Annotated in this window: 109 protein-coding genes, 1 pseudogene and 1 riboswitch (2 of these 111 only partly in view); of the genes and pseudogenes, 73 read left to right on the forward strand and 37 right to left on the reverse strand. The window is 71.9% G+C overall.

What is annotated here, in order from left to right:
• On the reverse strand, positions 1–136 hold the start of the coding sequence (locus IE290_RS37585) for an aminotransferase class I/II-fold pyridoxal phosphate-dependent enzyme (RefSeq protein ID WP_229874000.1). Its footprint begins 413 nt before the window's first position; only the first 136 of its 549 coding nucleotides appear in the window; it begins with the start codon at positions 134–136; the stop codon falls past the left edge of the window.
• 277 nt (positions 137–413) lie between these two features.
• On the opposite strand from IE290_RS37585, the gene IE290_RS00800 reads away from it, so the two are divergent.
• From IE290_RS00800 to IE290_RS37590, 19 genes are all read left to right on the forward strand, one after another.
• Complete coding sequence (locus tag IE290_RS00800; protein ID WP_191242544.1) at positions 414–1,523, forward strand: NDMA-dependent alcohol dehydrogenase; 1,110 nt, start codon at positions 414–416, stop codon at positions 1,521–1,523.
• A gap of 64 nt (positions 1,524–1,587) precedes the next feature.
• Complete coding sequence (locus tag IE290_RS00805) at positions 1,588–3,183, forward strand: sigma-54-dependent Fis family transcriptional regulator (RefSeq protein WP_229874003.1); 1,596 nt, start codon at positions 1,588–1,590, stop codon at positions 3,181–3,183.
• 37 nt (positions 3,184–3,220) lie between these two features.
• Positions 3,221–4,654 carry an aldehyde dehydrogenase gene (locus IE290_RS00810; RefSeq protein ID WP_191242545.1) on the forward strand — a complete coding sequence of 478 codons (1,434 nt, stop codon included), beginning with the start codon at positions 3,221–3,223 and terminating at the stop codon, positions 4,652–4,654.
• A 69-nt stretch (positions 4,655–4,723) separates the two neighbouring features.
• Positions 4,724–5,572 carry an alpha/beta fold hydrolase gene (locus IE290_RS00815; RefSeq protein WP_229874004.1) on the forward strand — a complete coding sequence of 283 codons (849 nt, stop codon included), beginning with the start codon at positions 4,724–4,726 and terminating at the stop codon, positions 5,570–5,572.
• Positions 5,573–5,635: 63 nt separating this feature from the next.
• Entirely contained in the window at positions 5,636–6,061 is a 426-nt protein-coding gene (locus tag IE290_RS00820) for a dihydrodipicolinate synthase family protein (protein WP_191242547.1), read from the forward strand.
• A gap of 73 nt (positions 6,062–6,134) precedes the next feature.
• Positions 6,135–6,908, forward strand: coding sequence for an IclR family transcriptional regulator (locus IE290_RS00825; protein WP_191242548.1), 774 nt, complete (start codon positions 6,135–6,137; stop codon positions 6,906–6,908).
• Entirely contained in the window at positions 6,901–7,758 is an 858-nt protein-coding gene (locus tag IE290_RS00830; RefSeq protein WP_191242549.1) for an isocitrate lyase/PEP mutase family protein, read from the forward strand. The genes IE290_RS00825 and IE290_RS00830 overlap by 8 nt, the downstream gene beginning before the upstream one ends.
• Positions 7,751–9,013 (forward strand): 3-isopropylmalate dehydratase large subunit, encoded by a 1,263-nt coding sequence (locus IE290_RS00835; protein WP_191242550.1) that lies wholly within the window; start codon positions 7,751–7,753, stop codon positions 9,011–9,013. The genes IE290_RS00830 and IE290_RS00835 overlap by 8 nt, the downstream gene beginning before the upstream one ends.
• The gene (locus IE290_RS00840) at positions 9,010–9,543 is read left to right on the forward strand and encodes a LeuD/DmdB family oxidoreductase small subunit (protein WP_191242551.1); all 534 of its coding nucleotides are present in this window, start codon (positions 9,010–9,012) and stop codon (positions 9,541–9,543) included. Before IE290_RS00835 ends, IE290_RS00840 begins: the two co-directional genes overlap by 4 nt.
• Positions 9,540–10,541, forward strand: a complete 1,002-nt coding sequence (locus tag IE290_RS00845) for an ABC transporter substrate-binding protein (protein ID WP_191242552.1) — start codon at positions 9,540–9,542, stop codon at positions 10,539–10,541. The genes IE290_RS00840 and IE290_RS00845 overlap by 4 nt, the downstream gene beginning before the upstream one ends.
• Positions 10,538–11,356: an ABC transporter ATP-binding protein gene (locus tag IE290_RS00850; RefSeq protein ID WP_191242553.1), complete on the forward strand. Its 819-nt coding sequence runs from the start codon at positions 10,538–10,540 to the stop codon at positions 11,354–11,356. Before IE290_RS00845 ends, IE290_RS00850 begins: the two co-directional genes overlap by 4 nt.
• Positions 11,353–12,162 (forward strand): ABC transporter permease, encoded by an 810-nt coding sequence (locus tag IE290_RS00855; RefSeq protein ID WP_191242554.1) that lies wholly within the window; start codon positions 11,353–11,355, stop codon positions 12,160–12,162. Before IE290_RS00850 ends, IE290_RS00855 begins: the two co-directional genes overlap by 4 nt.
• An 80-nt stretch (positions 12,163–12,242) precedes the next feature.
• Complete coding sequence (locus IE290_RS00860; protein ID WP_229874006.1) at positions 12,243–12,920, forward strand: ABC transporter permease; 678 nt, start codon at positions 12,243–12,245, stop codon at positions 12,918–12,920.
• Positions 12,917–14,332 (forward strand): MmgE/PrpD family protein, encoded by a 1,416-nt coding sequence (locus tag IE290_RS00865; protein WP_191242556.1) that lies wholly within the window; start codon positions 12,917–12,919, stop codon positions 14,330–14,332. Before IE290_RS00860 ends, IE290_RS00865 begins: the two co-directional genes overlap by 4 nt.
• Before the next feature lie 11 nt (positions 14,333–14,343).
• Entirely contained in the window at positions 14,344–15,852 is a 1,509-nt protein-coding gene (locus tag IE290_RS00870; RefSeq protein ID WP_191242557.1) for a long-chain-fatty-acid--CoA ligase, read from the forward strand.
• A gap of 5 nt (positions 15,853–15,857) precedes the next feature.
• Positions 15,858–17,213 carry an MmgE/PrpD family protein gene (locus IE290_RS00875; protein ID WP_191242558.1) on the forward strand — a complete coding sequence of 452 codons (1,356 nt, stop codon included), beginning with the start codon at positions 15,858–15,860 and terminating at the stop codon, positions 17,211–17,213.
• Positions 17,210–18,352: a 2-methylaconitate cis-trans isomerase PrpF family protein gene (locus IE290_RS00880; RefSeq protein WP_191242559.1), complete on the forward strand. Its 1,143-nt coding sequence runs from the start codon at positions 17,210–17,212 to the stop codon at positions 18,350–18,352. The genes IE290_RS00875 and IE290_RS00880 overlap by 4 nt, the downstream gene beginning before the upstream one ends.
• Before the next feature lie 50 nt (positions 18,353–18,402).
• Entirely contained in the window at positions 18,403–19,446 is a 1,044-nt protein-coding gene (locus tag IE290_RS00885) for an SLC13 family permease (protein ID WP_229874008.1), read from the forward strand.
• Positions 19,370–19,660, forward strand: a complete 291-nt coding sequence (locus IE290_RS37590) for a hypothetical protein (RefSeq protein WP_229874010.1) — start codon at positions 19,370–19,372, stop codon at positions 19,658–19,660. The genes IE290_RS00885 and IE290_RS37590 overlap by 77 nt, the downstream gene beginning before the upstream one ends.
• A gap of 54 nt (positions 19,661–19,714) precedes the next feature.
• Here IE290_RS37590 and IE290_RS38460 read toward each other — a convergent pair whose 3' ends face one another.
• The 4 genes from IE290_RS38460 to IE290_RS00905 form a co-directional block, all read right to left on the reverse strand.
• Positions 19,715–20,128 (reverse strand): GNAT family N-acetyltransferase, encoded by a 414-nt coding sequence (locus IE290_RS38460; protein ID WP_191243892.1) that lies wholly within the window; start codon positions 20,126–20,128, stop codon positions 19,715–19,717.
• Between the two features lie 307 nt (positions 20,129–20,435).
• Positions 20,436–22,067, reverse strand: coding sequence for a CocE/NonD family hydrolase (locus IE290_RS00895; RefSeq protein ID WP_191242560.1), 1,632 nt, complete (start codon positions 22,065–22,067; stop codon positions 20,436–20,438).
• A 9-nt stretch (positions 22,068–22,076) separates the two neighbouring features.
• Positions 22,077–23,561 carry an APC family permease gene (locus IE290_RS00900; protein ID WP_191242561.1) on the reverse strand — a complete coding sequence of 495 codons (1,485 nt, stop codon included), beginning with the start codon at positions 23,559–23,561 and terminating at the stop codon, positions 22,077–22,079.
• A gap of 175 nt (positions 23,562–23,736) precedes the next feature.
• Positions 23,737–24,396, reverse strand: a complete 660-nt coding sequence (locus IE290_RS00905; RefSeq protein WP_229874012.1) for a TetR/AcrR family transcriptional regulator — start codon at positions 24,394–24,396, stop codon at positions 23,737–23,739.
• Positions 24,397–24,574: 178 nt separating this feature from the next.
• On the opposite strand from IE290_RS00905, the gene IE290_RS00910 reads away from it, so the two are divergent.
• The 7 genes from IE290_RS00910 (at position 24,575) to IE290_RS00940 (ending at position 31,343) form a co-directional block, all read left to right on the forward strand.
• Positions 24,575–25,843, forward strand: a complete 1,269-nt coding sequence (locus IE290_RS00910; protein WP_191242562.1) for an NAD(P)-binding protein — start codon at positions 24,575–24,577, stop codon at positions 25,841–25,843.
• Between the two features lie 24 nt (positions 25,844–25,867).
• Positions 25,868–26,323 carry a flavodoxin domain-containing protein gene (locus tag IE290_RS00915; RefSeq protein ID WP_191242563.1) on the forward strand — a complete coding sequence of 152 codons (456 nt, stop codon included), beginning with the start codon at positions 25,868–25,870 and terminating at the stop codon, positions 26,321–26,323.
• Positions 26,324–26,438: 115 nt separating this feature from the next.
• Positions 26,439–27,827 carry an APC family permease gene (locus IE290_RS00920; RefSeq protein ID WP_191242564.1) on the forward strand — a complete coding sequence of 463 codons (1,389 nt, stop codon included), beginning with the start codon at positions 26,439–26,441 and terminating at the stop codon, positions 27,825–27,827.
• Positions 27,828–27,856: 29 nt separating this feature from the next.
• The gene (locus IE290_RS00925) at positions 27,857–29,074 is read left to right on the forward strand and encodes a cytochrome P450 (RefSeq protein ID WP_191242565.1); all 1,218 of its coding nucleotides are present in this window, start codon (positions 27,857–27,859) and stop codon (positions 29,072–29,074) included.
• A gap of 32 nt (positions 29,075–29,106) precedes the next feature.
• On the forward strand, positions 29,107–29,463 hold the full coding sequence (locus IE290_RS00930) for a cupin domain-containing protein (RefSeq protein ID WP_116111186.1): 357 nt from the start codon (positions 29,107–29,109) through the stop codon (positions 29,461–29,463).
• 17 nt (positions 29,464–29,480) lie between these two features.
• A complete protein-coding gene (locus IE290_RS00935) occupies positions 29,481–30,533 on the forward strand; it encodes a phosphotriesterase family protein (protein WP_191242566.1) in 1,053 nt (350 codons plus the stop codon).
• A gap of 141 nt (positions 30,534–30,674) precedes the next feature.
• Positions 30,675–31,343: a TetR/AcrR family transcriptional regulator gene (locus tag IE290_RS00940; protein ID WP_229874013.1), complete on the forward strand. Its 669-nt coding sequence runs from the start codon at positions 30,675–30,677 to the stop codon at positions 31,341–31,343.
• Here IE290_RS00940 and IE290_RS00945 read toward each other — a convergent pair.
• From IE290_RS00945 to IE290_RS00955, 3 genes are read right to left on the reverse strand one after another with little or no spacing between them, the layout of a single operon-like run.
• Positions 31,327–32,688 carry an aldehyde dehydrogenase family protein gene (locus tag IE290_RS00945; RefSeq protein ID WP_191242567.1) on the reverse strand — a complete coding sequence of 454 codons (1,362 nt, stop codon included), beginning with the start codon at positions 32,686–32,688 and terminating at the stop codon, positions 31,327–31,329. The genes IE290_RS00940 and IE290_RS00945 overlap by 17 nt on opposite strands.
• On the reverse strand, positions 32,685–33,425 hold the full coding sequence (locus IE290_RS00950) for a gamma-glutamyl-gamma-aminobutyrate hydrolase family protein (protein ID WP_191242568.1): 741 nt from the start codon (positions 33,423–33,425) through the stop codon (positions 32,685–32,687). The genes IE290_RS00945 and IE290_RS00950 overlap by 4 nt, the downstream gene beginning before the upstream one ends.
• 6 nt (positions 33,426–33,431) lie before the next feature.
• Positions 33,432–34,805 (reverse strand): aminotransferase family protein, encoded by a 1,374-nt coding sequence (locus IE290_RS00955; RefSeq protein ID WP_191242569.1) that lies wholly within the window; start codon positions 34,803–34,805, stop codon positions 33,432–33,434.
• 154 nt (positions 34,806–34,959) lie between these two features.
• On the opposite strand from IE290_RS00955, the gene IE290_RS00960 reads away from it, so the two are divergent.
• Both IE290_RS00960 and IE290_RS00965 read left to right on the forward strand, forming a co-directional pair.
• A complete protein-coding gene (locus IE290_RS00960; protein ID WP_229874015.1) occupies positions 34,960–36,261 on the forward strand; it encodes a glutamine synthetase family protein in 1,302 nt (433 codons plus the stop codon).
• A gap of 73 nt (positions 36,262–36,334) precedes the next feature.
• On the forward strand, positions 36,335–37,114 hold the full coding sequence (locus IE290_RS00965; RefSeq protein ID WP_191242570.1) for a FadR/GntR family transcriptional regulator: 780 nt from the start codon (positions 36,335–36,337) through the stop codon (positions 37,112–37,114).
• Positions 37,115–37,136: 22 nt separating this feature from the next.
• Here the strand turns inward: IE290_RS00965 and IE290_RS00970 are convergent, their stop codons facing one another.
• Complete coding sequence (locus IE290_RS00970) at positions 37,137–37,604, reverse strand: hypothetical protein (protein ID WP_191242571.1); 468 nt, start codon at positions 37,602–37,604, stop codon at positions 37,137–37,139.
• Between IE290_RS00970 and IE290_RS00975 the strand changes: the two genes are divergently transcribed.
• Positions 37,555–38,115, forward strand: coding sequence for an amino acid permease (locus IE290_RS00975; RefSeq protein WP_191243896.1), 561 nt, complete (start codon positions 37,555–37,557; stop codon positions 38,113–38,115). The genes IE290_RS00970 and IE290_RS00975 overlap by 50 nt on opposite strands.
• On the opposite strand, the gene IE290_RS00980 is transcribed toward IE290_RS00975, so the two are convergent.
• Positions 38,099–38,560 carry a DUF8821 family protein gene (locus tag IE290_RS00980; RefSeq protein ID WP_191242572.1) on the reverse strand — a complete coding sequence of 154 codons (462 nt, stop codon included), beginning with the start codon at positions 38,558–38,560 and terminating at the stop codon, positions 38,099–38,101. The two genes, IE290_RS00975 and IE290_RS00980, sit on opposite strands and share 17 nt — an antisense overlap.
• Positions 38,561–38,965: 405 nt before the next feature.
• Between IE290_RS00980 and IE290_RS00985 the strand changes: the two genes are divergently transcribed.
• Positions 38,966–39,241, forward strand: a complete 276-nt coding sequence (locus tag IE290_RS00985; protein WP_191242573.1) for a hypothetical protein — start codon at positions 38,966–38,968, stop codon at positions 39,239–39,241.
• A gap of 193 nt (positions 39,242–39,434) precedes the next feature.
• Here IE290_RS00985 and IE290_RS00990 read toward each other — a convergent pair whose 3' ends face one another.
• Entirely contained in the window at positions 39,435–40,637 is a 1,203-nt protein-coding gene (locus tag IE290_RS00990) for an NAD(P)/FAD-dependent oxidoreductase (RefSeq protein ID WP_191242574.1), read from the reverse strand.
• 89 nt (positions 40,638–40,726) lie between these two features.
• Between IE290_RS00990 and IE290_RS00995 the strand changes: the two genes are divergently transcribed.
• Genes IE290_RS00995 through IE290_RS01005 form a run of 3 tightly spaced genes read left to right on the forward strand, consistent with a single transcriptional unit; the run spans position 40,727 to position 42,666 of the window.
• Complete coding sequence (locus IE290_RS00995; protein ID WP_191242575.1) at positions 40,727–41,398, forward strand: helix-turn-helix transcriptional regulator; 672 nt, start codon at positions 40,727–40,729, stop codon at positions 41,396–41,398.
• A complete protein-coding gene (locus IE290_RS01000) occupies positions 41,395–41,562 on the forward strand; it encodes a hypothetical protein (protein WP_191242576.1) in 168 nt (55 codons plus the stop codon). The genes IE290_RS00995 and IE290_RS01000 overlap by 4 nt, the downstream gene beginning before the upstream one ends.
• Positions 41,563–41,610: 48 nt before the next feature.
• Complete coding sequence (locus tag IE290_RS01005) at positions 41,611–42,666, forward strand: alpha/beta hydrolase (RefSeq protein ID WP_191242577.1); 1,056 nt, start codon at positions 41,611–41,613, stop codon at positions 42,664–42,666.
• On the opposite strand, the gene IE290_RS01010 is transcribed toward IE290_RS01005, so the two are convergent.
• The 5 genes from IE290_RS01010 to IE290_RS01030 are packed head-to-tail and all read right to left on the reverse strand — an operon-like array spanning position 42,667 to position 47,821.
• Entirely contained in the window at positions 42,667–43,773 is a 1,107-nt protein-coding gene (locus IE290_RS01010; RefSeq protein ID WP_191242578.1) for an alpha/beta hydrolase, read from the reverse strand. It abuts the gene before it with no gap.
• Complete coding sequence (locus tag IE290_RS01015) at positions 43,770–44,429, reverse strand: response regulator transcription factor (protein ID WP_191243897.1); 660 nt, start codon at positions 44,427–44,429, stop codon at positions 43,770–43,772. The genes IE290_RS01010 and IE290_RS01015 overlap by 4 nt, the downstream gene beginning before the upstream one ends.
• Complete coding sequence (locus IE290_RS01020; protein WP_191242579.1) at positions 44,429–45,829, reverse strand: sensor histidine kinase; 1,401 nt, start codon at positions 45,827–45,829, stop codon at positions 44,429–44,431. The genes IE290_RS01015 and IE290_RS01020 overlap by 1 nt, the downstream gene beginning before the upstream one ends.
• 23 nt (positions 45,830–45,852) lie before the next feature.
• Complete coding sequence (locus IE290_RS01025) at positions 45,853–46,563, reverse strand: type 1 glutamine amidotransferase (protein WP_191242580.1); 711 nt, start codon at positions 46,561–46,563, stop codon at positions 45,853–45,855.
• Positions 46,556–47,821 (reverse strand): Mur ligase family protein, encoded by a 1,266-nt coding sequence (locus IE290_RS01030; RefSeq protein ID WP_191242581.1) that lies wholly within the window; start codon positions 47,819–47,821, stop codon positions 46,556–46,558. Before IE290_RS01030 ends, IE290_RS01025 begins: the two co-directional genes overlap by 8 nt.
• A 205-nt stretch (positions 47,822–48,026) precedes the next feature.
• Between IE290_RS01030 and IE290_RS01035 the strand changes: the two genes are divergently transcribed.
• Both IE290_RS01035 and lysX read left to right on the forward strand, forming a co-directional pair.
• The gene (locus IE290_RS01035; RefSeq protein WP_191242582.1) at positions 48,027–49,250 is read left to right on the forward strand and encodes an alpha/beta hydrolase; all 1,224 of its coding nucleotides are present in this window, start codon (positions 48,027–48,029) and stop codon (positions 49,248–49,250) included.
• A complete protein-coding gene (gene lysX, locus IE290_RS01040; protein WP_191242583.1) occupies positions 49,228–52,554 on the forward strand; it encodes a bifunctional lysylphosphatidylglycerol synthetase/lysine--tRNA ligase LysX in 3,327 nt (1,108 codons plus the stop codon). The genes IE290_RS01035 and lysX overlap by 23 nt, the downstream gene beginning before the upstream one ends.
• Before the next feature lie 9 nt (positions 52,555–52,563).
• On the opposite strand, the gene IE290_RS01045 is transcribed toward lysX, so the two are convergent.
• Positions 52,564–53,223, reverse strand: a complete 660-nt coding sequence (locus IE290_RS01045; protein ID WP_191242584.1) for a TetR/AcrR family transcriptional regulator — start codon at positions 53,221–53,223, stop codon at positions 52,564–52,566.
• Between the two features lie 118 nt (positions 53,224–53,341).
• On the opposite strand from IE290_RS01045, the gene IE290_RS01050 reads away from it, so the two are divergent.
• Positions 53,342–54,304, forward strand: coding sequence for an SDR family oxidoreductase (locus IE290_RS01050; protein ID WP_191242585.1), 963 nt, complete (start codon positions 53,342–53,344; stop codon positions 54,302–54,304).
• A gap of 11 nt (positions 54,305–54,315) precedes the next feature.
• Here the strand turns inward: IE290_RS01050 and IE290_RS01055 are convergent, their stop codons facing one another.
• From IE290_RS01055 to IE290_RS01070, 4 genes are all read right to left on the reverse strand, one after another.
• Positions 54,316–54,867, reverse strand: a complete 552-nt coding sequence (locus IE290_RS01055) for a TIGR03086 family metal-binding protein (protein WP_191242586.1) — start codon at positions 54,865–54,867, stop codon at positions 54,316–54,318.
• Position 54,868: 1 nt separating this feature from the next.
• Entirely contained in the window at positions 54,869–55,357 is a 489-nt protein-coding gene (locus tag IE290_RS01060; protein ID WP_191242587.1) for an SRPBCC family protein, read from the reverse strand.
• Positions 55,354–55,710, reverse strand: coding sequence for an ArsR/SmtB family transcription factor (locus IE290_RS01065; RefSeq protein WP_191242588.1), 357 nt, complete (start codon positions 55,708–55,710; stop codon positions 55,354–55,356). The genes IE290_RS01060 and IE290_RS01065 overlap by 4 nt, the downstream gene beginning before the upstream one ends.
• A gap of 78 nt (positions 55,711–55,788) precedes the next feature.
• The gene (locus IE290_RS01070) at positions 55,789–58,869 is read right to left on the reverse strand and encodes a DEAD/DEAH box helicase (protein WP_191242589.1); all 3,081 of its coding nucleotides are present in this window, start codon (positions 58,867–58,869) and stop codon (positions 55,789–55,791) included.
• 644 nt (positions 58,870–59,513) lie between these two features.
• Between IE290_RS01070 and IE290_RS01075 the strand changes: the two genes are divergently transcribed.
• Positions 59,514–60,110 carry a transglycosylase SLT domain-containing protein gene (locus IE290_RS01075; RefSeq protein WP_229874018.1) on the forward strand — a complete coding sequence of 199 codons (597 nt, stop codon included), beginning with the start codon at positions 59,514–59,516 and terminating at the stop codon, positions 60,108–60,110.
• A gap of 47 nt (positions 60,111–60,157) precedes the next feature.
• Here the strand turns inward: IE290_RS01075 and atzF are convergent, their stop codons facing one another.
• The 6 genes from atzF to IE290_RS01105 all read right to left on the reverse strand — a co-directional run bounded on the left by atzF (position 60,158) and on the right by IE290_RS01105 (position 67,341).
• Complete coding sequence (gene atzF / locus IE290_RS01080; protein WP_191242591.1) at positions 60,158–61,783, reverse strand: allophanate hydrolase; 1,626 nt, start codon at positions 61,781–61,783, stop codon at positions 60,158–60,160.
• Positions 61,780–63,756: a 5-oxoprolinase/urea amidolyase family protein gene (locus tag IE290_RS01085; protein ID WP_229874023.1), complete on the reverse strand. Its 1,977-nt coding sequence runs from the start codon at positions 63,754–63,756 to the stop codon at positions 61,780–61,782. The genes atzF and IE290_RS01085 overlap by 4 nt, the downstream gene beginning before the upstream one ends.
• A gap of 2 nt (positions 63,757–63,758) precedes the next feature.
• Positions 63,759–64,376, reverse strand: coding sequence for an urea amidolyase associated protein UAAP2 (locus IE290_RS01090; RefSeq protein ID WP_191242592.1), 618 nt, complete (start codon positions 64,374–64,376; stop codon positions 63,759–63,761).
• Positions 64,373–65,074 carry an urea amidolyase associated protein UAAP1 gene (locus IE290_RS01095; RefSeq protein WP_191242593.1) on the reverse strand — a complete coding sequence of 234 codons (702 nt, stop codon included), beginning with the start codon at positions 65,072–65,074 and terminating at the stop codon, positions 64,373–64,375. The genes IE290_RS01090 and IE290_RS01095 overlap by 4 nt, the downstream gene beginning before the upstream one ends.
• The gene (locus tag IE290_RS01100; protein ID WP_191242594.1) at positions 65,071–66,597 is read right to left on the reverse strand and encodes an amino acid permease; all 1,527 of its coding nucleotides are present in this window, start codon (positions 66,595–66,597) and stop codon (positions 65,071–65,073) included. The genes IE290_RS01095 and IE290_RS01100 overlap by 4 nt, the downstream gene beginning before the upstream one ends.
• 54 nt (positions 66,598–66,651) lie before the next feature.
• Positions 66,652–66,762, reverse strand: a riboswitch (guanidine-I (ykkC/yxkD leader).
• 201 nt (positions 66,763–66,963) lie between these two features.
• Positions 66,964–67,341 (reverse strand): VOC family protein, encoded by a 378-nt coding sequence (locus IE290_RS01105; protein WP_191242595.1) that lies wholly within the window; start codon positions 67,339–67,341, stop codon positions 66,964–66,966.
• 62 nt (positions 67,342–67,403) lie between these two features.
• Here IE290_RS01105 and IE290_RS01110 point away from each other — a divergent pair, with 62 nt between their 5' ends.
• Complete coding sequence (locus IE290_RS01110; protein WP_191242596.1) at positions 67,404–67,991, forward strand: cysteine hydrolase family protein; 588 nt, start codon at positions 67,404–67,406, stop codon at positions 67,989–67,991.
• Here IE290_RS01110 and IE290_RS01115 read toward each other — a convergent pair.
• The 3 genes from IE290_RS01115 to IE290_RS01125 form a co-directional block, all read right to left on the reverse strand.
• Complete coding sequence (locus IE290_RS01115; RefSeq protein WP_191242597.1) at positions 67,988–68,380, reverse strand: hypothetical protein; 393 nt, start codon at positions 68,378–68,380, stop codon at positions 67,988–67,990. The two genes, IE290_RS01110 and IE290_RS01115, sit on opposite strands and share 4 nt — an antisense overlap.
• A 23-nt stretch (positions 68,381–68,403) precedes the next feature.
• Entirely contained in the window at positions 68,404–69,240 is an 837-nt protein-coding gene (locus IE290_RS01120; RefSeq protein ID WP_373300364.1) for a DUF1206 domain-containing protein, read from the reverse strand.
• 63 nt (positions 69,241–69,303) lie between these two features.
• Positions 69,304–70,209, reverse strand: a complete 906-nt coding sequence (locus IE290_RS01125) for a LysR family transcriptional regulator (protein ID WP_191242598.1) — start codon at positions 70,207–70,209, stop codon at positions 69,304–69,306.
• A 243-nt stretch (positions 70,210–70,452) separates the two neighbouring features.
• Between IE290_RS01125 and IE290_RS01130 the strand changes: the two genes are divergently transcribed.
• The 13 genes and pseudogenes from IE290_RS01130 (at position 70,453) to IE290_RS01190 (ending at position 85,289) form a co-directional block, all read left to right on the forward strand.
• Entirely contained in the window at positions 70,453–72,165 is a 1,713-nt protein-coding gene (locus IE290_RS01130) for an ABC transporter substrate-binding protein (RefSeq protein ID WP_191242599.1), read from the forward strand.
• A gap of 1 nt (position 72,166) precedes the next feature.
• Positions 72,167–73,120, forward strand: a complete 954-nt coding sequence (locus IE290_RS01135) for an ABC transporter permease (RefSeq protein WP_191242600.1) — start codon at positions 72,167–72,169, stop codon at positions 73,118–73,120.
• Entirely contained in the window at positions 73,117–73,968 is an 852-nt protein-coding gene (locus IE290_RS01140; RefSeq protein ID WP_191242601.1) for an ABC transporter permease, read from the forward strand. Before IE290_RS01135 ends, IE290_RS01140 begins: the two co-directional genes overlap by 4 nt.
• On the forward strand, positions 73,965–75,602 hold the full coding sequence (locus tag IE290_RS01145; protein WP_191242602.1) for a dipeptide ABC transporter ATP-binding protein: 1,638 nt from the start codon (positions 73,965–73,967) through the stop codon (positions 75,600–75,602). The genes IE290_RS01140 and IE290_RS01145 overlap by 4 nt, the downstream gene beginning before the upstream one ends.
• A gap of 11 nt (positions 75,603–75,613) precedes the next feature.
• The gene (locus IE290_RS01150) at positions 75,614–76,816 is read left to right on the forward strand and encodes an LLM class flavin-dependent oxidoreductase (protein ID WP_191242603.1); all 1,203 of its coding nucleotides are present in this window, start codon (positions 75,614–75,616) and stop codon (positions 76,814–76,816) included.
• A complete protein-coding gene (locus IE290_RS01155; RefSeq protein ID WP_191242604.1) occupies positions 76,813–77,694 on the forward strand; it encodes an LLM class flavin-dependent oxidoreductase in 882 nt (293 codons plus the stop codon). Before IE290_RS01150 ends, IE290_RS01155 begins: the two co-directional genes overlap by 4 nt.
• A complete protein-coding gene (locus tag IE290_RS01160) occupies positions 77,691–78,884 on the forward strand; it encodes an acyl-CoA dehydrogenase family protein (protein WP_191242605.1) in 1,194 nt (397 codons plus the stop codon). The genes IE290_RS01155 and IE290_RS01160 overlap by 4 nt, the downstream gene beginning before the upstream one ends.
• Positions 78,885–78,893: 9 nt before the next feature.
• Positions 78,894–79,913, forward strand: coding sequence for an aldo/keto reductase (locus IE290_RS01165; RefSeq protein WP_191242606.1), 1,020 nt, complete (start codon positions 78,894–78,896; stop codon positions 79,911–79,913).
• Positions 79,910–80,923, forward strand: a complete 1,014-nt coding sequence (locus tag IE290_RS01170) for an aldo/keto reductase (protein ID WP_191242607.1) — start codon at positions 79,910–79,912, stop codon at positions 80,921–80,923. The genes IE290_RS01165 and IE290_RS01170 overlap by 4 nt, the downstream gene beginning before the upstream one ends.
• Positions 80,920–81,966 (forward strand): LLM class flavin-dependent oxidoreductase, encoded by a 1,047-nt coding sequence (locus IE290_RS01175; protein ID WP_191242608.1) that lies wholly within the window; start codon positions 80,920–80,922, stop codon positions 81,964–81,966. The genes IE290_RS01170 and IE290_RS01175 overlap by 4 nt, the downstream gene beginning before the upstream one ends.
• On the forward strand, positions 81,963–83,279 hold the full coding sequence (locus tag IE290_RS01180; protein ID WP_229874024.1) for an NtaA/DmoA family FMN-dependent monooxygenase: 1,317 nt from the start codon (positions 81,963–81,965) through the stop codon (positions 83,277–83,279). Before IE290_RS01175 ends, IE290_RS01180 begins: the two co-directional genes overlap by 4 nt.
• A complete protein-coding gene (locus IE290_RS01185) occupies positions 83,276–84,340 on the forward strand; it encodes an LLM class flavin-dependent oxidoreductase (protein ID WP_191242609.1) in 1,065 nt (354 codons plus the stop codon). Before IE290_RS01180 ends, IE290_RS01185 begins: the two co-directional genes overlap by 4 nt.
• Positions 84,341–84,388: 48 nt before the next feature.
• A pseudogene (locus tag IE290_RS01190) lies at positions 84,389–85,289 on the forward strand (IS5 family transposase).
• Here the strand turns inward: IE290_RS01190 and IE290_RS01195 are convergent.
• Entirely contained in the window at positions 85,286–85,918 is a 633-nt protein-coding gene (locus IE290_RS01195) for a hypothetical protein (protein WP_229874026.1), read from the reverse strand. The pseudogene IE290_RS01190 and the gene IE290_RS01195 overlap by 4 nt on opposite strands.
• 104 nt (positions 85,919–86,022) lie before the next feature.
• Entirely contained in the window at positions 86,023–86,523 is a 501-nt protein-coding gene (locus IE290_RS01200) for a nuclear transport factor 2 family protein (protein WP_191242610.1), read from the reverse strand.
• Positions 86,524–86,649: 126 nt separating this feature from the next.
• On the opposite strand from IE290_RS01200, the gene IE290_RS01205 reads away from it, so the two are divergent.
• From IE290_RS01205 to IE290_RS01240, 8 genes are read left to right on the forward strand one after another with little or no spacing between them, the layout of a single operon-like run.
• Positions 86,650–87,663 (forward strand): isopenicillin N synthase family dioxygenase, encoded by a 1,014-nt coding sequence (locus IE290_RS01205; RefSeq protein WP_191242611.1) that lies wholly within the window; start codon positions 86,650–86,652, stop codon positions 87,661–87,663.
• Positions 87,660–88,958, forward strand: a complete 1,299-nt coding sequence (locus IE290_RS01210; protein ID WP_191242612.1) for an O-acetylhomoserine aminocarboxypropyltransferase/cysteine synthase family protein — start codon at positions 87,660–87,662, stop codon at positions 88,956–88,958. Before IE290_RS01205 ends, IE290_RS01210 begins: the two co-directional genes overlap by 4 nt.
• Positions 88,958–89,779, forward strand: coding sequence for an alpha/beta fold hydrolase (locus IE290_RS01215; protein WP_191242613.1), 822 nt, complete (start codon positions 88,958–88,960; stop codon positions 89,777–89,779). Before IE290_RS01210 ends, IE290_RS01215 begins: the two co-directional genes overlap by 1 nt.
• On the forward strand, positions 89,776–91,311 hold the full coding sequence (locus IE290_RS01220; protein WP_191242614.1) for an ABC transporter substrate-binding protein: 1,536 nt from the start codon (positions 89,776–89,778) through the stop codon (positions 91,309–91,311). Before IE290_RS01215 ends, IE290_RS01220 begins: the two co-directional genes overlap by 4 nt.
• On the forward strand, positions 91,308–92,258 hold the full coding sequence (locus tag IE290_RS01225; protein ID WP_191242615.1) for an ABC transporter permease: 951 nt from the start codon (positions 91,308–91,310) through the stop codon (positions 92,256–92,258). Before IE290_RS01220 ends, IE290_RS01225 begins: the two co-directional genes overlap by 4 nt.
• Positions 92,255–93,130 (forward strand): ABC transporter permease, encoded by an 876-nt coding sequence (locus tag IE290_RS01230; protein WP_191242616.1) that lies wholly within the window; start codon positions 92,255–92,257, stop codon positions 93,128–93,130. The genes IE290_RS01225 and IE290_RS01230 overlap by 4 nt, the downstream gene beginning before the upstream one ends.
• Positions 93,127–93,918, forward strand: coding sequence for an ATP-binding cassette domain-containing protein (locus IE290_RS01235; RefSeq protein ID WP_191242617.1), 792 nt, complete (start codon positions 93,127–93,129; stop codon positions 93,916–93,918). The genes IE290_RS01230 and IE290_RS01235 overlap by 4 nt, the downstream gene beginning before the upstream one ends.
• 5 nt (positions 93,919–93,923) lie before the next feature.
• The gene (locus IE290_RS01240) at positions 93,924–94,691 is read left to right on the forward strand and encodes an ATP-binding cassette domain-containing protein (protein WP_373300410.1); all 768 of its coding nucleotides are present in this window, start codon (positions 93,924–93,926) and stop codon (positions 94,689–94,691) included.
• 20 nt (positions 94,692–94,711) lie between these two features.
• Here the strand turns inward: IE290_RS01240 and IE290_RS01245 are convergent, their stop codons facing one another.
• Complete coding sequence (locus tag IE290_RS01245; RefSeq protein ID WP_191242619.1) at positions 94,712–95,587, reverse strand: LysR family transcriptional regulator; 876 nt, start codon at positions 95,585–95,587, stop codon at positions 94,712–94,714.
• A gap of 78 nt (positions 95,588–95,665) precedes the next feature.
• Here IE290_RS01245 and IE290_RS01250 point away from each other — a divergent pair, with 78 nt between their 5' ends.
• From IE290_RS01250 to IE290_RS01260, 3 genes are read left to right on the forward strand one after another with little or no spacing between them, the layout of a single operon-like run.
• Positions 95,666–96,649 (forward strand): EamA family transporter, encoded by a 984-nt coding sequence (locus tag IE290_RS01250; protein WP_229874027.1) that lies wholly within the window; start codon positions 95,666–95,668, stop codon positions 96,647–96,649.
• A gap of 4 nt (positions 96,650–96,653) precedes the next feature.
• Positions 96,654–97,742, forward strand: coding sequence for an epoxide hydrolase family protein (locus IE290_RS01255; protein WP_191242620.1), 1,089 nt, complete (start codon positions 96,654–96,656; stop codon positions 97,740–97,742).
• Positions 97,743–97,752: 10 nt separating this feature from the next.
• Positions 97,753–98,187 carry a nuclear transport factor 2 family protein gene (locus IE290_RS01260; RefSeq protein WP_191242621.1) on the forward strand — a complete coding sequence of 145 codons (435 nt, stop codon included), beginning with the start codon at positions 97,753–97,755 and terminating at the stop codon, positions 98,185–98,187.
• 7 nt (positions 98,188–98,194) lie between these two features.
• Here IE290_RS01260 and IE290_RS01265 read toward each other — a convergent pair whose 3' ends face one another.
• Positions 98,195–98,830, reverse strand: coding sequence for a LysE family translocator (locus tag IE290_RS01265; protein WP_191242622.1), 636 nt, complete (start codon positions 98,828–98,830; stop codon positions 98,195–98,197).
• 51 nt (positions 98,831–98,881) lie between these two features.
• Complete coding sequence (locus IE290_RS01270; RefSeq protein ID WP_191242623.1) at positions 98,882–99,391, reverse strand: MarR family winged helix-turn-helix transcriptional regulator; 510 nt, start codon at positions 99,389–99,391, stop codon at positions 98,882–98,884.
• A gap of 152 nt (positions 99,392–99,543) precedes the next feature.
• Here IE290_RS01270 and IE290_RS01275 point away from each other — a divergent pair, with 152 nt between their 5' ends.
• From IE290_RS01275 to IE290_RS01320, 10 genes are read left to right on the forward strand one after another with little or no spacing between them, the layout of a single operon-like run.
• Complete coding sequence (locus IE290_RS01275; RefSeq protein ID WP_191242624.1) at positions 99,544–100,590, forward strand: 2,5-dihydroxypyridine 5,6-dioxygenase NicX family protein; 1,047 nt, start codon at positions 99,544–99,546, stop codon at positions 100,588–100,590.
• Positions 100,587–101,360, forward strand: a complete 774-nt coding sequence (locus IE290_RS01280; protein WP_191242625.1) for a maleate cis-trans isomerase family protein — start codon at positions 100,587–100,589, stop codon at positions 101,358–101,360. The genes IE290_RS01275 and IE290_RS01280 overlap by 4 nt, the downstream gene beginning before the upstream one ends.
• On the forward strand, positions 101,357–102,628 hold the full coding sequence (locus IE290_RS01285; RefSeq protein WP_191242626.1) for an FAD-dependent oxidoreductase: 1,272 nt from the start codon (positions 101,357–101,359) through the stop codon (positions 102,626–102,628). The genes IE290_RS01280 and IE290_RS01285 overlap by 4 nt, the downstream gene beginning before the upstream one ends.
• Before the next feature lie 38 nt (positions 102,629–102,666).
• A complete protein-coding gene (locus IE290_RS01290; protein WP_191242627.1) occupies positions 102,667–104,061 on the forward strand; it encodes an MFS transporter in 1,395 nt (464 codons plus the stop codon).
• Positions 104,058–104,927, forward strand: coding sequence for an FAD binding domain-containing protein (locus IE290_RS01295; RefSeq protein ID WP_191242628.1), 870 nt, complete (start codon positions 104,058–104,060; stop codon positions 104,925–104,927). The genes IE290_RS01290 and IE290_RS01295 overlap by 4 nt, the downstream gene beginning before the upstream one ends.
• A complete protein-coding gene (locus tag IE290_RS01300; protein ID WP_191242629.1) occupies positions 104,924–107,326 on the forward strand; it encodes a xanthine dehydrogenase family protein molybdopterin-binding subunit in 2,403 nt (800 codons plus the stop codon). The genes IE290_RS01295 and IE290_RS01300 overlap by 4 nt, the downstream gene beginning before the upstream one ends.
• A complete protein-coding gene (locus IE290_RS01305) occupies positions 107,323–107,820 on the forward strand; it encodes a (2Fe-2S)-binding protein (protein WP_191242630.1) in 498 nt (165 codons plus the stop codon). The genes IE290_RS01300 and IE290_RS01305 overlap by 4 nt, the downstream gene beginning before the upstream one ends.
• Positions 107,817–108,491, forward strand: coding sequence for an SRPBCC family protein (locus IE290_RS01310; protein ID WP_191242631.1), 675 nt, complete (start codon positions 107,817–107,819; stop codon positions 108,489–108,491). The genes IE290_RS01305 and IE290_RS01310 overlap by 4 nt, the downstream gene beginning before the upstream one ends.
• Entirely contained in the window at positions 108,478–109,161 is a 684-nt protein-coding gene (locus IE290_RS01315; RefSeq protein ID WP_191242632.1) for an isochorismatase family protein, read from the forward strand. Before IE290_RS01310 ends, IE290_RS01315 begins: the two co-directional genes overlap by 14 nt.
• 1 nt (position 109,162) lies before the next feature.
• The gene (locus tag IE290_RS01320; protein WP_191242633.1) at positions 109,163–110,032 is read left to right on the forward strand and encodes an alpha/beta fold hydrolase; all 870 of its coding nucleotides are present in this window, start codon (positions 109,163–109,165) and stop codon (positions 110,030–110,032) included.
• A 66-nt stretch (positions 110,033–110,098) separates the two neighbouring features.
• Here IE290_RS01320 and IE290_RS01325 read toward each other — a convergent pair whose 3' ends face one another.
• Positions 110,099–110,629 (reverse strand): cysteine dioxygenase family protein, encoded by a 531-nt coding sequence (locus tag IE290_RS01325; protein WP_191242634.1) that lies wholly within the window; start codon positions 110,627–110,629, stop codon positions 110,099–110,101.
• A gap of 75 nt (positions 110,630–110,704) precedes the next feature.
• On the opposite strand from IE290_RS01325, the gene IE290_RS01330 reads away from it, so the two are divergent.
• Positions 110,705–111,565 (forward strand): LysR family transcriptional regulator, encoded by an 861-nt coding sequence (locus IE290_RS01330; protein WP_191242635.1) that lies wholly within the window; start codon positions 110,705–110,707, stop codon positions 111,563–111,565.
• A 3-nt stretch (positions 111,566–111,568) separates the two neighbouring features.
• Here the strand turns inward: IE290_RS01330 and IE290_RS01335 are convergent, their stop codons facing one another.
• Positions 111,569–112,441: the 3' portion of a 5-oxoprolinase subunit C family protein gene (locus IE290_RS01335; protein ID WP_191242636.1), read on the reverse strand. 135 nt of this gene lie beyond the right edge of the window; the window shows 873 of its 1,008 coding nt (coding positions 136–1,008); its start codon lies off the right edge, out of view; it ends in the stop codon at positions 111,569–111,571.

The following is a 112,441-nucleotide window of genomic DNA, read 5'->3' on the forward strand; positions in this document are numbered from 1 at the left end:
CGTCCCGAAGTTGTTCGTATGCCGTGAGAACCGTGGTGCGGGAAAACCGTTTCTCGGATACGAGCGACCGGGTCGGTGGCGGCAGTTGTTCGTACAGCCATCGATATGCGGGAGTCGTGTTACGTTCAGGGTTCACGTGGTTTCCTTGCCCGGTTCCGGATTGCGTCTGCGCGACGCTGCCGGGCACTCGCTCGTGTCAGGGTCACCGCGAACCGGTACGCGGGTGCGCTGTTCGCTGGCGCGGAGGTCGATCGTGTGGCGCGGCCAGGTGAACACGGCGAGGTCCGCTTCCGTCCGGCGCCCGGACTGCGGGGGCCGGTTGAGGCCGGGGGTGTGTCCAGAAGTTGGACACACCCCCCGCGTCCCGCCGGGACAGGATTGGCGCACGTTGCCAAGTTGCGAGGAGTGTGTCAATGGAGACGACAGCGGCGATCCTGTGGGAGCGGGGCGGCCCGTGGAGTGTCGAGCGGATCGAACTCGACCCGCCGAAGGCCGGTGAGGTGCTGGTCGAGCTGGGCGGCAGTGGGCTCTGCCATTCCGACGAGCACGTGCTCACCGGCGACCTGCCCTGGCCGCTGCCGATGATCGGTGGCCACGAAGGCGCGGGCACCGTCGTCGAGACGGGGCCCGGCGTGGACTGGCTCAGTCCGGGGGATCGGATCATCTTCGGGTTCATCCCCGCGTGCGGCCGCTGCTCCGCGTGCTCGGCCGGCATGCAGAACCTGTGCGAGCTGGGCGCCTACCTCGGCGACGGCACCCAGATCTCCGACCACACGGCGCGACACCACGCGCGGGGCAAGGACCTCGGGCTGATGTGCCTGCTCGGCACGTTCGCGGAGCACACCGTGGTCAGCGAGGCCAACTGCATCAAGATCGACGATGACATCCCGCTTGACCGGGCCTGCCTGCTCGGTTGCGGTGTGGTCACCGGGTGGGGTTCGGCGGTCAACGCCGGCGGCGTTCGGGCTGGTGACACCGTTGTCGTGGTCGGCGTCGGCGGTATCGGGATCAACGCCGTGCAGGGTGCGGCGCTGGCCGGTGCGGAGTATCTGATCGCGGTCGACCCGGCGGAGTTCAAGCGTGGCAAGGCGGTCGAGTTCGGCGCGACCCATGCCGTCGCGAGCAGCGACGAGGCCCTGGAGCTGGTCAAGGAGCTGACCAGGGGTCGCGGTGCGAACGTCGTGGTGAACACGATGGGCGTCGGCACGGGTGAGCAGGTCGGCGCGAGCCTCGCGATGACGGCCAAGCGCGGCACCGTCGTGGTGACCAACCTGCACGAGGCCACGGAGACGAGTGTCGCCATGAGCGCGCTGGATCTGGTGCTGATGGAGAAGCGCGTGGTCGGATCTTTGTTCGGCACCGCGAACCCGCGGCTGGACATTCCGCGTCTGCTCGATCTGTACCGGCACGGCAAGCTCAAGCTCGACGAACTCGCCACCCGCACCTACAAACTCGACGACATCAACGTCGGCTACGACGACATGCGGTCCGGACGTAACCTTCGCGGTGTCATCTCGTTCTAGCTACACAAGTTTTCATTTCGACTTAATTTCTGTAGAGTGTCTGCCCGGACGAGGAGGTCCGCCTTTGGGAAAGTTGGAGATGCCCCCGCGGCCGGTCATCGCGCTCTCGTGGAAGCGTGCCACGCTCAGCGGCCTTGAACCCGGTTCGCCGGTCGACAACTTCAGCGTCGAAGAAGTCGACCGGCGCAGCCGGCTGGCCGTCGCCGCGGGCCCTGTCCTGGACGAGATGGCACGCCAGCTGGAGGGCACTGGTTTCTCCGTCGTTCTCGCCGATCGCTGCGCCCGGATCGTCGATCTACGCTTCGGAACCCCGGCCCTGCGCCCCCGTATGGAGAAGGTGGGCGCGGTGGCAGGGCGGGTGTTCTCTGAGTCGACCACAGGCACGAACTCGATCGCCACGACGCACGAGGTGCGCGCCGGAGTGGCCGTCCACGGTGAGGAGCACTTCATCGAGTCGCTGAAGAAGTTCAGCTGCTACGGTCACCCGATCATCGACTCGGTGACACGACGGCTCGCGGGCGTCCTCGACATCACCTGCCTGGCGGAGCACGAGAACCCGCTGCTGGCGCCGTTCCTGGTGCGCGCCGCCAAGGACATCGAGCAACGGCTGCTGGCGGGCGCGCGTGAGGCCGAGCAGCGGATGCTCGCGGGATACCAGGCCGCGGTGCTGCGCGACCGATCCCGGCCGGTCGTCGCACTGAGCGAGGATCTGGTGCTGGCCAACGCGGCCGCCACCGAGTTGCTGGACGCGGCCGATCACGCCGTGCTGCGCGGGCTCGCTGTCGACCCACCCGCGCACGCCCGACGTCTGCAGCTGAGCGGCGGCGCGGAGATGCTTGTGTCGGTGGAGCGGGTCGCCGATGGGGCCGTCTTCACCTTCCAACCTGTCGAACCGAGGGTCGGCGTGCCCGGGTGCCGCCGGACGAACGCGCCCGTGCTCGTGCACGGTGAACCGGGCTCGGGACTGACCAGGACGGCCCTTTCCCTCGTCGACGAGGCGAGCGTGTTCGACGCCAGCGAAGTGTCCGGAGTGGGTGCGGAGGCCTGGTTGGGCTCCGTGAGCCGTGCGCTGGCCTCGGCCCGTGCGGTGGTGATCGAGGCCGTGCACCTGCTGCCAGCCGCGATGGCCCGCCGCGTGGCACTCGCGATCCCGTCTGCGCGGGCGCGTATCGTCTTGACCAGCGCACCGGCCAGCGACCTCCATGCCGAGCACGCCAGTCTGGTCGCCCACTGCTCGGAGAGGATCGCCCTTGCGCCGTTGCGCCAGCGCCGCGACGACATCCCCATGCTGGTCCGGTCGATGATGACCGAACTCGGTGCGGCACGGGAGCTGCGTTTCACGCCCGCCGCGCTGGAAGCTCTTGCCACGCACTCGTGGCCAGGGAACCTACGCGAGCTGAATGCCGTGGTTCGGCAGGTGGTCCAGGTCCGTGAGGTCGGCGACGTCAGTGTGCACGACCTGCCCCAGGCGTACCGCGGGCGCGCGCGGACGCGCGTGCTCACCCCGATCGAACAAGCCGAACGCGAGGCCATCGTTGAGGCATTGCGCGTGACCGGTGGCAACAAGAAGGACGCTGCCCAACGGCTCGGGATCAGCCGCACGACCCTGTACAACTCGATCCGAGTCTTCGGGATCGTCACGCCCGTGTCCAGAACTTGAACATCGCCGATGACTGTCGCCAGTGGACCATTGAGACATGGATTACGACACCTTGTTTATCGGCGGCGAGTGGGTCAAGCCGAGCTCGTCCCGGCGTATTGAGGTCTGTTCCGCGACGACCGAGGCCCCCATCGGGTCCGTGCCCGAGGCTCAGGAAACCGATGTCGATGCGGCGGTGACCGCAGCGCGCCGAGCATTGCCGGTGTGGGCACAGTGGTCCCCGGCAGACCGGGCGTCAGCCATGGAACGGCTCGCGACGATCCTTGAGGGCCATGCGGAGGAGATTGTCCGGCGGGTCAGCTCCCAGAACGGGATGCCGGTGGCCGTGGCCAGCCAGCTCGAAGGCGCGTTCCCGGTGGTGTTGCTGCGCTACTACGCCGGCCTCGCCCGCGACAGCGCGTTCGAGGAGACGCGGCCGGGTGTGTTCGGTGGCAACACCCTGGTGCGCAAGGAGCCCATTGGCGTGGTCGGGGCGATCGTGCCGTGGAACTTCCCGCAGACGCTGGCCGCCTTCAAGTATGCGCCGGCGCTGGCCGCCGGCTGCACGATCGTCCTGAAGCCGTCGCCGGAGACCGTGCTGGACAGCTTCCTGTTCGCCGAGGCCGTGCGCGAGGCCGGGATTCCGGCCGGTGTGGTGAACGTCGTCCCGGGTGGGCGGGAGCTGGGGGCCTACCTGGTGCAGCACCCGGGCGTCGACAAGATCAGTTTCACCGGGTCGACCGCTGCCGGGCGGTCCATCGGCGAGACCTGTGGGCGGCTGCTGCGGCCGGTCACGCTCGAGCTGGGCGGGAAGTCCGCCGCGATCGTGCTCGACGACGCCGAGCTGGAACTCGAGAAGATCGCCGAGCAGCTGTTCGCCGCGACACTGCTGAACAACGGGCAGACCTGTTTCCTCGGCACCCGTGTGCTGGCTCCTCGAGGTCGCTACGACGAGATCGTCGATCTCTTCACGGGTTTTGCCCGGGCGCTGAAAGTGGGCGATGCGCTCGACCCGGCGACCCAGATCGGCCCGATGGCCAGCGCCAGGCAACGTGAGCGCGTCGAGGGCTACATCGCCAAGGGGCTGGGGAGCGGTGCGCGCATCACGACCGGTGGCGGCCGTCCAGCGGATCGGGACCGGGGCTGGTTCGTGGAGCCGACCGTGTTCGCTGACGTGGACAACAACCACACGATCGCGCAGGAGGAGATCTTCGGCCCGGTGCTGGCAGTGATCCCCTACTCGGACGAGGACGAGGCCGTGCGTATCGCCAACGATTCAGACTACGGCCTTGGCGGTACGGTGTGGACCAGCGATCCCGAGCGCGGTCGCCAGGTGGCCAAGCGAGTCCAGACCGGCACCATCGGCGTCAACACTTACCTGCCGGACCCCACCGCGCCGTTCGGTGGCGTGAAGGCCAGCGGCATCGGCCGCGAGCTCGGTCCTGAGGGACTGGCCGCCTACCAGCAACTCAAGTCGATCTACTTGGGGTAGGCCGGCCGCGTCGTGGGGGTACCAGCACAATCAACCCTGTTTCGGAGGAGGCGAACCATGCAGAGTGGCATGTTGGACGTCGAGGGCGCGAGCCTGTACTACGAGAAGCGCGGGAGCGGGCCGGCGCTGTTGTTGATCGCCGGGGCCGGCGGCGACGCCGGCTACTTCTCGGGGCTCGCGGATGAGCTGTCCGACGCCTTCACGGTGATCACCTACGACCGGCGCGGTAACTCCCGCAGCACGGGCCGGTTCGAGGCGCCGATGAAGATGACCGACCAGTCGAACGACGCCCGGGCGCTGATCGAGGGCCTCGCCGGTGGGAAGGCGCTGGTCTTCGGCAACAGCGGGGGTGCGATCGTCGGCCTCGATCTTGCCGCACGGCACCCGGATGTGGTGGCCGGGCTGATCGCGCACGAACCGCCGGCGCTTCGGGTACTCCCCGCCGACGACCCGTGGCGTGGGTTCTTCGATCGCATGGAAGCCCGCTACACCGAAGCCGGTCCCGCTGTCGCTGGTGCCGAGTTCGTCGCGACCATCCGCGGCGAGGGTAGTTATGCGTGGCCGGAGGATGTGCAGAAGCGTTTCCTCGGCAATGTCGACTACTTGTTCCGCTGGGAGTGGGCGGAGTGGGCCCGATTCGAGCCGGATGAGCGAGCACTTGCGGAGGCTCCCTTCCCGATCGTGCTCGGCGCGGGGGCGGCCGATCGGGGACTCCACTACGGTCGGCCGTCCGTCGAGATCGCGTCTCGCATTGGCGTGCCGTGGGTGGAGTTTCCGGGAATCCACTTGGAGTTCCTGCCGCGGCCGAAGCTGTTCGGCGCGGCTCTGCGTGCGGTGGCGAGCCAGATGCACACGTCGAGCGAGCCGGTTCCCGAGTTGTGGAACACCGAGACGGAACTCGCAGTCACGGCCATTTGAGCTGCGAACGCGGAGCAGCGGTCGCGTGGCGACGGGCTGCTCCGCGTTCGCCATTCCAGCTCGGTGAACTGGGTCAAGCAGTCCGGCTCCGCGGATCTCGTCGCGGCGGCGCTGCGCGCGGCAGTCGATGAGAGGTGGCGTCCGCCGAAGTTGAATGCGACCGATGCTGCTCCGGCGACCAGGACCGGGAAGCTCGGTCCCCGGCGGCACCGGGGAAGCGCTGGTGTTTCCGGCGCTCTCTCCCGCGAGAGCGGCGATCTCGCGACGGCCCGGGACCTGTACTACCGCCTGCACCCACCGGGCGACCTGCTGTTCGGCGAGATCAACGAGGCCCCGCCGCGAGAGGCGCTCCAGCAGCGGGGCCTCATCCAGTCCGGCTCCGTGCGCCAGCCGCTGGTCCCGCTCGCCGAAGACGGTCAGGTCGAGGTCGAGAAGCGGCTCGCCGCCGGTGCGGAGCTGCTGCCGCTCGTGGCCTCACGCTTGACGTGACCCAGTTCACCCACCTATCGTCCAAAACCGCTATACGGTTTTCGAAACCGCAGAACGGTGTGTTGGAGGATGGATGGCTGAGCCGGGGGTGCGCGTGCTGGGGCGCGCGTGCGACGTTCTTGATTGCTTCACCGAGGCCGAGCCTCGGCTGGGGGTGGCGGACCTTCGCGCCCGCACGGGACTGCCCGCGACGACCGTTGCGCGGATCGTGTCCACCCTGCTCCAGGAGGGGCTGCTCGTCCGGGAGGGCGACACCTACCGCGTCGGTCTGCGGGTGCTCGTCTGGAGCGCCCCGGCGCGCTCGGGGTCGAGCCTGCTCGGCGTCGCGCGGCCGTTCGTCGAGCAGTTGCGTGACGTGACGGGGGAGAGCGCCGGGCTCTACGTGCGCCAGGGCGCCACCCGCGTCCTGGTGGAGACCGCGTCGTCCCACCACTCCGTCATCTACCGCGGCTACGTCGGCCAAGTGCTCCCACTGCACGCCGGCGCGGCCGGCAAGTGCTTCATGGCCTTCGACGAAGACGCCCTCGGGGCCGCGGTCGACGCCGGTCTCGAGCGCTACACCGACTCGACCGTCGTCACGCGCGCAGAGCTGGACCGCCAGCTGGGTCAGGTGCGCGACCGCGGCTGGGCCTTCACCGAGAGCGAGCGCGAGGTGGGCCTGAACTCCGTCGCCGCCCCGGTGATGGGGTTCGGTGGACGGCCGGAGGCGGCCCTGGCGATCGGTGGCCCCTCGATCCGGCTCGACCGTGCGGAGGCCGACCGCGTCGGCCCGATCGTCGCCGCCACCGCGCGGGCCATCTCCGCGCGCATGGGGCACGTTCCGGCCGAGGAGCGCGCCGATGTCTGACGCCACCGTCCTGTCCGGACTCCTGCGCCGAGAACGGCTGCTCGTCGCACCCGGGGTCTACGACGGACTTTCCGCCGCGGTCGTCGCGCGTGCGGGCGCCGAGGCGGCCTACGTCTCCGGCGCGGCCGTCTCCGCCGCCGAAGGTCTGCCCGACATCGGGCTCACCACCGTCACCGAGATGGCCCGCGCGATCGCCGTCGCCCGGCGGCACCTCGACGTCCCGGTCATCGCCGACGCCGACACCGGCTTCGGCGACGAGACCAACACCTTCCGCACCGTGCGCACCTACGAGGACGCCGGTGCGGCGGCCGTGCAGCTCGAAGACCAGGTGTTCCCCAAGCGGTGCGGCCACCTCGACGACAAGTCCCTCATCCCCGTCGAGGAGTTCGCCGTCAAGATCGAGGCGGCGGTCGCGGCCCGCCGACGGGGAACCCTGATCGTGGCCCGCACCGACGCGATCGCCGTCGAGGGTTTCGACGCCGCGATCGACCGGGCCAAGGCCTACGCCGCGGCCGGCGCCGACGTGCTCTTCGTCGAGGCTCCGCAGACCCTCGACCAGGTCGCGGCCATCCCGTCCGCGGTCGGCGTCCCCGTCATCTTCAACGTGGTCCCCGGCGGCAAGTCGCCCGAAGTGTCGCGGGAGCAGCTGGAGCAGTTCGGCTACGCCGGCGCGATCCTGCCCGCCGCCACGGTCGGCGCCGCCTTCGCCGCCATGACCAAAGCCCTGTCCGAAATCGCCGGTGGCAGCCTGGTCTCCGGCCCCGTCACCGGACCGCGCGCCCTGTTCGAAGCCGTCGGCCTCGACGAATGGGCCGCCCGGCGCGCACGAAAAGAGCCCGCCCGTGCCTGACACCATCATCGAGCGGATCCTCGCCCGCGCCGCGGGACTCGACACCGTCCAACCCGGACAGATCGTCACCTGCGACGTCGACATGACCGTGGTGATCGACGTCCAGTTCGCCCACGACCGCCTCGCCGACGTCCGCGCCGTCCACGACCCGGACAAGGTCGCCGTCGTCCTCGACCACGCCGTCCCGGCGCCCACCCCGCGCGACGCCGGCCACGGCGCCAAGGCGCGCGCGTTCGTCGCCAAGCACGGCATCGACCGGTTCTACGACATCGGCCGCCACGGCATCGTCCACCAGGTCATCGCCGAACAGGGCCTGGTGCTGCCGGGCACCGTCGTGTGCTGCACCGACTCCCACACCTGCGCCGGCGGTGCGCTGAACTCGGCCGCGCGCGGACTCGGGCCGCTGGAGATCCTGCAGATGCTGTGCACCGGCCGGACCTGGTACCGCGTGCCGCCGACGATCCGCTACGAGCTCACCGGCGCGAAACCGGCCCACATCAACGGCAAGGACATCTTCCTGACGATCTCCGGCCGCTACGGCGACGCCACCGACCACGCGCTGGAGTTCGGCGGCCCCGGCCTGGCGTCGGTGCCGATGTCCGACCGGCGGACCATCGCCACGCAGGGCGCGGAGATCGGCGCCGACTTCACGCTGTTCCCGTGCGACGCGCTCACTGAGGAGTTCCTGGCCGACGTGGCTCCCGGCGCGGCCTACACCCGCAGCGATCCGGACCCGGACGCCGTCTACGCTGACGTGCGCACCCTCGACCTCGGCGCCGTCGAGCCGATGGTGGCCCTGCCAGGCACCGTCATCAACAACGCGGTGCCGTTGTCCGGCCTCGACCGCACGCGCATCGACCAGGCGTTCATCGGGTCCTGCGCCAACGGGCAGCTCGCGGACCTGGAGGTCGCGGCCCGCGTCGTCGAAGGCCGCAAGGTCGCGCCGGGCGTGCGGCTCATCGTCACCCCGGCCTCCCAGCAGGTCTACCTGGAGGCGGTCCGGCGCGGCTACGTCAGCACCCTCGTCGAAGCCGGCGCCGTGGTCACCAACTCCACCTGCGGCGCGTGCTTCGGCTACCACATGGGCGTGCTCGCGCCGGGCGAAGTGTGCGTCACCTCCAGCACCCGCAACTTCCGCGGCCGCATGGGCAGCACCGAGGCGCAGGTCTACATGGCCTCGCCCGCCACTGTCGCGGCGTCCGCGCTCACCGGCTACATCGCCGGGCCGGACCAGGTCGCGGAGGTGGCGGCGTGACCTCACCGCTGCGTGTCCGGGGCAGGGCTTGGGTCTTCGGCGACGAGATCAACACCGACGACATGTACCCGGGGTTCGCGATGAAGCTGCCCGTCGAAGAAGCGGCGCAGCACATGTTCGACGCCACCCGGCCCGGCTGGCCCAAGCTCGTCGAGGCGGGTGACATCGTGGTCGCGGGGCGCAACTTCGGTCTCGGATCGAGCCGCGCGTGCGCCGAGCTGTTCGTCCACTTGGGAATCTCGTGCCTGGTGGCCGAGCAGTACAACTCCCTGTTCCACCGCAACGCCCTCAACTACGGGCTCCCGGCGCTCACCGTGCCGGCCGCGCGCACGCTCATCGACGAGGGTGACGTCCTCGCGATCGACGCCGTGGCGGGTGTGCTGCGCAACGAGACGCGGGGGACCGAGCATCCCATCGAACCCCTGCCAGCCTTCGTCGTCGAGCTCATCGAAGGTGGCGGGCTGATCAACCGCCTGGAAGCCGGAGGCTTCCTGGATCGCAACGACGCGACCACAGGAGGAAAACCATGAAGCGCAGGACAGCTCTGATCGCCGGCGCGGCCGCGGCCGCACTGGTGCTGAGCGCGTGTGGAAGCGGTGGCGACGCGGCGGGGGTGACCTCGTTCGACATCGCGGTCAGCAACGCCTCCGAGCCCTACTCGATCCCCTGGCTGGTCGGCAAGGACCAGGGTTTCTTCACCAAGCGGGGGGTGACCATCGGCGAGATCGTGCCGGGCAAGGGCGGCGGCACCACCGTCCGCAATATGCTCAGCGGAGACCTGCCCATGGCCGACGTCGGCTTCACCTCGGTGCTGGAGTCCAGCGAGGCCGGCACCCCGCTGACCGTCGTGGCCGGCGCGACGCAGAGCGTCTACGGCCTCGACTTCTACACCGTGGCCAGCAACACGCGGGTGCAGACCATCAACGACGTTCGCAAGTGGGCCTACACCAACCCGCAGTCGGTCACCCAGGCCCTGTCCTACATCCTGCCCAAGGTCGCGGGCGCCCCCCAGGACATCGAGCGGATCTCCTCCGGCGGTGCCGGCGAGGGAGTCGCGCTCCTGGAGGCCGGCTCCGTCGACGTCGCCGTGGTCCCGCCGTCGGTGGTGGCGAAGACCGGCAAGTTCCGGCTGGTCGTCTCCAGCGCCGACTACCTGAAGAAGTTCCAGCAGAGCGTGATCACCACGACCCCGGAGTTCGCCGAGCGCAACCCCGACACCGTCAAGGCCGTGGTCGCCGGTTACGCCGAGGCCGTCGACTTCATCCGCGCCAATCCCGCCAAGGCCGCCCAGCTCTACGCCGACTACATCGACATCGACGTCGCCGCGGCGACCACCATCGTCGAAAAGGCCGTCAGCTACGACAACTGGGGCGCCGGCTTCGACGCCGAAGCGATCCAGCAGGCCGTCGACGCCCAGCGCCTCGCCATGAACCGCACCGACCTGAAGTTCTGCGACCTGTTCCAGAAGACCTACCTGCCCGCGAACGTGCCCGCCACGCTCCCGGCCGAATGCGAGGGCACCCGGTGAACACCCAGACGCAGGCGCAGCGCGGCACCGCGTCCACCACGACCACGCCGATCGTGCGGGTCGAGGGTGTGGAGCAGCACTTCGGTCCCGTCCACGCGCTCGGCCCCGTCGACCTCACCATCGGACGCGGCGAATTCGTGTCCATCGTCGGGCCCAGCGGGTGCGGCAAATCGACCCTGCTCGAGATCATCGGCGCCCTCCAGGACCCGGCCCGCGGCCGTGTCGAGGTGGACGGCGCGCCACTGACCGGCCCGCGCCGGCGCACGGCGATCGTGTTCCAGGAGTCGGCGACCCTGCCGTGGCGCACCGTCGTCGACAACGTCGCCTTCGCGCTGGAGGTGCGCGGCGTCGGACGCAAGGAACGACGGGAACGGGCCAGGGAACTCGTCGAGGTCGTCGGGCTCGGCGGCTTCGAGAACCACTACCCGGCGCAGCTGTCGGGCGGGATGCGGCAACGCGTCGCCATGGCCCGCGCGATGTCCATGGACCCGGACCTCATCCTCGCCGACGAGCCGTTCGGCGCGCTCGACGAGCAGACCCGCATGCTGATGGCCGAGGAACTCCTCCGCGTCGTCGAAACCATCGGGTGCGGCGTCCTGTTCATCACCCACAGCATCCAGGAAGCAGTGCTGCTGTCGGACCGCGTGCTGGTGATGGGCCGCCGCCCCGGCACGTTCATCGACGAAGTCCCCGTCGACCTGCCCCGGCCGCGCGCGCACGCCGCGCTGGCCGAACCGGCGGCGACGGCGGCCCAGGAGCGGATCTGGGCGCAGATCCGCACCGAGGCCGAGGTCGCGATGAGGAGCGAGCGATGAAGTCCCGGTCCTCCGTCGTCCCGTCCTACGTGCGGCCGACCCCGCGCCGGGTCGCCGGGCTGCCGTCCCCGGCGTGGACGCTCGTGCTCGTCATCGGGGCCATCGCCGCCATCGAGCTGTACGCGCGGTCCGGTGCGGTCTCCCGGCTCGACCTCATCCCGGTCAGCGAGATGGTCACCCGTGCGATCGAATTGCTCGGCGACCGCGAGTTCGTCGTCGGAGCGCTGCTGCGCAGCGTCCTGCTCATCTGCGTCAGCTTCGCCGCCTCGGCGGTCGCCGGGGTCGCCGTCGCCTACGCCATGGCCCGCTCCCGCTGGGTGCACCGGGCCGTCAAGCCCTACGTCAACGTGTTCTACGCGCTCCCGGTCTTCGCGCTCTATCCGGTGATGGTGGTGATGTTCGGGACCGGCGTGGTGCCCATCGTCCTGCTGGCCACGTTGTTCAGCGTCGTCATCGTCATCTCCAACGCCCTCGTCGGGTTCGAGTCGGCACCGCCGATCGTCACCAAGCTCGCCCGCTCGCTGGAGATGACCCGGGCGCAGCAGCTGCGCAAGATCCTGCTGCCCTCGGCGTTGCCGGACATCCTCGCCGGGCTGAAGCTGGGCCTGGCCTACGCGATCATCGCCGTGCTCGCGACCGAGTTCATCCTCGCCACCACCGGGCTCGGGCAGGTGGTCAACCGGGCCTACAACAACTTCGACACGCTCGACATGTACGCCGGGATCGTGTTCGTCAGCGTCTTCGCGCTGCTGGCCAACCTCGCGCTCGGTGCGGCGCTGAGCGCGTTCGACTGGCGGCGGCGATGAGCGCCCGCCGGAGCCCCGGATGGGTGCCGCCGCTGGTCCTCGCCGTCGCCGGAGTGGCGGTGTGGACGGTGACGGCGGCAATGGCTGACAGCGCCGTCTACCCCGGACCCGGTGAGGCCCTGCAGAGTCTGCGGTCGGACATCACCGACAGCCGGTTCCTCGGCAGCGTCGGCGACACGGCCCGCGTGCTGCTGCTGTCCTACGCCGCGGCCATCGCGGCCGGAGCGGTCACCGGCATGCTGCTCGGCCTGAGCGCGTTCTGGTCGCGGGCCGCCCTGCCGGTGGTGTACGCGCTCAACAGCGTCCCGAAGGTCGTCCTGTACCCGATCTTCCTGCTGTTCCTGGGCATCGGCGACCTCAGCAGGGGCTCCTTCGCCTTCGTGTCGGGCGTGCTGCCGATGTTCCTGATCATGGTGGAGGCCACCGCCGGGGTGCGCCGCCTGCACCTGAAGCTGTCGGCGAGCCTCGGCATGTCCCGGTGGTCCCTGCTGCGGCGGATCGTGGTGCCCAGCGTGCTGCCCTCGCTCGCCTCGGGTATGCGCCTGTGCTTCGGGCTCACCCTGATCGGCCTGCTGCTCGCCGAGATGTTCTCCGGTTCTTCTGGCCTGGGCTACGAGCTGCTGCGCAACCTGTCGCTGGCGCGGGTGGAGAACATCATCGGCCAGGTCCTCCTGATCGGGGTCCTCGCGCTCATACCGACACTGGCCCTGCAGCAGCTGGAAACCCGCATCCGCAACCGCTACGAGGTGAGCGCGTGAACCCGACCGACCCCGATGGCGTGACCGGCAGGCTGGCGACCTGGATCGCCGGCCTGCGGCACGACGACATCCCGGAAGCGGTGCGCGCGCGGGCGCGGCACCTCCTGCTCGACGGCTTGGTGTGCGCCCTGGTCGGCGCCCGCCTGCCGTGGTCGGAGCGGGCCGTCGAGGCCGTGCTCGCGCTCGAAGGCGCCGGGGACGTCCCGCTGCTGGGGTGGGGCCGCACCACGTCGGCGCCCGCGGCGTGCCTGCTGGGCGGCACCTTCATCCAGGGTTTCGAGCTGGACGACTACCACGTGCGGGCGCCGCTGCACAGCAACTCGCTCGTCGTCCCGAGCGCGGTCAGCACCATCGCGACCCTCGACCGGACGGTGTCCGGGCGGGACCTGCTCACGGCGCTGATCGCGGGGTACGAGGTCGGCCCGCGGGTAGGGCTGGCGCTGCACGGCGCCGAGATGCTGTCCCGTGGCTGGCATTCGGGAGCGGTGTTCGGCACGCACGCGAGCGCCGCGACATCGGCGTGGTTGCGGCGGCTCGATCCGGCACGGGTGGAGGACGCCCTCGGGTTGGCCGCGACCCAGTCGGCCGGGCTGATGGCCGCCCAGTACGAGGCCATGTCCAAGCGCATGCACCACGGTTTCGCCTCCCGCAACGGCCTCTACGCCGCCGCGCTCGCCGAGGCCGGCTACACCGGGATCAAGCGTGTCTACGAGCGCGAGTACGGCGGGTTCCTCACTACGTTCGGCGAAGGCCACGACCCCCGCCCGGACCTGATCACCGCTGGGCTGGGACAGGAGTGGGTCCTGCTGGACACCGGGGTGAAGGCCTACGCCGCGATGGCCGCCACCCACGCCTCGATCGACTGCGCGCTGGAGGCCCGCTCGCGCGGCATCACGGCCCAGGACGTCGAGTCGATCTCGGTGGAGGTGTCGCACGCCGCCTACCACCACGGCTGGTGGAAACCCGAACCCCCACTGGAGACGATCGGCGCCCAGATGAACATCGGCTACGCGGTGTCGGTGGCCCTGCTCGACGGCCAGGTCCTCGCCGAGCAGTTCACCCGCGACCGCATCGCCGCCGACGACGTGTGGTCGCTGCTGCGCCGCGTCGAGGTCCACCACTGCCCGGACTTCGACCGACCCGAAGACCGGTTCCGCACCCGGATGCGCGTCGCGCGGCGAGGCCGCGACACGGTCGAGATCGAAGTGGACGGTCCACTCGGCGGCCCGACGCGCCCGCTGCCGAACGCCGACGTGGTGGCGAAGGCACGCCGCCTGGCCGAGTCGATCGACCTGGCCGCCCGATGGGAGCGCATCGAGCAGATGGTGCTCGACCTCGACTCCCTGCCCGACGTGTCCGCGCTGGTCGGCGAACTCGCGGCCGAGGTCCCCGCGCTGCCCGTGACGCTGTGAGAGGACTTCCCATGACGAACCTGGCCGCTCTGCTCGACACCACCGCCGCGGCACACCCCGACCGCACGGCCATCGTGTGCGGCGACACCCGCCTGTCCTACGCCCAGCTCGACAGCGCCACGAACCAGGTCGCCAACCTCCTGGTACGCAACGGAGTGCGTCCCGGTGACACGGTCGCGTTGTCCTGCCCCAACCTGCCGTCCTTCACCATCGTCTACTTCGGCATCCTCAAAGCGGGCGCCACGGTCGTGCCGCTGAACGTGCTGCTCAAACCGCGTGAGATCGCCTACCACCTCGGCGATTCCGGCGCCGTCGCCCACTTCGCGTTCGAAGGCACCACGGACCTCCCGATCAGCGAGTGGGCGGCAGAAGCCGTCGAGCAGACCGACGGGTGCCGCTCGTTGTTCGTCATCCCCGCCACGGGCCCGCTGCCGTGGGCCGACGAGCCCGCCGAGTTCGCGACGGCCGATGTCGACGACGACGACACCGCGGTCATCCTCTACACCTCGGGCACCACCGGCCGTCCGAAGGGCGCGGAGCTGCGGCACCGCAACATGCGCGACAACGCCCTCGTCGGCCGGGAGGTGTTCGCCGCCGACCCGGCGAACCCGGACACCTACCTGTGCGTGCTGCCGCTGTTCCACTCGTTCGGGCAGACCGTGACCCAGAACGGCGCGATCGCCTTCGGCGGCACGATGATCATGCTGCCGCGGTTCGACCCGCGGGCCGCGCTCACCCTGATGCTCCAGGAAACCGTGACCTTCTTCGCCGGCGTCCCGACCATGTACTGGGGCATGCTCAGCGCGCTCGACGACGGGGTGGACGTGGCGACCCTGGCGGCGAACCTGCGCGTCGCGGTGGCCGGCGGGTCGGCGCTGCCGGGCGAGGTGCACCGGGACTTCCGGGCCCGCTTCGGCGTGACGATCCTCGAAGGCTATGGCCTGTCGGAGACCTCCCCGGTGGCGTCGTTCTCGGTGTACGGCGAGGAACCGCGGGCCGGATCGATCGGCGTGCCCATTCCGGGCGTGGAGATGAAGCTGATCGACGACGACTGGTCCGACGCATCCGGCGAGGTCGGCGAGATCGCGATCAGGGGCCACAACGTCATGAAGGGCTACCACGGCCGGCCCGAGGCGACCGCCGAGGTGCTCCGGGACGGCTGGTTCCGCACCGGCGACCTGGCCCGCAAGGACGCCGACGGTTTCTACTACATCGTCGACCGGGCCAAGGACATGATCATCCGTGGCGGGTTCAACGTGTACCCGCGTGAGATCGAGGAACTGCTGATGACCCACCCGGCGGTCTCGCTGGTCGCGGTGATCGGCGTGCCCGACGACGCCCACGGTGAAGAGATCAAGGCGGTCGTCGTCAGGGCCAAAAACTCCGACGACGTCACCGAGGACGACATCGTGGCCTGGGCCAAGGAGCGGCTGGCTGCCTACAAGTACCCGCGCCGCGTCGAGTTCCGCGACACCCTGCCCATGACCGCGACCGGCAAGATCCTCAAGCGGGAGATCTGATCACCGTGACCACCAGCCCCGCGACACTCGCCGCGACCGAGGCGCTCGCACGGTTCGCTGTCGAGTGCCAGGTGGACCCGGCACTCGCACCCCGCCTGCGTGGCCTGTTCCTCGACCACATCGGCGTCGCCGCGTTCGCGGCCGTGCACGCCGACAGCAGCCCCGCCGTGCGCGCCGCCGTCGACCGCCTCGATCCGCACGGCGGCGACGCGACCGTGATCGGGCTGGCCCGCCGGTACAGCCCGGCCTACGCGGCGTTCCTCAACGGCGTCCACGCCCACTCCCTGGACATGGACGACACGAACCGGGCGCAGACCGGGCATCCCGGGGTCGCGATCTTCCCCGCCGCCACCGCCGAGGCCGAACGGCTCGACGTGGACGGCCGCATCTTCCTGGACGCGGTCGCCGCCGGTTACGAGGTGTGCTGCCGGATCGGCGCGGCGCTGACCTCGCGCAGCTACGAGCGCGGCTTCCACATCACGGCCGTGTCGGGGCTCTTCGGCGCGGTCGCGGCGGTGGCCCGGCTGCGCGGGTTCGATGCCGCTACCACGGCCTCGGCCTTCGGTCTCGCCCTGAGCAAAGCCGCGGGCAGCATGCAGTACCTGGCCAACGGGGCGTGGAACAAGCGCCTGCACCCCGGCTTCCTCGCCCACGACGCGTTGACGTGTGCGACCCTGGCGGAGGCTGGAGTCCGCGGAGCCGCCGACGCGCTCGACGGGCGGTACGGGCTGCTGACCGGATACACCGATGAGTCCGACCCCGGCGCGCTGACCTACGGTCTCGGGACGAAGTGGCTGCTGCTCGACACCGCCGTGAAACCGTACCCGTCCTGCCGGCTCACCCACGGCGCCGTCGACGCCGCGCTCGCGCTGCGCGGCACCGTTCCCGGCGCGGAACTGCACGTCGGGATCCCGTCGGCGGCCATCCCGATCGTCGGCGAGGACAGCCCGGCGAAACGCAGGCCGGTCAGCGTCGTGGACGCCCAGTTCAGCGTGTACTTCCAGGTGGCGTGCGCCTGGCTGGACGGCCACCTGGACTGGGACAGCTACCAGCGCCTCGCCGACCCGGCCGTGCTCGCGGTGGTGGACCGGATCACGGTGTCGGCCGACGACAGCGTGCCTATGGGTGGCGGCACCCTGACCGTCCACTCGGGAGACTGGACGGCCTCCCGCGCGGTCCCGGTCCCGCTGGGCGAACCGGAGAACTGGATCGGCGACGCCGCGCTCCGCGAGAAGTTCGCGTCGCTGGCGGGCCGGGTCTTCGACGACGTCGACGGCATCGCCGGCGGTGTGCTCGGCCTGTCGGCGGAGTCGTCGATGCGCGCACTCGTGCGGACGCTGGCGGGCGGGGGAGCGGCATGACGGACCAGCTGACCGTCCGCTGCGTCCTGATGCGCGGCGGCACGAGCAAGGGACTCTACTTCCACGAGGCCGACCTGCCCGGTCCCGGCGCCGCCCGGGACGCGCTGCTCGTCCGGCTCATGGGATCCCCGGACCCGCTGCAGATCGACGGCCTGGGCGGTTCCCGGCCGATCACCTCGAAACTCGCGATCATCGCACCGTCCACCCGGGACGACGCCGACGTCGACTACACCTTCGGACAGGTCGAGATCGACCGCGCCGGCGTCGGCTACTCGGGCAACTGCGGGAACATCTCGGCCGGGGTCGGCCCGTTCGCGATCGACGAAGGCCTCGTCGAAGCGGTCGAGGGCACCACACCGGTGCGGATCCACAACACCAACACCGGTGCGGTGATGACCGCGTACGTGCCCGTCCGCGCGGGAAAGGCCGCTGTCCTCGGCGACTTCGCCGTGCCGGGCGCGCCGGGCACGGGTGCCGAGATCGTCATGGACTGGTCCGGCACCGTCGGGGCCAAGACCGGTGCCCTGCTGCCCACCGGGAACCCGGTCGACGAGATCGTGCTGGAGAACGGCGCGAAAGTCCGCGCGACGACGTGCGACGCCGGGAACCCGTGTGCCTGGGTGCCGGCCGCGGACGTCGGGCTCGACGGCGGTGAACTCGACTTCGACGACGCGCTGCTCGACGTGGTCCGCGAGATCCGCGGCAAGGTGGCGGTGCGGATCGGCCTGTGCGCGGACTGGCACCGCGTCGACGACGAGTCGCCCGGACTGCCCATGGTGGGGCTGGTCGCCCCGCCCGGCGGCTACCGGACGCTGAGCGGCACGACGGCCGAGGGCGCCGACATGGACCTGCGGGTCCGGCTGATCTTCATGAACCGCCTGCACGAAAGCATCGCGGGAACCGCGTCGGTGTGCCTCGCCGCGGCCTCCCGGGTCGGCGGCTCGGTCGTCGACGCCGTCGCCACCCGGCGGGAGCGGGACACCGTCCTCATCGGGCACCCGTCCGGCATCACCCCCGCGCGCGTGGCCGCCCGCGCGGTCCCGGAGCCCCCGCATGTGTCCTTCGACCTGCTCGGGTTCAGCCGGACCGCGCGGCGCCTCATGGACGGCGCGGCCTACTACCCGCGCCCCACGGCGTAAACACCGCACCGATCCCAGCCAACCACCGCCGCTTCGCTCGGGAGATCGTCATGCCCACCGCCCTGCTGTCCATCGGCGTACTCGCCGCCGTCCTCGCCCTCGCCACCGTCCGCCCGGTCAACATGGGCGTGCTCGGGCTCGTCGCCGCGTTTTTCGTGGGCAGCCTCGTCGGCGGTGAGTCACCGGAGGACGTGCTCGCCTCGTTCCCCGCCGAGCTGTTCGTCGTGCTCGTCGGCGTCACCTACCTGTTCGCCATCGCCAAGAACAACGGCACCGTGCAGTGGCTGGTCGAGGCGACCTTCCGGCTCGCCGGAGGCCGCACGTCCGCGATCCCGTGGGTCTTCTTCCTGCTCTCGACCGTGATCTGCGGGATCGGCGCGCTGCCGCCCGCGGTGGGCGCGATCCTCATGCCGATCGCGATGAGCTTCGCTGCCGCGCACGGCCTCCGGCCGTTGCTCGTGAGCATCCTCATCGGGCTCGGATCGACCGCGGGCTCGTTCGCGCCCACCGGCCTGCTCGGCGTCATCGTGCACCGGGTGCAGGAGGACAACGGGCTCGCGAGCGATCCGCTCCTGCTGTTCGCGTGCACCTTCGGGATCGGCACCGCCGTCGCCGTGGCCACCTACCTGCTCCTGGCCCGCCGTCCGAAGAGGACGGTGGTGAGCGCGGCGGACGGGCCGGGCGCAGCCACCGCACCGCCGAGGACCTCGCTGAGCCCGCAGCAGGGCCTGACTCTGCTCGGTTTCGTCGTGCTGACCGCCGGGGCGCTCGTCTTCGGCCTCGACATCGGGTTCCTGGCACTGACCGTGGCGGCGGTACTGGCCCTGGCGTTCCCCGCGGCGAACCGTGGCGCCGTGAAGGAGGTCAGCTGGGACATCATCCTTTCTGATGGCGGGCATCCTGACCTACGTCGGCGTCCTCCAGCACAACGGGACGATCGACTGGCTCGGCGCGTCGGTCGCCGGGGTCGAGTCACCGCTGCTCGCTGCGCTGCTGATCTGCCTCATCGGGGCGGTGGTGTCCGCGTTCGCGTCGACGACGGGCATCCTCGGCGCGGTCATCCCGCTCACGGTGCCGCTGATCGCGACGGGTGAGATCGGGGCGATCGGGTTCGTCGCCGCGCTGGCGATCTCCTCGTCACTGGTGGACGTGTCCCCGTTCTCGACCGGTGGTGCCATCGCGATGGCCAACGCCCCCGAGCCGGAGCGCCGCACGATCTACCGTGGGCTGCTCCGCTTCTCGGGGGCGATGGCACTCGCGGGACCCCTGCTCAGCTGGTCGCTCCTCGTCGCACCCGGGTGGTTGTGACTCCCGGGGGAACCGAGCGATGGTGTTGTCCCGGCGACGCCTCGTCAGAGCGAATCACCCGTGCTCGCGCGCGGGCCTCTCCCAAACGTGGTACGTGAAAGCAGGTTCGAACCCACAACGCTGGTAGACCCCGGCGGACCTGCTGTCGCTCGCCCTGTCGACCAGCAACACCGAGCTCTGGACACCGGCCGCCGCGAACCGTGCCAGTGCGCTGCGGACCAGGTTCTCCGCGATTCCGGTCCGCCGGTGAGCCGGACGGGTCGCGACCACCTCGATGAAGCCGGTGGGCTGCGCTCGGCCGTCCCCGAGCTCGACGATCCGGCTCAGCAGCACGACGGCGGACTCCGTGTCCCGGAGTACGAGGAGCTGCGGGCCGCCCCCGAGATCCGTCTCGAGGCGGTCCCGCCACCGTTGGGGCGTCCACGGAATGCAGCCGCCCCAGTGTTCGGCGAACGCCTCGTTGATGATCGTGGTCCAAGCCGTGTCGTCGGCGGCGTTGTCGGGTACGCGTGCAGAGTGAGTTCATCACGGTGCGGCGCCGGCTCATTGAGCGTGGAGCAGTCCATTCGTCAGAAGGGCCGCACCCTGGCAAAGCCCTGCGGATCCGCGCTCCCGCTGCCCCGGAGAGTACGAAAGGACGTCACCGGTCGCGCCCGGGGCCGCCGTTGTCCGCACCCACTCGAAGAGCGCCTCCGCGGTCTCGCGATGATCCGCGGCGGTGCGGGGGCGCACCCACGCACCGGCAGATCTGCCACCACACCGTGCCCGCGCGCGGTCAGAGCACGGTCAGCTCCAGCCGCGCGCCTGCGCGACCGCCGATTTCCACTGTTTGCGTCGTCGAGCGCATCGACGTGGCGAACCACCAGCGTTCCCGCGTGCCGGTCAGGGGGATGAAGTCGGGGTAGTCGCTGCTGCACAGCATCAGCAGCAGGGAATGCCCTGGCCGCACCACGTAGCCGGCCTCGCCGACCGACATCGACACCTCGGTCGGGTCGGTGGCGGTCAGTCGTTGCTGTCCGCGGCAGATGAACCGTGCGCTGCCGTCCGGTTCGAGATCCAGCAGGAAGGCGAACAGGTCCATCTCCGGGCCCGTGGTGGTGACGGTGCCGTGGAAGGTGACCGGGCCGGCCAGCTCCAGCGGCTCGGTCTGCGGGTCGCCGCGGAAGGTCAGCACGTCGTCGCGGTCGGCCGTCGCCCGGTAATCGGGCCATTCGGCGACCAGCAGGGACCACAGGTTCGTGGCGGTCGGCACCAGCTTGTCCGGGTCGTGCACCCACGACACCGCGGTCGCGGCGGCGTCCCGCCGCGACACCAGCTGCCCGCCCGCCAGGTGCAGCACCCGCCGGGTCGCCTCCGGCGGCGGCCACGCGCAGGTGTGCCGCACCTCGTCACTGTGTGCCAGCTGGTACTCCACCGGCGGGAGCGGCTCGACGTCCGCGTCCGCCTTGAGGTAGCGGTCGAAGAACCGCAGTTCGCCGTCGAACCACGCCCTGATCTGCTCCGGGGTGAGCAGGGGGATGTCGATGCTGCCCTGGTGCTCCACGGCGGCCGGCCGGTCGTCGAGGCGGGTGTCGTCGTGGTCGGTTGGCCCGAGCCGCAGGTGGACCAGCGGCCGCCATGCCGGGTTCGCGATCATCGCGTGGTAGTCGCGCACGGCCTCGCCCCGGCAGTACGGGTCGAACCACCCGAGCGAGAGCAGCACGGGAACGGGCTTCGCGTCGAGCGGATGCCCCTCGGGAAAGCGGCGCAGCGGCGGCCGGGCCGACAGGTGCATGTCCATCGCCGGCGGCCGGACGCCCATCTGCTCCACCGCCTCCTCGAACGCGTTCACCAGCGGACGGCGGGACCAGTCGTAATCCTCCTCGTGCGCGAGGAGGTCGTTGACGACGTAGAAGTCCATCACGTACTTGAAGTAGAACCCCCACTCGGGCTCGCCTGGCGTCAGCTGCGCGGCCCCGAGGTTGGTGTTCGTGGACCGCGGCGCGATCGCGCGCAGGGCCGGGTGGTTGGTGGACAACGCCGCCCACTGCGTAAAGCCCACATAGGACAGTCCGGTCATGCCGACGCGGCCGTTGGACCACGGCTGGTTCGCGATCCAGTCGATCGTGTCGTACCCGTCGTAGGCCTCGTTGACCCAGGGGACCGTCTCGCCCTCGGAGCGGAACTTGCCGCGGGTGTCCTGCGCGACCAGCGCGTACCCCCGCTCGAGCAGCGCCTCGGCGAAGACGTCGACGCGGATGATCTCGCCGTTCTTGTCGTACGGCAGGCGGGTCAACACCACCGGGAAGGGGCCGTCCCCCTCCGGCAGGTACACATCGGTCGCCAGCCGGACACCGTCGCGCATCCGGACCATGTATTGCTGGGCCTGGTCGCTCGGCGGGCCCGGTGGGACGTGGGTGAACTCCATCGATGCTCCTTACGCTTTCTGCCGCCCGATGCGGGCGTACACGCCCGGGCGCTTCGACCGGTAGACCAGAGCGAGCACCACGCCGACGGCGAGCACGCCCCAGACGATCGCTTGCTCGACGACGGCCTGGGCGGTCGACCCGCCCGTCAACGTCGTGAAGTTCGTGATCGCCAAGTACAGCACCGTCCCCATGCCTGCTGCGCTGAGCATTGGGGCGATCAACGTGTGCCACCGCGTCGAATCTCGGATGTCCCGCCGCCGCCGGAAGAACACGATGACGGCCAGGCTCGTCAGCGTCATCAGGACCATGATCGCGAACCCGCCCGTTCCGGCGAGCTGGGCGTACCACAGCTCGGGCGAGCCGATCCCGCTGAACGCCAGCAGGACCGCGAACAGGACCAGGCTCACGGTCACCGAGCTGACGTGGGGCGACCCGTGCCGCGGGTGGACCTTGGCCAGCCGGGCGGGCAGCACGCGGTCGACGCCGAGCGAGTAGCAGTACCGGGAAACGATGTTCTGCACCGACAACAGCGCCGCGAACGCCGACGTCACGACCAGCACCGTCACCACGTCCCTGGCCCACACGCCCACGAAGGTCTCCACGGCGGTGGAGAACATCCCGGTCGGATCCGCGGCCGCGGCCGCCGTCGCCTGCGACGGACCGTAGGCCGCGATGAGCAACCAGGTCGCGGCGATGTAGAAGACGCCGATCGCCCCGACGGCCAGGTAGGTGGCGCGGGGGACCGTGCGGTGCGGGTTCTTCGTTTCCTCCCGGAAGACGGCCGTTGCCTCGAACCCGCCGAAACTCAGGGCGGAGAACAACACCGCGACACCCACGGACCCGGACATCAGGGCGCCCCAGGTGAACGGCGTGAGCGGCACGCCCTCGGAGCCGCCGCCGTGGCCCAGGACAGCGCCGTCGAAGATGCCGACGATGACGATCTCGCACACCATGACGACGGAGAGCACCTTGGCGGAGAGGTCGATGCGGAAGTAGCCGAGCACGCCCGTGATCACCAGGACCGCGAAGGTGTAGACGAACCAGGGCAGCGTGGGCGCTCCGATCGTCTCCAGGAGGGTGTTGAGGGAGACGCCGATGAACATGTAGGTCGCGACCGCCATGAACAGGTAGCCGATGATCGCGAGGAAACTCGCGCCGAGCCCGGGCGCTCGGCCCAGTCCGGCGGTGATGTAGGCGTAGAACGCGCCTGGGTTGTCGACGTAGCGCGTCATGGTGGTGTAGCCGACGGAGAAGACGAGCAGGACGGCCATGGCGATCACGTAGGCCAGTGGGGCGCCGGTCCCGCCGAAGCTGATGATGAACGGCGTGCTCGCCGACACCACCATGACCGGTGCCGACCACGCCAGGACCGTGAACACCAGCTCGATGACGCCCATGCGTCCCTTGAGTTTCCGGTGTGCGCCGGGAGGGGTGGGGGTTTCGGCTGCCCGCCGCAGGACCGTCGAGTCGGCGGCGTCCACTTCGTTGCTCATCGAGAACCCTCTCGAGCGGGGAAGGAGGAAGAATTCGGTGACAGGTGCGACAGTCCGTGGTGCCGGGGACACCGCCCACGACGCTACTGAAGACGTGACTCGAGTCCGGTTTAGTAACGCGACTGCAGTCGTGTGACGGGAATGGTAGGCGACGAAGGTCGCGGGCGCTAGCCCTTCATCGGCCCGAGTGGCCGTCGAAGAACCGGGTGAGCATGAAGTGGGCCTGGTCGAGGATGCCTGCGTCGCCGTCCTCGTCGTCGGTGAAGGCGAACTGGACGAGCCGTTCCAGTGCGTGCAGGGCGACGCTGCAGTGCAGCTGGGTCAGCTCGCCGAACAGGGGAGCGTGCCGCTGGAACTGCTCCAGGAGGCGGCCGGCCCAGTCCTCGATGCACGCTTCGTCGAGGGCGCGGACGCGGTCGGTGAGGTTCTGCCGCACCCACAGCTCCCGGATCAGCGGGATGCGGTGCTCCTGCGTGTAGTAGTCGATCACCACGTCGACGATCTCGGTCCACCGCTTCCCGCGCCGATCGTCCAAGGCCTGCTGGAAGGTCGCGGTCGCGCCGCGCATCTGCCGGTAACACAGCTCGTCGAGCACGCTCTCGGGAGTTTCGAAGAAGGCGTAGAACGAGCCACGGCTGACGCCTGCCTTCTCCAGCAGCAGGGTTGGTGACCCCACGACCGCTTCGTAGCCGATGTTCTCGACCAGCTCGGCCGCCGTCTTCAGGACGTGCTCGACCATCGCCCGGGAGCGTTCCTGCACGGGCTGCTTGCGCAGGCCACCGTCGAGCCGCTCGTACCACGCGGCAGGGGTTGTCCGAGAAGTCGACCGTGACACCAACGCTCCTTAGCCTGGACACCCGCGGTGGCTTGAGAGTGTACGCGTCAATCCGGGAAATCGACCGGTGGACACGACGCGAGTCGTGTATTAGTCTACCTCGAACGCGACTGTGGTCGCGTCTCAAATCTCGATTCCAGTCAGTTCCAGCAGTCATAGCGCTACGCAAGGTGGTGGCATGGTCGGAACGCACACTTCGCAACACGTCCCCCCGGGAAGCGCGAGCCCCACCGTCGCCGTGGTGGGCAGTGGCCCGTCCGGCTGCTACGTCGCCCAGTTCCTGTCCAAGACGTGGCCGGACTCGGAGATCACCGTCTTCGAATCGCTGCCCGCGCCCTACGGGCTCATCCGCTACGGTGTGGCGGCCGACCACCAGGGCACCAAAGGGGTGGTGCGGCAGTTCGACCGGCTGTTCACCCGCGGTGGCATCCGGTTCGCGGGCAATGTGACGGTCGGCCGGGACATCGACTTCGCCCGGCTGGCCGACAGCTTCGACATCGTCGTGCTCGCGACCGGGCTTCCCGGCGACCGCGAACTCGACGTGCCACGCGACCCGCGGGCACGGGTCGTCGGAGCGGGTGCCTTGCTGCGCGCGCTCAACGGATTTCCCCACCACGGCCTGCCCCGCACGCCGCTGGGTTCGCGGGTGCTCGTCATCGGAATGGGCAACGTCGCCCTCGACGTCCTGCGGCTGCTGTCCAAAGACACCGCGGACTTCACCGGATCGGACATCGACGACGAAATGCTCACGCAGCTGCGCCCGGAGCGGCCGGCAACGCTGGACGTCATCGCCCGATCCGGGGCGTCCCAGGCGAAGTGCGACGCCGCGATGCTGCGCGAACTCATCGCGTTGGACGGTGTGGACATCGCCGTCTCCGGGCTGGACGAGAAGGACAGCGGCCCGGTCGCCGACCTGCTGCGGGCCGCGGCCGTCCCGGCACGGGACGAACCGGGACGCACCCGCGTGACTTTCCACTTCGGACTCGTCCCCGAATCGCTGACCACCTGCCACGGCCGGACCGTGCTGACCGCGCGCCGCCGTGACGACGGCGGGTCAGCCGAGTTCGCCGCCGACACCGTCGTCACCGCCATCGGGTTCACCCACGGCGCCGCGCACGACGACTGCTGTCCCGGCCCGGACTGGACGGGCGACCACGTCTACCGCGCGGGGTGGCTCAGCCGCGGCGCGCAGGGGACGATCGCCGAGAACCGCAAGCACGCCCAGAGCCTCGTCCGGTCCATCGTGGACGACTTCGCGGCCGGGCGGATCACGGCGGACAGGCCCGGGTTCGCCGGCGTCGCGGACCTGCTCGCCCACCGGGTGGTCGGGTTCGGTGACTGGCAGCGGATCGAGGCGGCCGAACACCGCTCGGCGCGGCCGGGCCGGTGCCGGCGCAAGATCACCGACCTCGACCAGATGCTGGCCCTCGCCACCGGCGCCCGCTGATCCCAACCACAGGAAGGACCTTGCGTGAACAAGCTGACCGTCCTCTTCGGCACCGAATCCGGCAACGCCGAGCTGGTCGCCGAAGACGTCGCCGCCGCGCTCGAGGAGAACGGAACCACGGCGGAGGTGGTCGACATGCAGGACTACCCCGTCGACGACCTCGGCGCGGAAGACCTGGTCATCCTCGTGGTGTCGACCTACGGTGAGGGCGACCTGCCCGCCACCGCCGCGCCCTTCCGCGAAGCGCTCGTGGAGAGCAAACCCGACCTTTCCGGTGTCCGGTTCGCCGCGTTCGGTCTCGGGGACAGCACCTACGAAACCTACAACCTGGGCGTCGCCACGCTGAGGTCCACTTTCACCGCACTGGGCGCGACCCAGATCGGGGAAACCGGCTACCACGACGCGGACAGCGGGCTGAACCCGTCCGACGTCGCGGTGGCCTGGGTGAACACCGTTCTCACGCTCGCCGCACCCGCTTGACCGGACATCACCTCATCTGGAGGCACCAGAAATGAGTGACAGCACGCCCGTCGCCAGCCCACCAGCGACCACGCATCCCGCCACCGGTGCCGTGCCCGACAGGCTCTCGGGCCGGATGGGGGTCAGCTCACTGATGCTGACCGTCCTGGCCTTCTCCGCGCCCATCGCCGTCGTCGCCGGATTCATCCCGTTCACCATCACCTTCGGCGGGGAAGGCGCCACGTTCGCCTTCGTCGCGACCACCATCCTGCTGCTGCTGTTCGCGGTGGGCTACGTGACCATGACCAAGCGCATCCCGAAGCCGGGTTCCTTCTACGCGTTCGTCAGCGCCGGCCTGGGCAAGGTCAGCGGACTGGGCGCCGCATTCCTCGCGGTCGTGTCCTACCTGCTGATGCTCGGCGGGTGCTTCGTGTTCCTCGGCCTCACCGCCACGGAGCTCATCGAGAGCATCGGCGGGCCCACGACGCCGTGGTGGCTGTGGGGCGCACTGGCCTGGGCCGTGGTCGGGGTCCTGTGTTACTTCCACATCGAGGTGTCGGCGAAGGTCCTCAGCGTCGCCATGGTCCTGGAAGTCACGATCGCCATGATCTTCAACGTGGCCGTCGTGCTGCACGGGGGTGGCCCGGACGGCTTCTCGGCCACCCCGTTCTCGCCGGCCGCGCTGTCGCACGGCGACGTCGGCGTGACGATGCTGTTCGCGGTCATGGTGTTCCTGGGATTCGAGGCCACCGCGGTATTCCGCGACGAGGTCCGCACCCCCGACCGGACCATCCCGCGCGCCACCTACGGTGCCGTGCTGTTCGTCGGCGTCCTCTACATCCTGTCGTGCTACCTGCTCACGACCGCGTACGGCTCGGGTGCGGTGGACGCGGCGACCAACGACCCCAAGTCGATGTTCCCCGCCGCCATCGGGCAGTTCGTGGCGCCGTTCTTCACGCAGCTGACGTTCCTGTTCATCATCACTTCCGAGCTCGCCGCGGCGATCTCGGTGCACAACGTGGTGGCCCGCTACCTGTTCAACCTCGGCCGCGACCGGGCCCTGCCCGCCTACGTCGCCAAGGTGCACCCCCGTCACCACTCGCCGGCCCGCGCTTCCACGGTCACCGCGGTGATCGTCGCCGTGATCCTGGTACCCCTCGGTCTGACCAACACCTCCGGTGTGGGGCTGGACGCCCAGCTGTTCGGGCTGGCCACCGTCGGCCTGCTGGCCCTGATGGCCGTGGTCAGCGTCTCCGTCATCGTGTGGTTCGCCCGCACCGGCAGGTCCGCCGGGGAGAACGCGGTCAAGTGCTACATCGCGCCGGGCATCGCTGCGCTGGCACTCGGCGCGACCGTGCTGCTCGCCGTCCTGCACTTCGACCTGGTGGTCGGCGGCGCGCCGGGACAGAACCTGGTGCTGCTCACCGTGCTCGCCGTCTCCGCGGTCGTCGGCGTGGGGCTCGCGCTCTACTTCAAGTCGGCGCGGCCCCGGACCTACGCCGGTCTCGGCCAGGCCGCGAGCTGATCCCACACCTACCGGAAAGGACAACGCCCATGTCTACCGATACGACAGCGGTCACGGTTTCGGGGGAGTGCCCGGAGGTCACCGGCTTCCTGCCGTGGACCGACCCGCAGTTCCGGATCGACCCCTACCCGTACTACGCCCGCGCGCTGGCCGAGGCGCCGATCATGCGCGACGACCACGACGGCAGCTTCGTGCTCACCCGGTACGAGGACCTGATGCACTTCGGCCGTCTGCCCTCGGTCCGCATCGCGCCGGAATGGGAGAAGGCCGGCGCCTGGCGCGTTCTGCTGGACATGGCCCTGGGGCACGACGAACCCGACCACACCCGGCTGCGGCGCCTGACGAGCAAGTGGTTCACGCCCAAGCGGGTGCGCGAGTGGGCCGAGACGACCGCCACCATCACCGACCGCCTCCTCGACGGTCTCGGCCCGGACGGGCTGGTCGACGGCTCCGACCTCGCGGTGGAGGTCACGCACCGCACGGTCTGCCACATCCTGGACATCCCTGCCGAGGACCACGACGAGGTGCGCCGGAAGATGCGGCAGGCGATGCCCATCCTCAGCGCTCGTCCCACGCAGCGGGACTTCGAGCTGGCCGAGGAGGCCCTGGGCGAGCTGCGTGGCCGGACCGCCGCGCTGATCGAGGCCAAGCGAAAGAACCCAGGGGAGGGCCTGCTGGATTCCCTGGTGGCGGCGCAGGACCGGGGCGAGATGACCGCCGCCGAGCTGCTGGCGACCACCCTGTTCTTCTACGTCGTCGGCCACATGGATGCCACCTACCTCATCTGTTCGGGGCTGCACCTGTTCACGCGGCGGCCGGACCTCTTCGACGCGTTCCGGGACAACCCGGACAAGCACGAGGCGTTCGTCGCCGAACTGGCCCGCTTCGACGCGCCCGAGCCGGTCGTGACCCGGGCGACGACCGAGGACCTGGTCATCCACGGCGTCCACGTGCCCGCCGGCCGCAGCCTGCGCCTGATGCTCGGCGCCGCCAACCACGACCCGGCGGTGTTCGACAACCCGGACGAGTTCGACTTCACCCGGCCGCCGGAGCAGACCCGGAACCTGACCTTCAGCTTCGGCAGCCACGGGTGCCAGGGACGGCTGCTCGCCGAGGCCGAGATCCGGGTGGTGTTCGAGCGGATCGCGGCCCGGTTCTCGCGCGTCGAGCTGACCGCCGAACCCGACATCCGCAACACCGACGCCTCGCGTCACTACTTCACGCTCCCGCTGCGCCTGCACAGCTGACCGTTTCACCCCAACGAAAGGAAACACCAGCGATGACACACACCTCCTCGGTGCCCACGGTGGTCCTCACCGACGCGCGCTCGGTCGAGCTGGAGGACTGGGGTCCCCTGCCCGAGGCCACCGGCGAGCCGATGCGGACCGCGGGCAAGAAGTTGTGGACCGGTGAGGGGGTACTCGAAGTCGGCCTCTGGGAGTGCGCGCCCGGGCCGTCCCGCTGGGTCTTCGAGACCAACGAATCCATCACCATGCTCGAGGGCCGCATGACCGTCACCGAGGACGGCGGCGAGTCCTACGAGATCAAGGCCGGCGACAGCGCCGTCTTCCCGCTCGGCTGGACGGGCACGTGGGACATCCACGAAACCGTGTTCAAGGTCTACACCGCATTCTGACCACAAAGGAGTGACCGATGCCGGGCACACTACGCACCGTCCGCGGGGACATCGACCCCGCCGAGATGGGCGCCACACTGCCGCATGAGCATGTCTTCGGTGCGGTGGACATGTACTGGGACCCGGGTGAGGATCCGCGCGCCTCGCGGGACCCCGACTCCAGCCCCACACTGGAAAACCTGTGGCACTGGCGCGAGAACCCGTGCACCAACCGCGGGAACCTGCACATGGGCGACGAGAAGGACGCGATCGACGAGCTGTCGGTCCTGCCCGATCTCGGGGTCGGCACGCTGGTGAACCTGTCCCCGATCGGCATGGGACGCAACGCCGCCGGCCTGCGGTACGTCTCCGAGATGACCGGCGTGCACATCGTGGCCGGCTCGACCTACTACGTGGCGGCGAGCTGGCCCGACGAGCGCAAGTCGATGACCGAGGACCAGATGGTCTCCGAGATCGTCGGGGAGATCACGGTCGGCATGGAGGGCACCGACGTGCGGGCGGGCATCGTCGGTGAGGTCGGCCTGTCCTGGCCGATCGACCCGCTGGAGGAGCGGGCGCTGGCCGCGAGCGTGCGGGCGCACCGGCAGACCGGTGCGGCGCTGTCCATCCACAACCCCTACTACGTGCCCGGGGCCGACACGCTGCTCGAGATCGGCCGCCGCATCGCCGGTCTCGGGGCCGACATGAGCCGGGTGATCATGGGACATTGCGACGGGTTCTCGCGCGATCCGCGGTTCCTCGACGTGGTCGCGGAGCTCGGCTGCTACGTCGAGCTCGACCTGTTCGGCTACCCGAGCGGGTACGAGCCGGAGGTGGATTTCGTCTACCCGTCGGACGAGCTGCGGGTGGACACCATCCTCAACCTCATCGAGGCCGGCCTCGCCGACCGGCTGCTGCTGTCCCACGACATCTGCTTCAAGACGAGCAGGCAGAAGTTCGGCGGGAACGGCTACGGCTACATCCACCGTGTGATCGTCCCGTGGCTGAAGCGCAAGGGCGTCGACGACGACGTCCTGGTGCAGATCCTGGTCCGCAACGCGCAGACGGTGCTGCCGCTGGCCGCGGTCTGATCGCGAGCGCACGAGACGGCCCCCGGCTGCCGGCCGGGGGCCGTCTCTCATTCCAGCACGCGAAACGTGACCAGAGTCCAGGTTGGTAACGCGACTGGAGTCGTGTAACGTGGTCGTAACAGGCGGAACGGGGGAGTACCGATGAGACGGACCGCGTACCGGAGCAGATCCGGCCCACGTGCCCCGATCACGGGCGGACTGCGCAAGCTGCCGGTTCAGGAGCGGTCCCGCGCCATGGTCGAGCACGTGCTGGACACGGCGACGGACCTGGTCAGGAACCTCGGTTACGAGGCGGTTGTGGGTTCACCGACCCTGCTGCTGGAGAAGGCGGGTGTCAGCCGTGGCTCGTTCTACGCCTTCTTCGAGTCCCCGGAACGGGTGCTTGAAGAGCTGTGCCACCGCCAGATGCAGGCTTCGACCGACGGGCTCGCGCGGGCGCTGAAGGACCGGCCCGGCGAGACGTGGACCGAGATCGTCGACGTCCTGATCGACTACTACACGCGGGAACACCGCACGCCGCTGGTCCGAGAGCTGTGGGTGCGGCAGAACCTGACCGAGCGCGTCCGCGCCCTCGACGAGCTGTGCATCGAGGACTGGGCCGCCCGCGTGCTGGAGCAGTTCCGCCAGCACGCCCCGGCCTTCGACGAGCTCACCCAGGCCCACTGCAGCGTCGCCCTGCACGCGCTGGAACGGCTCGTCCAGTTCGCCTTCGCCGGCGACGAGGACGGCGATCCCGCCGTCCTCGCCCAGGCCCACTTCATGCTCACGCGGTTCTTCGCGGGCCACGCCGGTGTCAGCCCGCCGTGCTGAAGAAGACGTTCTTCACCTCGGTGTAGGCGTCGAGCGCGTCCGGGCCCAGTTCGCGGCCGAGACCGGACTGCTTGAACCCGCCGAAGGGCGTGGTGATCCGGACCGACGTGTAGGAGTTGACCGCCAGGGCGCCGGCGTCGACGGCACGCGCGACCCGCAGGGACCGCGCTGCGTCCGACGTCCAGATCGACCCGGCCAGCCCGTACACCGTGTCGTTGGCGCGGGCCAGCGCCTCCTCCTCGCTGTCGAAGGCGAACACCGACACGACCGGGCCGAAGATCTCCTCCCGCGCCGCCGGGTGCCGGTCGTCGATCGGGTGCAGCACCATGGGGGGAACCCAGTAACCGGGCCCGTCCGGCGCGGTGCCGCGGAAGAGCACTGGCGCACCGTCCACGTAGCCCCGGACGCGGGCCGCTTGTCCGGCCGAGACGAGCGGGCCCATCTGGGTGCTCTCGTCCAGCGGGTCGCCGACCACGATCCCGCCGACGACCTTCTCCAGCTTCGCCAGGAACGTCTCCAATGCTGGCCGCTCGACGAACACGCGGGAGCGCGCGCAACAGTCCTGCCCGGAGTTGCCGAAGACGGCGCCGGTCAGCCCGCTCGCCGCGGCGTCGAGATCGGCGTCGGCGAACACCAGCGCGGCCGACTTGCCGCCCAGCTCCAGCGTGACACGCTTGAGGGTGCCGGCCGCGCGCTGGGCGATGTCCTTGCCGACCTCGGTGGAGCCGGTGAACGCGATCTTGCCGATGCCCCGGTGCTCGACCATCGCGCGGCCGAGCGTGCGGCCCGGGCCGACCAGCACCGTCAGCAGGCCCTCCGGCAGACCGGCCGCGGTCGCGATCGCGGCGAGCTCGCGGGCGGTGAGCGGGGTCAGCTCCGCGGGTTTGAGCACGATCGCGTTGCCCGCCGCCAGGCCGGGCGCGACCTTCCAGGACGCGATGGTGAGCGGGTAGTTCCACGGGGTGATCAGCCCGACGACGCCGATCGGTTCCCGGAACGTCATGTCCACGCCGCCCTCGACGGGAATGGTGTGTCCCAGCAGGCGTTCCGGCGCCGCGGCGTAGTAGCGGAAGGTCGCGGCCGCGCCCGCGACGGCGCCGCGGGCCTCGGTGATCGGCATCCCGACGTTGCGGGATTCCAGCCGCGCCAGGCGTTCGGAGTTCGCCTCGATCGCCGCCGCGACCGCGAGCAGGACCTGCCCGCGGTACTGCGGCGACCGCGCGGCCCACAGCTTCTGCGCCTTGGCGGCACGCGCGACGATGGCGTCCAGTTCGGCTACGTCGGTGGTTTCGAGGGTGTCGAGCACGCTCTCGGTGGCGGGCTCGATCACGTCGACGGTGGTCACGCTGGCTGGTCCTCCCTGGCCGGTCGCGCCGCGACCGCGACGAAGGCGGTGAGCGCGTGCTGAAGGTGGTCGACCTCCGGGTGCCACTGGACACCCAGGGCGTACTGACAGGACGGGAACTCGATGGCCTCCGGGAGGCGGTCCGGCAGCGACCAGGCGCTCACCACGGCGCCCTGGCCCAGTGCGTCCACCCCTTGGTGGTGGTGGGAGTTGACGACCTGGACGCCGCTGCCCGACAGCGACTCCGCGAGCGAACAGGGGACCACGTCGATTTCGTGGAAGGTCGCGCTGTCCAGCCGGCCCGGGCTGCGCCGGTGCTCGGCGAACCCGGCGTCGGTCAGGTGCTGGTGCAGCGTGCCGCCCGCGGCCACGTTGAGGATCTGCATGCCGCGGCAGATCCCCAGCACCGGGAGGTCGCGGGCGAGCGCGGCACGGGCCAGTGCCAGTTCGAACGCGTCGCGTTCCGGCACGGTCGCCTCGGTGCGCGGGGACCTGACTGCGCCGTACGTCTCCGGCTCCAGGTCCACACCGCCGATGAGCAGCAGGCCGTCGACGCGCTCCAGGACCAGGCCGGGCCGCTGCGTGGCGCGCGGGTCGGGTACGAGGCCGACCGGCAGCCCGCCGGCGGCGCGCACCTTGTCCAGGTAGGTGGCGGGGAGGATCGCGGCCGGCTGGTCCCAGAACCCCCAGCGGGCGGGTTCGAACGCGGCGCAGACGCCGATGACGGGTGTCCTCATCGCGCGTCAGGCGATCTCGTCGGCGAACTTGTGCTCCGCCTCGGTGAGGCAGCGGTCGACGATCTCGATCGCCCGCTCGGCCTCCGCGCGCGTCAGGACGAACGGCGGCGCCAGGTGCAGCACGTCCCACACCCGGGTCACCAGGCCCTCTTCCTGGGTGCGCAGCGCGAGGAACTTGATGAACGGGTGCGAGGTGCCCCAGGCCTGCTTGGTGCCCTTGTCCTTGACGAAGTCGATGGCGCACAGCAGGCCCTGCCCGCCGCGGACGTCGCCGACCGTCGGGTGCTCCCGCAGCCGCTGGGCCAGCTCGAACAGGTAGGTGCCCATTTCGGCCGAGCGCTCGACGAGGTTTTCCCGTTCCAGGATCTCGATGTTCTTCAGCGCGCCCGCCGCGGCGACTGCGTGACCGCCGAAGGTGATCAGGTGGTTGAGCGCGCGGCCGTGGGGCCGGAAGTCGTCGAACAGCGACGAGCGCGCCGCGACCGCGGCGATCGGCGCGTAGCCGCTGGACAGTCCCTTGGCCATGGTCATGAGGTCGGGGACGACGCCGTAGTGCTCGGCGGCGAACCAGGTGCCCGTGCGGCCCCAGCCGGTGATGACCTCGTCCATGATGAGCAGCACGCCGTAGCGGTCGCAGATCTCGCGCAGCATCTGCCAGTAGACGGGGCCGGGGAGGTGGGTGCCGTTGGCGACCGAGATCGGCTCGCCGATGACGGCGGCCACGTGCTCGGGGCCCTGGGTCAGGATTTCCTGTTCGACGTAGCGGGCGCACATGATGTCGCCGGCTTCGCCCTCCAGGCCGAAGTCGTTGCGGTAGTGGTTGGGGGAGGGGACCTTGCTCACGCCGGCCATGAACGGGCCGAAGTAGCCCTCGTTGGCGCTGCCGGTCAGGCTGGCCGCGCCGAAGGTGGTGCCGTGGTAGGACCCGCGCCGGGCGATGATCTTGTACCGCTTGCCGAAGCCGCGCATGGCCTGGACCTGCTTGGCGATCTTCATCGCGCTCTCGACGGCCTCAGAGCCGCCGGAGCAGAAGAACACGCGGTCCAGGTCGCCCGGCGTGAGCGAACTGATCTTCTCCGCCAGGGTGATCGCGGCCGGGTTGGCCGCGTTGGAGGCGGCGGTGTAGGCGATCTTCTTGGCCTGTGCGGCCATCGCGTCGGCGATCTCGGTGCGCCCATGGCCGGCCGCGACGACGAACAGGCCGGACAGCCCGTCGAGGTAGGAGTTGCCGCGCACGTCGGTCAGGGTGGCGCCATGTCCTTCGACGAACACGCGGAGCCCGCCGTGCGTGAGTTCGTCCCACTCGAGGTCGTTGCTGTGCAGCCACAGGTGCTCCAGCGCGGCGGTCTCCAGCGGGTCCCGGTCGTACGCTGCGGTCATCGGCTCACTCCTCGTGCTCGGATTATTGGAGCGGTTGACACTCCTTTTGTAGTCGAGCGCCGCGCCTGCCGTCAAGCAATCGTTGCAGTGACGGGTAGCGTCTGTTAGAAAAAAGGTCCTTGAGGAAATCCATTAGGGAAGTCGAGGGATCACCTTGTCTGCGACAGCCACCACCCCCGTGGGCGATCTGCCCACCGACGTGCGCTCGCTCCTGCTGCTCTTCCCCGACCTCCACGGTGGCCTGCGCGGCAAGATGGTCGAGCCGCGGGTCGTGGACGAGCAGGCGCGTACCGCGGGGCTGCCGACCACCGACCTGCTGCTCGCCGTGGACCCCCGGGACGAACCGATCACGACGCTGCCGACGATGGGACTCAACGGCGGCGCGAAGGACCTGCTGCTGCGACCCGATCCGGTCACCCTGCGGCCGGTGCCGTGGTTCCCGGATGCCGCGCTGCTGCTGGGCGATCTCCATGAAACCGACGGGCTGCCCTGCGAGGTCAGCCCGCGCCAGGTGCTGCGGCGGGCGCTGGACGCACTGGCCGGCCAGGGGATCGCCGTGCGGGCGGCGTTCGAGTTCGAGTTCCGGCTGTTCCGGGAGGGCGGATGGGAGCCCGCCAGCTCCGGGCTCAGCTACAGCCCGCTGACGCTGTCCGAGGTCGCCGAGTGCCTCGGCACACTCCGCAGCTACGCCGACGCGCTCCGGCTGGGCCTGTCCGTGGTGCACGCCGAAGGAGCACCCGGCCTCATCGAGGTCAACGTCGACCCGCAGGACGGCCTGGCCGCCGCCGACACCGCGGCGCTGCTCCGGCTCGCCGCGGCCGAGGCCGCCCGGCGGCACGGGCTGCGAGCGAGCTTCCTGGCCAAACCGTTCGCCCAGCAGGAAGGGTCGAGCGCGCACGTCCACTTCTCGCTGTGGGACGACACCGGCGCCAATGTGCTGCGCTCGGCCGCGGCGAACCCGGACGACGAGACCTACCGCCGGGTCGCCTGGGGAATCCTGGCGAACCTGCCCGCGCTGAGCCTGATCTACAACCCCACCATCAACTCCTACAAACGCCTCGTGCCCGGCTATTTCGCGCCGGTGCGCGCCTCCTGCGGGACCGACGACCGGTCGTTCGCGGTGCGCGCCCTGCTCCGCGGGTCCAGCTCGAGCCGGTTCGAGCTTCGACGGCCCGGTGCGGACTGCAACCCCTACCTGACACTGGCGGCCATCGCCGCTTCCATCCACTTCGGATTGACTGAGCAGTCCATTCCGGACCGCGGCACAGTGGACCGGTACGACGAGGCGTTGCCGGCCAGTCTGGAAAGCGCCATCGTCGAGTTCCGCCGTCGTGACGCCGGGGTGGACAAGGTGCTCGGTGCCGGGTTCTGCGAGCACTACCTGCGCACCCGCGAGTGGGAGCTGCACGCGTGGCAGAACACGGTCACCGAGTGGGAGCGGGAACGGTATTCCTGAGGCGCGGGCTGGGAAACGGGTGCTTGCTAACATGGCCAGGTGAGCGGTGTCCCTGGGCGAGGGAGCGGGGCTGGTGCCTGAACCGGTGGGGTTGAACGTCAGCCGGTTGTCTCCTCGCGCGGTCGCGTTGCCGCCCCCGGAGGTCGACGTCAACCGGTACGTGGCCGATCTCGTGCGCCGGGAGATCCGGCTGGGCCTGCTGCCCCCGGGCTCGGCGCTGCCCTCGGAGCGCGAGTTCGCCGAGATGCTCGGCGTCGGCCGCACGCCGGTGCAGCTGGCCTTTCGTCAGCTGCGGTCCGAAGGCCTGATCGAACAGCGTCGCGGCCGCAACGGCGGCGCGTTCGTCCGGGGCGCGAGCGAGGACGAGTCGCGCTTCCAGGATGTGATCGCCGAGGCGGTCCGCAACCGCGACGAGATCCGGCAGGCGATGGAGTACCGGTGCCTGGTGGAGCCGGTCGTGGCGAGGCTGGCGAGCGAGCGGCGCACGGCGGTGGAGCTCGCGACGCTCCAAGCCGCGCACGACGAGCTGCAGAACTCGCCGGACGACGCGTCGTTCATGCGCAGCGACGCGGTGTTCCACCTCGTCCTGGCTCACATCACCGGCAACCCATTCCTCGTGCGCGGCATCGAGGAGTCACGTCAGTGCTGTCACCCCGCGCTGGCGCTGCTCCCGGAGAGCGGCGCCTTCCACGACGCCACCATCGCCGAGCACCACGAGATCCTGGCGGCCGTGGAGGCCCGCGAAGCCGCCGACGCCGAACGCGCCATGCGCGCCCACGTCGAACGCAGCATGTGGAGCGTGCAGAAGCTGCTGTCCACGCTCAAGGAACGCCACCCGGACGCCCCTCGCTGACCCCCGGCCACCCGATCTACTCCTACATGGGCAACGCGTTCGAGGGTCGCTGGGCCGCATCGTCGTCGCCGCGGCGCTGCTGTTGGGGTTCGTACTGCAGGTCGCGATCGTCGTCGGCGTCGTCGGGGTGTTCCTCGGCAGCTTTCTCACCGAGATCGGCGTGGACGCGGCGACAGGCGCCGCCTTCCAGGCGGTCATCTACCTCCTCGCCCTGGGGGCGGCGGCACTCATCGCCATCCGCGGTCTGGACGCGTCGGTGCGCACCGTGGTCATCGCGGCGGCCGTGTCGCTGCCACTGCTCATCACCGTGCTCAGTGGTGCCCACACCGGTCTCGAGCTGCCGCGCCAGTTCGATCTGGATGAACTCTCGGTCAACGGAACGTTCCAGGGCTTCGCTGCCGACGTGACGTTCCTCGTGGGGTTCCGAGAGCCTCGCGGCGCTGGCTGCCGAGACGCGGGATCCGAAGCGGAACGTTCCCCTCGCCGTCATGTCATTGCCGGTCGTGCTCGGCAGCGCGTACCTGCTTGCCACGATCGTGCAGCTTCCCGGGCTCGCCGCCGCGTCGGCGCAGATCGAAGCCGGGCTCTCACCGCCCGCCGCGCTCGCTCTGCACGCTAAGCTGCCTCCCGCGGTCGGACCCGCCGCGGACCTTCTCCTGGCCGTGTCGATGTTCGCCGGCCTGGTCGGGTTCGTGAACTTCGGCTCCCGTTTCGTCGCTACCCTGGCCGCCGACAAGCTGCTGCCATCCCAGCTGGCGGTGGTTCACCGCCGCTACCGCAGCCCCGCCCTCGCGATGATCATTCCGACCGCGGTCGGCTTCGTGGTGGTGGAGCTGGCTGTCGTGGTGGCCGGCGATGTGACCAGCGGCTACACGGCGCTCGCCACCGCGCTTGTCTACTCCCTACCCGGGCCGTCAGCAGGCGTGCGCTGGGCGACGTACGGAACGATGGTCGAGGGCAACGAGATGGACCGCCACCACCGGATCAGTACTCGTTCTTGATGACGAAGTAGGAGCCGCGGATGGTGCCGGCCAGCTTCGACTTCTGCCGGGCGAACTTGAACGAGCCGAGTTCGGCGGGGACGTCCATGCCATCGGAGAGCTTGAACCCGACGGCCCGTTTCCCGTTGTCCTCCAGGGTGTACAACACGTTGACCGACAGGCCGTTTTCGTAGAAGACGTAGGCCCAGCGGATGCCGTCGACGTCGAAGGCGGTCGCCTCGAGCGGGCGGGAGGCGATGACGATGCCGCGTTCCTGCTCGAGGATCCGGTGCACCCAGTCGATCGTGGCCGCGGCGTCGTCCGCGGGTTCGACGGTGAAGACGTGGCCGTACTTGTTCTTGAAGTAGCGGGCCTCGTTCGCCCGCAGACCGGCGAGCGCCTCCGCGACCGGCGACGCCTCGAGCCCGGTGGTCGAGACAGTGTCGAAGTCCACGGCATAGGGCATGCGATTCCTCCGCGTGTCTGTCCGGCGGAGTCCGACATCGTTCCACCGGGGTCGGGCTCAGCCTAGCCCCGGCCGGGGTGCCGGTGCTGACGTCGTTCCCACGACCTCGATCACGGGAGGACCGAACTTGCGTTTCGGCACGATTCGATCACCACGCGCGGGGGTTCTTCCCAGGGATCAGCTCGCGGACCAGGACCCGCCGGGCGGTACCCGGAGCGGGCGCCGCCTCGTCCCGGACGGGCGGTACAGCACGGCGAACACGGCCTCGACCTCGAGTGACGCGGTTTCGAGCGGCTTCGGGACGAGTTTCTGTCCGTGCTGGTGGGTGACGTTGATTGTGCACTTCGTTCCGGCGTGCAAGGCTTCGCGTTGCCCGGCGGGTGACCCGACTCGGAGGAGCAGCACATGATCGCGCGAGTAGCGGTGTGGGAGCCGATGCCCGATGACGACCGGCAGTGGGTGATCGACGCGGCGAAGAGCGTTCCTGGCGTCCTCAACGCCTATCACCTGATCGACCCGGCGACCGGCAACGGCCTGTCCATCGCGTTCTTCGAAGACGACACCGACCCCGCCGAGGTGCAGGCGGCGATCCGCGGGCGAGCTGAGGAGATCGGCTGGAACGCAGTGCCTCGTCCAGCGCCGAAGTCCGAAACCATCTACCGGGTCATCCGCCACGGCTGATCCCGGTCCCCGCTCGTCGCGACGCACTGCCTCCCAGCGCCCCGAAGGCGTTCGACGACACGTCCACCCGGACCGGGCCGACGAGCGGGGCGCGGTGGTGAAGCGCCGACGGGAGCAGGCTGGTTCTGGTGAAGTGCGCCAGTGCCCGGGGGCGATGCCGGCGATGACGTGGATCGTCAGCGCACAGGCGGCGTCAGGCGGCGAGGCGTTCCGGGTCGACGGGGCGGCGGCTGCGGATGAGGTCCTTGACCGGCTCGATGCCCTCGTCCCACTGGTTCACGTGCAGCCCGGCCACGACGTGGCTCCCGGAGAGCCAGTACGCCTGGAACGCGTGGCCCGGCACGTCTCCGCGCGTGATCACCCGGTCGTAGCCGCCGGGCGGGAACCATCCCGCGAACTCCATGCCGAGGTCGTACTGGTCGGAGAAGAAGTACGGGAGCTCGCCGTAGCTGACGTCCTGGCCGAGGATCGCGCGCGCGGCCGCCGGCCCGCCCTTGAGCGCGCCGGCCCAGTGCTCGACGCGGATCGCGCTGTCGTAGAAGGGGTGGTGGGCACGAGCCACGTCACCGGCGGCGAACACATCCGGGTCAGCGGTGCGCAGCGAGGCGTCGACCAGGACGCCGTCGTCCGCGGGGAGCCCGGCGGCGGTGGCGAGTTCGGTGTCGGGCCGGGCGCCCACGCCGACGATCACCAGATCGGCGGGGATCACCGTTCCGTCGCCGGTCACCACGGCCGAGACCCGGCCCGTGCCGCGAAACTCCGTGACGCCGGTGCCGAGGCGGAGGTCCACGCCCTGCCCGCGGTGGACGTCGGCGAAGAACGCGCCGAGTTCCGGGCCGAGCGCCGCCTGCAGTGGCGTGTCGGCGGGCTCGACGATCGTGACGTCGCAACCGAGGGTCCGTGCGGCGGCGGCGGTTTCCAGCCCGATCCACCCACCGCCGACGACCACGACGCGGCCGCCGCCGTCCAGCGCGGCGCGCAAGTCGTCGGCGTGTCCGAGGCGGCGCAGGTAGTGCACGCCGTCCAGCTCGTGACCGGGCACCCGCAGCCGCCGCGGCGAGGAGCCGGTGGCCAGCAGGAGCTTGGTGTAGCCGATCCGCTCGCCGTCCTCGAGTTCGACCCGGTGCGCGGCGCGGTCGAGTGCCACGACGCGGCGGCCCCGGACCAGCTCGACCGCGTTGTCGGCGTACCACTGCTCGTCGTGCAGGAAGACCGCGCCCCGGTCCTGGTTGCCCAGCAGGTAGCCCTTGGACAGCGGCGGGCGGTCGTAGGGCAGCTCCGGTTCGGCGCCGATCAGGACGACGCGCCCGGCGAAGTTCTCCTCGCGCAGGGTCTCGGCCGCCTTCGTGCCCGCCAGGCCCGCGCCGATGATGACGACGACGTCGTCGTGATCCATGTCCGCCTCCGGCGTTCTAAAATCAATGTTGGTTGACGGTAGAACTCGCGGGTGTTTTCGTCAAACCTCATGTGTTTTAGAGTGGGGTGATGGACGACGCTGTGTCCGCCGTGGCGGCTCTGGACGAGCCGACGCGCCGCCGCCTCTACGACTACGTGGTGCGGCAGCCGGCGCCGGTCGCGCGGGACGAGGTCGCGGCGGCGACCGGGCTGCCGCGCGCCACGGTCGCGTTCCACCTGGACAAACTGGTCGGGGAGAAGCTCCTCGACGTGGGCTTCGAACGCCGCACCGGCCGCGGCGGGCCGGGTGCCGGGCGCCCCGCGAAGCTGTACCGGCGGTCGGCCCGGCAGGTGACGGTGTCCCTGCCCGAGCGGCGGTACGAGCTGGCCGGGCTGCTCCTCGCGAGCGCGCTCGACGAAGCGGACCGCACCGGGCGGCCGCCCGGGCCGGTCCTCCGTCGCCGAGCCCGCGAGCTCGGTGAACAGCTCGGACACGCCGCCGCCGGTGCTTCCGCGGCCGACATCGCCGGGATCTTCGAGGAGCACGGGTTCGAGCCGCGGGCCGGCGCCGAGGGGATCCTGTTCGCGAACTGCCCGTTCCACCGGCTCGCGCAGGCGCACACCGAACTGGTCTGCGGCATGAACCTCAGCTTCGCCGAAGGTGTTCTGCACGGCGCGGGCTGCACGGACGTGTCCGCGCGCCTCGATCCCGTTCCGGGCGCCTGCTGCGTCCGACTGCGCCCGGAGGTGACGGCGACGTGAATCAGCGTGACCACAACGCGGAACCGGCCGAGGGCGGCGATCCGGCGTGCTGGCTCGCGCGGGTGTGCCCGGACTGCGGCCTGGTCGCCGACGTCGACCCGCCGACCGTGTGCCGGCGCTGCGGCGCCCGCCTCGAGGGCGAGGATTTCCTGAGCGGACGCTGAGTTCGCGAACCTGCGTCCGCACCGCCGGAGTCGCTAGATTGGCGCCCCGTGACCACCCTCGCGGAGTTGCCGCTGACCGGCTGGTGGCCGGTGCGCCTCCTGCTGCTCGTCGCGTTCGTCGTGGCCGCGCTGCTGGCGTGGTGGGTGCGCCGGCTATGGGTGCGGGCCGGCCTGGTCACCGTCGCCGTCGCGCTGGCCCTGCTGAACGTGCTGGCCGTGGTCAACGCCTCCTACGGCTACTACCTCACCCTCGGCCAGGCGATCGGGCTGCCCGGCCGGGACGCCGCCTCCCTGCGGCAGCTCGAGCGCACCGGCATCCCCGGTGAGGGCCAGCTCATCACCATCACGATCCCCGGCCCGACCTCCCACTTCGCCGCCCGCCCCGCGCAGGTCTACCTCCCGCCGGCGTGGTTCGCCCGCCCCCGCCCGAAACTGCCCGTCGTGATGCTGCTGCACGGCACCCCCGGTGCGCCGGGGGACTGGTCCGACGGCGGGGGCGCCACGGCCACGCTGGACAGTTGGGCCGCCGCCCACGGCGGCACCGCGCCGATCGTGGTGATGCCCGACATCAACGGCGCTTTCGACGCCGACACCGAATGCGTCGGCCCGGCCGAGACCTACCTGACCCGGGACGTGCCCGCGTTCGTCGCCGGCCGGTTCTTCACCCGGCCACCCGGCCGGCACTGGGCCGTCGCCGGGCTGTCCGAAGGCGGTTCCTGCGCGGTCACGCTCGCGTTGCGCCACTCGGACACCTTCAGCGCCTTCGCCGATTTCAGCGGTCTGGCCGGGCCCCGCTCCGGCGACGGCAACGACGTCGGCGACACCGTCCCGGCGCTCTTCGATGGCTCCACAACGGACTTCGACGCCCACGAGCCGGGCTGGTTGCTGGCTCACGGGCGTTATCCCGGCACCGGCGGGTGGTTCGAGGTCGGCGACGCCGACGACGATCCGCTCGCCGCCGCCCGCGCGCTGGAGCCGATGGCCGCCCGCGCCGGGATCGACACCCACCTGGTCGTGGTCTCCGGCGGCGGGCACGACTTCTTCCTGTGGCGCCAGGCGTTCGCCGACGCGCTGCCGTGGCTCGTCGCCCGCGTGTCCGGGTGATCAGCCCGTGAAGGCGTCGCCGGCGAACACCAGCATGTAGGGCAGCGTCGCGCGGGCGGTGCGCCAGGTGTGGGTGAGGCCGGGTTCGACGTGCACCACGGTCCGCTGCCCGTCGGCGGCCAGCTCACCGGCCAGCTCCCGCGCCCGGGCCACGTCGCCGCCGTCGTGCGAACCGGCCGCGAGGAACACCGCCACCGGGGCGGGGAACACCATGCCGCGCAGGTAGTCCCGCGGTGTGTTCCGCTCGATCGCCGCGCGGTCGCCGTGGAACTCCGCCCGCACGTCCCCGGGCGTGTCGTAGGGCAGGGTCAGCAGCAGCACGCCGAACTCGCCGAGGTGGTGCAGTCCGGTGTTCAGCGCGGCGAACGCCCCGCCGGACATCCCGCCCAGGGCACGGGCGTTCCGGTCCCTGATCGTGCGGTACCGAGCGTCCACAGCGGACACGACCGGGCCGGAGAGGAACGTCTCCAGGCGCGGACCACCGGTCACGTCCAGCCCCTCCCAGTCGCGCTCGGGCCGCCCGGCGGTCAGGTCGACGCTCACCACGATCATCGGCGGGATCGCCCGGTCCCGGTACAGCCGGTCCAGCGCGCCCGGGGCGTCGCCCGCGGTCAGCCAGTCCTGCGCGGAGCCGAACGGATAGCCGTGCACGAGGTACACCACCGGGTAGGCGCGCCCCGAATTCGCGTAGCCCGGCGGCAGCAACACGTAAGTCCGGCCGGCGGGAACGCCGTCGGCCGGATCGGCCAGATCGAACGAGTCCAGCGAAGGCGCACCGACATCGGCCGGAACGGCCCGGTCGCCGCTCTCGTCCACCAACCGGCCCAGCGCGCGGCCGGGCGCGCCGCCGCGGTCCAGGAGCACCGCCAGGTCGTGCCCGGTGCGGATGTACCCGACGTAGGTGTTGAGCCCGGTCAGGCCCGCGGCCACCGCGCAGCACACGGCGGCGATCACGGCCCGCCGCCGCGCGCGGCGCCACCGCACCGCGATCCCCGCCAGCACCAGCGCGGCGGTGGCCAGGCCGAGCCAGATCAGCGGGGACTCCAGCGGCCCCGCGGCGCGGCAGTAGCGAGCCACGTCGGCCGGGACGACCACGTCGGTGGTCATGGCGCCGACATCCGGTACCCGACCCCGCGCAGCGTGTGGATCAGGCCGGGCCCGATTTTGCGCCGCAGGTAGCCGACGTAGACCTCGACGATGTTCTCGTCGCCGTCGTAGTGCGCGTCCCACACGTGGGTGAGGATCTCCCGTTTGCTCAGCGCCTCGCCGCGCCGCCGGAGCAGGAACTCCAGCAACCCGAACTCGCGCGCGGTCAGCTCGATCTCGCGGTCGCCGCGGTGCACCGTCCGCGCCGCCGGGTCCAGCCGCAGATCGGCCAGGGTGAGCACGGCCGGCCGCTCCGGCGCGCCGCGCCGCAGCAGGGCCCGCAGCCGGGCGAGCAGGACCACGTAGGAGAACGGCTTGGTGAGGTAGTCGTCCGCGCCGAGGTCGAAGGCGTCGGCCTCGTCGTACTCGCCGTCCTTCGCCGTCAGCACCAGCACCGGCGTCCAGTTCTCGCCCTGCCGCAGCCGCTTGAGCACCTCGTAGCCCGACATCCCGGGCAGCATGAGGTCCAGCACGACGACGTCGAACGGCTGCTCCCGCGCCAGCCACAGCCCGTCCGGCCCGGTGTGCGCGACCTCGACCGCGAACCCCTCCGCGGTCAGGCCCTTGCGCAGCGTTTCGGCGAAGGGGCGTTCGTCCTCGACGACCAGCACACGCATCAGGGGTGCCTCCGGCACGGGAGCAGGATGCGGAACTCGGCGCCAGGATAGACCGGGTCGGCGCCGTCCACGCACTCCGCGCGGCCGCCGTGGCGGGCCGCGATCCCCGCCACGATCGCCAGCCCGAGCCCGGCCGAACCGCCGGTGCCGGCCGTACCGTGGTGCCGCGCGTCGTCGCGCCGGACGAACCGCTCGAAGATCCGTTCGCGGTCGGCCACCGGCACCCCGGGGCCGTCGTCGGCGACCGCCACCACGGCCGTGCCGTCCTCGGTGCCGGTGCGCACGCGGATCCGGCCGGCCGCGTGCTCGGACGCGTTGTCGACCAGGTTGCGGATCGCGCGGCGCAGTTGCGCGGCGTTACCCGTCACCTTCACCGGCTCGGCGCGGATCTCCACCCGCACCCCGGCGGTGGCGCGCGCCCGCTCTGCCTCGGCGCGGGCGAGGTCGTCCAGATCGACCTCACCGGAGGGCGGGTGGTCGGTCGCGTCGTCGGTGCGCGCCAGCAGCAGCAGATCGTCCACCAGCTCGCGCAGCCGGCTCGTCTCCCGCGACACCACCGCGACCAGTTCGTCCTTGGTCATCGCGTCCGGGTGGTGCTCGGCGACCTCGAGCGCGGTCGCCATGGTGTTGACCGGCGAGCGCAGCTCGTGGCTGGCGTCGGAGACGAACCGGCGCTGCGCGCCCTGGGCGGAGGCGAGCCGGTCCAGCATCGAGTTCAGGGTCACCGCCAGCCGGTGCACCTCGTCGCGGCCGGGCGGCACGTCCACCCGCCGTTCCAGATCGCGCGTGGTGATCTCGGAGACCGTGCGGCGCATCCGCTCGACCGGCCGCAACGCCGAACCCACCGCGCGGTGCACGGTGAGCGCGGAGATCGCCAGCAACGGCAGCGCCACCGCCGCGAAGAGCAGGGACAGGCGGGTCAGTGCCTCGGTCACCGGGGCCAGCGACCGCGCCGACACCACCGTGTAGGGGCCGCCGGGGCCGGCCACACCGGTGGACACCAGCCGGTAGTCCTCGCCGGAGCCGTTCACCGTCACGCTCACCGTCTCCACGATCTCGTGCCCGGGCGCCGGGCGCACCGGTGTCAGCGGCGGCTGCCCGGCCAGCGCCGGGTCCGCCGTGATCACCCGGCCCCGCGCGTCGAGGACCTGCAGCACCGAGGCGGAATCCCCGCTGCCGGCCACGTCGGCGCCGGTCAGGTCGCGCGCGCCCTCCCGCGCGATCTCGTGCACGACCTGACGGCCCGCGCTGCGGGCGTCCTCGGTGGTGGACTCCTCCAGCGACCAGCCCAGCAGGAGCACCACCGCCGCGCCCGCGACCACGATCGCCGCGACGACGGCGGCCACCGCCACCACCGTCGTCCGGGTGCGCACACCCAGGCGGGCCAGAACAGCCGACATGCCAGCAGCGTAGGGAAAGCCGGTCACCGCCGCGCCCCGCGCCGGGCCGCCCGCAGCCGTTCCCGCCGCAGCTCGTCGACCTCCGGCAGCGGCAGATCCGGCGGTGGCGAGCCGGTCACCCAGCCGATGAGCAGATCGGCCAGCGCGGGGTTGCGGGCCAGGGCCGGGCCGTGCAGGTAGGTCGCCAGCACGTGCCCGGTAACCGCGCCGTCGGTGCCGTCCCCGTTCCCCGTGCCCGTCCGCACCCGCCCCAGCGGACTGCTGCCCGGTCCCACCGTGGTGACCCCGAGGTGGTTTTCGAACCCGGTCAGCGGACCCGCGCCGCTGTCGGCCACGATTTCGCCGACCGCCCGCCGCCTGCCCGGCGCGGTGTCCACATCGAGCAGTCCGAGCCCTTCGTGGCGTTTGCCGTCCCCGGACACGAACGACGTGCCCAGGACCTGCAGCCCGGCGCACACGCCGAACACGACCGCGCCCCGCGCGGCGGCCCGCCGCAGGCCCGGGTGCTCGCGCAGGTGCCCGGCGGCCAGCGCCTGTGCCTCGTCCTCGCCGCCGCCGAGCAGGTAGACGTCGAGACAGTCCGGAACCGGGTCGCCGTAGTGGATCGCCACGACGTCCGCGGGCACGCCACGCCACCGCAGTCGCTGCCGCAGGACCACCGCGTTGCCCGAGTCGCCGTAGGTGCCCAGCACGTCCGGCAGGACGAGCCCGATCCGCACCGCCGACTCAGCCATCGCCGCTCCGCTGTCCGAGCTGCCGGAACGCGGTGTAGTTCGCGACCAGCTCCACCGGACCCGGCGGCAGGCCGGCGACAGCGCGCACCGGGTCGGCGCAGCGGACGTGCGGCACGCCGGCGTAGGTCAGCCGGACCGCCAGATCCGCCGACCGCTCCCCGGCCGCCACCACCGGGCGGCCCCGCAGCACCTCGAACGGCACGTCCCACAGCCACGACAGGTCACGTCCGTCCGCCTCGCGCCCGTTCACGGCGATGACCACCGGTGAGCGGTCGCCGAGCAGCGGCAGGGTTTCCCGCCACCCGGCCGGATTCTTCGCCAGCAGTACCCGCACCGGGTGCCCGGCCAGGGTGGTCCGCCGGTACCGTCCGGCGACCTCGGTGATCGTCGCCAGGCGGGCACCGGCCGCGGCGGGGTCCACCCCCAGCAGCGCGGCCGCCGCCACCGCCATGGCCGCGTTGGCCGCGTTGGCCCGGCCGGGCAGCTGCAGCGCGAGCGGGGCCGTGCGGCCCGCGGAGTCCACGGCCCGGTCCCCGGCCAGCACCCAGTCCGGGCGGGGCCGCGCCAGCCCGCACCGGCACCGCCAGGCGGGACCGTCGTGCTGGATCGGGCGCCCGCAGCGCCCGCACGCCAGCGCGTCCGCGGTCCAGGACCCGCCCGCGCTCACCCACACGGGCCGCGCCGAGGCCATGGCGGCCGACGTGGCCAGCGGGTCGTCGCAGTTGGCGACCACCGCGGTGCCCGGCAGACCGGCCACCGCCGCCCGCAGGCCGCGCTCGACGGCCCGCACCTCGCCGACGCGGTCGAGCTGGTCGCGGCTGAGGTTGAGCAGCACCAGGCACGCCGGCCGCAGCCGCTGCGCCACGTCGGCGACGTAGTTCTCGTCGACCTCGAGCACCGCGAACGGCGCGTCCGGGCGGTCCACGAGCGCCGCGATCAGCCCGTCCGGCATGTTCGCGCCGTCCCGGTTCGCGGCCACCGGCCCGAGCGGCTCCAGCACGCGGGTCAGCATCGACGCGGTCGTGGTCTTGCCGTTCGTGCCGGTCACCAGGACCACCGTGCGGTCGCGGCCCAGGTGGCGCACGACGTCCGGATCCAGCGCCGCCGCGATCCGGCCGCCGACGACCCCGCCGGCGCCCGCGCCCGTGCCGCGGGACACGGCGGCGGCCGCGCGGGCGAGCGCGACCGCCACCCGCGTCCGGCGCGGGGGAGCGGTCCGGGCTCGCCGTTCGGCCTGGACCGGGGAATCCAGGGGCACGGGCAGGTCTCCTTCGCGGGCGGGGTCGGCTCGGCCCCACTGTGCGCCGCGGACGCTGTGCGGACCCTGAGAACGGCAGCGCCGGCCGCGGCGGGCACACCGCCTCCCCGGAGGAGGCTAGCCGGGCGTTCCTGAGTGGACGCTGAACGGCGTCCTGCCTGGTAGGCGCGCCGGATCGGGACTGGGACGGGGCTAGATTGACCGCGTGCACGCTTCCACCATCCGCATCGACACGGCCCCGTTCGTCGTCACCGCGACGGTTGTCGCGCTCGGCTGCGTCGCCTGGGTCCCGTGGGCCTGGGACCGCTGGCGCCGGCGCGTCGCCGGCCGCGTCACGACGACGGTCGTGGCGGTGGTCGCGGTGGTGCTCGCGAGCGGGTCGGCGGTGAACGCGGCGGGCAGCTTCTACCCGACGCTCGGGTCGCTGCTGGGCACCTCGCCCGACCCCGCCGAAGGCACGGTCGCCGAGGCCGGGCCCGACGGGCGGGACCTCGGGCGCGCACTGGGCACGGCGGCCACCCGCGCGGGCGGCGGGCTCGGCTCGCTGGTGCACCTGACCGTCACCGGGAAGCGCACCGGCCTCACCCGGGACGTCGACGTCTACCTGCCCGCGGTCTACACCGCGCCGGAGTGGGCCGGCTTCCGGTTCCCGGTCGTGGAGTGGATCCCGCACTTCCCCGGCGAACCGCGCCAGGTCGCCACCCTCTACGGCCTGCCGGGCCGGCTCGACGACGCCATCGCCGCGCACCGGCTGCCGCCGGTCGTGGTGATCGTGCCCGACCCCAACGGCGAACCGCGGCTGACCCACGACTCGGAGTGCGTGGACGCCGCCGGCGGGCCCGCCGACGACACGTTCCTGTCCGCAGACCTGCGGGCGTGGGCGAGCGACCACCTGCGGGTGCGCACCGACCGCGAGGGCTGGGCCGCGGCCGGGTGGTCCTCCGGCGGGTACTGCGCGCTCGACCTCGCCGCCCGGCACCCCCAGTGGTACGCGACCGCGGTCAGCATGAGCGGCTACGACGTGACCCCGCACGACGCCGAGACCGGCGACCTGTTCCACGGCCGCGAGGACCTGCGCCGCGCCAACGACGTCTCGGCGATCCTGCGCGACCACCCCGCCCCGCTGCGGCTGCTCGTCACCGCCGATGCCTCTGCCGGCGACGAGTGCGCGGCCCTGCAGCGGTTGCGGGCCGCCGCCACGCCACCTGCCGAGCTGACCACCTGGGTGCTGCCCGCCGCCGGTCACAACCTCGACGCCGTCCGCGCCGAGCTGCCCGCCGTGCTGGACTGGCTCGACACCCAGCTGGGCAACCCCGTCGCCGGGGCCGCCCCGGGCGCGGCCCAGCAGGACGCGGGCGCCATCCCGGCGTGGCCCCTGCCCGACACCGGAACCCCCGGAGCGCTCCATGGCACCGACACCAGCCTCTGACCCCGCCGGCCGCCGCCCCGTGCCACGCTGGCGATCCAAAACCGCCGGAGTGGTGGCCACCGTGGTCCAGCTCGGCGCGGTCGCGTCGGTCGTGCTGTTGTTCACCGGCGGCCACCACGAGTTCTACCGCTGGACCGTCGGGCTGTTCTCGCTGCTCAACATCCCGGCCGACGCGAACATCCTCATCGCGCTCGTCCTCGCGGTGCTCGGCGCGGCGCTGCGGCGGCGCAAGCGCGCCGCACTGAACACCCTCATCCTGTTCCAGGTCGCCGGGCTGCTCATGGACCTGGCCTTCCAGCTGGTCCTGCTGTGGGCACCGCACGTGCTGACGCTGCCGCGCCGCGAACCCGAGCACCTGCCCGCCACGCTGTGGGCGCTCACCGGCGCCGAGATCACCGCCATCGCCCTCATCGCCCTGCTGCTGACGCTGCGCCCGGCGTTCCCGGCGCGGCTGGCGCCGGGCGCGTGGAAGCACGCCCTCGTGGTGGCGCTGACCGGGTTCGGCACGACCATCCTCCTCGGGTGGGGTCTGCTGACCGTCTTCCCCGGCACGCTGACCGGCCTGGGGGACACCTTCCTGTGGGCGGTCAACCACTCCACCGGCGAGCTCCTCCAGCTCCGGCGGCTCGGCGTGCGGGAGGGGCCGCCCTGGATCGACGCGCTGCTCGACGTCGGCGCCACGCTCTCCGCGGTCGCCACCCTGTCGGTGTTCTTCCGCGGCGTGCGCGGGCAGCGACGCCGCACCGACGACGACGAGCTGCGGCTGCGGGCCCTGCTGGCCGCGCACGGCGAGGACGACTCGCTCGGCTACTTCGCCACCCGCCGCGACAAGTCCGTGGTCTTCGACCCCAGCGGCCGGGCCGCGGTCACCTACCGCGTGCTGGGCGGCACCAGCATCGCCAGCGCCGACCCGATCGGCGATCCGGACGCCTGGCCGCAGGCCATCGGGGCCTGGCTCGCGGAGTCCCGCACGTACGGCTGGGCCACCGGTGTGCTGGGCGCGAGCGAACGCGGCGCGCGGGCCTACGTGCGCGCGGGCCTGAAGGCGCTCGAACTCGGCGACGAGGCCGTCCTCGACGTGCGCGACTTCAGCCTCGCCGGCCCGCAGCGCCGGTCGGTGCGCCAGGCCGCGCGCCGGATCGAACGCGCCGGCTACACGGTGCGGATCCGCCGGCACGCCGACATCCCGCCGTCCGAAATGGACGTCATCCTCGACCACGCCCAGCGGTGGCGGGACGCGCGGACCGAACGCGGCTTCTCGATGGCGCTGTCCCGCCTCGGCGACCCGGCGGACGGCCGGTGCGTGATGGTGGAGGCGTTCGACGCGCGGGGGAACCTGCGCGGGCTGCTCTCGTTCGTGCCGTGGGGGCGGCGCGGGCTGTCGCTGGACCTGATGCGCCGCGACCGCGAGGCCGACAACGGGCTCAACGAGTACCTGATCGTGCAGCTCGTCCTCGCCGCCGGGCAGCTGGGCGTGCAGCGGATCTCGCTGAACTTCGCGATGTTCCGCGCCGTGTTCGCCGCCGGTGAGCGGATCGGCGCCGGGCCGGTGCTGCGTGCCTGGCGCGCGCTGCTGGGCCTGGCGTCCCGCTTCTTCCAGCTCGAATCGCTGTACCGGTCCAACGCCAAGTACGGGCCGGACTGGGCGCCGCGGTTCCTCTGCTACAGCTCGGCGCGGCGGCTCGGCCGGATCGGGCTGGCCGCCGGCGCACTGGAGGGGTTCCTGCCGAGCGGGCTGCGGTCCGGGCGCCGCGCCATCTCCTCCGACGATGTCGGCGAGGCGTTCCTGGCGCGGGTGCGGGAGATCGACGCCGTGCGGCCCGAACCGCGGCCGGTGCGCCGCCCCGAGCAGGTGCGCGTCCGGATCGCCAAGCTCGACCGCCTGCGCGCGGCCGGGATCGACCCCTATCCGGCGGGCTTCGACCGGGACACCTCGCTGCGCGCGGTGCGCGCCGAGTTCGACGGGCTGACGCCGGACACGCGCACCGGCCGGAAGGTGCGCGTCGCGGGCCGGGTCATGGCGATCCGCGACCTCGGCGGCGTCTGCTTCGCCCGGATCGAGGACGGCGACGCCCACCTGCAGCTGATCTTCGGCGACGATCCGTTGTGGCGGGACGGGGTCGACCTCGGCGACCACGTCGGCGCGACGGGCGAGGTGGTGACGTCGCGGCGGGGCGAGCTGTCGGTGCTGGTGGCGGACTGGACGGTGACGGCGAAGTGCCTGCACCCGTTGCCGGACAAGCGAAAGGGGCTGACCGACCCGGAGACGCGCGTGCGGCAGCGGTACCTGGACCTCATCGTCAACCCGGCGTCGGCGGAGATGCTGCGGCTGCGCGCCGCGGTGGTGCGCTCGGTGCGGGAAGGGTTGCAGGCGGGTGGGTTCCTCGAGGTGGAGACCCCGATGCTGCAGACCGTGCACGGCGGGGCGAACGCGCGGCCGTTCGTCACCCACATCAACGCCTACGACCAGCGGATGTACCTGCGGATCGCGCCGGAGCTGTACCTCAAGCGGCTGTGCGTGGCCGGGGTGGAGCGGGTGTTCGAGCTGAACCGCAACTTCCGCAACGAAGGGGTGGACGCCACCCACAACCCCGAATTCACCATGCTGGAGGCGTACCAGGCCTACGCCGACTACGAAACGATGCGCGGGCTCGCGCGGTCGCTGATCCAGCGGGCGGCGGTCGCCGCGTACGGCGCGCCGGTCGCGCGGCGGCCGGACCTGGGCGAGGTCGACCTGTCCGGCGACTGGCCGGTGGTCACGGTGTACGACGCGGTTTCGCGCGCACTGGGCGAGAGCGTCACCCCGGACACCCCGCCGGAGCGGCTGCGCCGGTGGTGCCGGGCGGCCGGCGTGCCCGCCGACGACGAGGCCGGGCACGGCGACCTCGTCGGGAAGGCGTTCGAGCACCTGGTCGAGCCGGCCACCGTCGAGCCCACGTTCTACACCGATTACCCGGCCGAAACGTCACCGCTGACCCGGGCGCACCGGCGTGACCCCCGGCTGGCCGAACGGTGGGACCTGATCGCGTTCGGCGCCGAGATCGGCACCGCCTACACCGAGCTGGCCGATCCCCTGGAGCAGCGCCGACGGCTGGAGGCGCAGTCGCTGCGTGCCGCCAGCGGCGACATCGAGGCCATGGAACTCGACGAGGACTTCCTGCTCGCCCTCGAACACGGCATGCCTCCCACCGGCGGGCTGGGCCTCGGGATCGACCGGCTGGTCATGATGCTGACCGGGGCCTCGATCCGGCAGAGCGTGGCGTTCCCGTTCGTCCGCCCCTCCGGCGGGCCGGGACCCGGGTGAGCGGAGGGCTCAGCGCGGGCCGAGCAGTCCGTCCGCGATCAGGTTCGCGAGTTCGCCCGCGGTGCGTTCCTGGCTTTCCCGGGTGACCGGGTGGGCCCGGCCGAGCCGGTGCGCCAGCGGCAGTTGCACCAGGGCGGCGACCGGGCTGATCACGGCGAAGAAGAGCACGTCCACGGGCACGGTGGGCATGCGGCCCGCCGCCATGAGCCGTTCGACGGCCGGGATCAGCGGGCCCAGCACCGGTGCCACGTAGTTGTCGTAGAGGTAGTCCAAGCGCTCGGACTCGCGGCCGAACTCGTCGGCCAGGAGGCGGCCGAGCAGCGGCGCCTCGACCGCGGACTGGTAGAAGTGGGTGATCACGGCGCGGACCCGCTCGGCGTCGTCCACGTCGGCTTCGAGCAGCCGCCGGCGTTCGTGCTGATCGCGTTCGAGGAGCGAGTCCACCACGGCGCGCCAGAAGTTGGCCTTGGACCCGTAGCGGTCGTTGATGAAGTTGTGGCTGACGCCGAGGCGTTTCGCGAGTTCCCTGGCCGAGGTCCGGTCGTAGCCGAGTTCGGCGAAGGCCTCCATGCCGCGCCGGAGGATCTCGGCCTCGCCGGGCACCGGACGCGTGCCCGCGCCGGGACGTCCCGGTCCGCGCGCCGCGCCGGTCACCGACTCCTGTGCCATGCGCTCATTCTCGCCACGGCTCCACCCACGTCCCCTCCTGGGGGGCGTGACTTGACAGGTGTCAGATCCGCCGTAATCTGACATCTGTCAGACCCAGGGTGGGCCGGAAGGGACGACCATGGCGAGGACCACGCCGGACATCCCGGTTCCCGATCTCACCGGCAAGCTCGCGGTGGTCACCGGAGCCAGTGACGGCGTCGGCCTGGGGTTGGCGACCCGGCTCGCCGCGGCGGGTGCGGAGGTCGTCGTGCCGGTCCGCAACCGGCGCAAGGGGGAGGCGGCGATCGCGAAGATCCACCGCCGCCATCCCGATGCCGGAATCTCCCTGCGTGACCTGGATCTGTCGTCACTGGAGTCGGTCGCCGCGGTGGCGGACCGGCTCACCGAGGAGGGGCGGCCGATCCACATCCTGGTGAACAACGCCGGGGTGATGACGCCGCCCGATCGGCAGACCACGAAGGACGGTTTCGAGCTGCAGTTCGGCACCAACCACCTGGGACATTTCGCCCTGGTGGCGCGGATCCTCCCGCTCCTGCGCGCGGGTGGCGCGCGCGTCACGTCGCAGATCAGCGTCGCCGCCGGCCGGCACTCCATCAACTGGGACGATCTCCAGTGGGAGCGCGGGTACCACGGCAACCGGGCCTACAGCCAGTCGAAAATCGCGTTCGGCCTGTTCGGTCTCGAGCTCGAGCGGCGCAGCCGGGAAGGCGGCTGGGGCATCACGAGCAACCTGTCCCATCCGGGAGTGACGCCCACGAATCTCCTCGCGGCGCGCCCGGAGGTGGGCCGGGAACGCGACGCCACGCTGGTGCGGTTCATCCGCGCGCTGTCCGCTCGCGGCATTCTGTTCGGGAAGGTGGAATCGGCGCTGCTGCCCGCGCTCTACGCCGCGACCTCACCCGACGCCGAGGGGGGCCGTTTCTACGGGCCCAGCGGCTTCCGCCACCTGTCCGGCCCGCCGGCCGGACAACAGCTGTACCCGCGCTTGCGCAGCACCGACGACGCCCGCCGGATCTGGGAAATCTCCGAGGACTTGACCGGCTTCCGCTTCCCGGCACCGCGCACGCGAGCACGGGCCTGAGGTGCGGTTCGTCAGGGGCGCCAGGCCGGGTCGCGGCCGATGAAGGCGATCAGCTTGTCCTGCGGGGAGGCGTCGTCGGGGACGGGGACCGCGGGGCCGAACTGTCCGCTGTCGCGGAGGATCTGCTCCATCGGCCGCATGCCGGCGAGCGCGGCGGCGCAGCGGTCCTGCCCGAGGTCGGGTTCGCGGCCGAGCGCCTTCGCCAGGTCCCAGGTGTGCATCCAGACGTCGTTCGTGTAGAACTGGTCGATCGCCTCCTCCGCCGGCTTGTCGCCGATGTGCGGGTTGCTCAGCACGCGCCCGGCGGGGTTGTCGAGGATCGCCTGGATGTCGGTGACGTGCTGCTTCCAGGCCGCGGCCGGGTCGGCGTCGACGTCCAGGGCGGGGAGGTCGATCCCGGCGCCGTGGAGGAACCCGCGGGACCACTCGACGAGGTGTTTGACGACGTCGAGCGCCGTCCATCCGGGAACCGGGCTGGGGCGCGCCCAGTCGCCGGGGGAGGCGGATTCGACCAGGCCGGTGAACCGGGCCGCGTCCTGGGCGTGCTGCTGGGCCGGTGTCATGTCAGGCTCCCTTGGCGAGCAGTTCGTCGAGCTTTTCGTAGCCTTCCTTGACCCCGACGTCCATGCCGCTGGACAGCATGCCGTCGCGGGTTTCGAAGTCCTTCACCACGCTCAGCGCCGTCAGCCGCGTCCCGCCGCCGTCGAGCCTTTCGAAGGTCAGCGTCTCCAGCGCGACGCCGTCGGGTTCGCCGGTGTAGGTGAACGTCCACACGATCCGCTGGTGCGGGCGCACCTCGTGGAAGCTGCCGTAGAACGAGGCGATCTCCTCGCCGTCGCGGTCGTTGGCGAAGGCCCATTCGCCGCCGGTCCGGGCGTCCCACCTGGTGATCCTCGTGGACAGTGAGCGCGGCCCGACCCACTGCGCGTAGAGGTCGGGGTCGACGTGGGCGCGGAACACCTGTTCGGGTGGTGCGGCGAACTCGCGGATGATCTCGATGGTCGGCACCTTGTCGGCCGCCACGATCCGGGTTTCCTGCCGGGTGCTGGTCATGATGCGTCCTCCTGGGGCTGGTCCGTCTCGGCCATGCGGGACAGCACGGCGTCCAGGCGCCGGTACCGCTCCTCGGCCTGGCGCCGGTAGCGCTCGATCCACTTCGTCATCAGGTCGAGCACCTCCGCGTCCAGGTGGACGGGCCGCCGCTGGGCCACCTTGCTGCGGGTCACCAGCCCGGCTTCCTCGAGCACCTTCACGTGCTTGGAGACCGCCTGGAGGCTCATGTCGTACGGCTCGGCCAGCTCGCCGACGGTGGCGTCCGCGGCGGCCAGCCGGGCGACCAGGTCACGCCGGGTCGGGTCGGCCAGGGCCGCGAACACGCGGTTGAGCTGCTCGGTCGTCTCGTCCACCGTGGTTCCTCAACTACTTGGTTGAGGACGACGGTAGGTCCTGGTCCTCGTCGTTGTCAACCAAACGGTTGAGGAAGGTCACCCAGCGACGCTCGCCACGGAGAACGCGTCGGCCGGCATCGGCCGGTGCAGGCGCCAGGTGATCGCGATCGGCCGCTCGCCGCGGTGCTCCACGTAGGACGCGGGCCCCAGGCAGACGAACGGCGCGGCGCCCAGGTCGTCGGTCTTGGTCTCACGCACGAAGAGCACCACATGACTGCCCTGCGCGCGGTGCGCGAGGTATCGCCGGCCGGTGGGCGAGTCGAGGGACGTCGCGTTCTGCGACTCCCAGTGGAACAACTCGGGGCTGATCGCGTAGTCGCGGTACATCGTGGTGGGGGAGAAGTCCTTCTCGCTCTTGCGCAGGTTGATCAACAGCGCGTCGGTCCGGGTGTCCTCACACCACGCGACGCCGGACACGTGGTTGCCGGGGACGCGCTGGAGGGTCGCATAACCCAGCGCGGCGAGGATCTCCTCCCGGCGGTACCGGCTGTGACTGGCCAGGGGCACGTGCTGCAGCCCCTCGCCGAGGGAGGCCGGGACGTGCCGGGCGGTGTCCAAGCCGAGCGCGGCCAGCTCGGCGATCTCGGCGCACACCGCTGGGTGCCGGCGCAGACGATCCAGGCCGGCGCGGTAGGACCGGAACTCGCCGCGCTTCGGCCACAGGGTGAACAGCAACATCCTGGCCAGCCGCTGTTGCCGCTCGGTGAGGTCTTCGTAATCCGGCCCGTCGGCGGTGGCGAGTTGCCGGTAGACCTCGGCTCGCTCGGGATCGTCGACATGCGTGAAGGCCGACATCCGCCGCAGCAGTGAGCCTTCGTCCGGACCGGCGGGCGGGGTGGGCAGACCCGCGTCGCGCCGCAACCCGGTCCACGACCCGCCGCCGCGGTAGACGTCGACCAGTTCCCGATCGGCCGCGTGGAGGTAGTCGGCCAGCGCGAGGTCACCGTGGGAACGGACGTCGGCCGCCAGCTGGGACCGGGTGAAGCGCAGCTGGGTGCGGACGTTGTCGAGCACGATCCGCTGCGCGACCCGGTCCAGCACCACCTGCGATCCCGCGGGCAGGAACGGGAAACCCTGCTCGATCTGGCGCTGCAACCCACGGCGGGTGGCCCCGGTGAGCGCGCGGTAGCGGGTGTCGAACCGGAACTCCTTGCGGTGCTGGCCGATGAAGTCCAGCACGGTCAGCACCGCCTTGCCCGGGGCGCGCCGCAACCCGCGGCCGAGTTGCTGCAGGAAGACCGTCGCGCTGTCCGTGGGCCGCAGGAACAGCACGGTGTCGATCTCGGGGATGTCCAGGCCCTCGTTGAACAGGTCGACCGCGAACAGCACGTTCACCTCGCGGGCCCGAAGCGCGGAGATGGCCCGCTCGCGGTCCGCGGGCGAGCTGTTGCCGGACACCGCCAGGGCGTTGATCCCCGCGTTCCGGAACACCCGCGCCATGTACTCGGCGTGCGCGATGGTCACGCAGAACCCGAGCGCGCGCATCGTCGCGACGTCGGTCACCTTGTCCCGCAGTTCCTTCAGCACCTTCGCCGCGCGGGCGTCGTTGCCGGTGTAGAGCCGCTCGAGGCCGCTGACGTCGTACCTGCCGCGTTTCCACTCCACGCCGGCCAGATCGACCCCGTCGGCGACGCCGAAGTAGTGGAAGGGGATCAGCAAATCGGCCGAAAGCGCTTCCCACAGCGGCAGTTCGAACGCCGTCCGCCCGCCGAACAGTTCCCGGACGTCACGACCGTCCGCGCGCTCGGGTGTGGCGGTGAGCCCGAGGAGTTCCTTGGGGCGCAAGTGGCCCAGCAGCCGCTGGTAGGTGGGCGCTTCGGCGTGGTGGAACTCGTCGACCACGACGACGTCGAAGTGCTCGGGCGGCAGCTTGTCGATGCCGTGTGCGTCCAGGCCCTGGATGCTGGCGAACACGTGACGCCACCGCTCCGGCCGGACGCCGCCGACGTAGGCCTCCCCGAACTTCTCGTCGATCAGCGTCTCGCGGTAGATCCGCAGCGCCTGCTGGAGGATTTCCTTGCGGTGCGCGACGAAGAGCAGCGTGGGGTCCCCGTCCGCCCGCAGTCGCCGGTAGTCCAGCGCGGCGATCACGGTCTTGCCCGTCCCGGTCGCCGCGACCACCAGGTTGCGGTGGCGGTCGTGCACCTGGCGCTCGGATTCCAGCGCCTCGAGGATTTCCTGCTGGTGCGGCAGGGGCCGGACCTCCAGTCCGGCCAGGCTGATCGTCGCCGGTGCGCTGCCGCGGCGTCCCGCCTGGCGGAGCGCGTCGTCGAACCGGTCGGCGTCGGTGTCCGGGTCGTACGGGACGAAGGCGCTGGACTCCCAGTAGGAGTCGAAGGTCGCCTCGAACTTGCGCAGCAGCTCGGGTGTGGCGACACCGGAGAGCCGGACGTTCCACTCCAGGCCCTCGACCAGCGCCGACCGGGAGAGGTTCGAGCTGCCCACGAACGCGGTGTCGAAGCCGGAGTTACGGCGGAACAGCCAAGCCTTCGCGTGCAGCCGCGTCGACTGGGTCTCGTAGCTGATCCGGACCTGGGCGCCGAACTGCTTCACCAGCCGGTCGATCGCGGGGCGCTCCGTCGCACCCACGTAGGTGGTGGTCAGGACGCGGAACGGGACACCCCGGTCCCGTAGGTCGAGCAGGACCTCTTCCAGCAGGCGGAGGCCGGGCCAGCGGATGAAGGCGCAGAGCAGGTCGACGCGGTCGGCGCTGGCGAGCTCGGCCCGCAGCTCGGCGGACAGGCTGGGCTCTTCCTTGGCGTTGGTCAGCAGGGCTGCCTGCGACAGCGGCGTGACCGGCCGGATGTGCTGGCGCGCGCCGGTGCCCGTCACCTCGCTCAGGGCGATGAGCTGCTGCAACGTGTCGGTCAGCCGATCGTCCTCGGCGGCCAGCATGCTCAGCACCCGGTTCGCGAGCTCCACCCGCCGGCCACCGTCGGACTCCTCGGCGATCACCCGGCGCACCGCGTCCGCCACGTGCCGGGCGATGACCTCCGGAGCATCCGCCTCGTCGACGCCGCTGAACTCCGGCGCGAACCGCTCCCGCGCCGCATCGAGCGCCCGATCGAGGCGGTGCGTGCGGACAGCTTCGTACACCCCGTGGGCGAGCGGCTCCATGATGATCACTCTGCCACGAGCGGCCGTCTCCACGGAAGGCGATCTAGGCAAAGGTATTTGACGCTGATTCGAACACGTGAGCGCTTGTGGGATGTGATGGCTGATCAACGCTCGCCGCCGGAGTGCGGTAGGCGCCAACCGGCCCGCCGAAGTCGAAGATCTTTCACTCCGCTCGTAACCTCCCGGACCCGGTGAACCGGCCCCGAGCAGGGGTAGTAGCAGTGCTACTACCGAGCGGTAGAAACGGCGTTAGCGCTGCGCAAACGCCGCTCAGCAAGATCGCTCACCACCCCCTCAAACTGTGGGGTCAGTCACCGTTTGGTGATATCTCCGTTGCGCGTTCGTAATCTGGCTGAGGCCTCGCGGAGACCGGGAAATCCCCCGTTCCCGTCTCCCCACGGCCCCCGCCGGCCTGGCCCCCGACAGGGTCGGCGTGGCTGAACGTCAAGCAAGGAGACCTCCCGTTCATGGGAAGCCATAATTCGAATAACCGTGCTCCCCGAAAGGCGGCCCTGTTTTCCCCGGACAGGTACCGCCCGCGGCACGCAGCCAAACCGAAGAACCTCGGCCGGATCAGCGCGCGCACGTCCGTTTCGGCGGGCCTGCTCATGATGTCCATGGCCGGCTCCGCCAGCCCGCTCGCCATGGCGAGCACCAGTGGCGAGGCCGCCCCGCCGGCGCCCGTCGCCGGTGCGACCCCGGTCGCCGACACCGTCGCCGTCGCCCCGGTCCTCGGGCCGCCGTCGACGTGGGTGGTCACCACCCCGGCGCCGGTCCTGGACATCCCCGCCGCCCCGGCACCCGACCCCGTCGCCGCGGAAACCCCCGCCGCGGAACCGGCTCCGCCCCCGCCGCCCGCGCCGGAGGTGTTCGACACCACCGGCGACCAGATCGCCGGCTGGGTCAACGAGGCCATCCGCGTCATGCGGGCGCAGGGCGTGCCGGTCGACGGCGGTGACGTGCAGGCCATCCGCACGATCATCGACAAGGAGTCGAACGGCAACCCGAACGCCGTCAACCGCTGGGACAGCAACTGGCGCGCCGGTCACCCCTCCAAGGGCCTGATGCAGTGCATCGACTCGACCTTCAACGCGCACAAGCTGCCCGGCCACGACGACATCTTCAACCCGGTGGACAACATCATCGCCGGGGTGCGCTACACGATCAGCCGCTACGGCGGTTTCGACGGCCACCCCGGGCTGAAGTCCATGCTGAAGGGCAGCGGCTACCGCGGCTACTGATCCACCCGTCGAGCGCCCGTCCACTTCGGACGGGCGCTCGCGGTGGTTCAGCGGCTCGCCAGGTAGGCCCGCCAGCCGCCGTGGCCGGTGATGTCCCGGGCCGGGTCCGCGCACCAGGAGTCGGCGACGAAACCGAGCACGGTGGACCCGTCGTCGAGCGTCAGCGGGCCCAGGTGCAGGGGTTCGGCGATCGTCGGCAGCAGCGCGCCGATCGCCGCCTCCGGCAGGTCCCACACCTCCAGCTCGACACCGGAACTGGGACCGTCGCCGCGGAGCAGACCGGGTCGCGGGAACGGTCCGTCCACTGTGTACATGCGGTAGCCGGGTCCGGTGCGGGCCCGGCTGTGCAGCACACCGCCGAGCCGGACCAGGTCGCCGTTCGCGGGCTGACCCGACAGGTGCGCACCCGCGACGGCCAGCAACGTGCGACTCGCTGGTGGTGCGACGGTCTCCCCGGTCCAGCGCGCCGCCAGGTCCAGCAGCGGGCCGTCCGCGAACGCCGGGGCGAGCAGCTGCACCCCGAACGGCAGCCCGTCCGGACGCGTCCCGGTCGGCACGGCGACCGCGCACAGGTCGAGCAGGTTCGCCATGTTGGTGAACCTGCCCAGCCGGGTGTTGACCCCGACCGGATCCGCCGCGACCTCCGCCAGCGTGGGATGCCCGGGCGTCACCGGCAGCAGCAGCGCGTCCGCGCCGCTGAAGGCGCCTTCGGCGAGCCGCCGCAACCGGGCCAGTTCGTGCAGCCCGGCGAAGGCGTCCGCGCCCGAGTACCGGTCCGCGCCGCGCACGATGCCCGCCACGGTCGGATCCACGCCCGGCCCGTCGAGCAGGTGCCCGAACGCGGCCAGCCGCTCGGCCACGAACGCCGCCTCGTACAGCAGCCTGGCCGCCGCCAGGAACGGCGTCACGTCCACCCGGACCACGTGCGCGACCCGCTCGGCGTGCGCGAGTGCGGCCTGCCACGCCGCTTCGTGCTCCGGATCCAGGTCCAGCGGCGCGTCCGGCACCGCGATCACCCGCATCCGCTGGGCGACACCGGGTGGCAGCAGCGCGGGCACCGGCCGCGACCAGGGGTCGGCCGCGTCGTAGCCGATCAGCGCGTCCAGCACCGGGCGGGCTTCGGCGACGGTCCGGGTGAAGGCGGTGACGCAGTCCAGCGACGGGCACGCGGGCAACACCCCGAGCGTCGAGACCAGCCCACGGGTCGGCTTCACCCCGACCAGGCCGTTGAACGCCGCCGGAACCCGCCCGCTGCCCGCGGTGTCGGTGCCCAGGGCGAACGACACCACGCCGAGCGCGACCGCCACCGCGCTTCCCGAACTGCTCCCGCCGCTGACGTGCGCGGGGGAGAACACGCTGTGGCACGCGCCGTAGGGGGAGCGGGTGCCGACCAGTCCGGTGGCGAACTGGTCCAGGTTGGTCTTGCCGATCGGCACCGCCCCCTGGTCCTGCAACCGCCGCACCGCGAACGCCGTCTCGGTGGCGGGGGTATCGCGCGCGGGGCAGCCGGCGGTGGTCGGCACCCCCGCGATGTCGATGTTGTCCTTGACGGCGAACGGCACCCCACCGAGGGGACCGTCCGAATCGGACCGGACGCCGTCCTCGTCCAGCAGCGAGATGAACACCGGCTGGTCCACCTCCCGGGCCGCCTTCAAGGCAACCAGCGGAGTCATCGTGCCCACCTCTCCCGTTCGGCGTCGAACGCCGCCTGCCTGCGTTTGCGGAACAAGGCGATCTCCTCGCGGTGCTTCGACTCCAGCTCGTCCACTTCGGACAGCGAGAACCGCGCCGGCCGGGTGTCCAGCGTGGATCGCCCGGCCTTGACGTCCGCCCGGAGGTCGGCCAGCTCTTCGGCGGTCACCGGCGTGAACCGCAGCCGGTCGAACTGCCGCAGCAGCCACGGCCGCTCGTCCGACCCCGGCACGTGCCGCCACACCGGCACGGTCCGCCCGACCAGCTGGTAACCGCCCGGACCCTCCATTCCGTAGACGCACAGGTAGGCGCCGCCGATGCCCACGGCGTTCTGCGGCGTCCACGTCCGCGCCGGGTTGTACTTCGTGGTCACCAGCCGGTGCCGCGGGTCGACCGGCAGCGCGACCGGGGCGCCGAGGTAGACGTCACCCAGCCCGATCACCAGGTAGGTCGCCTCGCGCAGGATCCGGAACACGTCGTCCCGCTCGGGCAGGTCGTTGATGCGCCGGATGAACTCGACGTTGTCCGGGCACCAGGGCGCGTCCGGCCGCACCGAGCGCGTGTACCGGGCCATGGCCTCGTGCGCGGCGGGGTGGTCGAACGCGATCGGCAACGTCACCTCCCGCACGTCGAGCGTGGCGCCGGCCGGATCGGGCACCGCGCCCGCGAGTTCGTCGAGCAACCCGGCCAGCCGCGTCACCGGCAGCCGGTCCGGGTCCACCTGGACCAGCAGCGACCGCACGCCCTCCACGATCTCGGTGACGCCGTCGGTCGCCGACGCCCGCAGCGCCTCGGCGAGCAGGTGCACCCAGACCCGCACGTGCAGGTCCAGCACCGCGGGACCGGCCTCGACGAGCAGGTGGTGGTCCCCGGCCCGGCGCATCACGACCGCCGGGTCGGCCCGCTGCCGCAGGAAGCCGTGCTCCCGCAGCAGGTCCGTCCGTGGCGCGGGCAGCGCCGGAACCGGAGCGGGCGTCCCTGCGAACTCCGCCGCGACGGCGGCCCGAGGATCGGCCAGGAGCGCGGCCCGCTCGGCGTTGATCGCCTCGGCTTCCTCCGGCGACACCAGCACCAGCCGCACCGCATCGCCCGGCCGGGCCTGCGCCAGTTTCCAGCGGTCCGCGCGGATCACCGTGAACGGCACGACGAACCCGCCGAGGCTCGGCCCGTCCGGCCCGACCACGACCGGCGTGTCGCCGGACAGCATGATCCCGCCCACCGGGTAGGCGCTGTCGTGGATGTTGGACGGGTGCAGGCCGGCCTCGCCGCCGTCCCGGCGCGACCACCGCGGCGTGGGACCGTTCAGCCGCACACCGGTGCGGTCGGCTCGGTGGTCCACCGTCCACGGTGTCTCCAGCAATTCGAGAGCGCCGTCCTCGGTGAGGTACTCCGGCGCGCCGTGCGGGCCGGCGAGCACCCGCACGGCCCACTCGCCGGTCATCGCGGGCAGGACCGGCGCCACGTCGAGCGGTGCGGCGAGGTTCTCGGTGCGGCCGAGGGGGAGCCGGTCCCCGGCGGCGAGCGCGCGCCCGTCCAGGCCGCCGAACCCGCCGAGCAGGAACGTCGCCCGGCTGCCGAACACCTCCGGCACCCGGATCCCGCCCGCCACCGCCAGGTAGGCCCGCATGCCCGGGCCCGAGCACGGGCCCACGTCGACCACCGACCCCGGCGCGACCGGGGTGAGGATCCCCGGCCGCAGCGGACGCCCGTCCACGGTGGCGCGGTGCGCCGCGCCGGTCAGGCACACCGTGGTGCGCCGCTCGAACCGCAGCACCGGCCCGGTGGCCACCGCTTCCAGCCCGGCCGCCTCTGGCGGGTTGCCCACGGCGGCGTTGGCCAGCGCGAAGGACAGGTCGTCCCACGCGCCCGACGGTGGCACGCCGACGTCCCACATGCCGCCCCGGCCGGTCAGGTCCTGGACCGTCGTCTGCGTCCCTGGTGCGAGTACCTCCACGGTCACCACCAGCCCAGCAGCCGCACCGGCGTGGGGTTCCAGCCGTTGCACGGGTTGTTCAGTTGCGGGCAGTTGCTGATCAGCACGTACAGGTCGCGCTCGGCGCGCACCTCGACGTACTTGCCGGGCGCGGACAGCCCGTCCTCGAACGTCAGCCCGCCGTCGACGGTCAGCGGGACGTTCATGAAGAAGTTGATGTTGTGCCCGAGCTGCCGGGCCCCGATCCCCACCTGGGCGCCGTAGCGCAGGAAGGTTTCCCGGCAGGCGTGCTGGTGCCGGGTGTGCTCGCCGTAACGGACCACATTGGACTCCTGTGCGCACGCCCCGCCGAGGGTGTCGTGGCGGCCGCAGGTGTCGGCGGTGATCGTGGCGAGCACGTCCAGGTTCACCGACAGCAGGCGCGATCCGGTGGTGAGGTAGGCGCGGCCCTGCTCCCGCACGGTGTCCATCGCGCTGTAACGGTTGTCCAGGTCCGCGGCGTCGTAGAACAGCGTGTCCACGGCCTGGTTGCCGTGCAGGTCGACGATCCGGAACGTCCCGCCCGCGGGAACGGTGCCCAGGAACCCGTCCCCGTCGGCGACGGTGGTGTCGAGCACCGCGGCGGTGATGGTTTCGGTCATGCCAGCACCTCCCGGGCAGCTCGCAGGGCGCGGGCGCTCTCGTCGCGGAACGTCCACGACGGATCGTCCGGCCCGGGTTCCGGCGCGGGCCGCACCTCCGCCAGCACCGCGGCCGGATTCCACTGTGGATCGAGCGGGTGCGGTGCGGTGGAGAGGATCACGAGCACGTCCATCTCCATCCGCAGGCTGACCCAGTCGCCCGCGGAGGCGTGCCCGGGCGCGAAGGTCAGCGTGCCCGCGGTGTCACCGGCAGTGGCGACCTTGCTGAAGAAGTTGACGCACGCGTGCAGATCCGCCGGGCCGCGGCCGTGCTTGCGCAGCTCGCTCAGGAAACCGTCGCGCGCGGAGCGCCGCCAGGCGTTGCGATCGGCCGCATAGGACGACGGGCCGAACCGGTCCACATCGACGGAATGTCCGCACAGCGCGTCGTGCCAGTCCAGCGAGGATCCGGTGACCGAGCACAGCGCGGCGCCGCGGTCGGACATCAGCACCATCGGCGCGTGGATCCGCGCGCTCATCTGGGCCTTCAGCGTGTCCGGGACGTTGAGCCGGTCGACCGGGTGGTGGGCGGCGAACAGCAGCGTCGAGCAGTTCGCACCGGCGCCGGTGGCGGTCAGCTTCAGCTCGCGGCCCCGGCGGACGAGGACCGACCACGCGGCGCCGCCGGGGATTTCGTGGGACACCAGGATCTCGCTCACGCGGCACCCTCCAGAGCCGGGACCAGCGCGGGCCGGCGCGCCTGCACGACGTAGGCCAGTGCGCCGACGAGCAGCGCGCCGGCCAGGAACAGGGGAGCGAACCACTGCAGGTACGGGTGGCCGCCCTCGGGGTCGAACACCTCCGCGCGCGGCCAGCCCAGGTTGACCGCCATCGCCGCGCCCCACACGACCGCGAGCGCGTTGACCACGACACCCCAGCGGCCGAGGCTGAAGTAGCCGTCGGCGGCCGGCAGCTGACCACGCAGGCGGCGCACCAGCAGCGGCAGCGTGACCATCAGGTAGGCCAGGTAGAGCAGCATGATGCAGACGCTCGCGACGGTGGTGAACAGCGCCGGGTTGCCGATGTTGATCAGCAGCACCGCGGCGGCTACCACCGCGACCACGACCGAGGCGCGGACCGGGGTGCCGGTGCGCGGGTTGACCCGCGCCAGGCCGTCGGCGAAGGGCAGGACGCGGTCGCGGGCCATCGAGAAGACCATGCGGGTGGCGGCGGTCTGGATCGCCAGCGTGCACACCGTCACCGCGATCGCCACGTCCACCAGGAACACCCGGCCGAGGGTGTCGCCGAGGCGGCTCATCAGCACGCCGGGCAGGCCCAGGGCCGGGTCGCCGAGGCTGCCGTCGGTGACGCTGCCCGCGGCCATCAAGGTGGCCAGCAGCATGAGCGCGCCGCCGAGACCGGAGATCAGCACCGCGCGCAGGATGGTGCGCGGCGTGGTGCGGCGCGGGTTGCGCGTCTCCTCGGACAGCTCGCCCGCGCTGTCGAAGCCGACGAGCACGTAGGCGGCCATCAGCCCGGACACCGCGAACGCCCACAGGTAGCTGTGCCCTTCGACGCCCTGCGTCTGCAGGATCACGCCGGGGCCGCGTTCGGCGCGGGCGAACAAGGCGACGCACAGCAGCGCGACGCCGACCAGTTCGCAGGTGACACCGACGCTGTTGACGATCGACATCAGCCGGACGCCGGTCGCGTTGATCGCCGTGGTGACGGCCAGCAGCAGCACCCCGAGCAGGACGGCGTTGGCGGCGCCGGTGGGGGAGGTCAGGGCGGAGTCGCCGGGGATCAGCTGGAAGCCGGACCAGACCGGCGGGAGCACGACCTGCAGGGCGATCGCGGCGCCGGCGAGGGTGACCGTCTGCGCGACGATCATCAGCCAGCCCGCGGTCCAGCCCCACAGCCGCCCGCCGAGGCGGCTGGACCACTGGTAGATGACGCCCGAGATCGGGTAGCGGGCGGCCAGCTCGGCGAAACACAGCGCGACGAGCAGCTGCCCGGCCAGCACGATCGGCCAGGTCCAGAAGAACGCCGGGCCGGCGAAGGAGAAGCCGAAGAAGAACAGCTGGAAGACGGTGGTCAGGATGGAGACGAAGGAGAACCCCGCGGCGAACGACCCGTAGGACCCGATCTTGCGTTTGAGCTGCTGGCCGTAGCCGAAGCCGGACAGATCCCCGGCATCGGTGTCGGTGGCGTCGTTCGTGGTCGGGGGATGCGTGACGGACATACCCACCTCCGGATCTGCTTCCCCGGACCACGCACGCAGCCCGGGGCCGTGATGGCCTCCCGGGCTTTTCTCCCGCCGTGGAACGGTTCCGCATCCGGCGCGGACCGCCTGCGTCTCTCGGACCAGGCCCACCGTGGCGGTGGCGGAACCCTAGACGCGCCCCGCACGTGCTGCGGGTCGTGGAACAGTGCACCCGGCGCCCGTGTCACCGCCGGGTCGCGCGCGTTAACGCGGGGTATCGGTGATCCTCCCGCGGGGGCGGATCACGTGATCCGGGGTTAACCAGGGGGCCGCGAAGGAGGGGTGGATCGATGCGTGCGGGCACCGGGGCCCGGCCGCGCGGCGCGAACTGCTCGCCGAGCTGCGCTAACCCCCGTAAGGCTTCGTGATGATCTCCAGCCGGTGGCCGTTCGGGTCGTTCCAGTAGACGCCGCGGCCGCCGTCGTGGTGGTTGATGCGTCCCGGTTCCTTGCCGAACGGGTCCGCCCAGTACGGCAGGCCTCGGCTGGTGATCCGCTCGAAGATGCTGTCGAACTCCTCGTCGCTGACCAGGAAGGCGTAGTGCTGGGGATGCACGGGCTCGTCGCTCTGGAGCACGTCCAGCGACACCGCGTTCGAGGTCTGCACGACGAGGAACGGGCCGTAGGGAACCGGGTCCGGAAGCCCCAGTACCTCGGTGAGGAACTTCGCCGTCCCCTCCCGGTCACGCGCCTCGACGATCGTGTGGTTGAGCTGGACAGCCATGGCCGGCTCCTTTCCCCGCAGAACGTGGTGCCCCCACTGTAGGCCGCCGATAGGCTGCGGGGATGACCATGGAACACGCCGCCGTGCTCGCCCTGCACTGGCAGGTCAACGTCATCAAACCGGAGGGCTTCTTCGGCGGCATGCTCGCCGCGCCGGTCGAGCGCAGCGGCGTCGTCGGCCGTGCGGTCCGGTTCCACGAGTGGGCGGCGGGCGCCGGGATCCCGGTCCACTTCACCCGCTTCACGATCCCCGAGGACGAGGGCCGGCTCGTGCGCAACACGGCGTTCATGCGGGCCGTCGGCGACGCGCAGGAGCAGTTCCGGCCCGACGCGCCGGGCGCCCAGCTCATCCCCGAGATGACGCACCTCGCACGGCACGTGGCCGACAACCAGAAGCTCTCCGGGCTCGCCGGCAACGACCTCGCCGCGCGGCTGAGCGACGCGGGCGTCACCACGCTGTTCGTCACCGGCGTCGCCACCAACCTGACCGTCGAGCAGACCGCGCGGCACGCCACCGACCTCGGGTTCGTGGTCCACCCGGTGAGCGACTGCGTGGCCGCGGCCGACGAGGCCGTGCACCTGGCGTCGCTGGCGAACCTGGACCTGGCGACCGCGGGCTGCCGCACGGCCGCCGAGATCACCGGCGGCTAGAACTCGTCGCCGGTGGAGAGTTCCTTTTCGAACGCGTCGGCCTGCGCGACGACCGACAGCAGCGGCCGCTCGAACTCCTCCCGCAGGTGCAGCGACTTCAGCGGCACGGTGTGCTTGATCAGCGCGACCCCGTCCACGACCGCGGCGCCGCCGACCGACGAGCCGCCGGCCAGCTCGAGCAGGCGGCGCAGGTCGATCTTGTCGGCCCAGCCCACGGCCGAGGAGATCTCCGCCCATTCGGCGCCGTCGAGGTCGGGCAGGTGGTGCACGGTGACCTGCTGGCTGCGGCCGCCGTCGGTGTCCAGGCGGAAGCGCAGCCAGTGCTCGCTCTCCTCCAGCACCTCGTACCGGATGCGTACGTAGTTGATGACGTCCGTCCAGATGGTCACGGGCGTCAGCTTAGCCAGAAGTGTCAGCTCTTGTGCGCGCGCGCCGCGGCGAAGCAGTAGATGCCGAACGCCGCCAGCCCGGCCGCGACGACCACCAGCAGCACCACGCCGTAGGGCTGGGCGGCGAGCGTGCGCAGCGCCTTGTCGACCCCGCCCGCCTGGCCGGCGTCCGACCGCAGCGCGGCGTAGCCGAGCAGCCCGCCGATGATCACGTAGACCACGCCCTTGGCGACGTACCCGGCGGAGCCGAGCCACTCGACCCACTTCTTGCTGCCCGTGGGCAGCTTCGGGGTGTTCAGGTCGTCGAGGAAGCTGCGCTTGATGCCCTTGACCGCCGCCGCGACGCCGACCGCGATCACCGCCGCCCCGGCGACCGCCACCAGCGCCTGCCCGGCGGGCAGCTGGAGCAGGCGGGCGGTGAACTCCTGCTGCGGCTGGTTGCCGTTCGCCGAGCCGCTGCCCGTGGCCAGCCGGATCGCGGTGTAGGCCAGGGCGAGCACCACCACGCCCCGCGCCCCGGAACCGACGCGCTTGCGCAGCCGCTTGCCCCGCTTGAGCACCCAGGTGTAGCCGCGGGCAGCCATCAGGAACTGCCACACCCCGAACGCGACCAGCCCGACCGCGAGCACCCACAGCATCGCCTGGCCGGCCGCGGTGGACCCGACCTCCTGCAACGCGCCCTTCTGGTCGGCCTCCTTGCCGCCGTCCCCGAACGCGACGCGGACCGCCAGGTAGGCCACGACCAGGTGCACCAGGCCCCAGCAGACCATGCCCGCGCGCCCGGCCGCCTGCGCCGCGGACCGGCCCCGGGCCCGTGACGCCTGGCCGGTGGTTCTGTTCGCCGCCGCACTGCTGGTCATCGATGCGCCTCCTCATCCACCCCCGACCATCACTCGATCGGGGGTACCCCGGAGGTGGTGTCGCTATGCCCGGCGGGGGAGGAGGCCCACCACCCGGCGCACGGCGTGCAGCACCGCCGCCACCACCGGGCGCCGCGTGGTGCCCGGGCGGTAGGAGACCGAGATCTGCCGCGTGCCGTGTTCCAGCGGGCTCGCCACCAGGTGTGACAGCTCCGGCGGAACCGCGAGCCGCGGCACGATCGTGACGCCCGCGCCGGCCTCCACCAGCCGCGCCATGTCGCCGAAGTTGTCGATCCGGTGCGCGATCTGCGGGCTGAACCCGGCGAGCCGGCAGTTGTGCAGCAGCGAGTCGATCGACGGCGCGCCCTCGCCGGCCGCGATCCAGTCGGCCTCGGCGAGCGACCGCAGTCCGTCGTCGGCGACGGCGGCGTGCCGCTCCGGCGGCGCGAGCAGCACCAGCGGGTCCGCCATCAGGAACTCCGACTCGACCCCGCCCGGCACCGAGGGGCTGCGGAAGGAGTAGTGGTAGGTGATCGCGAGATCGGCCTCGCCCGTGCGCAGCGCGGCCAGCGCGGGGTCCCTGATCGCGGTGACCAGCCGGAGGCCGAGCTCGGGGTGGCGTTCCCGGAGGTGGCCGAGCAGGGGAGCCGCCAGCGCGATCAGCGCCGTCCGGAACCCGACGAGCGTCACCGTGCCCGACGTGCTGCCCTGGGCGGCCGCGACCGCGCTTTCGGCCTCGTCCAGGGCCTGCAGCACCTTCGCCGCGTGCCGGACCAGGACCTGCCCGGCGCGCGTGAGCCGCAGCACCCGGCCGTCCCGGCGCAGCAGCGCGCCGCCCACCTCCTGCTCCAGCGCACGCAGCTGCTGCGACACCGCCGAGGTGGTGATGCCGTGCAGCTCCGACACCGCGCCGAGCGTTCCGTGTTCGGCGAGGTCGCGGATCAGCACCAGCCGCCGAACGTCGTACATGCCCACAGCCTGGAACATGCGGACCGCGCCTGTCGACGCGTCCCACATCGTGGCCGTCAAGAAAAACTGCACGAAACCGGTAGTGGGATCGCATTGCTCGGACGGACTGTCCACTGTGGATCAGCAGGTCATCCTGATCCGTGGGAAACGTTGGCCGGAATCGTGGTGCTCCATATAGTCCGATCACGCACCGGCGCTCTCCGCATCCATCCACAATGGATTTCCGTCCCCACGGGAGTATTCATGTCCGACCTCCGATCCGCCCTCGAGAACGCCCAGCGCCCACGCCGGAGATGGCGGTGGGCAGCCGCCGCGGTCGCCGTCGTCCTCATCGCCGGCATCGGCATCGCGATCGCCCGCAGCGGGGGATCGAGCGAGGCCGCCGGCAGCGGCGCTCCCGTGCGCGGCGGCACGCTGCAGTTCGCCCTGATCGACTACCAGCGCAGCCCCGACCCGCAGTGGGGCACCAACTACGCCGAATCGCTCATCGGCAACAACATCACCGACAAGCTGACCTGGCAGGACCCCGACACCGGCGAGATCACGCCGTGGCTCGCGCAGTCCTGGGAGTACAACGCCGACCTCACCGAGTTCACCTTCCACCTGCGCCGCGACGTGACCTTCAGCGACGGCTCCCCGTTCGACGCCGAGGTCGTCAAGGCCAACTTCGACCAGTACGTGCACGGCGACCCGGCCCTGGGCATCCTGCCCAACGGCGCCTCGCTGCTGCGCGGGTACCGCGAGACGCGGGTCGTCGACCCCTACACCGTCACGATCAGCTTCGACCGGCCGCTCGCCAGCTTCCTGCAGGCCACCTCGTTCACCGCGAACGCCCAACCCGGCTTCCTGTCCCTGTCGACGCTGAAGCTGAGCGCCGAGCAGCGCACCGACGCGACGAAGGTCATCGGCACCGGCCCGTTCGTCTACGAGTCGTGGGAACCGCAGGTCAAGACCGTGCTGGCGCGCCGCGCCGGCTACCACTGGTCGCCGCCCGCGCTGCACCACGACGGCGAGGCCTACCTGGACAAGGTCGTGTTCAACACCATCCCGGAGGCGAGCGTCCGCACCGGGTCGCTGGTGTCGGGCACCGTCGACGCGACCCTGGACGTCGGCACCACCGACGAGAAACCGCTGGCCGACCAGGGTTTCCAGATCATCCACCGTGGCGTCTCGGGCACCGCCATCTACTTCGCCTTCAACAGCTCGCTGTTCCCCACCAACGACATCGCCGTCCGCAAGGCCATCCAGCTCGGCTGGGACCGGCAGGCGATCGAGAAGACCATCCTCACCCCGTCGTATTCGGTCGCGAAGTCGATCCTCGAACCGTCGGTGCCCGGTTACGCCGACTACAGCGGCTCCGTGCTGCGGTACGACCCGGAGCAGGCCAAGCGCCTCCTCGACCAGGCCGGCTGGGTGCCCGGCGCGGACGGCATCCGGGAAAAGGACGGCAAGAAGCTCACCGTCAAGCTGCTCGGCATCAACAACCTGGTGGTCAACAAGCCCGCCTACGAGTCGGTGCAGCAGGACCTGCGCGAGATCGGCATCGACCTGCAGCTCACCGTCGTCCCCATCCCGGATTACACCGCCCAGCAGGCCAAGGCGAAGACCGACTGGAACATCACCGCCGCCAACCGCTCCCGCAACGACCCGGCCGCGCTGAACCTGCAGTTCGGTCCGTCGGCGGGCAACAGCACCTACCTGTCGGCGGACTCCACCGGGGTGAACGTCGACGAGCTCGCGCAGGTGCTCGGCAAGCTGGAAACGACCCTCGACCCGGCCACGCGCACCGCCTACGCCAAGGAAGCGCAGGACATCCTGCTGGAGAAGTACGCCTTGGTGAACCCGGTCTACAACCCGTCCCAGGTGATCGCGCACGCGCCCTACGTGCACGGGATCGTGTTCGACGCGCAGTCCCGCAACCACTTCGTCGACGCCTGGAAGAACCCCGGGAACTGACATGCTGCGTTACGTCGCCGGCAAGGCCGGCCGGGCGGTGTTCGTGGTCTGGGCCGCGTTCACCCTGACCTTCGTCCTGTTGTTCGTCCTGCCGGCCAACCCGGTCGACCTGCTCTTCGACCCCGCCGAGGTCAACTCGGTGCCGCCCGAGGTCCGGGCGCAGGTGGCCGACAACTACGGGTTCAACGAGCCGGTGCTGGTGCAGTACCTGGACCGGCTGGGCCACGCGATCCGCGGTGACTTCGGCACCTCCGCCCAGACGGGGGCGTCGGTCACCTCCTCGATCGCCGGGGTCCTGCCCGCCACGCTGGGGCTCGCCGTGGGGGCGCTGGCGCTCGCGCTGGTCATCGCGTTCGTCGTCGCGCTGGTGGCGACCGCGGCGCGGCAGCGGTGGCTGCGCAACCTGGTCGAGTCGCTGCCCACGGCGTCGGTGTCGATCCCGGTGTTCCTGTCCGGGATCCTGCTGCTGCAGATCTTCGCGTTCCGGCTGGGCTGGTTCCCGGCGTTCGGCGAGCGCGGCTGGCAGAGCCTGGTGCTGCCGCTGGTCACGCTCGCGATCCCGGTGTCCGGGCCGATCGCCCAGCTGCTGGTGCGCTCCTTCGCCACCGAGTTCCGCTCCGGCTACGTCACGACCAGCTGGGCCAAGGGCGCCACCCGCGGCCGGATCATCGTCGGCGACGTCTTCCGCAACGCGAGCCTGCCCGCGCTGACCATCGCGGCGGTGACCTTCGGCAACCTGATGGTCAACGCGGTCATCACCGAGACCGTGTTCGCCCGCAAGGGGCTGGGCCGGATGACCCAGACCGCGATCAACACCCTAGACCTCCCGCTGGTGCAGGGCATCGTCGTGTTCGTGGCGGCCGCGTTCGCCGTGATCAACCTGGTCGTGGACCTGGTGTACCCGCTGCTGGACCCGCGGCTGCGCGCCACGCTCGCCGCCGGGGGGACGCGATGAGCGTGAAGGTCCTGGCTCCCCGGCGGACCGACGCGCTCCGGCGCCTGTCGGCGAGCTTCCGCGCACCGGGACTGGTGCTGGCCTGGGTGATCGTCGCGATCGCGCTCGGCTGGGCGCTGTTCCCGTCGCTGTTCACCTCCTACAGCCCCTACGCCGGCGACCCGGACGCCAGCTTCGCCGCGCCCGGCGCCGAGCACTGGTTCGGCACCGACCGGCTGGGCCGCGACCTGTTCGCGCGCAGCGTGTACGGCGCGGGCACCACGCTGACCGCGACCCTGTTCGCCGTGCTGATCGGTTTCGGCCTCGGGTCGCTGCTCGGGCTGGCCGCCGGGTTCGCCGGGGGCTGGGCCGACACCGCGATCATGCGCGTGGTCGACGTGTTCCTCGCGATCCCGAACCTGTTGCTGGCCATGGTGATCGTGTCCGTGCTGGGCTACTCGACGAACAACATCGCCCTGGCCGTCGGGATCTCCTCGATCGCCTCGTTCGCCCGGGTGATGCGGGCCGAAGTCCTGTCGGTCGCCTCGCGGGACTACGTGCGCGCCGCATACGGCCTGGGGGTGCGCCGGCTCGGCGTGGTGGTCCGGCACATCGTGCCGAACTCGCTGAGCTCGGTGCTCGCCCTGGCCGCGCTGGAGATCGGCACCGCGATCCTGTCCGTCGCCGGGCTCGGGTTCCTCGGCTACGGCGCCCCGCCACCCGAGCCCGAGTGGGGGCTGCTGGTCGCCGAGGGCCGCGACTTCGTGGCCGTGCACCCGTGGATCTCCCTCCTGCCGGGCGTGGCGCTGGCCGCGGTCGTGCTCGCCACCCACCGGATCAGCACGTCGTTGAGAAAGGACCACGGATGACCGACGACCCGCTGCTGCGGATCACCGGACTGGCCGTCGACTACCGCACCGGCCGCCGCGCCTGGACCACCGCGGTCCACGACGTGAGCCTGCACGTCGAAGCGGGCGAGTTCGTCTCGCTGGTCGGCGAGTCCGGGTCCGGCAAGACCACGGTGATCCAGGGCGCGCTCGGGCTGCTGCCCGAGTCCGCGCGGATCCGGTCGGGCACGATCGCGTTTTCCGGCGTGGACGTGACCGGCTGGCCCGATCAGCGGATGGCGCTGGTGCGCGGCAACCACGTCGGGTTCGTGCCGCAGGACCCCAACACCTCGCTCAACCCGGTGAAGCGGATCGGGCAGCAGGTGATCGAGGCGGTGCGGTTCAACGAGCCCGGCAAGCGGACCCCGGCCGAACACCGGGAAGCCGCGCTGGAGAGCCTGCGCACCGCCGGCCTGACCGACGCCGGGCGGGTGTTCGCGCAGTACCCGCACGAGCTGTCCGGCGGCATGAAACAACGCGCGCTCATCGCGATCGCACTGGCCGGCCGGCCGAAGATCATCGTCGCCGACGAGCCCACCAGCGCGCTGGACGTGACGTTCCAGAAGGTCATCCTCGACCACCTGGTGCGGCTGCGGGAGGAACTGGGCATCGGGATCCTGCTGGTCACCCACGACCTCGGCGTCGCGCTCGACCGCTCCGACCGGATCCTGGTGATGCGCGGCGGGCGGATCGTCGAATCCGGTCCGGTGCGCGAGGTCCTGGACAGCACCGCCGACGAGTACACCCGGCAGCTGCTCGACGCCAACCCCGCGCGGCACCCCGGCCGCCTGGAACCGGCCTCGGGCGCCCCGGCGGTCGCGGGTGACGTCGTGCTGCGGGCGCGGGCGCTGACCAAGACCTACCGGCTGCGCGGCCGGGGTGAGCTGCGCGCCCTGGACTCCGCGGATCTGGAGGTGCGCGAGGGAACCACGCACGCCATCGTCGGCGAGTCCGGCGCGGGCAAGTCGACGCTGGCGAGCATCCTGGCCGGCTTCACCACGGCCGACAGCGGCACCGTCCACCTGGCCGAGCGCCCGCTGACCGGGCTCCCGCGGGCCGAGCTGCGGGCCGTGCGCCGGGACCTGCAGTTCGTGTTCCAGAACCCGTTCACCTCGCTCGACCCGCGCTGGACGGTGGCCAAGCTGATCGCCGAACCGCTGCGCGCCTTCGGGCTGGGCGGCACGAAACGCCAGCGGACCGAGCGGGTGGCCGAGCTGCTGAAGGCGGTGGCGCTGGGCGAAGAACACCTGCACCGCCTGCCCGGTCAGCTCTCCGGCGGCCAGCGGCAACGGGTCGCGATCGCCCGCGCGCTGGCGCTCACCCCGCGGATCCTGGTGCTCGACGAGGCGGTCAGCGCGCTCGACGTCGTGGCGCAGGCCCAGATCCTGCAGCTGCTGACCGACCTGCAGGCCGAGTTCGGGCTGAGCTACGTGTTCGTCACCCACGACCTGGGCGTGGTGCGGTTGATCGCGCACGACGTGTCCGTGATGAAGGACGGCGCGGTCGTCGAGACCGGCCCGGTGGAGCGGATCTTCGGCGCACCGGCCCACCCCTACACCCGGGAACTGCTGGACGCGATCCCCGGCGCCCGGCTCGCCGCGGCGGGCACCCGGTGAGGAGCGAACAAGTGCTGCACCTCAACGTCAACATCCTCAACGCCGGTGTCTTCGGCGGTTCCTGGCGGTTCCCGGGCACCGACGGCACCGCGAGCTACACGATCGAGCACTACACCTCGATCGCGCGGAAGGCCGAGGAGGCCAAGCTCGACGCGGTGTTCCTCGCCGACGGGCCCGCGCTGGACCCGGGCATCGAGCACCGGACCGGCAACAACCTCGAGCCCACCACGGTGCTGGCCCGGATCGCCGCGCGGACCGAGCGGATCGGGCTGATCGGCACCCTGTCCTCCTCCTACAACGACCCCGTCGAGCTGGCGCGCCGCCTGGGCGACCTCGACCACGTCAGCGGCGGCCGCTTCGGCTGGAACGTGGTCACCACCGCCGGTCCGGCGGCGGCGCGCAACTTCGGCCGCGACGGCGAAATCGACCACGCGGCGCGGTACCAGCGCGCCGCGTGGTTCACCGAACAGGTGGTGGCCGCGTGGGCGTCGCGCACCCGGTTCGCCTCCCCGCAGGGGCGGCCCGTGGTGGTCCAGGCCGGTGGGTCCAGCGACGGCCGCCGGCTCGCCTCGCGGGTCGCCGAGGTGGTGTTCTCGGCCGACCAGGACCTGGAGCACGCCCGCGCGTTCCGGGCCGGGATCCGCGCCGGTGCCGTCCAGTTCGGACGGAACCCGGAAGAGATCGTGGTGCTGCCCGGCTTGTCCACGGTCATCGGCGGCACCGAGGCCGAGGCCAGGCGGCGCCGGGAACTACTGGACGAGCTGCTGCCGGACGCCTACGCCCGCGGCCGCCTCGCCGGCCAGCTGGGGATCTCGCTGGAGGGCTTGCGCGACGACGAACCGATCCCGGCCGATCTGCTCGTCGAACCGGACGAAGCCGGTGGTTCGCAGACCTTCTACCGGGTGGTCAAGGAGATCATCGACCGGGACAACCCCACGCTGGGCACGCTGCTGAAGCGGCTGTCCGGCGGTGGCGGGCACCGGATCGTCACCGGCACGCCGGAGCAGATCGCCGACGACATCGAGACCTGGTACCGGGCCGGCGCGGCCGACGGCTTCAACGTGATGCCCGACGTGCTGCCCTCCGGTTTCGACGACTTCGCCGACCACGTCGTGCCCGAACTGCGCCGGCGTGGGCTGTTCCGCGCCGACTACGACGGCGCGACCCTGCGCGACCACCTCGGCCTGCCCGTCCTCGAAGGAGCCACCCGATGAGCACGATCGTCCAACTGGCCCTCGCGGTCGGCGACCGCGTCTCGCTGACCGAAGCGAGCGCCCTGACCGCACTGGCGCGGGACTCCGGTGTCGCGTCGATCCGCCTGCTCGACGGCGAGCGCACCCTCGACCCGACCGTGGTCGCCGCGCACCTGGCCGGGGTCCACAGTGGAATCGGTTTCGTCGCCGAGGTCCCCACGACCCACCACGCGCCCTACAACACCGCGCGCCGGGTGCTGTCGCTGGATCGCGCCACCGGTGGCCGGGCGGGCATCGCGCTGCTGCCCGGCGGCGGGGACGAGGTCAGCGACGCGACCGCCCCGGACCCCGCCGCCGGCGATCCGCTCCGCCGCTGGCGCGAGTACGCCGGTGTGCTGACCCGGCTGTGGGAGTCGTTCCCGCGGCGGGCGCTGATCGGGGACCAGGCCGCGGCGGTGGTCGCGCGCGCGGAGCTGATCCGGCCGATCGGACACGAAGGCGCCTTCTACCGGGTCGCGGGCCCGCTCGACGGGCCGTCGTCGCCGCAGGGCCGCCCGGTCCTGGTCGCCGACCTCGGCGTGCTCGACCCGGCCGCGGTGGCGGAGTCGGCGGATGTGGTCGTGGTCGAGCAGGCGGCCGGCGCCGACGCCGCGCTCACCGACGCGTTGCGGCAGGCCGGTCGCGACCGCCGCGAGGTCGCGCTGCTGGGACGGGTGCCGGCCGGCTCGCCGGAACAGGTCCTGGTGTGGGTGCACGAACACCGGCTGGACGGCGTGGAGCTGGTGCCCGCGGGCGGCGCCGAGGAGGTGGCGGCGGTGCTGCGCGCGTGGGCGAGTGAGGTCGCCGAAGCGCCCAGCCTCCGCGCCGCACTGGGTCTGCGGGCGGAGGTGGCGGCATGACCGCGGTGGCCGCCACCCCGACCGTCGAAGGCATCCGCGCCGCGATCGCCCCGATCCTCCAGCGCCTGCGAGCCACCGCCGCGGCCCGGGAACGGGCCCGCGACCACGCCTTCGCCGACGTCCGCGCGCTCGCCGAGCAGCGGATCACGCTGACCGGCATCGCCGTCGAGGACGGCGGCGCGGGCGGCTCGCTGCGCGACGTCGCCGATCTGGTGGTCGCGATCGCCCGGGCCGATTCGAACGTCGCCCAGGCGTTGCGCGGCAGCTTCCTCACCGCCAACCGGGTGGCGACGCGGCCCGACCTGCCGCACCGCGAGGTGACCCTGCGGCGGCTGCGCGCCGGTGACCTCTTCGCCGGCACCAGCAACGAGCGCACCGGCGGCGCCAGCGGATCGGTCAGCACCACCATCCGCCGCGACGGCGACGGCTACCTGATCAACGGCGAGAAGTACTACTCGACCGGCGGGCTCTACGCGACGTGGTTCTCCGGCTCGGCCCAGGACGAGCACGGCGAGGTCGTGTTCTTCACGGTGCCGGCCGACCGCGAGGGCGTGCAGCGGCTCGACGACTTCGACGCCGTCGGCCAGCGGCTCACCGCGAGCGGCACCACCCGGCTGGTGAACGTCCGCGCCGCCGCCGACGAGGTCGTGCCCCGCGACAACCACCTGCTGGACAACCCCTGGCTCGGGTCGTTCGCGCAGCTCTACCTGGCCGCGATCGAGGCGGGCATCGCCGCCGCGGCGCTGGACGACGCGGCCCGGTTCGCGCGGGAGAAGGCACGCCCGATCAAGCACAGCTCGGCCACCCGCAGCGTCGAGGACCCCTACGTGCGGGAGGTCGTGGGGGAGATCGCCGCCCGTGCCCACGCCGCGCGGTCGGCGGTGCTGCTCGCCGCCGAAGTGCTGGACCGCGTGCGCGGGCTGACCGGGCCGGCGGCGCGCACGGCCGGCGCGGAGGCCGCGGTGACGGTGGCGCAGAGCGGCGTGGTCGCCATCGACTCCGCGCTGCGCGCCGCCGAACTGCTCTTCGACGTCGCGGGCGGCTCGATCACCGACCGCGACCTCGGGTTCGACCGGCACTGGCGCAACGCCCGCGTGGTCGCCAACCACAACCCGCGCCGCTGGAAGGCCGCAGTCGCGGGCGCCTACCACCTCACCGGCGAGGAACCGCCCACGACCGGGCTCTTCTGAAGGAGATCGATGACCCTCGAACCCGGCAGGGTGCTGGGACGCACCGGCGTCCTGCTCACCCCGCTCACCCTCGGCGCCATGAACTTCGGGCGATGGCAGGACGAAGACGAAAGCGTCCGGATCATCCACGCCGCGCTCGACGCCGGGATCACCTCGATCGACACCGCCGACGTCTACGGCCAGGGCCGCTCCGAGGAGATCGTCGGCAAGGCCGTCCGGGGCAGGCGCGACGACATCTTCCTGGCCACCAAGTTCTCCGGCCGCCTCGGCGACGACCCGCGGCAGGCGGGCACGTCCCGCCGCTGGATCGTGCGCGCCGTGGAGGACAGCCTGCGGCGGCTGGGCACCGACCACCTCGACCTCTACCAGGCCCACCGCCCGGACCCGCGCACGAGCCTGCTGGAAACCCTGCAGACGCTGAGCGACCTGGTCCGCCAGGGCAAGATCCGCTACTACGGCACCTCGGTGTTCCCGGCGCACCAGCTCGTCGAGGCCCACTGGCTGGCCGAGAAGCACGGCCTGATCGCCCCGCACACCGAGCAGGTGCCCTATTCGCTGCTCGTGCGCGGCGCCGAGCGCGAGGTGTTCCCGGTGGCACGCAAGTACGGCGTCGGCGTGCTCGGCTACGGCCCGCTTGCCGCCGGCTGGCTGTCCGGCAAGTACCGGATCGGCGGCGGGCAACCGGACTCGGCGCGAGCCGATCTCGTGCCCGGCCGGTTCGACGTCTCGCTCGAGCGCAACCACCGCAAGCTCACCGCCGCCGACGCGCTCGCCCGGCTCGCCGAGGACAGCGGCCTGTCGCTGGTCGACCTCGCCGTCGGCTTCGCGCTCACGCACCCGGCGGTGAGCAGCGTGATCATCGGCCCGCGCACGAGCGACCACCTGGCGGCCTACCTCAAAGCCGCCACCGTCGAGCTGACCGAGGACACCCTCGACCGCATCGACGAGATCGTCAGCCCCGGCACGCAGTTCCTCGAACGCGACACCGGCCGGGAATTCCCCGTCCGCGACAACAGGAAGGCCCGATGAGCACCTACACGCCCGCCGAAGACCGTTACGACGCCGCCGAATTCCGCCGCGCCGGCCATTCCGGTCTCGACCTGCCCGCGTTCTCCTTCGGGCTGTGGCAGAAGTTCGGCCCGGACTACTCCTTCGACACCCGGCGCGAGATCGTGCTGCGCGCGTTCGACCTGGGCATCGCCCACTTCGACAACGCCGACCGCTACGGCCCGCCGCACCGCGCGGCGCAGGAGTTCTTCGGCCAGGTGCTCGCGAAGGACCTCAAGCCGTACCGGGACGAGCTGATCCTGTCCACCAAAGCCGGCAACCCGATCGGCAAGAGCCCCTACCTCAAGGGCGCCTCCCGCAAGTCGCTGCTGGCCTCGCTGGACCACAGCCTGCGCGACCTGGGCACCGACTACGTGGACATCTTCTACAGCCACAGCCCGGACGACACCACGCCGCTGGAGGAGACCGCCGGCGCCCTGGTCAGCGCGGTGCGGCAGGGCAAGGCGCTCTACGTCGGCATCTCCAACTACCCGCCGGACCGGGCGCGCGAGATCGCCGGGCTGCTGCGGCAGGCCGGGGTCCCGCTGCTGGTCCACCAGCCGCGGTATTCGATCTTCGACCGGCGAATCGAGCGCAACGGCCTGCTGGAGCAGGCGGCCGCGGACGGGTTCGGCCTGATCGTGTACTCGCCGCTGGCGCAGGGCCTGCTCACCGACAAGTACCTGGTGGACATCCCCGACGGCGCGCGGGCGCGGAACAGCGCGTTCCTGTCGCCCGAGGTCATCGACGACACCTACCGGCAGCGGGCCGCGGCGCTGAACAAGATCGCGGGGGAGCGGGGCCAGTCGCTGGCCCAGCTGGCGTTGCAGTGGGTGCTGCGACGCCCGGAGGTCACCTCGGCGCTGATCGGGGCCAGCTCGGTCGCGCAGCTGGACCACAACGTGCGCGCGCTGGACTTCCCGCCGCTGACCGAGGCGGAGCTGGCGGCGATCGACGAGCACGGCGTGCACGGCACCGGGCTGAACCTGTGAGCGCCCCGATCGGTGCCGGTGTCGAGGACGGGCGGCCCTTCCGCCTGAACTTCCTGCTGCACCTGGACGAGGACCTGCCGCCGGCCCGGGCCTACCGGCAGGGGATCGAGCTGTTCCGGATCGCCGAGGACCTGGGCTACGACTCCGGCTGGGTGATCCAGCGGCACTTCCGGCAGGGCAAGGAACACGTGTCCGCGCCGCTGGTCGTGCTCGCCGCGATCGCCGAGCACACCAGCCGCATCGGCCTGGGCACCGGGGTGCTGGTGCTGCCGCTGGAGGACCCGCTCAAGGTGGCCGAGGACGCCGCGACCCTGGACGAGCTGAGCGGCGGGCGCCTCGAACTCGGCGTCGGCTCCGGTCCGTTCCCCGGCGCGTGGGAGGCGTTCGGGCAGGACTTGGACCGGCGGCACGAGCTGTTCGACGCCTCCGTGGCGCGGCTGCACGAGGTGCTGGACGGCAAGGCGCTGAACAGCCTCGGCGAGGTGCTGCACCCGTCTGGAGCAGGGGTGCGGCAGCGGTTGTGGCAGGCCACGACCAGTGCTCCGTCGCGGGCCGTGGCCTCGGCGGCGGCCGCCGGCCGGGCCGGGGACGGGCTGCAGCTTTCACGCGCCACCGCCTGGAGTGGCGGTTCGGTGCTCGAGGCGCAGCAGGCGCAGGCGGAGTGGATCGAGGCCTACCGCGCGGCGTGGACCGAGCCCGGCCGGGCGCCGCGGGTGCAGGTGTCGCGCGCGGTCTACCCGCACCCCGACCGTGCGGAGGCGGTCCGGCTGGTGACGCCCGGGGTGCGGCGGTGGCAGAGCTGGCAGTCGCACCGGCGGGACGCCGGCGAGCTCGGCGTCGCGGAGTACCTGGCGGCCGACCACGCGCTGCTCGGCCCGGCCGGGGAGCTGGCTGGCGAGCTGGCCGCCGACCCGGCACTGCGGCAGGTGACCGACCTGCTGGTGAGCTTCGTGCCCGGGGTGCCCGCGTTCGACGAGCACGTGCGGCTGCTGACGGCCACGGCGCAGGAGCTGGCGCCGCTGCTGGGGTGGAGCCCGGCGTGACCTTCCACCTGAACCTGTCGGTGATGACGCCCGGCCACTTCCGCACCGCGTGGCGGCTCCCGCACGCCGATCCGCTGGCCTACCTGGACATCGACCACTTCCGGCGGCTGGCGCGCATCGCCGAGGACGCGAAGATCGACGCGGTGTTCCTCGGCGACGGCCCGGCGCTGCGCGGCGAGATCGAGGACGGCCCGGGCACCGGCCTGGACCCGCTCGTGCTGCTGGGCCACCTGGCGGCGATCACCACCCACCTCGGGGTGATCGTCACCAGTTCGACCACCTACAACTCGCCCTACAACCTCGCGCGCCGGTTCTCCTCGCTCGACCACGTCACCAAGGGCCGGGCCGCGGTCAACATCGTCACCACCGGCACTCCGGCGGCGGCGGCGAACTTCGGACTGGCCGAGCACCCGGGCAAGCGCGAGCGGTACCGGCGGGCGCACGAGTTCCTCGACGTGGTGACCCGGCTGTGGGACGGCTGGGAGCCCGGCGCGATCGTCGCGGACAAGGAGAGCGGTCGCTACGCCGATCCGGACCGCATCCACAAGATCGACCACGTCGGCGAGTTCTTCTCGGTCGCCGGGCCGCTGCCGGTGACCGCCGGACCGCAGGGGCGGCCGGTGATCGTGCAGGCCGGCGGCTCCGCGGACGGGCTCGCGCTGGCCGGCCGGTTCGCCGACGTCGTGTTCACCGCGGCGCAGACCCAGGCCAAGGCGGTGGCCTTCCGCGACGACGTCCGGCGCCGGGCGGCGCGGGCCGGGCGGCACCCGGACGACGTGAAGGTCTCCCTCGGTGTGGTCGTGCTCGTCGCCGAAACCGAGGCCGAGGCGCGGCGCCGGGAGCAGGAGCTGTACGCGACGCTGCCGGTTGAGAACCTGTCCGCGGCGCTCGTGGCGAACCTCGGGCTGCCGCCGGAGAAGTTCGGGCCGGACGATCCGATCGCGTTCGCGGACCTGCCGGACACGGTGCCGGAAGGTGCCTTCTCCGCCGGGTTCAACGCCTCCACCCGCGCGCTGATCGCGGAAGGACCGCGCACGCCACGGGAGCTGGTGCAGCGCGGCGCCGGGGGAGCGGGTCACCGGCTGCTGGCCGGTTCGGCGGAACAGGTGGCCGACGACCTGCAGGCGTGGTTCGAAGCCGGCACCGCGGACGGGTTCACCGTGATGCCGGCCGACACCGCCGTGGACTTCGCGAACTTCGCCCGGCTGGTCGTGCCGATCCTGCAGGACCGCGGCCCGTTCCAGACCGGGTACGGCCACCCGACCCTGCGCGGCCGTCTGCTGGCGCGCTCGACCGAGGGAGCACTGTCGTGAGCCTGGAATTCCTCTGGTACATCCCCAACCAGGCCGAGCCCGGCCACCGCGGCGACGCCGTCACCGCCGACCACAACAGCCTGGACACCCTCACCGCCCAGGCCCAGGCGCTGGAACGGCACGGGTGGGGCGGGGCGCTGATCGGCACCGGCTGGGGACGGCCGGACACCTTCACCGTCGCGACCGCGCTGGCCGCGCGCACGACCACGTTCCAGCCGTTGATCGCGGTGCGGCCCGGCTACTGGCGGCCGGCGAACTTCGCCTCCGCCGCGGCGACGCTGGACCACCTCACGCAGGGGCGGGTGCTGGTCAACATCGTGTCCGGAAAGGACAACCTGGCCGCTTACGGCGACAGCGAGGGCGACCAGGCCCAGCGGTACGCACGCACCAGGGAGTTCCTGCGGATCGTGCGCAAGCTGTGGACGGAAGAGAACGTGACGTTCCACGGCGAGCACTTCAGCGTGACGGAGGCGACGGTCGCGCCGCGGCCGGTGGTGCGGGGCGCGCGACGCCATCCCCGCCTGTACTTCGGTGGCGCGTCGGCGGCGGCCGAGGAGGTCGCCGCCACCGAGGCCGACGTCCAGTTGTTCTGGGGCGAGCCGCTGGACGGGGTCGCCGAGCGGATCGACCGGCTGGAGCGGCTGAGCGAGAAGCTGGGCCGCGAGCACCCGCCGCTGGAGTACGGGCTGCGCGTCACGACGCTGGTGCGGGACACGACGGAGCAGGCGTGGGCCGACGCGGAGGCGAAGGTCGCGGCGATGGCGAAGGGCACGATCACCCGCGACCCGAACCGTTTCGTCGCCACGGGCCAGCAGAGGCTGCTGGAGCTCGCCGCCCGCGGCGACGTCCTGGACGACAACCTCTACACCGCGCCGGGCCGCTACGGCGGTGGCGGCGCGGGGACCACGTGGCTGGTGGGGTCGGCCGAGGACGTGGCGAAGTCGCTGCGCCGGTACCAGGCGCTCGGGATCACGCACTTCGTGCTGTCGGACACGCCGTACCTGCCGGAGATCAAGCGCCAGGGCGACCAGCTGCTGCCGCTGCTGCGCGCGGACGGGTGAGCGCTGCCGCCTAGGGCGTGTCTGACAAAGATCTGGCTGGTGGCTGGGATCGTGCTGCTCGTGTCGCGGTTTGAGTTGCTCTCGGATGAGCAGTGGGGGTTGATCGAGGATTTGCTGCCGGTGCGGACCGGGAGGCCGGGGCGGCCGTTCTCCGACGCCCGGGCGATGGTGGAGGGGATCATCTACCGCTACCGGTGCGGGATCGCGTGGCGGGATGCGCCGGCGGTGTTCGGTCCATGGGAGACAATCTGGACCTGGCACCGCCCGGCTGGCCGAGGCGGGCACCTGGGATGTGGTGCTCCAGCGGCTGCTGGCCGCAGCGGGTGAGATTGATTGCGCAGTCTCGGTGGATTCCACCATCGCCCGCGCCCACCAGCACGCCACCACCATCACCCGCCACACAGGGGGCTGGATCGAACTACACGAAACCCGGCATCGAGCCGCCTGACCACGCCATCGGCCGCTCCCGCGGCGGCCCGACCACCAAGATCCACCGGCTGGCCGACGGCAACGGCCGCCCCCTGGTCACCCTGCTCACCGCCGGGCAGGCCGGGGACTCCCCGATGTTCGAACCGCTCATGGCCAACCTGCAGGTCCCCCGGCTGGGCGGCGGCCGGCCGCGCACCCGGCCCAATCGAGTGCGCGGCGATAAGGCCTACTCCTCCCGCGCCATCCGCCAACACTTGCGCCGCCGCGGAATCCGCGCGGTCATCCCCGAACCCGCCGACCAGATCGGGCACCGCAAACGCCGCGCGTCCCGCGGCGGCCGCCCACCCGCCTTCGACGCCCAGGACTACCGCGGCCGCAACGTCATCGAACGCAGCTTCAACCAGCTCAAACAATGGCGCGGCACGCCACCTGCTACGACAAACTCGCCACCCTCTACCGCGCAGCCATCCTCATCCACGACACCACCACCTGGACAAAGGCATCGTCAGACACGAGCTAGATGTTCGTCGGGCACGGGCCGGTCGCCGGGGTGACCGGGGCCGGCTCGTACGCCTGCACCGGCGTCGTGCAGCCGGTGGGCATCAGGTGGCCGTCCTGCTGCAGGTAGGTCACCCAGTACAGCGGTGCGAGCGCGAAGCTGGGCTCGTACGTGCTCTGCCGCACCGCGGCGTCCGGCAGGCCGTCGGCGTTGAGGTCGCGCACGTCGGCCGAGACGCCCTCCACCGCGGTGTCCACCGTGATCTTCGTGTCCACCCGCAGCGCCGCGACGGCCGCGGAGTGCACGCCGTACTCGAACGCGACGGAGCACCACCCCGCGCCGCAGAGGCCGGCCGTCAGCCGCTCGTAGGGGTGCCCGTCGCTGCCGAGGACCTGCGCCGTGTCGACCAGGCTCGCGCCGTTCCAGTAGGCCAGCACGCTGCCGCCGGCTCCGTGCAGCCCGTCGAGCCGGTGGCCGCCGGGCAGCGCGGCGGAGAACACGGTCTGGCAACCCTGTTCGCAGCCCGGCACGACCGGCGGCGGCCCGGCCACCCGCGGCGGCGCGGTCGTCGTGATCGCGGCGGCCGACGGGATCGCCAGCGCCACGACGCCCAGCAAGGCCAGCAGACAGCCGCGAATCCCCCTCTTCATGTGCTCCATTGTGACCGGTTCCGGTTCCCGGCGCTGTGCCCACCAGGACTGCCCCTCGACCTCGGCTTCGGATCGCCGCGCGTCACCGTGCTGAGGCGGCGGTGCTACCGGGCCGGTCGGCCCAGTCCCGGCGCGGAGCCGGTGGCCACGAGCCCGGCGGCGGGGGAGACGTGACGGCGCGCGATCAGCCAGCGATCGCCCGCCTCTTCGTAGTCGTCCTCGATGCGGCCGATCGTCGTCCAGTCGGCCGGCCGGTGCTCGCCGCTCGCGGTGCGGGTGGCGGCCCAGTGCCACACGGTGGCGTAGCCGGACAGGTGCGGCCGCCCCGACGACCAGTCGATGCTGCTCTGGCCGGCGACGTGCGCGACAGCCGGCCCCGGACGCCGTCCGCCGGCGAGCATGAAGCGGGCGAACTCGTCGCGGCCGTGGAACCGCTGCGGCGGGCCGGGCATGATCGTGTACTCGATGTCCGCCTCCGGCGTGAAGCATTCCCGCGCCAGCCGGGCGTAGTCGCCGGCGTCGGCGAGCTGGAAGAAGCGGAAGTGGGTGCGCTGGATCTCCCGCTCCGCGAGGAGGATCTCGAGCGGGCCGAGGGCGTCGGACATGGTTCTCCTCGATGACGACGGCAACTGTACTTGCGAGTCTAGTTTGCTGGACCATCCCGTCTAGTGCTGCGTCCGCACTCTGAGATCATCACCCGCACGTGCGCCGGCGACCTACTCTCGGGCGGCATGACACCCCCACTGCCGTTGATCGACATCTCGCGTTTCCGGGACCCCGCCGCCGATCGGGAAGAGTTCCTGGCGCAACTTCGGCACGCCGCGCACGAGGTCGGGTTCTTCTACGTCGTCGGGCACGGGGTTCCGGACGAGCTGACCGCCGGGATCTTCGACGTGGCGCGGAAGTTCTTCGCGCTGCCCGAGCGGCAGCGGCTGGAGATCGAGAACATCCACTCGCCGCAGTTCCGCGGCTACACCGCAACCGGCCACGAATACACCGCCGGTGCGCCGGACTGGCGGGAGCAGATCGACATCGGCCCGGAGCGCGCGGCGCTGGACCTCGTCCCCGGTGATCCGGCGTGGAAGCGGCTGATCGGCCCGAACCAGTGGCCCTCGGCGCTGCCGGAGCTGCGGGAGACGACCCTGGCGTGGCAGGCGGAGGCGCTGCGCGTGAGCCGTGAGGTGCTGCGGGCGCTGGCGGCCTCGCTCGGGCAGGACGAGGGCTACTTCGACGAGTGGTTCGACGCCGAGGCCGCCACCCACGTGAAGATCATCCGCTATCCGGGCCGCGTGCGGGAGGACGCCGACCAGGGTGTGGGCGCCCACAAGGACTACGGCTACCTCGCGCTGCTGCAGCAGGACGAGGTCGGCGGCCTGCAGGTCCAGGCCGCCGACGGAAGCTGGATCGACGCCGTGCCGGTCCCGGGCAGCTTCGTGTTCAACATCGGCGAGATGCTGGAGATCGCGACCCAGGGCTACCTGACCGCGACCCGGCACCGCGTGGTCAGCCCGCCCTCGGGCGTGGAGCGGTTCTCGGTGCCGTTCTTCCTCGGGCCGCGCCTGGACGCGGTCGTCGAGCCGCTGACCCTGCCCGCCGGCCTGGCCGCCCAGGCCCGTGGCATCAGCGACGACGCGGACAACCCGCTGCTGGCCGCCTACGGCGAGAACGCCCTCGTGGGCTGGCTGCGGTCGCACCCGAAGGTCGCGCAGCGCTGGTGGTCCGACGTGCTGGCGGAGCACGCGTGACCGGCACCTGGTCGTTCCACACCCGGCAGATCCACGCGGGCGCGAGCCCGGACCCGGCCACCGGCGCCCGCGCCACGCCGATCTACCAGACCAGCTCCTACGTCTTCCGCGGCGCCGACCACGCCGCCCGCGCGTTCGCCTTGCAGGACCTGGAAACCCACGCCTACACGCGGCTGTCGAACCCGACCACCGCGGTCGCCGAGGCGCGCCTGGCCGACCTGGAGTCCGGCGTCGCCGCGGTCGCGGTGGCCAGCGGTCAGGCGGCGGCGTCGCTGGCGTTGCTGAACCTCGCCCGCGCCGGCGACCACATCGTGTCGGCGGCGAGCCTGTACGGCGGCAGCCACAACCTGTTCGCCCACACCTTCGCCGACCTCGGAATCGCCGTCACCTTCGTCGACCCGGACGACCTCGGTCGGTGGCGCGCCGCGGTGCGGCCGGAAACCAAGGCGTTCTACGCCGAATCGATCGGCAATCCGCGCGGCAACGTGCTGGACGTGGCGGCCGTCGCCGCCGTCGCGCAGGAGGCCGGTGTGCCGCTCGTGGTGGACAACACCGTGCCCACCCCGTACCTTTCCCGGCCGCTGGAACACGGCGCCGACATCGTGGTGCACTCCACGACGAAGTTCCTGTCCGGGCACGGCACCGGCATCGGCGGCGTCGTGGTGGACGGCGGCCGGTTCGACTACCGGGCGGATCCGCGGCGCTGGCCGCAGTTCACCCGGCCCGACCCCAGCTACCACGGCCTGGTGTTCGCCGAGGAGTTCGGCGAGCTCGGCTACAGCCTGCGGTTGCGCACGGAACTGGTGCGCGACCTGGGCCCCGCGGTGTCGCCGTTCACCAGTTTCCTGCTGCTGCAGGGCATCGAGACGCTGTCGCTGCGGATGGCGCGGCACAGCCGCAACGCCCAGGCGGTCGCGGAATGGCTGTCGGAGCAGCCCGAGGTGGCCGAAGTGCACTACGCAAGGTTGCCGTCCAGCCCGTGGTTCGACGCGGGAAAGCGCTATCTGACCCGCGGCGCGGGCGGGGTGCTGGCGTTCGACCTGGCCGGCGGGCTGGACGCGGGCCGCCGCTTCGTCGACGGCCTGACCCTGTTCAGCCACCTCGCCAACATCGGCGACGTGCGGAGCCTGGTCATCCACCCGGCCTCGACCACGCACGCGCAGCTGGACCCCGGCCGGCAGCGGGCCGCCGGAGTCACCGCCGGGCAGGTGCGGCTGTCCGTCGGGCTGGAAGGACTGGACGATCTGCTCGCCGATCTCCGGCGCGGCCTCGACGCGACCCACGGGAGACAGTGATGGCCGAGTTCACCGGCACCCGCGGCACGATCCACCACCGGCACTGGACCCCGGCGAACCCGGCGGCGCTGGTGGTGTTCTTCCACGGCCTCGGCGAGCACATCGGCAGCTACGAGCCGCTGGCCGCGGCGCTGAACGACGCCGGGTTCGCGCTGTGGGCGCACGATCACGCCGGGCACGGCCGCAGCGCCGGGGAACGGGTGCTGATCACCGCGATCGACGACCTGCTCGACGACGCCGCCACCCTCGTCACGCTCGCCCGCGACGCGCACCCGGACCTGCCGCTCGTCGTCGCCGGGCACTCGCTCGGCGCCACCGTCGCCACCCTGCTGACCGCCGAACGGCTGCTGCCGTCCGGTGTCCGCCCGGCCGCGCTCGTCCTGGCCGGCGCCTCGATCGTCCCGGCGCCCGGCGCGGGCGGCGGGCTGGCCGAACTCCTGGCCAGCGGCATCGACCCGCTCCACCTGCGCAAGGACCCGGGGGAGCTCACCCGCCACCCCGGCTACGCCCAGCAGATCCGCGAAGACCCGCTGACCTGGCAGGGCGGGATCCGGGTGGAAACGCTGGCCGCCCTCGCCGCCGCGGCCGAACGGCTGGCCGCGGTGGTGTCCACACTGGACCTGCCGGTGCTGCTGCTGCACGGCGAGAAGGACGACCTGGCCCCGGCCGAGGGCGCGCGACGGGCGGCGGAACTGCTGCCCGACGCCGAAGCGGTGATCTTCCCCGACGACCTCCACAACATCCTCAACGAACTCGACCGCGACGCCGTCCACGCCACGTTCGTGGATTTCGTCCGCAAACACCTCCGAGGAGAACGATGAGACGCCTCCTGCCCGCCGCGCTGACCGCGGTGGCCCTGCTGCTCGCCGCGTGCGGCACCGGCGGCACCCCGCAGACTCCGGCCGCGAGCCAGGCCGCCACCCCACCCGACGACCAGCTGGACACCAACGCCACCGTCGACGTCCGGCTGGTGCTGGAACCCACCAGCCTGAACATCTTCGGCACCTCCGGCGCCGCGCTCGACCAGATCCTGCTCGACAACGTCTACCAGGGCCTGGTGAGCATCGACACCGGCGCGGGCGACAAGATCGTGCCCGCGCTCGCCACGTCCTGGGAGACCTCGCCCGACGGCCTGACCTACACCTTCCACCTGGCCCAGGGCGCGAAGTTCCACGACGGCTCGCCCGTGACCGCCGCCGACGTCGTGTGGTCGCTGCAGCAGCAGACCGCGCCCGGCTCGAAAGCCGTCTACGGCGCCAACTTCGCCACCATCGACACCGTCACCGCGCCGGACCCGGCCACCGTGCAGGTCAAGCTGACGCAGCGGGACAGCTTCCTGCTGTGGAACCTCACCCAGCGCGGCGGCATCGTCTACAAACAGGGCACCGACTTCGCCACCCTCGACGGCGCCGAGAACGGCAGCGGCCCGTTCACGCTCGCGCAGTGGAACCGCGGCTCGTCGATCACCCTGGCTCGCGACGACGACTACTGGGGCGCCAAGCCGAAGGTCGCGAAGGTGGTGTTCCACTACATCACCGAGCAGAACGCGGCCAACAACGCGCAGCTGACCGGGCAGACCGACATCCAGACGGCGGTCGACCCGACCCTGCTGTCCGCGTTCGCCGGCAACAACGGCTTCACCGTGCTGACCGGCACCACGACCGACAAGTTCACGCTCGCCTTCAACGGCACCCAGGCGCCGTTCACGAACCCGGCGGTGCGGCACGCCATCCGGCAGGCGATCAACAAGCAGGACGTCATCCGCGCCTACGGCGCCGGCACCGCCATCGGCAGCGCTGTCCCGCCGCAGGACCCCTGGTACGAAGACCTCACCGCGATCGACGCCTACAACCCGGACAACGCCCGGAAGCTGCTCGCCGACGCCGGGTTCCCCAACGGACTCGCGCTCACGCTGACCGTGCCGAGCATCTACCCGGCCGCCATCAGCGACGTGCTGGTGTCCAACCTGAAACAGGTGGGCATCACCCTCACCGTGCAGGCGGTGGAGTTCCAGACCTGGCTGTCCCGCGTCTACCAGCAGCACGACTTCCAGCTCAGCCTCGTCGACCACGCCGAACCACGCGACCTGGCCAACTACACCAAGCCGGGCTACTACTTCGGCTACGACAACGCGCAGGTGCGGGACTGGTACGCCCAGGCGCGGCTGGCGGCGACCGACGGCGAGCGGGACGCGCTGCTCGAGCGCGTCGGCAGGCAGATCTCCGAGGACGCGGCGACCGACTGGCTGCTGCTCGGGCAGGCCAGCACGGTGGTGCGCACCGGCGTCTACGGCGTGCCGCAGAACGAGACCAGCAACCGCTTCAACGTCAGCACGCTCGCGGTCGCCAAGTGACGCTGTTCCTGCTGCGCCGGACCGGGCTGCTGGCCCTGGCCCTGGTCCTCGCCAGCGTGCTCGTGTTCGCCCTGCTGCGGCTGCTGCCGGGCGACGTCGCCGCCACCATCGGCGGCATCCAGGCCGGCCCGGAGCAGCTCGCGGCGATCCGGGCCGGCCTCGGCCTGGACCGCTCGCTCGCCGTCCAGTACGGCGAGTGGGTGTCCGGCGTGCTGCGCGGTGACTTCGGCCGCTCCCAGCTCAACGGCACCTCCGTCAGCGCCGAGCTGGCGGCGAAACTGCAGGTGACGGCGCCGCTGATCGCCGGGTCGGTCCTCGTCGCCGTGGCCGTCGCGGTGCCGTTCGGCACCTGGGCCGCGGTCCGGCACCGCGGCTGGGCCGGTAGCGGCATCAGTGCCCTGGCGCAGATCGGCATCGCGGTGCCGGCCCTGTGGCTCGCGCTGGTGCTGGTGCTGGTCTTCTCCGTGACGCTGCGCTGGCTGCCCGCCCAAGGGTTCCCGGTCGGCGGCTGGAGCGAACCCGGCGCGGCGCTGCGGAGCCTGATCCTGCCCTCGATCGCGCTCGGCCTCACCGAAGGCGCGGTGCTGCTGCGGTTCGTGCGATCGGCGGTGCTGGGCGTGCTGCACTCCGACTACCTGCGCACGGCACGCGCCAAGGGGCTGACCCGCACGCGGGCGCTGCTGCGGCACGGCTTCCGCAACGCCGCGGTGCCGGTCGTGTCGGTCCTCGGGCTGCAGCTGGCCACCCTGATCGTCGGCACGATCGTCGTCGAGCGGGTGTTCACGCTGCCCGGCGTCGGCAGCATGCTCGTCACCGACGTGGGCAACCGCGACCTGGTCAAGGTGCAGGGCGAGGTGTTCGCGGTGGTCGCGGCGGTGTTGCTGATCGGCTTCGCCGTTGACGTGGTGCACCGGATCGTCGACCCGCGGCTGCGGGAGGCGGGATGAGGCTCACCGCCGCGCAGCGCCGCCGCCGCGCCCTCCGCACCGTGCTGGCCGCGCTGGTCCGCCGCCCGGCCGGTGTGTTCGGGCTGACCGTGCTCGCCGCGCTCGTGCTGGCCGCGCTGGTGTCGCTGTTCTGGACGCCGTTCGACCCGCAGGCCACCGATCCCGGGAAGGCGTGGCTGCTGCCGTTGCGGGACGGGCACCTGCTGGGCACCGACCGCATCGGGCACGACCAGTTCAGCCAGCTGCTCGCGGGCAGCCGGGAAACCCTGGTCGCCGCGGTGGCGTCGGCCGCGTTGGCGACGGTGATCGGCCTGGCGCTCGCGTTGCCCGCCGCGCTCGCGCCCCGCTGGATCAGCGCGCCGGTGGTCCAGCTGATCGACGTCCTCGTCGCCTTCCCGGTGCTGCTGCTGGCGATGGTGCTCGCCGCGGTGTACGGCAGCTCGCTGGGCACGGTGGTGACCGCCATCGGGATCGGGTTCGGCGTCGCGGTCGCCCGGGTGGCGCGGGCCGAGCTGGCATCGGCGCGGGGCAGCGACTACGTGCTCGCGGCGCGCGCCGCGGGAGCGGGCACCGGCCGGATCGTCCGCAAACACCTGCTGCCCGCGCTCGCCCCCACGCTCATCGTCCAGCTCTCGCTGGTGATGGCGCTGGCCGTGCTCGCCGAGGCCGCCCTGACCTACCTCGGCTACGGCAGCTCGCCGGCGACCCCGTCCTGGGGCGGGATGCTGCACGAACAACAGGCCTACGTCAGTGCCCGGCCGCTGCTGGTCATCTGGCCCGGGCTGGCCGTGGCCCTGACCGTGCTCGGGTTCAACCTGCTCGGCGACGCACTGCGCGACGCGACCGACCCACGCCTGCGGAGCGGCCGATGACACTGCTGGAGATCACCGGACTGACCGTCCACATCGGAGAGAAGAAGCTGCTGGACGGCGTGGACCTGACGCTGGCGGCGGGGGAGAGCACCGGGCTGATCGGCGAGTCCGGCTCGGGCAAGTCGCTGACCGCCCTGGCCGTGCTCGGGCTGCTGCCCGAGGGCGCCCGTGCCGAGGGCAGTGTGCGGCTGGACGGCACGGAACTGCTCGGGCTCGGCGACCGCGCCCTGTCCCGCGTCCGCGGGGAACGGATCGCGATGGTGTTCCAGGAACCGCTCACCGCGCTCAACCCGCTGATGCGGGTGGGCAGGCAGATCGCCGAACCACTGCGGCTGCACCGCGGACTGTCGCGCCGGCAGGCACACGCGGAGGCGGTGCGGCTGGCCGGGGAGGTCGGGCTGCCCGACCCCGGCCGCGCCGTGCGGGCGTTCCCGCACCAGCTCTCCGGCGGGCAGCGGCAACGGGTCGGGATCGCGATGGCCCTGGCCTGCCGTCCGGCGCTGCTGATCGCCGACGAGCCGACCACCGCGCTGGACGTGACCGTGCAGGCGGAGATCCTGCGGCTCATCCGCGACCTGGCCGCCGAGCAGGGCACCGCGCTGCTGTTCATCACCCACGACCTCGCGGTGCTGGCCCAGGTGGTGCGGCGGGTCGTGGTGCTCGGCGGCGGCCGGGTCCTCGAAGACGGCGCGCTGCGGGACATCCTGCGCGCCCCCGCCCACCCGTACACGCGCCGCCTGCTCGAGGTGGCGCGGGTCGAGTCGTTCCCCGCGGAGGTGGCCCCGTGACGGTGCTGTTGTCGGCCGAGGGGCTGCACCGCTCCTTCCGCCTGCCGCGGCGGTCGCTGTTCGGCCCGCGCGGCGAACGGCACGCCGTGCGCGACGTCGGGGTGACGGTGGAGGCCGGGCGGCACCTGGGGATCGTCGGCGAGTCGGGCGCGGGCAAGTCCACCCTCCTGCGGCTGCTGCTCGCCCTCGACCGGCCGGACGCCGGCACGGTGCGCTACCGCGGGCGCGTCGTCGAAGGCAGGCGGCCGACCTGGTTCCGCGAAGCCGTGCAGGTCGTCCTGCAGGACCCGATGAGTTCCCTGGACCCGCGCAGCATCGTGCGGGACATCGTCGCCGAACCGCTGGAGTGCCTGAAGGTCCCTGGCGACCACGACGACCGCGTGGCCGAGGTGCTCGCCGACGTCGGTCTGGAACCGGACGCCGCGTGGCGGTACCCGCACGAGTTCTCCGGCGGGCAGCGCCAGCGCATCGCGATCGCCCGCGCGCTCGCGCCGCGTCCCGAGGTGCTCGTCGGAGACGAGCCGTTCTCCGCGCTGGACGCGTCCGTGCGCGCCCAGGTCATCGGCCTGGTCCGCGACCTGGCTGCCCGGTTCGGGCTCACGCTGGTGCTGGTCTCGCACGACCTCGCGGTGGTGCGGCAGTTGTGCGAGGAGGTGGTCGTGCTCAAGGACGGGGCGGTCGCCGAGCGCGGCGCCACCGCCGAGGTGCTCCGCGAACCCCGGCACCCCTACACGAGGGCGTTGCTGGCCGCGGTCCCGCGGCTGCCCGAGTGAGTCCGACCTGACGTCGCTGGTCATTCGACCGCGACGCCGAGCACCTCCAGGAACGCGGCGGCCGCCGGGGTGAGGCCCGCCGTGCTCCAGACCAGGTGCTCGATCCGCCCGGGCGCGTCGGTGACCGGCACCGTTGCCACGCCGGACAGTTGCGGCGCGTACGTCGAGGGCAGCATCGCGACGCCGAGGCCCGCCCGGATCAGCCCGGCCATCAGCTCCGCCGTGGTGACCTCGAACGCCACGTCGCGCTGCAACCCGGCCGCCGCGAAGGCCTGGTCGGACTGGGCGCGGCCCGGCGTGCCCGCCGTGAAGTCGACGAACTGCTCCTCCGCGAGCGTCCGCAAATCGACTTCGGCCCGCTCCGCCAAGGGATGGCCGGGTGCGAGCACCGCGACGAGCCGGTCCCGCGCCAGTTCCGCTCCCCGCACCCCCTCGGGCCGCGCGGTCACCGGCAACCCGAGGAAGGCCAGATCCAGCGCGCCCTGCCGGACCTGCTCCACCAGCTCGTTGCTCCCCGCCATCCGCAGCCCGACCCGCACGTGCGGGTGCCGCTGCCGGAACACCCGCAGCGCGTCCGGCAGGTCGACCGCCGCGACCGTGGGGATCACCCCGACGCTCAGCCGGCCCCGCACCTCGCCGACCGCGGCCGCCACCTCCGCCGCCGCCCGCTCGGCGAAGTCCAGGCACTGCCGCGCCGCGGGCAGGAACGCCGCGCCCGCCGCGGTCAGCCGCACCCGGCGGCTGGTGCGGTCGAACAGCCGCGCCCCCAGTTCCCGCTCCAGGCGCGCGATCTGGTGGCTGAGCGCCGACTGCACGACGAGGCACCGCTGCGCCGCCCGTGTGAAGCTGCCGGTTTCGGCGACCGCGACGACGTACCGCATCTGCTGGAGTTCCACCGATCTATCGTGCCTCACGATCGATCACGTGACGAACATGTGTTGGACTCATGAATCAGCCGGGCCGAGACTGGCCTGGTGAGACTTCGCGACACCGCACTGGCCGCCTTCGCGCCCGTGGTCTGGGGCTCGACCTACGTGATCACCACCGAACTGCTGCCGCCCGCCCACCCGATGTTCGCGGGCCTGCTCCGGGCCCTGCCGGCGGGCCTGATCGCCCTCGCCGTGACGCGGACTCTCCCGCGCGGGGCCTGGTGGTGGAAGGCCGCCACGCTCGGCGTGCTCAACATCGGCCTGTTCTTCCCGTTCCTGTTCGTCGCCGCCGAGCGGTTGCCCGGCGGCGTGGCGGCGACCCTGGGCGCCACCCAGCCGCTGATCGTGGCCGTGCTCGCGGTGGCGGTCCTGAAGGAAAGCCCGTCGGTGTGGCGGTTCGCGTGGGGCGTGACCGGTGTCGCCGGCGTGGGCCTGGTCGTGCTCGGCCCCGCCGCCGGATTCGACGCGGCCGGCATCCTGGCCGGGCTGGGCGGCGCCGCGACCATGGCGCTGGGCGTCACGCTCACCAAGCGGTGGGGCCGTCCCGACGGCGTCGGCCCGGCCACGTTCGCCGGCTGGCAGCTCACCGCGGGCGGGTTGTTCCTGGTGCCGGTCACGTTCGTGGCCGAGGGCGCCCCGCCCGCGGTCGACGTCCCGGCGGTGCTCGGCTACCTGTGGCTCGGGCTGGTCGGCGGGTTGCTGGCGTACGTGGTGTGGTTCCGCGGGATCGCGAAGCTGCCGGTCACCTCGGTCGCCGTGCTCGGCCTGCTGTCGCCGATGGTCGCCGCGCTGCTCGGGGTCGTGGTGCTCGGGCAGACGCTCGGACCGGTCCAGCTGACCGGGGTCGCCCTGGCCCTGGCCGCGATCGTGGCCGGGCAGCGGTCCGGGCCGGCTGTGCGCCAGCGCGCCCTGGACGGAGCCGGCGTCCCGGTGGCCGACGGCACAGCTGAGAAATTCGTTCGTCCCACCAACGACTGTGTTATCGTTGGGTCGGCAAACGTTAGAGCACCGAACGAACGCGGGAGCTGACCCCATGATCGAACCGTTACGCATCGACATCCCCCAGGCCGACCTCGACGACCTGGCCGGCCGGCTCGCCCGCACCCGCTGGCCCAACGAGGTCGCCGGCGCCGGCTGGGACTACGGCTTCCCGCTGGCGCGGCTGAAGGAGCTGGCCGAGCACTGGCGCACCGGGTACGACTGGCGCAAGCACGAGGCCCAGCTCAACGAGCTGCCGCACTACACCACCGAGATCGACGGCCAGAACATCCACTTCGTGCACGTCCGCTCCGCCAGACCGGACGCGCTCGCGCTGGTCCTCACCCACGGCTGGCCCGGCTCGTTCCTGGAGTTCCTGGACGTGATCGAGCCGCTGTCGCGCGACTTCCACCTGGTCATCCCGTCCATCCCGGGCTACGGCTTCTCCGGGCCGACCCACGAGGGCGGCTGGGACGCCGTGCGGATCGCGCGGGCCTGGGCCGAGCTGATGCGCCGTCTCGGGTACACCCGCTACGGCGCGCAGGGCGGCGACTTCGGCGCCGGCATCTCGCTGGCCCTCGGCTCGGTCGCGCCCGAGCAGGTCGTCGGCGTGCACGTCAACTACCTGCCGACCCGGCCGGACCCGGACGCCGGCGTCGCACTGTCCGAATCGGACGAAGCCAGGCTGGACAAGGTCCGGCAGCTGATGGCGGACCGCCCGCCGTACCAGGCCCTGCAGGCCGCCACCCCGCAGACTATCGGCTACGCGCTGACCGATTCGCCGGTCGGGCAGCTGGTCTGGATCGCCGAGCGGTTCGCGCACTGGACCGACCCGGCCTCGCGGATCAGCGACGACCGGATGCTCACCAACATCTCGCTGTACTGGCTGACCGCGACCGCGGCGTCCTCGGCACGGCTGCACCACGACGCCCCGCGGGGGCGGCCCCTGCCGTGCCCGGTGCCGGTCGGCGTGGCCGTGCTCCCGCACGACATCACCCAGTCGGTGCGGCCGCTGGCCGAGCGGCTGTACGACATCCGGCACTGGTCGGAGTTCGAGCGCGGCGGTCACTTCGCCGCGATGGAGGTGCCGGACCTGCTCGCCGAGGACGTCCGGACCTTCTTCCTGACCACCCCGGCTTCCTGAGGAGACCGCCATGTCCAGCACCGAAACCCTGATCCGCGCACTGGCCGACCGCGACGAACTCGCCGACCTGGTCGCCCGGCACAGCTTGTGGCTCGACGAAGCCCGCTACGACGAGACCGGCCGGCTGTTCACCGAGGACGTCGTCGTCACCTCCCTGCGCGGGCAGGCGCGCGGTGTCGAAGCCCTCGTCGCACTCGCCCGCGCCGGCCACGACAAGTACCTCCGCACCCTGCACAGCAAATCCAACCTCGTCATCGAGGTCGACGGCGACACCGCCACGGTGCGGGCCCACGACATCGCCGTGTACGTCCTCGACGACAAGACCGAGGCCGTGGCGGCCGGGATCCACCACTACCGGGCGCGCCGCACCGGGGACGGCTGGCGCTTCGACCACCTCACGATCACCCCGGTCGCCCTGACCGAAGCCCTCGGCCGGGCGCTCTGACCGGCGCTCACCGGCCTTCCACGGCCATCCGGACGCCGAGCGCGACGAGCACGGTGCCGCTGATCGCGTCGAGGCCGCGGCGCACCGCGGACCGGCGGAACCACCCACCGGCCCGGCTGACCGCGGCCGCCAGCGTCAGGTACACAACGGTCTCCAGGGCCACCTGGAACACGGCGAGCAGCGCGGTCGTGGCGAACAACGGCCGTCCGTCGGGCACGAACTGCGGGTAGAACGCGATCATGAACGCCGCGGCCTTCGGGTTCGCCAGCATGACGAGCGCGCCCTCGCCGAAGGCCGGGAGCCGGCCTCCCCTGGCCGGGGCCGCGGGCGGATCCGGCGCGTGGTGCCGGCCGCGCCAGGCCGACCGCCACGCCTTGATCCCCAGGTAGAGCAGGAACCCGGCGCCGACGACGCGCAACACGAGGAAGGCGATCTCCGACGCGGCGACCAGCGCCGCCAGCCCGGCCGCGGCGAACAGCGCCCACAGGTACAGACCGGCCTCCAGGCCGAGCACGGTCGGCACGGCGCCGCGGAACCCGCGCACCGCGGCCCGGCGCAGGATCAGGGCCATCGCGGGCCCGGGGGAGGCCGAGATCAGGACCACGGCCAGGAGGAACGCGGGCAGCGACGCGAGGAGGTCCATCCCCGGCATCATGCCCGCGGCGTTCGCCGCGTTCAATCGCGTATCAGCGCGTCACTCCAGTTCGTCGAGCGCCGCGACGGCTTCCCAGCGCTCGGCCAGCGTGTTGAGCAGTGCCGCGGTGCCGGCGTCGGCGCTGTCCGGGTCGGCGCCGAGCAGTGCCTTGTCCAGGCGGCGAGCCCGGCGGTTGACGTCGTCGAGGACCGCCGAGCCGTCCTCGGTGAGCGACAGGAGTTTGCGCCGTGCGTCGCGGGGTGACTCGACGCGCCGGATGAGGCCGCGCTGTTCGAGCCTGCGGCACAGGTCCGCCATCGTCGAGGTGTCCAGGGCGACCGCGCCGGCCAGGGAACTCTGATCACTGCCGGGGTAGGCGCGGACGGCGGAGAGGACCGCGAACTGGGGACCGGTCAGCACCGGATCGACGTGGCGGTTCCAGGCGGCGAGGTAGGCCTGGTACATCCGGCGGGCCCCGTACCCCGGGGCGGCCAGGAGATCCGGGGGAGGCGCCGGCGTGACCGCCGGGCTTCCCCGGCCGCGCCGGCCCGCTCGCACTGGCTCACCCATCAAGACCCTCCCCATGACTCCAGGCTCGCGGCAACGCCCGCGATCCTACGTGTCCGGACGATCGCGCTCGGGCGAGGCGTCCGGCGTCCGGAAAACCAACTCTTGCGTATCCGGATAATACGTGTTCGGATTAATGGCGGAGGTGGTCAACGATGGACCAGAACCTGTTCAACGACATCTGCCTGCGCCAGCTGACGTTTTCCGGGGTGCACGAGGGCGAGACCGTGGTGGTGCTGACCCGCGGCGGTGAGCGGGCCGAGTACGCCGACGCCTTCCTGTGGGCCGCCCAGCAACTGGGCGCCGCGACCTACCACATGCGCCTGCCCTCGCCGTCCAGCGCTTCCGGGGCGTGGGCGGTGGGCGACTCCGGGCTCGGCAACATCCCCCGCGCGGTCGAGGCGCTCAAGGACGTGGACATGGTCGTCGACTGCACGTTCCTGCTGTTCAGCAAGGAGCAGTTCGCGATCCAGGAAGCAGGCACCCGGATCCTCACCGCCGTCGAGCCGCCCGAGCTGCTGGCCCGGCTCATGCCCACCAAGGAGCTGCGCGAGCGGGTGGAGATCGGCGCCGAGTTGCTGGCCAAGGCGAGCACGATGCGGATCACCAGCCCGGCCGGCACCGACGTGACCTACCGGCTCGGCATGTACCCGACGATGTCGGAGTACGGCTACACCGACACCCCCGGCCGCTGGGACCACTGGCCGGCGGCGTTCGTGTTCACCGGTGGCGCCGACGACGGTGTGGACGGCAAGATCGTGCTCTCGCCCGGCGACGTGCTGCTGCCGTTCAACACCTACGTGCAGACCCCGGTGGAGATCACCATCGAAGAGGGGTTCATCCGGGACATCCGCGGCGGCGCCGGATCGTCCGGTTTGGACGCCGATCTGCTGCGCTCCTACATCGAAAGCTTCCACGACCCCCGCGGCTACGGGATGAGCCACGTCGGCTGGGGCCTGGACGAGCGCGCCCACTGGCACGGCCTGACGCAGTTCCCCGGCGGGATGGGCATGGAGCTGCGCAGCTTCTACGGCAACGTGATGTTCTCCATCGGCCCCAACAACGAGCTGGGCGGCCCCAACGACACGCCGTGCCACTTCGACATCCCGATGCGCGGCAACTCGCTCTACCTGGACGACGAGCTGATCGTCGACGCCGGTGAGCTGACCGTGCCCGAGATGCGCCCGGCGGCGAAGCGATGACCGACCACCACATCGGGATGATCGTCCCCAGCTCGAACCTCACGATGGAGACCGAGCTGCCGCGGATGCTGCGGGCCAGGGAGGAGATCGAACCGGGGGACCGGTTCGTCTTCCACTCCGCTCGGGCCCGGATGCGGCACGTCGACCCGGAGCAGCTGCGGGCGATGAACGCCCAGGCGGGCCGGGCGGCGGCCGAACTCGCCGACGCCCGCCCGGACGTGGTGGCCACCGCCTGCCTGGTGGCGATCATGGCCCAGGGGCCCGGTTACCACTGCACCGCCGAGGACGACATCACCCGGGTCCTGCGCGCCGAGGGGTGCGCGGCGCCGGTCGTGTCCAGCGCCGGGGCGCTGCTGTCCGGCATCGCCGCGCTCGGCGCGCGCAAGATCGCGCTCATCACCCCGTACCTGAAACCGCTCACGCAGGCGGTGGCCGACTACATCGAGGACGCCGGGGTCGAGGTGGTGGACGCGCTGTCCCTCGAAGTGCCGGACAACCTCGCCGTGGCCCGCCTGGACCCGGCCGGCCTGCGCGAGCACCACCGCAAACTCGATCTGTCCGGAGTGGACGCGCTGGTGCTGTCGGCGTGCGTGCAGATGCCGTCGCTGCCGTCGATCCAGCCCGTCGAGGACGAGATCGGGATCCCGGTGCTGTCGGCGGCGACCGCGACCGCGTACCGGATCCTGTCCGAACTCGGGCTGGAGCCGCGCGTGCCCGGGGCCGGGCGGCTGCTGGCTGGAACGGGCAGCGAGTCGAGGAGGTCGGCGTGAGCGCGAGCCAGTCGTTCGAAGTCGTGGTCGTCGGGGGCGGCCTGGGCGGTCTGTGCGCGGCGCTGTCGCTGCGGCAGCGGGGCCTGCGGGTCACCGTGGTCGAGGCGGCCCCGCAGCTCGGTGAGATCGGCGCGGGCATCCAGACCGCCCCGAACGCCAGCCGGATCCTCATCGGGCTGGGCCTGCGCCCCCAGCTCGAGCGGGTGCGGACCGAACCCCAGGACCAGGTCCGCCGCCGGTGGGCCGACGGGAGCATCATCGCCCAGCTGCCGCTGGGGCAGCGGGTCACCGACACCTACGGCGCCCCGTACTGGCACTACCACCGCGCCGACCTGCACGGGGTGCTGCTGGACGCGTGCGTGGACCCGGACGGCCACGGGCCGGTGGTCCAGGTGGCGACCGGCGCGCGGGTGGTCGAGCTGGACCGCGCCCAGCCGGAACGCCCGGCCGTGGTCACCGCCGACGGCCGCCGCTTCGCCGGCGACGTGGTGATCGGCGCGGACGGCATCCGCTCCGCCGTCCGCGATCTCGCCGGGTTCGACGACACGCTGGTGTTCTCCGGTGAGATGGCCTACCGCGCCCTGATCCCCGGCGACCTGGTCGCCCAGGACCCGGCCACCCGGTTCCTCGTCGACCGTTACCACTCCACCATCTGGTACGGCCCGGACAAGCACCTGGTGCACTACATGATCCGCGGCGGCCAGTACCTCAACGTGGTCGCGATCGTGCCGTGCAGCGAGACGATCGAACGGGAGTGGAGCGGTCCGGCGACCGCCGCGCAGCTCGCGGCCGAGTACCAGGACTGGGACGATCGGGTCCCGACCGTGTTGTCGAAGGCCAAGGACGAGGACGTGTCGGTGTGGGCGATGTACCGGCGCCGGCGTGACCCGGTGTGGGTGGACGGGCGGGTCGCCCTGCTCGGCGACGCCTGCCACGCGATGCTGCCCTACCAGGCCCAGGGCGCGTCCCAGGCGATGGAGGACGCGGCGGTGCTCGCCGAGGAGCTGGGGCGCGTCACCCGGGACGGGATCGACGGCGCGCTGATCCGCTACGTCGACCGGCGCGCCAAGCACGCGGGCATGGTCCAGGACGCCTCCCTGCAGAACATGAGCTTCTACCACCTGCCCGACGGCCCCGAGCAGCGCGAGCGCGACGAGAAGCTGCGCCGGTTCGACGGCGAGTCCGATGTGTCCTACGACTGGCTGTGGAACGGCAGCCCGCTCACCGACCCGGACACCGAGTCCATCCATTACCAGTTCGCGCGCTGAGGCGGGCGAACTGGCCGACAATCGCAACGGAGCGATTCATGCGTACCGGAGATCAGATCGTCCAGGACCTGCCCTGGCGCTGGAGCGTGCAGGGGAAGGTCTTCCTCATCGGTGGTCTGGGCTACATGTTCGACGCGTGGGACGTCGCGTTGAACGGGTTCCTCACACCGCTGGTCGGGGCCGAGTTCGGGTTGTCGCCGGGCCAGAAGGGGCTGGTGGCGACCGCCAACCTGATCGGCATGGCGGTGGGGGCCGTCGTGTGGGGCACCGTGGCCGACCGCATCGGCCGCAAGCGCGCGTTCAGCGTCACGCTGCTGGTGTTCGCCCTGTTCTCCGTGCTCGGGGCGCTGTCGCCGAACGTGGAGGTCTTCCTGGCGCTGCGGTTCCTGGCCGGGGTCGGTCTGGGCGGCTGCATCCCGGTGGACTACGCGATCGTCAGCGAGTTCTCGCCACGGCGCCACCGCGGCCGGGTGCTGTCCGCGATGGACGGCTGGTGGCCGGTGGGCACCACGCTGGCCGCCGTCACCGCGACGCTGCTGGTCCCGGTATCGGGGAACTGGCGCTGGATGCTGGTGCTGATGATCCTGCCCGCGCTGCTGCTGTTCTGGATCCGGCGCGGTGTCCCGGAATCCCCGCTGTACCTGGTCCGCAAGGGCCGGGAAGCGGAGGCGCGCGCGGTCATCGACGACCTCGTCCGCCGCACCGGAGCCCCCGCCGAGCCGTACGCGATCCCGCCGGCGGTCGTGGAGGACACCCGCGGCGGGGCGCTCACCGCCGCCTTCGACCAGCTGCGCCGGGTGTGGGCGTTCAACCCCCGGATCACCGCGGTCGCGTGGTCGTTGTTCATCAGCGTCATGCTGGTCTACTACGCCGCCCTGAGCTGGATGCCCTCGATCCTGCGCGCCCAGGGCTTCGGCGAGATCGCCGCCTTCGCCTCGACCGCGCTGATGAACGCGCTGGGCATCGTCGGTGTGGTGGTGGCCGTGCTGCTCGTGGAGAAGGTCGGCCGCAAGCGGATCGTCGCCGTCGCCGGGCCACTGGCGGCGCTGTCGCTCGTCGTGTTCTCGCTGCTGCTGGGCTCACCGGCGGGCGCCGTGATCGCGATCGGCGCGTTCGGCATGCTGGCGCTGGTGGTCATCCCGGTGATGTACGCCTACGTGTCCGAGCTGTACCCGACCGAGCTGCGCGCCTCCGGGTTCGGCTGGGCGTCGTCGTCGAGCCGGGCCGTCACGGGCTTCGCGCCGCTGGTGTTCGGCAGTGTTCTGTGGCCGGTGCTCGGACTGCCGCTGACGTTCGCGGTGCTGGGCGGTCTGGTGGTGGCCGCGGTGGTGTTCATGATGCTCGGGGCGCCGGAGACCCGCGGTCGCGAACTCGACCGGATCGCCGACCCCGCCCAGCCCGTGGTGCCCGCGAAAACCACGCAGGTGCCGTGAAGCCCGCCGCGTTCGCCTACCACCGGGCCCACGACGTGCCCGACGCCATCGGCCTGCTCGGCGAGCTCGCCGCGACGGGCGAGGAGCCGAAGCTGATCGCCGGCGGGCAGAGCCTGATCCCGATGATGAACTTCCGGCTGGCCCGGCCGACGGCCCTGGTCGACCTGGGGCCGTTGCGCCGGGACCCGGCGCTGACCGGCCTGCGGCGGGAGGGCGCGCAGCTGGAGATCGGCGCGCTGGTCACCCATCGCGCGGTCGAGGTCTCCGCGACCGCGCTGGGGCCGGACTTCGACGTGCTCGCCCGTGCGATGCGGTGGGTGGGGCACCTGCCGATCCGCTCGCGCGGCACGGTGGCGGGCAGCATCGTGCACGGCGACGCCACCGCCGAATGGTGCCTGCTCGCGCTCCTGCTCGACGCCGTGATCGTCGCGGAGGGCCCCGGCGGGCGGCGGGAGATCCCGGCCGCGGAGATGTTCCACGGGTTCTACACGACCGCCGTCGAACCGGACGAGGTCGTGACGGCGGTGCGCTTCACCCGGCCCGCGCCGCGGGCCGCGCTGACCGAGTTCGCCCGCCGCCACGGTGACTTCGCCATCGTCGACGTCGCGGTCAGCCTCGACGGCGACGGCAGCCGGGTGGTGGTCGGCGGCGTGGCCCCGGCGCCGGTCCGGGTGCCGGAGGCCGAGGCCGTCCTCGCCGCCGGGGACCCCGGGCCGGACCTGTTCGCCGCGTGTGCCGACGCCGCGGCGGCCGCGGTCGACCCGCCGGGCGACGCCGCCGGCAGCAGCGCCTACCGCCGCCGGCTCACCCGGACGCTCGTCGTCCAGGCTCTGCACCAGGCTTGGGAGAAGGGAGTGACGCGATGAGCGACGGTGCTCCGCGGTTCGACGGGCGAGGCGGACGCTGGGTCGGCGCGTCGGTGCCCCGCCGGGAGGACCCGCGCCTGCTCACCGGCCGGGGACGCTTCGTCGACGACATCGCGCTGCCCGGCATGCTGCACGCCAGTTTCGTCCGCTCGACGGTCGCGCACGGCCGGATCACCGGGATCGACCTGTCGGCGACCCTGGCGGTCGAGGGCGTCGTCGCCGCCTACACCGCGGCCGACCTCGATCTCGGCGACATCGTCGCGTTGCTGGACCGCCCGCCCGAGGAGTTCGCGCCGACCGCGATGCCGATCCTGGCGCGGGAGAAGGTGCGGTTCGTCGGCGAACCGGTCGCGCTGGTCGTCGCGCGCGACCCCTACGTCGCCGAGGACGGCGCCGAACTTGCGGTGGTGGACTACGAGCCCCTCGGGGCGATCGTCTCGGAGGAGACGGCGCTCGCCGAAGGCGCGCCCCTGGTGCACGAGGAGGCGCCCGGCAACGTGCTGCTGGATGTGTCCATGTTCGACACTCCCGGCGTGGACGAGGCGTTCGCCGCCGCCGGGTGCGTGGTCGAGGTCGTCACGCGCAGCGGGCGGCAGAACGCGCTCCCGCTGGAAACGCGCGGGGTGATCGCGTCCTGGGACGACCACGACGACCAGCTGCTCGTGCAGATGTGCACCCAGGTTCCGCACCAGGTGCGCACCGCGCTCGCCCGCTCGTTGCGCGTGCCCGAGCGCACCGTGCGGGTCACGGTCCCGGACATGGGCGGCGGGTTCGGCCAGAAGTGCGTGGTCGGCCGGGAGGAGATCGCGGTGGCGGCCGCGGCCCGGCGCCTGAACCGGCCGGTGAAGTGGATCGAGGACCGGCGCGAGGCCCTGACGGCCGGGTTCCTGGCGCGGGAGCAGCGCTACCGCACCCGGGCGGCGTTCGACGCCGACGGGCGGATCACCGCCCTGGACGCCGACATCGTGTGCGACATGGGCGCCTACTCCTGCTACCCGTTCACCGCGGGGATCGAGCCGCTGATGGCGTCGGCGGAAATGCCCAGCGTGTACCAGGTGCCCGCCTACCGGGTCCGCGCCCGCGCCATCACCAGCAACAAGGCGCCCACCGCGCCCTACCGCGGGGTCAGCAGGCCCCAGTACGTGATGGCGATGGAACGGGTCATGGAGCGCGCCGCCCGGGAACTCGGCCTCGATCCGGTCGAGATCCGGCGGCGGAACCTGATCACCCAGTTCCCCTACACCGGCATCAACGCCGTCACCTACGACCCCGGCACCTACCTGGAATCGCTGGAGCTGGCCGAAGCCACGCTGCGCGACGAGGGGTGGTTCGAACTCCGGGACAACGCCGCCGCCGAGGGCAGGCACATCGGCATCGGGTTCTGCTGTTTCTCCGAGCGGACCGGATACGGGTCGGACGCCTTCGCCAAACGGAAGATGACCGTGGTGCCCGGGTTCGACATCTCCGAGATCCGGATGGACACCACCGGCTCGGTCGTCGTCACCAGCGGCACCATGAACCACGGGCAGTCCCACGAGACGACGCTGGCGCAGATCGTCGCCGACCGGCTGGGGGTGCACATCGACCAGGTGAAGCTGCGCCAGGGCGACACCGAGCGCATCGCCTACGGGTGGGGAACCTTCGCCTCGCGGTCGGTGACCATCGGCGGCTCGGCCGTGGCGCTGGCGGCCACGCGGCTCGGTGAGCTGCTGTGCCGGATCGCCGCGCACCTGCTCGAGACCAGTCCGGACAACGTCCGCCTCGACGGTGACGGCGGCGTCGTCCAGATCGACGATCCGCGCCGGCGCGCGTCGTTCGAGGAGATCGCCGACGTCGCCTACCTGCGCAGCCACCTGCTGCCCAAGGACGTCGAGCCGACGCTGACGGCCACGGCGAGCTTCGACGTGCCCGGCGACGGCACCTTCTCCAACGCCACGCACGCCGTGGTCGTGGAGGCCGACCCGGGCACCGGCGGCATCACGATCCTGCGCTACGCGTGCGTGGAGGACTGCGGCGTGGTGATCCACCCGCAGGTCGTCGACGGGCAGTGCCGCGGCGGGATCGCCCAGGGCATCGCCGGCGCGTTGTTCGAGGAGGTCACCTACGCCGACAACGGCGAGCCGTCGGCCGCCAGCTTCATCGACTACCTCGTGCCGACCGCCACGGAGATCCCCGACATCACCGTGTCCCACCTCGAAACGCCCTGCGCGTTCACCGAGAACGGCGCCAAGGGCGCCGGGGAGGGCGGCACGATCGGCGCGCCCGCCGCGGTGCTGAACGCGATCAACGACGCGTTGCGCCACACCGGGGTCGAACTCGACACCACGCCGGTGCACCCGCAGACCGTGCTCGCCGCGCTCGACGCGGCGGCCGAGGAAGGAACGAGCGTCCCGTCATGAACGATCGGCACCTGGTCGTCCTGACCGTCAACGGCAGCGAGCACGAGGCCGTCGTCGAACCCCGCAAGACCCTGCTCGACGTCCTGCGCCACGATCTCGGTCTCACCGGCGCGCACGCCGGGTGCGAGCACGGCGTGTGCGGAGCCTGCACGGTCCTCGTCGACGGCGAGCCGGTGCGAGCGTGCCTGGTGTTCGCCGTGCAGGCCGAGTCGGCCGACATCCGCACCGTCGAATCGCTCGGGCGGGACGGCGAGCTCTCCGACCTGCAACAGGCCTTCCGCGAGCACCACGGTCTGCAATGCGGCTTCTGCACGCCGGGATTCCTGATGCTCGCCGAAGGTTTCCTCGCCCAGCGACCGGATGCGGACCGGGAGGAGATCCGCGAAGCGGTGTCGGCGAACCTGTGCCGCTGCACCGGCTACCAGACCATTGTGGACGCGGTCGCGGCGACCGCGACCCGCCGTCGTGACACCGGGAAGGAAGCGACATCGTGATCCTGGAGAACCAGCTGTCCGTTCCGGCCGACCCCGACGCGGTGTTCGCCCTGATCAACGACGTCGAGCGGGTGGCGGGCTGCCTGCCGGGCGCGACGTTGGACGGCCACGAGGACGACGCCTACCTGGGCCGGGTCAAGGTCAAGGTCGGCCCGATCACCGCCGCGTATTCCGGCCGGGTGCGGTTCACCGAGGTCGACACCGCCGGGCGACGGCTGCGGCTGTCGGCGCGCGGAGCGGACACCCACGGCAACGGCGACGCCGAAGCCGACGTGACGCTGACCGTGCGCGAGGCTCCCGGCGGCGCGGTCATCGACCTGCACACCGACTTGTCCATCCGCGGCAAGCTCGCCCAGTTCGGCAAGAGCGCGATCAGCGCCGTCTCGGCCCGGCTGCTCGACCAGTTCGCCCGCAACCTCGCCGACCAGCTGAGCGCCCCCGGGGACCAGCCCCGCCCGGCCGTCGCCGCGCGCACGCCGGCCCCCGCCACCCCCGCACCCGCCGACGGCGGCGAGGCCCTCGACGGGCTGGCCATGCTGCTTCCCCCTGGAATCCGGCGGTACGCGCCGATCGCGGCCGCCGCCGCGCTCGGGCTGTTCCAGGGCTGGCTGCTGGGCCGGATCCGCACCCAGGACAAACTGATCAAGGAGTTGCAGCGTGCCCGTCGATGAGCCCCACGGCCTGCACGGCGCGGAGACCGACGCCGTCTACGACCGGGCCGGGTTCGGCGCCACCGTCCCCCGTGGACAGAGCCCGGCCCTGGTCGTGGTCGACCTGACCCGAGGCTTCACCGAACCCGGTTTCCCGTCCGGGGCCGACCTCACCGCCGAAGTGACCGCGGCCGCCGCCCTCGTGACCGCGGCCCACCGGTGCGACGTCCCGGTGATCTACACGGCGATCAGCTACACCGCCGCCGAGGCCGACGGCGACGGTGTGGCCTGGCTCCGGAAAGCGCCGGGCATGCGCGCGCTGCGCGAAGGAAGTGAAGCCGTCGCGCTCGACCCCCGGCTGGACCGCCGCGACGGCGACCACCTCGTGCTGAAGAAAGGTGCCTCGGCGTTCCACGGAACCGGGCTGGCTGCGCTGCTCACCGGTCTCGGCGCGGACACCGTGCTCGTGTGCGGCGCCACCACCTCCGGATGCGTGCGGGCGACCGCCGTGGACGCCGTCCAGTCCGGCTTCGACACCCTCGTGGTGCGCGAAGCCTGCGGCGACCGGGCTCGCGGGCCGCACGACGCCGCGTTGTTCGACCTGCAAGCGAAATACGCCGACGTGATGGGCCTGGACGACGCCGTGGCCTACCTCGGCGCGCCGGATCGAGCCGGCAGAAAGGTGTCTTGACATGGTGATCCCGTCCGAGTCCCCGGCCGCCCGCACCCTGACCCAGCCCGCGCTGGCCGACCTCGCCGACATCCCCGCGACCAGCCGCTGGGTCCGGTCCGGGGCGGTGCGGCTGCACCTGCTCGACTACGGACCGGAGGACGGTGTCCCGGTCCTCGTGCTGCCCGGCATCACCAGCCCGGCGATCACGATGGACTTCGTGGCGCGGGAGCTCACCGACCTGGTGCGCCCGATCGTGCTCGACGTCCGCGGCCGCGGACTTTCCGACAACGCGGACACCGAACCGGAGGGCTACGACCTGGACACCTACGTGACGGACGTCGCCGCGGTGATCTCCGGACTGGGCCTGCACCGGCCGGTCCTCTTCGGACACTCGATGGGGGCGCGCATCGCGGCCGTGGCCACCGCCCGCTGCGAGGTGCGCGGCACGATCCTGGTCGACCCCCCGATGAGCGGCCCGGGCCGCGGTCCGTACCCCACCACGCTCGAGGCGTTCCTCGGCCAGCTCGACCAGGCCCGCCGCGGCACCGACGCCGACGAGGTGGCGCGATCCTGGCCGCGGTGGCCGCGCCGGGAACTCCAGTTGCGCGCGCGGTGGCTGTCGTCGTGCTCGCGCGCCGCGATCGCCGCCACACACGCCGGATTCGAGTCCGAGGACTTCTTCGACCACTGGCCGCACGTGCCGGCCCCGGCCGTGCTGCTCTACGGCGGGGACAGCCCGGTCGTCACCGCCGCCGGCGCGGCCGAAGCCGCCCGGGCCAACCCGGCCGCCGAACTGGTGGCGATCCCGGGCGCGGGGCACATGGTGTTCTGGGACCAGCCCGAATCCGCCCTCGCCGCCCTGCGCGCCGCGCTGCGGAAACTGTGCTGAGATCTCCGGGGACCTGACCAGCTGTCGCCCGCGGGCAGCGGTCGATCCACTGTGGACCTGGCGGACTCACCCGGGCTGGTATGTGCGGCGCACGCTGGTGCCCTGGCTGAGATCGGCGCCGTACACGTGCAGGGTGATGGCGACCGTGTCGCCGGTGTTGTGCACCTGGTGGATGTCGTCGGGGGGCGCGGTACCGCTGACCGAGCCCGCGGGACGTTCCCGCCGGTCCACCTGCACCAGCCGGCCGCCGTCGAGGTCGAAGATGTTCTCCGTCTCGGTGCCCTGCAGGACGACGAACGAGCACCACACCAGGTGGTCGTGGATTTCGGTGATCTGGCCGGGGCGCCACACCACGGCGGAGATCGAGAAGGCGGTCTCGGTGTGCAGCGTGTGGCGGGTGTACCCGTCGGCCGACCCCGCGCGTTCCGCCGCGGTGAGCAGATGCGCGCCCGGGCGGTGCTCGGCGAGCACGTCGGCCACCCGCCGGGCGGTGACGAGGGGCTCGGATTCCTGCCGGGCGCACCGGCGGATCTTCTCGATCAGCTCCGCGAGGCCGGGCCTGGAGTGGGTGGCCGGAGTGCCGGAGGCGATGGTCATGCCCTCATCGTCGCCCGCGGCCGCACATGACGTCCAATGCCAACGTTCTCGCGCTCGCATCAGTACTCTTTATGCATGCTGAGCCTCACCCAGCTCACGGTGCTGGCCGCGGTCGCCCGGCACGGGTCGGTCACCGGGGCGGCGAAGGAACTGCACTACACCCAGCCGGCGGTGAGCCACCACCTCGCGCGGCTGGAGGCGGCCACCGGCGCGAAGCTGATCCAACGGGCCGGCCGCGGCATCCGGCTCACCCCCGAAGGAGAACTGCTGGCCGCGCGCGCCGCCGAGATCGTCGGCCGGGTCGACGCCGCCACCACCGAGCTGGCCGCGCGGGTCGGGCTGCGCGCCGGGCGGGTCCGGATGGCCGGGTTCCAGTCGATCCTGAGCACCATCGTCCCGAAGGCGGCCGCCGCGCTGGCCCGTGCGCATCCCGGCATCGAACTGGGCCTCGTCGACGTCCACCCGGTCGAAGCGCTGCGCCTGCTGCGCGCGGGGCGGGTCGACGTCGCGTTGATCTTCCGGCACACCGGCGCCCCGCGCGAGGAGGACGGGTTCCGGCTGGTCCACCTGCTCGACGACCCGATCCACCTGGTCACCTCCGAACCCGGGCAGACCATCGCCAACCACCGCGACTCCGCCTGGATCGGCGGATGCGAACGGTGCCAGGACGAGCTGATCACCATCTGCGGCCGGGCCGGCTTCACGCCGCGCATCTCCGTGGTCAGCGACGACATGGTCGTCATGCAGACACTGGCCGCCGCGCGCATGGGCGTGACCACCCTGCCCGGACTCGCCCTCCGCGCGCACCGGGAGCCCGGCATCCACACCACCGAACTACCCGGGCACCGCCGCCGGATTTACGCCGTCACCTACGGCGAACCGCCCGACCCGCCCGCCACCACCGCGCTCATCCACGCCATCCAGGCCAGCATCTGACTTTCAGACCGTCTCGAAGTGGCGGACGTCCAGCAGCTGGTCGACGTGGCTCTGCATCGCGGCGGCTTGCTGGAGGTCGATCTCCCGGAAGCGCACCACGTCGCGGCCGGGGCGGAGCTGCCCGACCTTGCTCAACGCCGCGTGCGCGACCGTCGCGATCACGGCGAAGCCGCCGGAGGTGTTGCTGTCCGGACCGAGAATGGTGAGCACGTCGCCGTAGGCGAGGATCCCGCCGTAGGGGTAGCTGGTGTCGAGCAGGTTCGACGGGTGCCCGCCGGCGACGTCCCCGGACGTCCGCGCCCACTGGAACCGGTGCGGGTTGAACCGCACGCCGGTCCGGTCCGAGTTGAGGTCGCACCGCCAGCAGGCGCCCAGGAAGTCCTCGAAGTCCTGGGCGGTGAGGAAATCCGGGTCGGCGTGGGGGCCGCGCAGAACCTCGATCTCCCAGCTGCCGGTGTACCGCGGGCGGAGGGAGACCGGCATCCGCCGCCGTTGCCGCGAAGCGGCGGAGGGGAAGACGTCGAGCACGTCCGCCCGGTCGAGCGCGCGACCGTCGAGACCGCCGATGCCGGCGACGAGGAACGTCGACCGCGACCCGAACGCCTCCGGCACCGCGATGCCGCCACCGACCGCGAGGTACCGGCGATACCCCGGCCCGCGGATGGCCGCACACGACAACACATCCCCTTCGGCGACCGGGATCGCCTCCCACAGCGGAACGGGATCACCGTTGAGCGTGACCGCGCCGTCCGGGCCGGTGATCGCGATCGAGCCCGGACGCAGCACCGCGGCCTGGAAGCGGCCGAGCGGGATCTCCAGTGCCGCCGCGCCGGGCCGGTTGCCCACCAGGATGTTCGCCACCTGGAAGGCGATCGG

It is taken from the genome of Amycolatopsis deserti, from assembly GCF_014653945.1.
In the GTDB taxonomy this organism is placed as follows: Bacteria; Actinomycetota; Actinomycetes; order Mycobacteriales; family Pseudonocardiaceae; genus Amycolatopsis_E; species Amycolatopsis_E deserti.

Excerpts from the sequence above, each read along its gene's own strand:
- IE290_RS01015 (WP_191243897.1), bottom strand. The coding sequence starts at position 44,429 with ATGCGTGTGCTGGTCGTCGAGGACGAACGCCCCTTCGCCGAAACGCTG.
- IE290_RS01235 (WP_191242617.1), top strand. The coding sequence starts at position 93,127 with ATGACACTGCTGGAGATCACCGGACTGACCGTCCACATCGGAGAGAAG.
- IE290_RS01140 (WP_191242601.1), top strand. The coding sequence starts at position 73,117 with ATGAGCGTGAAGGTCCTGGCTCCCCGGCGGACCGACGCGCTCCGGCGC.
- IE290_RS01330 (WP_191242635.1), top strand. The coding sequence starts at position 110,705 with ATGCTGAGCCTCACCCAGCTCACGGTGCTGGCCGCGGTCGCCCGGCAC.
- IE290_RS01260 (WP_191242621.1), top strand. The coding sequence starts at position 97,753 with ATGTCCAGCACCGAAACCCTGATCCGCGCACTGGCCGACCGCGACGAA.
- IE290_RS01010 (WP_191242578.1), bottom strand. The coding sequence starts at position 43,773 with ATGACCACCGACGTGGTCGTCCCGGCCGACGTGGCTCGCTACTGCCGC.
- IE290_RS01165 (WP_191242606.1), top strand. The coding sequence starts at position 78,894 with ATGACCCTCGAACCCGGCAGGGTGCTGGGACGCACCGGCGTCCTGCTC.
- IE290_RS00980 (WP_191242572.1), bottom strand. The coding sequence starts at position 38,560 with ATGCCCTATGCCGTGGACTTCGACACTGTCTCGACCACCGGGCTCGAG.
- IE290_RS00970 (WP_191242571.1), bottom strand. The coding sequence starts at position 37,604 with ATGACGGCGAGGGGAACGTTCCGCTTCGGATCCCGCGTCTCGGCAGCC.
- IE290_RS01070 (WP_191242589.1), bottom strand. The coding sequence starts at position 58,869 with ATGGAGCCGCTCGCCCACGGGGTGTACGAAGCTGTCCGCACGCACCGC.
- IE290_RS01160 (WP_191242605.1), top strand. The coding sequence starts at position 77,691 with ATGACCGCGGTGGCCGCCACCCCGACCGTCGAAGGCATCCGCGCCGCG.
- IE290_RS00925 (WP_191242565.1), top strand. The coding sequence starts at position 27,857 with ATGTCTACCGATACGACAGCGGTCACGGTTTCGGGGGAGTGCCCGGAG.
- IE290_RS01170 (WP_191242607.1), top strand. The coding sequence starts at position 79,910 with ATGAGCACCTACACGCCCGCCGAAGACCGTTACGACGCCGCCGAATTC.
- IE290_RS01220 (WP_191242614.1), top strand. The coding sequence starts at position 89,776 with ATGAGACGCCTCCTGCCCGCCGCGCTGACCGCGGTGGCCCTGCTGCTC.
- IE290_RS00825 (WP_191242548.1), top strand. The coding sequence starts at position 6,135 with ATGGCTGAGCCGGGGGTGCGCGTGCTGGGGCGCGCGTGCGACGTTCTT.
- IE290_RS01075 (WP_229874018.1), top strand. The coding sequence starts at position 59,514 with ATGGCGAGCACCAGTGGCGAGGCCGCCCCGCCGGCGCCCGTCGCCGGT.
- IE290_RS00900 (WP_191242561.1), bottom strand. The coding sequence starts at position 23,561 with ATGAGCAACGAAGTGGACGCCGCCGACTCGACGGTCCTGCGGCGGGCA.
- IE290_RS00950 (WP_191242568.1), bottom strand. The coding sequence starts at position 33,425 with ATGAGGACACCCGTCATCGGCGTCTGCGCCGCGTTCGAACCCGCCCGC.
- IE290_RS00940 (WP_229874013.1), top strand. The coding sequence starts at position 30,675 with ATGAGACGGACCGCGTACCGGAGCAGATCCGGCCCACGTGCCCCGATC.
- IE290_RS01195 (WP_229874026.1), bottom strand. The coding sequence starts at position 85,918 with ATGAAGAGGGGGATTCGCGGCTGTCTGCTGGCCTTGCTGGGCGTCGTG.
- IE290_RS01255 (WP_191242620.1), top strand. The coding sequence starts at position 96,654 with ATGATCGAACCGTTACGCATCGACATCCCCCAGGCCGACCTCGACGAC.
- IE290_RS01215 (WP_191242613.1), top strand. The coding sequence starts at position 88,958 with ATGGCCGAGTTCACCGGCACCCGCGGCACGATCCACCACCGGCACTGG.
- lysX (WP_191242583.1), top strand. The coding sequence starts at position 49,228 with ATGGCACCGACACCAGCCTCTGACCCCGCCGGCCGCCGCCCCGTGCCA.
- IE290_RS01090 (WP_191242592.1), bottom strand. The coding sequence starts at position 64,376 with ATGACCGAAACCATCACCGCCGCGGTGCTCGACACCACCGTCGCCGAC.
- IE290_RS01205 (WP_191242611.1), top strand. The coding sequence starts at position 86,650 with ATGACACCCCCACTGCCGTTGATCGACATCTCGCGTTTCCGGGACCCC.
- IE290_RS01120 (WP_373300364.1), bottom strand. The coding sequence starts at position 69,240 with ATGACCAGCAGTGCGGCGGCGAACAGAACCACCGGCCAGGCGTCACGG.
- IE290_RS01050 (WP_191242585.1), top strand. The coding sequence starts at position 53,342 with ATGGCGAGGACCACGCCGGACATCCCGGTTCCCGATCTCACCGGCAAG.
- IE290_RS01145 (WP_191242602.1), top strand. The coding sequence starts at position 73,965 with ATGACCGACGACCCGCTGCTGCGGATCACCGGACTGGCCGTCGACTAC.
- IE290_RS00935 (WP_191242566.1), top strand. The coding sequence starts at position 29,481 with ATGCCGGGCACACTACGCACCGTCCGCGGGGACATCGACCCCGCCGAG.
- IE290_RS00855 (WP_191242554.1), top strand. The coding sequence starts at position 11,353 with ATGAAGTCCCGGTCCTCCGTCGTCCCGTCCTACGTGCGGCCGACCCCG.
- IE290_RS00910 (WP_191242562.1), top strand. The coding sequence starts at position 24,575 with ATGGTCGGAACGCACACTTCGCAACACGTCCCCCCGGGAAGCGCGAGC.
- IE290_RS00930 (WP_116111186.1), top strand. The coding sequence starts at position 29,107 with ATGACACACACCTCCTCGGTGCCCACGGTGGTCCTCACCGACGCGCGC.
- IE290_RS01155 (WP_191242604.1), top strand. The coding sequence starts at position 76,813 with ATGAGCACGATCGTCCAACTGGCCCTCGCGGTCGGCGACCGCGTCTCG.
- IE290_RS00995 (WP_191242575.1), top strand. The coding sequence starts at position 40,727 with ATGGACGACGCTGTGTCCGCCGTGGCGGCTCTGGACGAGCCGACGCGC.
- IE290_RS00830 (WP_191242549.1), top strand. The coding sequence starts at position 6,901 with ATGTCTGACGCCACCGTCCTGTCCGGACTCCTGCGCCGAGAACGGCTG.
- IE290_RS00990 (WP_191242574.1), bottom strand. The coding sequence starts at position 40,637 with ATGGATCACGACGACGTCGTCGTCATCATCGGCGCGGGCCTGGCGGGC.
- IE290_RS01130 (WP_191242599.1), top strand. The coding sequence starts at position 70,453 with ATGTCCGACCTCCGATCCGCCCTCGAGAACGCCCAGCGCCCACGCCGG.
- IE290_RS00810 (WP_191242545.1), top strand. The coding sequence starts at position 3,221 with ATGGATTACGACACCTTGTTTATCGGCGGCGAGTGGGTCAAGCCGAGC.
- IE290_RS00870 (WP_191242557.1), top strand. The coding sequence starts at position 14,344 with ATGACGAACCTGGCCGCTCTGCTCGACACCACCGCCGCGGCACACCCC.
- atzF (WP_191242591.1), bottom strand. The coding sequence starts at position 61,783 with ATGACTCCGCTGGTTGCCTTGAAGGCGGCCCGGGAGGTGGACCAGCCG.
- IE290_RS00920 (WP_191242564.1), top strand. The coding sequence starts at position 26,439 with ATGGGGGTCAGCTCACTGATGCTGACCGTCCTGGCCTTCTCCGCGCCC.
- IE290_RS01055 (WP_191242586.1), bottom strand. The coding sequence starts at position 54,867 with ATGACACCGGCCCAGCAGCACGCCCAGGACGCGGCCCGGTTCACCGGC.
- IE290_RS00985 (WP_191242573.1), top strand. The coding sequence starts at position 38,966 with ATGATCGCGCGAGTAGCGGTGTGGGAGCCGATGCCCGATGACGACCGG.
- IE290_RS00845 (WP_191242552.1), top strand. The coding sequence starts at position 9,540 with ATGAAGCGCAGGACAGCTCTGATCGCCGGCGCGGCCGCGGCCGCACTG.
- IE290_RS01100 (WP_191242594.1), bottom strand. The coding sequence starts at position 66,597 with ATGTCCGTCACGCATCCCCCGACCACGAACGACGCCACCGACACCGAT.
- IE290_RS01290 (WP_191242627.1), top strand. The coding sequence starts at position 102,667 with ATGCGTACCGGAGATCAGATCGTCCAGGACCTGCCCTGGCGCTGGAGC.
- IE290_RS01320 (WP_191242633.1), top strand. The coding sequence starts at position 109,163 with ATGGTGATCCCGTCCGAGTCCCCGGCCGCCCGCACCCTGACCCAGCCC.
- IE290_RS01105 (WP_191242595.1), bottom strand. The coding sequence starts at position 67,341 with ATGGCTGTCCAGCTCAACCACACGATCGTCGAGGCGCGTGACCGGGAG.
- IE290_RS01230 (WP_191242616.1), top strand. The coding sequence starts at position 92,255 with ATGAGGCTCACCGCCGCGCAGCGCCGCCGCCGCGCCCTCCGCACCGTG.
- IE290_RS01300 (WP_191242629.1), top strand. The coding sequence starts at position 104,924 with ATGAGCGACGGTGCTCCGCGGTTCGACGGGCGAGGCGGACGCTGGGTC.
- IE290_RS00955 (WP_191242569.1), bottom strand. The coding sequence starts at position 34,805 with ATGACCGCAGCGTACGACCGGGACCCGCTGGAGACCGCCGCGCTGGAG.
- IE290_RS01200 (WP_191242610.1), bottom strand. The coding sequence starts at position 86,523 with ATGTCCGACGCCCTCGGCCCGCTCGAGATCCTCCTCGCGGAGCGGGAG.
- IE290_RS01305 (WP_191242630.1), top strand. The coding sequence starts at position 107,323 with ATGAACGATCGGCACCTGGTCGTCCTGACCGTCAACGGCAGCGAGCAC.
- IE290_RS01270 (WP_191242623.1), bottom strand. The coding sequence starts at position 99,391 with ATGGGTGAGCCAGTGCGAGCGGGCCGGCGCGGCCGGGGAAGCCCGGCG.
- IE290_RS01280 (WP_191242625.1), top strand. The coding sequence starts at position 100,587 with ATGACCGACCACCACATCGGGATGATCGTCCCCAGCTCGAACCTCACG.
- IE290_RS00815 (WP_229874004.1), top strand. The coding sequence starts at position 4,724 with ATGTTGGACGTCGAGGGCGCGAGCCTGTACTACGAGAAGCGCGGGAGC.
- IE290_RS00880 (WP_191242559.1), top strand. The coding sequence starts at position 17,210 with ATGACGGACCAGCTGACCGTCCGCTGCGTCCTGATGCGCGGCGGCACG.
- IE290_RS01110 (WP_191242596.1), top strand. The coding sequence starts at position 67,404 with ATGACCATGGAACACGCCGCCGTGCTCGCCCTGCACTGGCAGGTCAAC.
- IE290_RS01045 (WP_191242584.1), bottom strand. The coding sequence starts at position 53,223 with ATGGCACAGGAGTCGGTGACCGGCGCGGCGCGCGGACCGGGACGTCCC.
- IE290_RS01020 (WP_191242579.1), bottom strand. The coding sequence starts at position 45,829 with ATGTCGGCTGTTCTGGCCCGCCTGGGTGTGCGCACCCGGACGACGGTG.
- IE290_RS01125 (WP_191242598.1), bottom strand. The coding sequence starts at position 70,209 with ATGTACGACGTTCGGCGGCTGGTGCTGATCCGCGACCTCGCCGAACAC.
- IE290_RS00895 (WP_191242560.1), bottom strand. The coding sequence starts at position 22,067 with ATGGAGTTCACCCACGTCCCACCGGGCCCGCCGAGCGACCAGGCCCAG.
- IE290_RS01275 (WP_191242624.1), top strand. The coding sequence starts at position 99,544 with ATGGACCAGAACCTGTTCAACGACATCTGCCTGCGCCAGCTGACGTTT.
- IE290_RS00860 (WP_229874006.1), top strand. The coding sequence starts at position 12,243 with ATGGCTGACAGCGCCGTCTACCCCGGACCCGGTGAGGCCCTGCAGAGT.
- IE290_RS01325 (WP_191242634.1), bottom strand. The coding sequence starts at position 110,629 with ATGACCATCGCCTCCGGCACTCCGGCCACCCACTCCAGGCCCGGCCTC.
- IE290_RS01265 (WP_191242622.1), bottom strand. The coding sequence starts at position 98,830 with ATGGACCTCCTCGCGTCGCTGCCCGCGTTCCTCCTGGCCGTGGTCCTG.
- IE290_RS00800 (WP_191242544.1), top strand. The coding sequence starts at position 414 with ATGGAGACGACAGCGGCGATCCTGTGGGAGCGGGGCGGCCCGTGGAGT.
- IE290_RS01025 (WP_191242580.1), bottom strand. The coding sequence starts at position 46,563 with ATGGCTGAGTCGGCGGTGCGGATCGGGCTCGTCCTGCCGGACGTGCTG.
- IE290_RS00885 (WP_229874008.1), top strand. The coding sequence starts at position 18,403 with ATGCCCACCGCCCTGCTGTCCATCGGCGTACTCGCCGCCGTCCTCGCC.
- IE290_RS01060 (WP_191242587.1), bottom strand. The coding sequence starts at position 55,357 with ATGACCAGCACCCGGCAGGAAACCCGGATCGTGGCGGCCGACAAGGTG.
- IE290_RS01135 (WP_191242600.1), top strand. The coding sequence starts at position 72,167 with ATGCTGCGTTACGTCGCCGGCAAGGCCGGCCGGGCGGTGTTCGTGGTC.